At 33.0% G+C, this 115,343-nt stretch carries 117 protein-coding genes and 1 tRNA gene (2 of these 118 cut by a window edge); 77 read left to right on the top strand and 41 right to left on the bottom strand.

What is annotated here, in order from left to right; genetic code table 11:
• The 3 genes in view from BUA46_RS03190 to gldD are tightly spaced (at most 50 nt apart) and all read left to right on the top strand, a layout consistent with a single transcriptional unit that may run on beyond the window.
• On the top strand, positions 1-139 hold the end of the coding sequence (locus BUA46_RS03190; RefSeq protein WP_019386003.1) for a single-stranded DNA-binding protein. The gene continues 308 nt to the left of window position 1, outside the view; the window shows 139 of its 447 coding nt (coding positions 309-447); the start codon falls outside the window, past its left edge; the stop codon is at positions 137-139.
• Between the two features lie 50 nt (positions 140-189).
• Positions 190-1,494 (top strand): gliding motility-associated protein GldE, encoded by a 1,305-nt coding sequence (locus tag BUA46_RS03185; RefSeq protein ID WP_019386004.1) that lies wholly within the window; start codon positions 190-192, stop codon positions 1,492-1,494.
• A gap of 24 nt (positions 1,495-1,518) precedes the next feature.
• Positions 1,519-2,124, top strand: a complete 606-nt coding sequence (gene gldD, locus BUA46_RS03180; RefSeq protein ID WP_019386005.1) for a gliding motility lipoprotein GldD — start codon at positions 1,519-1,521, stop codon at positions 2,122-2,124.
• Positions 2,125-2,174: 50 nt separating this feature from the next.
• Here gldD and BUA46_RS03175 read toward each other — a convergent pair whose 3' ends face one another.
• The gene (locus tag BUA46_RS03175) at positions 2,175-2,714 is read right to left on the bottom strand and encodes a heavy-metal-associated domain-containing protein (protein ID WP_019386006.1); all 540 of its coding nucleotides are present in this window, start codon (positions 2,712-2,714) and stop codon (positions 2,175-2,177) included.
• A 243-nt stretch (positions 2,715-2,957) separates the two neighbouring features.
• On the opposite strand from BUA46_RS03175, the gene BUA46_RS03170 reads away from it, so the two are divergent.
• From BUA46_RS03170 to rpmA, 3 genes are all read left to right on the top strand, one after another.
• On the top strand, positions 2,958-3,401 hold the full coding sequence (locus BUA46_RS03170) for a DUF4199 domain-containing protein (protein WP_019386007.1): 444 nt from the start codon (positions 2,958-2,960) through the stop codon (positions 3,399-3,401).
• 88 nt (positions 3,402-3,489) lie between these two features.
• Positions 3,490-4,206, top strand: coding sequence for a 50S ribosomal protein L21 (rplU, locus tag BUA46_RS03165; protein ID WP_019386008.1), 717 nt, complete (start codon positions 3,490-3,492; stop codon positions 4,204-4,206).
• A 40-nt stretch (positions 4,207-4,246) separates the two neighbouring features.
• Positions 4,247-4,507: a 50S ribosomal protein L27 gene (rpmA, locus tag BUA46_RS03160; protein ID WP_019386009.1), complete on the top strand. Its 261-nt coding sequence runs from the start codon at positions 4,247-4,249 to the stop codon at positions 4,505-4,507.
• Between the two features lie 54 nt (positions 4,508-4,561).
• Here rpmA and BUA46_RS03155 read toward each other — a convergent pair whose 3' ends face one another.
• A complete protein-coding gene (locus BUA46_RS03155) occupies positions 4,562-5,035 on the bottom strand; it encodes a hypothetical protein (RefSeq protein ID WP_019386010.1) in 474 nt (157 codons plus the stop codon).
• A 97-nt stretch (positions 5,036-5,132) separates the two neighbouring features.
• Here BUA46_RS03155 and BUA46_RS03150 point away from each other — a divergent pair, with 97 nt between their 5' ends.
• The gene (locus BUA46_RS03150; protein WP_019386011.1) at positions 5,133-5,402 is read left to right on the top strand and encodes a hypothetical protein; all 270 of its coding nucleotides are present in this window, start codon (positions 5,133-5,135) and stop codon (positions 5,400-5,402) included.
• A 200-nt stretch (positions 5,403-5,602) separates the two neighbouring features.
• Here the strand turns inward: BUA46_RS03150 and ahcY are convergent, their stop codons facing one another.
• Positions 5,603-6,919 carry an adenosylhomocysteinase gene (gene ahcY / locus BUA46_RS03145; RefSeq protein ID WP_019386012.1) on the bottom strand — a complete coding sequence of 439 codons (1,317 nt, stop codon included), beginning with the start codon at positions 6,917-6,919 and terminating at the stop codon, positions 5,603-5,605.
• A 132-nt stretch (positions 6,920-7,051) separates the two neighbouring features.
• On the opposite strand from ahcY, the gene BUA46_RS03140 reads away from it, so the two are divergent.
• The 8 genes from BUA46_RS03140 (at position 7,052) to BUA46_RS03105 (ending at position 14,211) form a co-directional block, all read left to right on the top strand.
• Complete coding sequence (locus tag BUA46_RS03140) at positions 7,052-7,678, top strand: 4'-phosphopantetheinyl transferase family protein (protein ID WP_019386013.1); 627 nt, start codon at positions 7,052-7,054, stop codon at positions 7,676-7,678.
• A complete protein-coding gene (locus tag BUA46_RS03135; protein ID WP_019386014.1) occupies positions 7,679-8,404 on the top strand; it encodes a phosphoglycerol geranylgeranyltransferase in 726 nt (241 codons plus the stop codon). It begins immediately after the preceding gene.
• 4 nt (positions 8,405-8,408) lie between these two features.
• Complete coding sequence (locus BUA46_RS03130; protein WP_019386015.1) at positions 8,409-8,669, top strand: thiamine-binding protein; 261 nt, start codon at positions 8,409-8,411, stop codon at positions 8,667-8,669.
• On the top strand, positions 8,653-9,285 hold the full coding sequence (gene pnuC / locus BUA46_RS03125) for a nicotinamide riboside transporter PnuC (protein ID WP_072794728.1): 633 nt from the start codon (positions 8,653-8,655) through the stop codon (positions 9,283-9,285). Before BUA46_RS03130 ends, pnuC begins: the two co-directional genes overlap by 17 nt.
• Positions 9,246-9,815 (top strand): AAA family ATPase, encoded by a 570-nt coding sequence (locus tag BUA46_RS03120; RefSeq protein ID WP_019386017.1) that lies wholly within the window; start codon positions 9,246-9,248, stop codon positions 9,813-9,815. Before pnuC ends, BUA46_RS03120 begins: the two co-directional genes overlap by 40 nt.
• Positions 9,815-11,362 carry a DUF4301 family protein gene (locus tag BUA46_RS03115; RefSeq protein WP_019386018.1) on the top strand — a complete coding sequence of 516 codons (1,548 nt, stop codon included), beginning with the start codon at positions 9,815-9,817 and terminating at the stop codon, positions 11,360-11,362. Before BUA46_RS03120 ends, BUA46_RS03115 begins: the two co-directional genes overlap by 1 nt.
• Positions 11,363-11,364: 2 nt before the next feature.
• Complete coding sequence (gene arfB / locus BUA46_RS03110; protein ID WP_019386019.1) at positions 11,365-11,772, top strand: alternative ribosome rescue aminoacyl-tRNA hydrolase ArfB; 408 nt, start codon at positions 11,365-11,367, stop codon at positions 11,770-11,772.
• 303 nt (positions 11,773-12,075) lie between these two features.
• Entirely contained in the window at positions 12,076-14,211 is a 2,136-nt protein-coding gene (locus tag BUA46_RS03105) for a TonB-dependent receptor (protein ID WP_019386020.1), read from the top strand.
• Positions 14,212-14,260: 49 nt separating this feature from the next.
• Here the strand turns inward: BUA46_RS03105 and BUA46_RS03100 are convergent, their stop codons facing one another.
• The gene (locus BUA46_RS03100; RefSeq protein ID WP_026009877.1) at positions 14,261-14,689 is read right to left on the bottom strand and encodes a Rieske (2Fe-2S) protein; all 429 of its coding nucleotides are present in this window, start codon (positions 14,687-14,689) and stop codon (positions 14,261-14,263) included.
• 257 nt (positions 14,690-14,946) lie between these two features.
• On the opposite strand from BUA46_RS03100, the gene greA reads away from it, so the two are divergent.
• Together greA and BUA46_RS03090 are read left to right on the top strand one after the other, a co-directional pair.
• The gene (gene greA, locus BUA46_RS03095) at positions 14,947-15,420 is read left to right on the top strand and encodes a transcription elongation factor GreA (RefSeq protein ID WP_019386022.1); all 474 of its coding nucleotides are present in this window, start codon (positions 14,947-14,949) and stop codon (positions 15,418-15,420) included.
• 56 nt (positions 15,421-15,476) lie between these two features.
• The gene (locus tag BUA46_RS03090) at positions 15,477-15,866 is read left to right on the top strand and encodes an HIT family protein (protein WP_019386023.1); all 390 of its coding nucleotides are present in this window, start codon (positions 15,477-15,479) and stop codon (positions 15,864-15,866) included.
• Here the strand turns inward: BUA46_RS03090 and BUA46_RS03085 are convergent.
• Together BUA46_RS03085 and BUA46_RS03080 are read right to left on the bottom strand one after the other, a co-directional pair.
• Positions 15,861-16,211: a hypothetical protein gene (locus BUA46_RS03085; RefSeq protein ID WP_019386024.1), complete on the bottom strand. Its 351-nt coding sequence runs from the start codon at positions 16,209-16,211 to the stop codon at positions 15,861-15,863. The genes BUA46_RS03090 and BUA46_RS03085 overlap by 6 nt on opposite strands.
• A gap of 12 nt (positions 16,212-16,223) precedes the next feature.
• Entirely contained in the window at positions 16,224-17,375 is a 1,152-nt protein-coding gene (locus tag BUA46_RS03080; RefSeq protein ID WP_019386025.1) for a sensor histidine kinase, read from the bottom strand.
• A gap of 122 nt (positions 17,376-17,497) precedes the next feature.
• On the opposite strand from BUA46_RS03080, the gene BUA46_RS03075 reads away from it, so the two are divergent.
• From BUA46_RS03075 to aat, 3 genes are all read left to right on the top strand, one after another.
• A complete protein-coding gene (locus BUA46_RS03075; protein ID WP_019386026.1) occupies positions 17,498-18,367 on the top strand; it encodes a flavin reductase family protein in 870 nt (289 codons plus the stop codon).
• A 44-nt stretch (positions 18,368-18,411) separates the two neighbouring features.
• Positions 18,412-18,789, top strand: a complete 378-nt coding sequence (locus tag BUA46_RS03070; protein ID WP_019386027.1) for a DUF3127 domain-containing protein — start codon at positions 18,412-18,414, stop codon at positions 18,787-18,789.
• A gap of 80 nt (positions 18,790-18,869) precedes the next feature.
• Positions 18,870-19,499, top strand: a complete 630-nt coding sequence (gene aat / locus BUA46_RS03065) for a leucyl/phenylalanyl-tRNA--protein transferase (protein WP_019386028.1) — start codon at positions 18,870-18,872, stop codon at positions 19,497-19,499.
• On the opposite strand, the gene BUA46_RS03060 is transcribed toward aat, so the two are convergent.
• Complete coding sequence (locus BUA46_RS03060; RefSeq protein ID WP_019386029.1) at positions 19,496-20,059, bottom strand: DNA-3-methyladenine glycosylase I; 564 nt, start codon at positions 20,057-20,059, stop codon at positions 19,496-19,498. The two genes, aat and BUA46_RS03060, sit on opposite strands and share 4 nt — an antisense overlap.
• A 127-nt stretch (positions 20,060-20,186) precedes the next feature.
• Between BUA46_RS03060 and BUA46_RS03055 the strand changes: the two genes are divergently transcribed.
• Positions 20,187-20,801: a thioredoxin family protein gene (locus BUA46_RS03055; RefSeq protein ID WP_019386030.1), complete on the top strand. Its 615-nt coding sequence runs from the start codon at positions 20,187-20,189 to the stop codon at positions 20,799-20,801.
• Here BUA46_RS03055 and BUA46_RS03050 read toward each other — a convergent pair.
• Genes BUA46_RS03050 through BUA46_RS03035 form a run of 4 tightly spaced genes read right to left on the bottom strand, consistent with a single transcriptional unit; the run spans position 20,788 to position 24,142 of the window.
• Positions 20,788-21,501 carry an energy transducer TonB gene (locus BUA46_RS03050; protein ID WP_026009878.1) on the bottom strand — a complete coding sequence of 238 codons (714 nt, stop codon included), beginning with the start codon at positions 21,499-21,501 and terminating at the stop codon, positions 20,788-20,790. The two genes, BUA46_RS03055 and BUA46_RS03050, sit on opposite strands and share 14 nt — an antisense overlap.
• 52 nt (positions 21,502-21,553) lie before the next feature.
• Positions 21,554-22,270, bottom strand: coding sequence for a tRNA pseudouridine(55) synthase TruB (truB, locus tag BUA46_RS03045; RefSeq protein WP_019386032.1), 717 nt, complete (start codon positions 22,268-22,270; stop codon positions 21,554-21,556).
• A gap of 3 nt (positions 22,271-22,273) precedes the next feature.
• Complete coding sequence (locus BUA46_RS03040) at positions 22,274-23,068, bottom strand: undecaprenyl-diphosphate phosphatase (protein ID WP_019386033.1); 795 nt, start codon at positions 23,066-23,068, stop codon at positions 22,274-22,276.
• 51 nt (positions 23,069-23,119) lie between these two features.
• Positions 23,120-24,142: a LacI family DNA-binding transcriptional regulator gene (locus BUA46_RS03035; RefSeq protein ID WP_019386034.1), complete on the bottom strand. Its 1,023-nt coding sequence runs from the start codon at positions 24,140-24,142 to the stop codon at positions 23,120-23,122.
• 123 nt (positions 24,143-24,265) lie between these two features.
• On the opposite strand from BUA46_RS03035, the gene BUA46_RS03030 reads away from it, so the two are divergent.
• The 5 genes from BUA46_RS03030 to BUA46_RS03010 all read left to right on the top strand — a co-directional run bounded on the left by BUA46_RS03030 (position 24,266) and on the right by BUA46_RS03010 (position 32,105).
• Complete coding sequence (locus BUA46_RS03030; protein ID WP_019386035.1) at positions 24,266-26,860, top strand: TonB-dependent receptor; 2,595 nt, start codon at positions 24,266-24,268, stop codon at positions 26,858-26,860.
• Between the two features lie 90 nt (positions 26,861-26,950).
• On the top strand, positions 26,951-28,255 hold the full coding sequence (locus BUA46_RS03025) for an MGH1-like glycoside hydrolase domain-containing protein (RefSeq protein ID WP_019386036.1): 1,305 nt from the start codon (positions 26,951-26,953) through the stop codon (positions 28,253-28,255).
• Positions 28,256-28,308: 53 nt separating this feature from the next.
• Positions 28,309-29,955, top strand: coding sequence for a sodium:solute symporter family transporter (locus BUA46_RS03020; RefSeq protein ID WP_019386037.1), 1,647 nt, complete (start codon positions 28,309-28,311; stop codon positions 29,953-29,955).
• 19 nt (positions 29,956-29,974) lie between these two features.
• Positions 29,975-31,099 carry a glycerate kinase gene (locus BUA46_RS03015; protein WP_019386038.1) on the top strand — a complete coding sequence of 375 codons (1,125 nt, stop codon included), beginning with the start codon at positions 29,975-29,977 and terminating at the stop codon, positions 31,097-31,099.
• A gap of 34 nt (positions 31,100-31,133) precedes the next feature.
• Positions 31,134-32,105 (top strand): type I phosphomannose isomerase catalytic subunit, encoded by a 972-nt coding sequence (locus BUA46_RS03010; RefSeq protein ID WP_026009879.1) that lies wholly within the window; start codon positions 31,134-31,136, stop codon positions 32,103-32,105.
• A gap of 17 nt (positions 32,106-32,122) precedes the next feature.
• On the opposite strand, the gene BUA46_RS03005 is transcribed toward BUA46_RS03010, so the two are convergent.
• From BUA46_RS03005 to BUA46_RS02995, 3 genes are all read right to left on the bottom strand, one after another.
• On the bottom strand, positions 32,123-32,383 hold the full coding sequence (locus BUA46_RS03005) for a DUF3098 domain-containing protein (RefSeq protein ID WP_019386040.1): 261 nt from the start codon (positions 32,381-32,383) through the stop codon (positions 32,123-32,125).
• Between the two features lie 87 nt (positions 32,384-32,470).
• On the bottom strand, positions 32,471-33,349 hold the full coding sequence (locus BUA46_RS03000; protein WP_019386041.1) for a cell division protein FtsX: 879 nt from the start codon (positions 33,347-33,349) through the stop codon (positions 32,471-32,473).
• A gap of 82 nt (positions 33,350-33,431) precedes the next feature.
• Positions 33,432-34,361 carry a DMT family transporter gene (locus tag BUA46_RS02995; RefSeq protein WP_019386042.1) on the bottom strand — a complete coding sequence of 310 codons (930 nt, stop codon included), beginning with the start codon at positions 34,359-34,361 and terminating at the stop codon, positions 33,432-33,434.
• Between the two features lie 160 nt (positions 34,362-34,521).
• Between BUA46_RS02995 and leuS the strand changes: the two genes are divergently transcribed.
• The 6 genes from leuS to BUA46_RS02965 all read left to right on the top strand — a co-directional run bounded on the left by leuS (position 34,522) and on the right by BUA46_RS02965 (position 42,053).
• Complete coding sequence (gene leuS / locus BUA46_RS02990) at positions 34,522-37,344, top strand: leucine--tRNA ligase (protein ID WP_019386043.1); 2,823 nt, start codon at positions 34,522-34,524, stop codon at positions 37,342-37,344.
• Between the two features lie 135 nt (positions 37,345-37,479).
• A complete protein-coding gene (locus tag BUA46_RS02985) occupies positions 37,480-37,740 on the top strand; it encodes a SemiSWEET family sugar transporter (protein ID WP_019386044.1) in 261 nt (86 codons plus the stop codon).
• Positions 37,741-37,906: 166 nt separating this feature from the next.
• Positions 37,907-39,001: an alanine dehydrogenase gene (gene ald, locus BUA46_RS02980; RefSeq protein ID WP_019386045.1), complete on the top strand. Its 1,095-nt coding sequence runs from the start codon at positions 37,907-37,909 to the stop codon at positions 38,999-39,001.
• A 152-nt stretch (positions 39,002-39,153) separates the two neighbouring features.
• Entirely contained in the window at positions 39,154-39,849 is a 696-nt protein-coding gene (locus tag BUA46_RS02975) for a zinc metallopeptidase (RefSeq protein WP_019386046.1), read from the top strand.
• Positions 39,850-39,923: 74 nt separating this feature from the next.
• On the top strand, positions 39,924-41,696 hold the full coding sequence (locus BUA46_RS02970; RefSeq protein ID WP_026009881.1) for a MutS-related protein: 1,773 nt from the start codon (positions 39,924-39,926) through the stop codon (positions 41,694-41,696).
• A gap of 60 nt (positions 41,697-41,756) precedes the next feature.
• Complete coding sequence (locus BUA46_RS02965; protein WP_019386048.1) at positions 41,757-42,053, top strand: GIY-YIG nuclease family protein; 297 nt, start codon at positions 41,757-41,759, stop codon at positions 42,051-42,053.
• Positions 42,054-42,186: 133 nt separating this feature from the next.
• Here the strand turns inward: BUA46_RS02965 and BUA46_RS02960 are convergent, their stop codons facing one another.
• Positions 42,187-43,074 (bottom strand): thioredoxin family protein, encoded by an 888-nt coding sequence (locus BUA46_RS02960; protein WP_019386049.1) that lies wholly within the window; start codon positions 43,072-43,074, stop codon positions 42,187-42,189.
• A 195-nt stretch (positions 43,075-43,269) separates the two neighbouring features.
• Here BUA46_RS02960 and BUA46_RS02955 point away from each other — a divergent pair, with 195 nt between their 5' ends.
• From BUA46_RS02955 to BUA46_RS02935, 5 genes are all read left to right on the top strand, one after another.
• Positions 43,270-44,241 (top strand): sensor histidine kinase, encoded by a 972-nt coding sequence (locus BUA46_RS02955; protein WP_026009882.1) that lies wholly within the window; start codon positions 43,270-43,272, stop codon positions 44,239-44,241.
• Positions 44,238-44,927 (top strand): LytR/AlgR family response regulator transcription factor, encoded by a 690-nt coding sequence (locus tag BUA46_RS02950; RefSeq protein ID WP_019386051.1) that lies wholly within the window; start codon positions 44,238-44,240, stop codon positions 44,925-44,927. The genes BUA46_RS02955 and BUA46_RS02950 overlap by 4 nt, the downstream gene beginning before the upstream one ends.
• A 32-nt stretch (positions 44,928-44,959) precedes the next feature.
• Complete coding sequence (locus BUA46_RS02945; RefSeq protein WP_019386052.1) at positions 44,960-46,102, top strand: methionine aminotransferase; 1,143 nt, start codon at positions 44,960-44,962, stop codon at positions 46,100-46,102.
• Positions 46,103-46,159: 57 nt separating this feature from the next.
• Positions 46,160-46,672, top strand: coding sequence for a hypothetical protein (locus BUA46_RS02940; protein WP_019386053.1), 513 nt, complete (start codon positions 46,160-46,162; stop codon positions 46,670-46,672).
• A 95-nt stretch (positions 46,673-46,767) separates the two neighbouring features.
• Positions 46,768-47,547: an amidohydrolase gene (locus BUA46_RS02935; RefSeq protein ID WP_019386054.1), complete on the top strand. Its 780-nt coding sequence runs from the start codon at positions 46,768-46,770 to the stop codon at positions 47,545-47,547.
• Here the strand turns inward: BUA46_RS02935 and BUA46_RS02930 are convergent.
• Both BUA46_RS02930 and BUA46_RS02925 read right to left on the bottom strand, forming a co-directional pair.
• Positions 47,540-49,144 (bottom strand): Ig-like domain-containing protein, encoded by a 1,605-nt coding sequence (locus BUA46_RS02930; protein WP_019386055.1) that lies wholly within the window; start codon positions 49,142-49,144, stop codon positions 47,540-47,542. The two genes, BUA46_RS02935 and BUA46_RS02930, sit on opposite strands and share 8 nt — an antisense overlap.
• Positions 49,145-49,319: 175 nt before the next feature.
• Positions 49,320-49,997, bottom strand: a complete 678-nt coding sequence (locus tag BUA46_RS02925; protein WP_019386056.1) for a ComF family protein — start codon at positions 49,995-49,997, stop codon at positions 49,320-49,322.
• A 191-nt stretch (positions 49,998-50,188) separates the two neighbouring features.
• On the opposite strand from BUA46_RS02925, the gene BUA46_RS02920 reads away from it, so the two are divergent.
• Positions 50,189-51,730, top strand: a complete 1,542-nt coding sequence (locus BUA46_RS02920) for a glycine--tRNA ligase (protein WP_019386057.1) — start codon at positions 50,189-50,191, stop codon at positions 51,728-51,730.
• An 84-nt stretch (positions 51,731-51,814) separates the two neighbouring features.
• Here BUA46_RS02920 and BUA46_RS02915 read toward each other — a convergent pair whose 3' ends face one another.
• The 3 genes from BUA46_RS02915 to BUA46_RS02905 form a co-directional block, all read right to left on the bottom strand.
• Complete coding sequence (locus tag BUA46_RS02915; protein WP_026009883.1) at positions 51,815-52,381, bottom strand: DUF3575 domain-containing protein; 567 nt, start codon at positions 52,379-52,381, stop codon at positions 51,815-51,817.
• Positions 52,382-52,475: 94 nt separating this feature from the next.
• The gene (locus BUA46_RS02910) at positions 52,476-52,946 is read right to left on the bottom strand and encodes an Lrp/AsnC family transcriptional regulator (RefSeq protein ID WP_019386059.1); all 471 of its coding nucleotides are present in this window, start codon (positions 52,944-52,946) and stop codon (positions 52,476-52,478) included.
• Positions 52,947-53,107: 161 nt separating this feature from the next.
• Positions 53,108-54,472, bottom strand: coding sequence for a saccharopine dehydrogenase family protein (locus BUA46_RS02905; protein ID WP_019386060.1), 1,365 nt, complete (start codon positions 54,470-54,472; stop codon positions 53,108-53,110).
• Positions 54,473-54,573: 101 nt separating this feature from the next.
• Here BUA46_RS02905 and BUA46_RS02900 point away from each other — a divergent pair, with 101 nt between their 5' ends.
• On the top strand, positions 54,574-54,972 hold the full coding sequence (locus tag BUA46_RS02900) for a DUF423 domain-containing protein (protein ID WP_019386061.1): 399 nt from the start codon (positions 54,574-54,576) through the stop codon (positions 54,970-54,972).
• Positions 54,973-55,032: 60 nt separating this feature from the next.
• The gene (gene pckA / locus BUA46_RS02895) at positions 55,033-56,649 is read left to right on the top strand and encodes a phosphoenolpyruvate carboxykinase (ATP) (RefSeq protein WP_019386062.1); all 1,617 of its coding nucleotides are present in this window, start codon (positions 55,033-55,035) and stop codon (positions 56,647-56,649) included.
• 40 nt (positions 56,650-56,689) lie between these two features.
• Here pckA and BUA46_RS02890 read toward each other — a convergent pair whose 3' ends face one another.
• The 3 genes from BUA46_RS02890 to BUA46_RS02880 all read right to left on the bottom strand — a co-directional run bounded on the left by BUA46_RS02890 (position 56,690) and on the right by BUA46_RS02880 (position 58,555).
• Positions 56,690-57,004, bottom strand: coding sequence for a hypothetical protein (locus BUA46_RS02890; RefSeq protein ID WP_019386063.1), 315 nt, complete (start codon positions 57,002-57,004; stop codon positions 56,690-56,692).
• Positions 57,005-57,138: 134 nt separating this feature from the next.
• Positions 57,139-57,888 carry a uroporphyrinogen-III synthase gene (locus BUA46_RS02885; protein ID WP_026009884.1) on the bottom strand — a complete coding sequence of 250 codons (750 nt, stop codon included), beginning with the start codon at positions 57,886-57,888 and terminating at the stop codon, positions 57,139-57,141.
• Positions 57,889-57,907: 19 nt separating this feature from the next.
• Positions 57,908-58,555: a DUF4271 domain-containing protein gene (locus tag BUA46_RS02880; RefSeq protein WP_019386065.1), complete on the bottom strand. Its 648-nt coding sequence runs from the start codon at positions 58,553-58,555 to the stop codon at positions 57,908-57,910.
• Positions 58,556-58,675: 120 nt separating this feature from the next.
• Here BUA46_RS02880 and BUA46_RS02875 point away from each other — a divergent pair, with 120 nt between their 5' ends.
• Genes BUA46_RS02875 through BUA46_RS02865 form a run of 3 tightly spaced genes read left to right on the top strand, consistent with a single transcriptional unit; the run spans position 58,676 to position 61,297 of the window.
• Positions 58,676-59,401: a polyprenol monophosphomannose synthase gene (locus tag BUA46_RS02875; protein ID WP_019386066.1), complete on the top strand. Its 726-nt coding sequence runs from the start codon at positions 58,676-58,678 to the stop codon at positions 59,399-59,401.
• A gap of 7 nt (positions 59,402-59,408) precedes the next feature.
• Positions 59,409-60,755, top strand: a complete 1,347-nt coding sequence (locus BUA46_RS02870) for a dihydroorotase (protein ID WP_019386067.1) — start codon at positions 59,409-59,411, stop codon at positions 60,753-60,755.
• Positions 60,752-61,297 (top strand): DUF4296 domain-containing protein, encoded by a 546-nt coding sequence (locus tag BUA46_RS02865; protein WP_019386068.1) that lies wholly within the window; start codon positions 60,752-60,754, stop codon positions 61,295-61,297. Before BUA46_RS02870 ends, BUA46_RS02865 begins: the two co-directional genes overlap by 4 nt.
• On the opposite strand, the gene BUA46_RS02860 is transcribed toward BUA46_RS02865, so the two are convergent.
• Positions 61,287-62,291, bottom strand: coding sequence for an NAD-dependent epimerase/dehydratase family protein (locus BUA46_RS02860; RefSeq protein ID WP_019386069.1), 1,005 nt, complete (start codon positions 62,289-62,291; stop codon positions 61,287-61,289). The two genes, BUA46_RS02865 and BUA46_RS02860, sit on opposite strands and share 11 nt — an antisense overlap.
• An 87-nt stretch (positions 62,292-62,378) precedes the next feature.
• Between BUA46_RS02860 and tyrS the strand changes: the two genes are divergently transcribed.
• Positions 62,379-63,674 carry a tyrosine--tRNA ligase gene (gene tyrS / locus BUA46_RS02855; protein WP_019386070.1) on the top strand — a complete coding sequence of 432 codons (1,296 nt, stop codon included), beginning with the start codon at positions 62,379-62,381 and terminating at the stop codon, positions 63,672-63,674.
• 153 nt (positions 63,675-63,827) lie between these two features.
• Here tyrS and BUA46_RS02850 read toward each other — a convergent pair whose 3' ends face one another.
• Together BUA46_RS02850 and BUA46_RS02845 are read right to left on the bottom strand one after the other, a co-directional pair.
• Entirely contained in the window at positions 63,828-64,808 is a 981-nt protein-coding gene (locus BUA46_RS02850; RefSeq protein ID WP_019386071.1) for a LuxE/PaaK family acyltransferase, read from the bottom strand.
• A 140-nt stretch (positions 64,809-64,948) separates the two neighbouring features.
• Positions 64,949-65,290 carry a T9SS type A sorting domain-containing protein gene (locus BUA46_RS02845; protein ID WP_026009885.1) on the bottom strand — a complete coding sequence of 114 codons (342 nt, stop codon included), beginning with the start codon at positions 65,288-65,290 and terminating at the stop codon, positions 64,949-64,951.
• A gap of 194 nt (positions 65,291-65,484) precedes the next feature.
• Here BUA46_RS02845 and BUA46_RS02840 point away from each other — a divergent pair, with 194 nt between their 5' ends.
• Complete coding sequence (locus BUA46_RS02840) at positions 65,485-66,165, top strand: response regulator transcription factor (protein ID WP_019386073.1); 681 nt, start codon at positions 65,485-65,487, stop codon at positions 66,163-66,165.
• Positions 66,165-67,208, top strand: coding sequence for a sensor histidine kinase (locus tag BUA46_RS02835; protein ID WP_019386074.1), 1,044 nt, complete (start codon positions 66,165-66,167; stop codon positions 67,206-67,208). The genes BUA46_RS02840 and BUA46_RS02835 overlap by 1 nt, the downstream gene beginning before the upstream one ends.
• Here the strand turns inward: BUA46_RS02835 and BUA46_RS02830 are convergent.
• A complete protein-coding gene (locus tag BUA46_RS02830) occupies positions 67,191-68,240 on the bottom strand; it encodes a glycosyltransferase (protein WP_019386075.1) in 1,050 nt (349 codons plus the stop codon). The two genes, BUA46_RS02835 and BUA46_RS02830, sit on opposite strands and share 18 nt — an antisense overlap.
• Positions 68,241-68,429: 189 nt before the next feature.
• Between BUA46_RS02830 and trmB the strand changes: the two genes are divergently transcribed.
• Genes trmB through BUA46_RS02815 form a run of 3 tightly spaced genes read left to right on the top strand, consistent with a single transcriptional unit; the run spans position 68,430 to position 70,068 of the window.
• Positions 68,430-69,104 carry a tRNA (guanosine(46)-N7)-methyltransferase TrmB gene (trmB, locus tag BUA46_RS02825; RefSeq protein WP_019386076.1) on the top strand — a complete coding sequence of 225 codons (675 nt, stop codon included), beginning with the start codon at positions 68,430-68,432 and terminating at the stop codon, positions 69,102-69,104.
• A gap of 2 nt (positions 69,105-69,106) precedes the next feature.
• Positions 69,107-69,736, top strand: coding sequence for a LysE family transporter (locus BUA46_RS02820; protein WP_035105881.1), 630 nt, complete (start codon positions 69,107-69,109; stop codon positions 69,734-69,736).
• 2 nt (positions 69,737-69,738) lie between these two features.
• A complete protein-coding gene (locus BUA46_RS02815; RefSeq protein WP_019386078.1) occupies positions 69,739-70,068 on the top strand; it encodes an MGMT family protein in 330 nt (109 codons plus the stop codon).
• A 6-nt stretch (positions 70,069-70,074) separates the two neighbouring features.
• On the opposite strand, the gene BUA46_RS02810 is transcribed toward BUA46_RS02815, so the two are convergent.
• Positions 70,075-70,911 carry a hypothetical protein gene (locus BUA46_RS02810; RefSeq protein WP_019386079.1) on the bottom strand — a complete coding sequence of 279 codons (837 nt, stop codon included), beginning with the start codon at positions 70,909-70,911 and terminating at the stop codon, positions 70,075-70,077.
• Between the two features lie 280 nt (positions 70,912-71,191).
• Here BUA46_RS02810 and BUA46_RS02805 point away from each other — a divergent pair, with 280 nt between their 5' ends.
• The 3 genes from BUA46_RS02805 (at position 71,192) to BUA46_RS02795 (ending at position 73,103) form a co-directional block, all read left to right on the top strand.
• Positions 71,192-72,328: an Mrp/NBP35 family ATP-binding protein gene (locus tag BUA46_RS02805; protein WP_026009887.1), complete on the top strand. Its 1,137-nt coding sequence runs from the start codon at positions 71,192-71,194 to the stop codon at positions 72,326-72,328.
• Positions 72,329-72,331: 3 nt separating this feature from the next.
• Positions 72,332-72,574, top strand: coding sequence for a NifU family protein (locus BUA46_RS02800; protein WP_019386081.1), 243 nt, complete (start codon positions 72,332-72,334; stop codon positions 72,572-72,574).
• A 199-nt stretch (positions 72,575-72,773) separates the two neighbouring features.
• Positions 72,774-73,103, top strand: a complete 330-nt coding sequence (locus BUA46_RS02795) for a 2Fe-2S iron-sulfur cluster-binding family protein (RefSeq protein WP_019386082.1) — start codon at positions 72,774-72,776, stop codon at positions 73,101-73,103.
• Between the two features lie 198 nt (positions 73,104-73,301).
• Here BUA46_RS02795 and BUA46_RS02790 read toward each other — a convergent pair whose 3' ends face one another.
• The 11 genes from BUA46_RS02790 to BUA46_RS02740 all read right to left on the bottom strand — a co-directional run bounded on the left by BUA46_RS02790 (position 73,302) and on the right by BUA46_RS02740 (position 86,775).
• Positions 73,302-74,096, bottom strand: a complete 795-nt coding sequence (locus BUA46_RS02790; RefSeq protein ID WP_019386083.1) for a DUF1853 family protein — start codon at positions 74,094-74,096, stop codon at positions 73,302-73,304.
• Positions 74,097-74,130: 34 nt separating this feature from the next.
• On the bottom strand, positions 74,131-75,033 hold the full coding sequence (locus tag BUA46_RS02785; RefSeq protein WP_019386084.1) for a metallophosphoesterase family protein: 903 nt from the start codon (positions 75,031-75,033) through the stop codon (positions 74,131-74,133).
• Between the two features lie 145 nt (positions 75,034-75,178).
• On the bottom strand, positions 75,179-75,931 hold the full coding sequence (locus tag BUA46_RS02780; RefSeq protein ID WP_019386085.1) for an SGNH/GDSL hydrolase family protein: 753 nt from the start codon (positions 75,929-75,931) through the stop codon (positions 75,179-75,181).
• Positions 75,932-76,032: 101 nt separating this feature from the next.
• On the bottom strand, positions 76,033-78,120 hold the full coding sequence (locus BUA46_RS02775) for a TonB-dependent receptor plug domain-containing protein (protein ID WP_143148052.1): 2,088 nt from the start codon (positions 78,118-78,120) through the stop codon (positions 76,033-76,035).
• A 115-nt stretch (positions 78,121-78,235) separates the two neighbouring features.
• The gene (locus tag BUA46_RS02770; RefSeq protein ID WP_143148051.1) at positions 78,236-78,601 is read right to left on the bottom strand and encodes a hypothetical protein; all 366 of its coding nucleotides are present in this window, start codon (positions 78,599-78,601) and stop codon (positions 78,236-78,238) included.
• 96 nt (positions 78,602-78,697) lie between these two features.
• Positions 78,698-82,153: a PPi-type phosphoenolpyruvate carboxykinase family protein gene (locus tag BUA46_RS02765; protein ID WP_019386088.1), complete on the bottom strand. Its 3,456-nt coding sequence runs from the start codon at positions 82,151-82,153 to the stop codon at positions 78,698-78,700.
• Positions 82,154-82,309: 156 nt separating this feature from the next.
• Positions 82,310-83,488 (bottom strand): acyl-CoA dehydrogenase family protein, encoded by a 1,179-nt coding sequence (locus tag BUA46_RS02760; RefSeq protein WP_019386089.1) that lies wholly within the window; start codon positions 83,486-83,488, stop codon positions 82,310-82,312.
• A gap of 185 nt (positions 83,489-83,673) precedes the next feature.
• A complete protein-coding gene (locus BUA46_RS02755) occupies positions 83,674-84,390 on the bottom strand; it encodes a tRNA1(Val) (adenine(37)-N6)-methyltransferase (RefSeq protein WP_019386090.1) in 717 nt (238 codons plus the stop codon).
• Between the two features lie 2 nt (positions 84,391-84,392).
• Positions 84,393-84,923: a ribosome maturation factor RimM gene (gene rimM / locus BUA46_RS02750; RefSeq protein ID WP_019386091.1), complete on the bottom strand. Its 531-nt coding sequence runs from the start codon at positions 84,921-84,923 to the stop codon at positions 84,393-84,395.
• Positions 84,924-85,062: 139 nt separating this feature from the next.
• A complete protein-coding gene (locus tag BUA46_RS02745) occupies positions 85,063-85,593 on the bottom strand; it encodes a 30S ribosomal protein S16 (RefSeq protein ID WP_019386092.1) in 531 nt (176 codons plus the stop codon).
• A 120-nt stretch (positions 85,594-85,713) separates the two neighbouring features.
• Complete coding sequence (locus tag BUA46_RS02740; RefSeq protein WP_019386093.1) at positions 85,714-86,775, bottom strand: lactonase family protein; 1,062 nt, start codon at positions 86,773-86,775, stop codon at positions 85,714-85,716.
• Between the two features lie 280 nt (positions 86,776-87,055).
• On the opposite strand from BUA46_RS02740, the gene BUA46_RS02735 reads away from it, so the two are divergent.
• From BUA46_RS02735 to BUA46_RS15070, 7 genes are all read left to right on the top strand, one after another.
• Positions 87,056-87,505 carry a ferritin-like domain-containing protein gene (locus tag BUA46_RS02735; RefSeq protein WP_026009889.1) on the top strand — a complete coding sequence of 150 codons (450 nt, stop codon included), beginning with the start codon at positions 87,056-87,058 and terminating at the stop codon, positions 87,503-87,505.
• 159 nt (positions 87,506-87,664) lie between these two features.
• On the top strand, positions 87,665-92,053 hold the full coding sequence (gene dnaE, locus BUA46_RS02730) for a DNA polymerase III subunit alpha (protein WP_019386095.1): 4,389 nt from the start codon (positions 87,665-87,667) through the stop codon (positions 92,051-92,053).
• A 481-nt stretch (positions 92,054-92,534) separates the two neighbouring features.
• Positions 92,535-92,852 (top strand): thioredoxin, encoded by a 318-nt coding sequence (gene trxA / locus BUA46_RS02725; RefSeq protein WP_019386096.1) that lies wholly within the window; start codon positions 92,535-92,537, stop codon positions 92,850-92,852.
• An 81-nt stretch (positions 92,853-92,933) separates the two neighbouring features.
• Positions 92,934-93,476, top strand: coding sequence for a ClpP family protease (locus BUA46_RS02720; RefSeq protein WP_019386097.1), 543 nt, complete (start codon positions 92,934-92,936; stop codon positions 93,474-93,476).
• Positions 93,477-93,621: 145 nt separating this feature from the next.
• Positions 93,622-94,551: a DUF58 domain-containing protein gene (locus BUA46_RS02715; protein WP_019386098.1), complete on the top strand. Its 930-nt coding sequence runs from the start codon at positions 93,622-93,624 to the stop codon at positions 94,549-94,551.
• A 144-nt stretch (positions 94,552-94,695) separates the two neighbouring features.
• Positions 94,696-94,769: transfer RNA gene (locus BUA46_RS02710), tRNA-Asp, on the top strand.
• 6 nt (positions 94,770-94,775) lie between these two features.
• Positions 94,776-94,940: a hypothetical protein gene (locus tag BUA46_RS15070; protein WP_155949612.1), complete on the top strand. Its 165-nt coding sequence runs from the start codon at positions 94,776-94,778 to the stop codon at positions 94,938-94,940.
• A 95-nt stretch (positions 94,941-95,035) separates the two neighbouring features.
• Here the strand turns inward: BUA46_RS15070 and BUA46_RS02705 are convergent, their stop codons facing one another.
• The gene (locus BUA46_RS02705; protein ID WP_202801133.1) at positions 95,036-95,605 is read right to left on the bottom strand and encodes a CHRD domain-containing protein; all 570 of its coding nucleotides are present in this window, start codon (positions 95,603-95,605) and stop codon (positions 95,036-95,038) included.
• Positions 95,606-95,886: 281 nt separating this feature from the next.
• On the opposite strand from BUA46_RS02705, the gene BUA46_RS02700 reads away from it, so the two are divergent.
• The 16 genes from BUA46_RS02700 (at position 95,887) to BUA46_RS02630 (ending at position 113,562) form a co-directional block, all read left to right on the top strand.
• Positions 95,887-96,096 (top strand): hypothetical protein, encoded by a 210-nt coding sequence (locus BUA46_RS02700; protein ID WP_019386100.1) that lies wholly within the window; start codon positions 95,887-95,889, stop codon positions 96,094-96,096.
• A gap of 10 nt (positions 96,097-96,106) precedes the next feature.
• Positions 96,107-96,685: a hypothetical protein gene (locus tag BUA46_RS02695; RefSeq protein ID WP_143148050.1), complete on the top strand. Its 579-nt coding sequence runs from the start codon at positions 96,107-96,109 to the stop codon at positions 96,683-96,685.
• A gap of 173 nt (positions 96,686-96,858) precedes the next feature.
• The gene (locus tag BUA46_RS02690; protein ID WP_019386102.1) at positions 96,859-97,689 is read left to right on the top strand and encodes a DUF4382 domain-containing protein; all 831 of its coding nucleotides are present in this window, start codon (positions 96,859-96,861) and stop codon (positions 97,687-97,689) included.
• Between the two features lie 248 nt (positions 97,690-97,937).
• On the top strand, positions 97,938-98,552 hold the full coding sequence (locus BUA46_RS02685) for a hypothetical protein (protein ID WP_019386103.1): 615 nt from the start codon (positions 97,938-97,940) through the stop codon (positions 98,550-98,552).
• 352 nt (positions 98,553-98,904) lie between these two features.
• Entirely contained in the window at positions 98,905-101,421 is a 2,517-nt protein-coding gene (locus BUA46_RS02680) for a PAS domain-containing protein (protein ID WP_019386104.1), read from the top strand.
• A 41-nt stretch (positions 101,422-101,462) separates the two neighbouring features.
• Positions 101,463-103,613, top strand: a complete 2,151-nt coding sequence (locus BUA46_RS02675) for a sensor histidine kinase (protein ID WP_019386105.1) — start codon at positions 101,463-101,465, stop codon at positions 103,611-103,613.
• Between the two features lie 73 nt (positions 103,614-103,686).
• Positions 103,687-104,058: a response regulator gene (locus BUA46_RS02670; protein ID WP_019386106.1), complete on the top strand. Its 372-nt coding sequence runs from the start codon at positions 103,687-103,689 to the stop codon at positions 104,056-104,058.
• Between the two features lie 15 nt (positions 104,059-104,073).
• Positions 104,074-106,560 (top strand): sigma 54-interacting transcriptional regulator, encoded by a 2,487-nt coding sequence (locus BUA46_RS02665; RefSeq protein ID WP_019386107.1) that lies wholly within the window; start codon positions 104,074-104,076, stop codon positions 106,558-106,560.
• Positions 106,561-106,743: 183 nt separating this feature from the next.
• The gene (locus BUA46_RS02660) at positions 106,744-107,157 is read left to right on the top strand and encodes a hypothetical protein (protein ID WP_019386108.1); all 414 of its coding nucleotides are present in this window, start codon (positions 106,744-106,746) and stop codon (positions 107,155-107,157) included.
• Positions 107,123-107,584: a DUF7793 family protein gene (locus BUA46_RS02655; RefSeq protein ID WP_019386109.1), complete on the top strand. Its 462-nt coding sequence runs from the start codon at positions 107,123-107,125 to the stop codon at positions 107,582-107,584. The genes BUA46_RS02660 and BUA46_RS02655 overlap by 35 nt, the downstream gene beginning before the upstream one ends.
• Positions 107,571-108,623 carry a PAS domain-containing protein gene (locus tag BUA46_RS02650; RefSeq protein ID WP_019386110.1) on the top strand — a complete coding sequence of 351 codons (1,053 nt, stop codon included), beginning with the start codon at positions 107,571-107,573 and terminating at the stop codon, positions 108,621-108,623. Before BUA46_RS02655 ends, BUA46_RS02650 begins: the two co-directional genes overlap by 14 nt.
• A gap of 11 nt (positions 108,624-108,634) precedes the next feature.
• On the top strand, positions 108,635-109,216 hold the full coding sequence (locus tag BUA46_RS02645) for a hypothetical protein (RefSeq protein WP_143148049.1): 582 nt from the start codon (positions 108,635-108,637) through the stop codon (positions 109,214-109,216).
• Positions 109,217-109,416: 200 nt separating this feature from the next.
• Entirely contained in the window at positions 109,417-110,421 is a 1,005-nt protein-coding gene (locus tag BUA46_RS02640; RefSeq protein ID WP_019386112.1) for a LacI family DNA-binding transcriptional regulator, read from the top strand.
• 368 nt (positions 110,422-110,789) lie between these two features.
• Entirely contained in the window at positions 110,790-110,936 is a 147-nt protein-coding gene (locus BUA46_RS15065) for a hypothetical protein (RefSeq protein WP_019386113.1), read from the top strand.
• Between the two features lie 106 nt (positions 110,937-111,042).
• Positions 111,043-112,878: a tetratricopeptide repeat-containing sensor histidine kinase gene (locus BUA46_RS02635; protein ID WP_019386114.1), complete on the top strand. Its 1,836-nt coding sequence runs from the start codon at positions 111,043-111,045 to the stop codon at positions 112,876-112,878.
• A gap of 9 nt (positions 112,879-112,887) precedes the next feature.
• Positions 112,888-113,562, top strand: a complete 675-nt coding sequence (locus BUA46_RS02630; RefSeq protein ID WP_019386115.1) for a response regulator — start codon at positions 112,888-112,890, stop codon at positions 113,560-113,562.
• A 259-nt stretch (positions 113,563-113,821) separates the two neighbouring features.
• Here BUA46_RS02630 and BUA46_RS02625 read toward each other — a convergent pair whose 3' ends face one another.
• A complete protein-coding gene (locus BUA46_RS02625) occupies positions 113,822-114,325 on the bottom strand; it encodes a DUF456 domain-containing protein (protein WP_019386117.1) in 504 nt (167 codons plus the stop codon).
• Positions 114,326-114,469: 144 nt separating this feature from the next.
• On the opposite strand from BUA46_RS02625, the gene BUA46_RS02620 reads away from it, so the two are divergent.
• Together BUA46_RS02620 and BUA46_RS02615 are read left to right on the top strand one after the other, a co-directional pair.
• Positions 114,470-114,832 (top strand): BlaI/MecI/CopY family transcriptional regulator, encoded by a 363-nt coding sequence (locus tag BUA46_RS02620; protein WP_019386118.1) that lies wholly within the window; start codon positions 114,470-114,472, stop codon positions 114,830-114,832.
• 2 nt (positions 114,833-114,834) lie between these two features.
• Positions 114,835-115,343: the 5' end (the start) of a M56 family metallopeptidase gene (locus tag BUA46_RS02615; protein WP_019386119.1), read on the top strand. Its footprint extends 1,114 nt past the window's final position; 509 of the gene's 1,623 nt are visible here — the first part of the coding sequence; the start codon lies at positions 114,835-114,837; the stop codon falls past the right edge of the window.

The following is a 115,343-nucleotide window of genomic DNA, read 5'->3' as shown; positions in this document are numbered from 1 at the left end:
TAACGATTTTACTTTCTTATCTACAAAAAAGGAAAGTGAAACTAATGCGCCAAACAAACCAGTTGCTAATAAGCCAGAATTTAACGCTCAGTCAAGTACTGAACCCATTGGAGAAGATAATGATGATTTACCTTTCTAGATTTTGCCCTATAGCTTACAATAGTCTATGTTTAATTAAACCTGTAGTAATTGGATCCTGACCCCGCGAGTATTATACTTATTATAGAAGCAATTGATTTTTCGGTTGTTTTTAGTTTTGCATTATTAGTTTTGCTTTTAGTTTGTTCAGCGCTTATTTCGGGTGCCGAAGTCGCACTTTTTTCACTTGTTAGAAGTGACGTCGAAACCGATTTAGAAAAAAAATCTAAACGCATTGAAATTATTTTGCAGCTCTTAGAGCGTCCTAAAAAATTATTGGCTACAATATTAGTGGCAAATAACTTCATTAATATAGCCATAGTCATACTGTTTGCTTTTTTAGGCGATTTAATGTTTGGAAGCCTAAAAAACCCTCAAATAAAATTTGTAGTTGAAGTTGTAGTTGTTACGTTCTTAATTTTGTTGTTTGGCGAAATCTTGCCTAAAATTTATGCAAGCAGAAACAATTTAAAATTCGCTACGTTTATGGCATATCCTCTGAAGGTCCTGGATGTGTTTCTGTCTCCAATAAGCTTGCCTATGCGAGGTGTTACCATTGGAATTCATAATAAACTAGGTAAACAAAAATCTAATTTGAGTGTAGATCAATTGTCTCAAGCTTTAGAACTTACAAGTGAAGATGATACAACTAAAGAAGAGCACAAAATTTTACAAGGTATTGTATCGTTTGGAAACACCGATACCAAGCAAGTTATGCGCCCTCGTATTGATATTTTTGCTTTAAATGTAGAACAGAAATATCTTGAAATAATGCCTGTAATTATTGAGAATGGTTATTCAAGAATACCTGTATATCGGGAAAATATTGACACTATTGAGGGTATACTTTATGTAAAAGATTTGTTGCCTTTTATCGATAGAAAACAGTTTGATTGGACAACCTTACTACGCGAACCGTTTTTCGTTCCAGAAAATAAAAAGTTAGACGATTTAATGTCTGAATTTCAAGAGAAGAAAGTGCATTTAGCAGTTGTGGTAGATGAGTATGGAGGAACTTCAGGGTTAATTTCTTTAGAAGATATCATCGAAGAAATTGTAGGTGATATAAGTGATGAATTTGATGATGAAGATTTAACTTATTCTAAATTAGACGAGAACAATTATGTATTTGAAGGTAAAACGGCTTTAAAAGACTTTTACAAAATTATTAAGATTGAAGACGATACTGTTTTTGAAGATTCTAAAGGTGAAGCTGAGACCGTAGCAGGTTTTGTGCTAGAAATATCAGGAAGTTTTCCAAAACTTAATAGTAAAATAAAATTTAAAAATTACGTTTTTACTATTGAAGCTATGGATAAAAAACGAATTAAGCTTGTTAAATTTACCATTACCTAATTCATTTTATAAGAAGAAAAACACATGCAATTAATAACAAATAACATTAAATTATATACAGTTTTTTCATTGTTTGGTGTTATTATGTTTTGGTCTTGTGGTGAAGATTATGTGCCTAAACCAAAAGCACAATTGCGACTGGAATACCCTAATGCAAAATATGTTGATGCAGATTTAAAATTGCCTTTTACTTTCGATAAAAACCTGTTAGCCAAAAATATCATCTTAAAAGAACTTGAAGCACCCACAGAGAGTTACGGTGTGAATTTAGAGTACCCAGCATTAAAAGGCACTATATTTTTAACCTACAAGGCTATTAACAAGGACGAAAAGAACCTAAGGGATTTTTTAAGAGATGCACAAAAATTTACTTTAGAGCATACTAAGAAAGCGGATGAAATTCCAGCCTACCCTTATGAAAATAAAGAAAGAAAGGTGTATGGAATGTTATCCGAAGTTAAAGGGAATGTAGCTTCTCCTGCTCAATTTTACGTTACTGATAGCATAAATCATTTTTTAACAGGTTCGTTATATTTTTATGCCAAACCAAATTACGATTCTATTTTACCCGCCGCCAATTATTTGCAAAAGGATATTAAACGTATTATGGAAACAGTAACATGGAAATAAAAAAAGCCGCTAAATTTTAGCAGCTTATTTTATAGTAATGTAAAAAAATTTTAGGCCTCTTTTTTAGCGCAACAAGCTTTTTCACAGTCTTCTTTACAAGCCATTTTACTATCTTTTTTACAGCACGCTTTTGCGCAATCTGGTTTGCATTCTTTTTTGTCTTTGTTTGCACAACAAGCTTCCTTACAATCTGCCGAACATGTTTTTTCTTTCGAAAAATTTTCAACAGTTTTCATTTCACTTACTTTATAAGTCTCCGAAACTTTAGTAACGGCTTCTTCTAACGAAGTTGGAGTCACTTTGGCTTCATTGTATTCAACCATAGCTAACTTTTTATCAAAATCTACAGTTGCAGATTTCACACCGTCCATTTTTGAAATTTTCTTTTGTATTGTAGCGGCACATCCTATTTGGCAAGTCATACCATCAATAGTAAACTCTGCTTTTGCGTATGTTGCATTTGGGTCTAATTCTTTTACTTCCTCGGTTTCAACTTCCACCGTTTTAACTTCAGGGCTCTTTTCATTTTTACAACTAAATGCGAAAGCAGCAATAATTGTAAGGATGAAAAATTGTTTTATTGTTTTCATTCAAATATGATTTAAAAGGTTTATCACAAAACTAGTAAATAATGGGGTTTATTGTTTAAAAAATCTAAGTTTTATGATTCTAAGAAATGCTTTAATTAAAATAAGTGGATTTTACAGAATTTACTGGGATAATTAGACGGGTTTTACTTGATATTAAGGATTTACGAATCAACTTTTTTCAGAACTAAATTATTTTTATTCAAGATTTTTCACGAAATTTAAGAGAAATAATATCAACCTTCTATGAAAAACTTATCACTTCCCATTCGTTTCGGCTTAGTAACAAGCGCTGTGTTAATCGCTTATTTTTTAGTGTTGTCTTTAGTAAATATGCATACAAATCCGGCATTTAGTTTTGTAAATGCTCTAATTACGGGTTTTGGCATTTATGAAGCTACGCGCTTAAGCAAACTTGAAAACCCTGCTAATTTTTCTTATAGCGAAGGTTTTAAAACGGGACTTATTACAGGATTTGTGGCAACTATCGTTTTTACGGCTTTCTTTCTAGTTTATGCGACCGAAATTAACGGTGGGTTTTTACCTGAACTGCTTCAGAAAATAAAGGGAGGATTTAATGCTCATATTGGTATTGTAACCTTCGTGGTTGCTATAATGGGGTTTGCTACAACAGTGGTTTCTTCGCTAACTGTAATGCAACTTTTTAAAAAGAGCAGAAATATTACCTAAAATTAAAGGATAACGTTTGTAGATTAATTATTTAGCAGTATATTTGCACTCATTTTTGAACAAAATTAATTAATAAAAACGTTACGCTATGTACGCAATTGTAGAGATAGCAGGGCATCAATTTAAAGTTGAAAAAGACCAAAAAGTTTTTGTTAACCGTTTAGCAACAGAAGAAGGTAAGAAAGTTTCTTTCGATAACGTACTTCTTTTAGCAGATGGTGACAATGTAACTGTAGGCGCCCCAGCTATAGACGGAGCACAAGTAAGTGCAAAAGTCCTTAAACACCTTAAAGGTGATAAAGTAATAGTTTTCAAAAAGAAAAGAAGAAAAGGTTACCGTGTAAAAAACGGACACAGACAATCTTTATCTGAAATCGTTATTGAAAGCATTGTAGCTTCTGGAGCTAAGAAAGCTGCTCCAAAAAAGGAAACTAAAAAAGCAGAACCAAAAGTAGAAGCGAAAGCTGCTGCACCGAAAGCTAAAAATGCAGAACCAAAGACTGAAGCTCCAAAGGCTGAAAAGGCTGCGCCTAAGGCTGCTGCTAAAAAAGCAACTGGAAAAGCTGATGATTTGAAGAAGGTTGAAGGTATTGGTCCTAAAATCGCATCTACGTTAGTAGAAGCAGGAATTTCAACTTTTGCTGAATTAGCAAAAACTGATGCTGCTAAAATATCTGAGATCATCGCAGGAGTTCGTGGAAACCACGTAACTGATACTTGGCCAGCACAAGCTAAATTAGCTGCTGAAGGTAAATGGGATGAGCTTAAAAAATGGCAAGACGAATTAGATGGTGGTAAAGCTTAATTGCTTACTGCTAAGTTTAACAATATAAAAACTTAAGACAATGGCTCATAAAAAAGGAGTAGGTAGTTCTAAGAATGGTAGAGAATCAGAATCGAAACGTTTAGGCGTAAAGATTTTTGGTGGACAAGCTGCTATTGCTGGAAACATTATCATAAGACAACGTGGTAACACGCATCACCCAGGTGAAAACGTATACCAAGGAAAAGACCATACTTTACATGCTAAAGTTGATGGTGTTGTAAAATTTACTAAGAAAAAAGATAACAAGTCTTACGTTTCTATCGAGCCTTTTGAGGCTTAAGAAGCATTTCTTAACAGATTAAAAAAAGCTCTTTCTATTACAGAAGGAGCTTTTTTATTTTTTTAATATATCCTTTACTATTTTTAAATGATGATTGGTATGGACTTCTAAAAAGCGAAGGGTTTTCTTTTTAGACAGTTTTCCAAAAATGAAATGCTTAAAGTAGGCTTTTTCAGGAAGCGATTTTAACTTACCAACATGTATTCTAGCCGTTTCTAGTTGTTTTAATAAATCCTCAGAGGTAACAGTTTCTGGTGGTAAAACATGTTTAGGCGCTTTTACTTTACCTCTTGGGAAGTAGCCTGAAGTTAGTAATATAGTGCGCCAATAATTAAATTTATACTTGTAATCTTCTGGGTTGGAGTTTGCTGTCCATTCGCTTACGGCATTAAAAACTTTTAAGGCATGGTCTAGTTGCCAACCAACAGTTGCATTTGAAACAGACGGATTTTTAACTTCTTTTTGCGGAATATTCGCCTCGATTTTTGATAGTAATTGAGATAGTATTTCTGCGCGATGATTACTCATAGTATAAATTATTTTTAAAAGATATCATTAAATTTCTTAACTTTAAAGTATTGCGTTTGCAATTTAGATAATAGTTTAACTTGAAAATTTTTTGATTATGCTGCCTTTTAGATCTGAAATCAGGAATTCCCCAACGCAACCTACTATTAAGATTTTTTTGAGTGATGAATCTTTGGATGAAAGAATTAAAAAACACTTAGAACATTTTAAAGAAATAGAAGACATTGAGATTTGTGATAGTATTGCACAGAATAGAGCTTGTGAAAGTATTACGATATATCTGAAAGATGATGTTGATATTAATAAAATGAAACAATCTATTGACTCGAGCCTTTGGTGGTATTTTGAAGAGGATTTGGTAGATTAATTTTACCTTGAATTTTGCGTTAGGGATTGCAGTGGAAAGCCCACAGGGAGGTACGACCGAGGACTTGCAGCGTAAAGCCCGACCCTTGTGGTAACGCCCAACTTCTCGATACAATTCTTCATGCTTCAGAATTACTCGAAGTGACAAAAAAATCCCAAACATTGCTGCTTGGGATTTATATAAAATTCTAAAATTCTTTTTTAGTACCTGTAATGCTCTGGTTTGTAAGGACCATCTACAGTTACACCAATGTAAGAAGCTTGGTCTGGTTTTAGCTCTGTAAGCTCTACACCAATTTTTTCTAAGTGTAATTTTGCTACTTTCTCATCGAGGTGTTTTGGTAACATGTACACGTCGTTTTTGTAGGCATCGGCGTTGTTCCATAGCTCGATTTGCGCTAAAGTTTGGTTAGTAAACGAATTACTCATCACAAAACTTGGGTGGCCAGTGGCGCAACCTAAATTTACCAAACGACCTTCTGCTAGTATAATAATATCTTTACCGTCAATAGTGTATTTATCTACTTGAGGTTTTATTGTGTTTTTGGTGTTTCCGTAGTTTTCGTTTAACCATGCCATTTGTATTTCGTTATCGAAATGCCCAATGTTACAAACAATTGTTTTGTCTTTCATGGCTTTAAAATGCTCTGCACGAACGATATCTTTGTTACCTGTAGTAGTAATTACGATATCTGAATTGGCTACAACAGTTTCAAGTTTTTTAACTTCAAAACCGTCCATTGCAGCTTGAAGCGCACAAATAGGATCGATTTCGGTTACTGTAACGATGCTTCCTGCACCTTTAAAAGATGCTGCAGTACCTTTACCAACATCACCATATCCACAAACAGTTACACGTTTTCCAGCTAACATAATATCTGTTGCACGACGAATAGCATCTACTGCAGATTCTTTACAACCGTATTTATTATCGAATTTAGATTTAGTTACTGAATCGTTAACGTTTATGGCAGGCATTGGTAAAGTTCCGTTTTTTACACGTTCGTATAAACGGTGAACACCTGTAGTAGTTTCTTCTGATAAGCCTCTAATTCCTGGAGCAAGCTCAGGGTATTTATCTAAAACCATATTGGTTAAATCGCCACCATCATCAAGAATCATGTTTAGTGGTTTTCTGTCTTCTCCAAAAAATAAGGTTTGCTCAATACACCAGTCAAATTCTTCTTCGGTCATGTCTTTCCAAGCGTAAACCGAAGTTCCTGCAGCAGCAATGGCAGCAGCAGCTTGGTCTTGAGTTGAGAAAATATTACAAGAACTCCAAGTTACTTCTGCACCTAGGGCTTGTAAGGTTTCAATTAATACTGCGGTTTGAATAGTCATGTGTAAACAACCTGCAATACGGGCACCTTTTAAAGGTTGCTCGTTTTTATATTCTTCACGAAGACTCATTAAACCAGGCATTTCAGCTTCAGCTAATTCGATTTCTTTTCGTCCCCAATCGGCTAAAGAAATGTCTTTTACTTTACTGGCTACATAAGGAATTGTTTTTGTGCTCATTGTAATTTTTCTTTTATTTTTTAATTGCTAAGCTTCATTGTATGTAGAACTTAAAATACTTAAATTCGCTATTATAATTAATACCAATTGCTTAGAGTTTGCAAAGATAACTATTAACTTTTAGAATATTAAATGCCACTTTATAAAACCATAGTGCCAAATTCACAAACTACTGTTAAAATTTGGAAAATTAACGAGTCTTACGACGATTTGATAAAGGATATTACTTTAAAACCTAATTCGTTAGAGCGTGTTTTAGGCATGAAAAGTGAGCTCCACCAACGTGGTTTTTTAAGTGTTAGACATTTATTGGCAGAGTTTGGTTACGAAGATGCCGATTTGTTTTATGATGAGAATGGCAAACCGCATTTAAAAGACGGAAAGAAGATATCAATTACACACTCTTTTAATTTTTCGGCAGTTATTGTTAGCGATCTAATTATTGGGATTGACATTGAAAAACAACGTAATAAGATTAGTATTATCGCTCACAAATTTATTGATTATGAATTTGATTATTTAAATGAATCCGAATCGTATTACATTAACAAACTCACTATTATTTGGTGTGTAAAAGAATCACTATACAAATTGTTTTGTACACCAGGGTTAAGTTTTAAGCAGCATTGTTTGGTTATTCCGTTTGCTATGGAAGATGATGACACTATTGCTTGGATAGATTATGAAGAAAAAAAGTACCGCTATAATATTAATTTTCTAGAGTTTGAAGGCTTTACTTGTGCTTATGCGATTGCTTAAATGAATTCAATTTATCAAAACATAAATAAATCAATTACTAATAGTGAAAAGCTATTGGCGGTTTTAATAGATCCGGATAAATTTTTACTTGAAAACACCAACCGTTTCGTTCAAAATATAAACAAATCTATAGCTACACATATTTTTGTAGGTGGCAGTGCTGTTGAAGAAACGGCAACCGAACGATTGGTTATTGAAATTAAGAAACATACTCATTTACCAATAGTTTTATTTCCTGGAGATGTTACTCAGATCACAGATAAGGCTGATGCCATTTTGTTTTTATCCTTACTATCTGGCAGAAATGCTGATTATTTAGTTGGTAAACATGTTGAAGCCGTTTCTAAACTAAGAAAAACGAGTTTAGAGGTGATTTCTACGGGTTATATTTTAGTTGAAAATGGCAAAGTAACCGCTATTGAAAAAGTAACCGCTACAAAGCCAATGCCCAGAGAAAATATTGAAAACATAAAGGATACAGCAAAAGCAGGACAATTATTAGGCGCAAAGCTTATATATTTGGAAGCTGGAAGTGGTGCTATAAACCCACTAACTGAGGATATAATAAGCCAAGTAAAAAAGGATTTAGATATTCCGTTAATAGTAGGCGGAGGCATAAGAAATAAATCAGATTTGCATAAGGCATACCATGCAGGAGCAGATTTAGTAGTCATTGGTACTGCGTTTGAGCAAGATGAATTGTTTTTTGAAGAATTGAAAAAATAAATAAATGAAAATATCAGTAGAATTAACACTTACGCCATTGCATGATGATTACGAACCAGCAATCATACATTTTATAAAAAAGTTGCGAGCATCAAATTTAAAAGTACTTGAAAATCCTTTAAGTACTCAGGTTTATGGTGATTATGATGAAGTGATGACCCTATTGACAACCGAAATAAAAGAAGCTTTCGAACTTATTGAACGCGGACTTTTGTACATGAAAATTGTAAAATCAGACAGACACGATTATGAACCCCATTTTTGAGTTTTTCTTTGGGCAATATTCAGGTTATGAAACAACAGATATTGTACTTGAAATAGTTGCCGTTTTTTTTGGGTTTCTATCCGTTTGGTTTTCTAAACAAAACAATGTTTTAGTATTCCCTACAGGCATGATAAGTACTATAATTTTTGTGTATTTATTGCTTAAATGGGAGTTATTAGGCGATATGATGATAAATGGGTATTACTTCATTATGAGTGTTTACGGCTGGTACATTTGGACCAGAAAAGTTGATGAGGAGCACGTAACGCCTATTTCAAAAACGTCGTTCAACGAAAAGAAAACAAGTTTAGCCATATTTTTAGGCACATTAGTATTTGTATTTTTAGTTTACAATGTATTTGATAAGTGGACCAGCTGGGTTGCTTATATAGATACCATAACTACGGCCATATTTTTTGTAGGAATGTGGTTAATGGCAAGAAGAAAACTAGAGAATTGGATTTTCTGGATTATTGGAGATGTCATATCAGTACCTTTATATTTTTATAAAGGATTTACATTTACAAGCTTACAATATTTAGGATTTACAGTCATTGCCATTTTTGGATATATTGCATGGAAGAAAAGTATAAACAACAACCTGCAAACTGCATAAAAGTAGTTTTATTTGGGCCCGAATCAACCGGAAAAACAACATTATCTCGTCAGTTGGCAAGATATTATAATTCGGTTTGGGTGCCTGAATATGCACGCGAATATCTGCAAGATAAATGGAATAATGAGCGCAAAACTTGCGAACCACAAGATTTGTTACCAATAGCTGAAGGGCAAATGAAATTAGAAAATGAACTGGCTCAAAAAACCAATTCTGTTTTAATATGTGATACAGATTTGTTGGAAACCAAAGTGTACTCTGAAACTTATTATTTAGGTTCCTGTGATCTGATTCTTGAAAAATATGCACTAGAAAATTCGTACGATTTGTATTTTTTAACTTATATTGATACGCCTTGGGAAGCTGATGATTTAAGAGATAAGCCAGAAAACAGAAAAGAGATGTTTGATGCTTTTCAAGATGCCCTTATAAAATACAAAAAACCATATGTGCTCCTTAGAGGAGATAAAAAAACACGTTTAGAAACGGCAGTAAAATATATTGACAAACTATTAAACCCCAAAGTATAATGTTTTCAGATAAAGATATTGAACAAATTAAAAGTAAAGGTATAACTCTTGAAGAAGTAAACGATCAAGTTTCTCGATTAAAAGATGGTATGTCTTATTCGAAATTAGTGGCTGCTGCTACTATTGATAAAGGAATTGAACGTTATGATGATGCTGAAATAAAGGGGTTTATAGAATTTTATGAGGCTAAGCAAAAGGAATTAAACATCGTAAAGTTTGTTCCGGCATCTGGTGCTGCTACTCGTATGTTCAAGTTTTTGTTTCAATTTCTTAAAAATTTCAATCCAGCTAAAGAAAGCTTAAAAAGTTATGCGGAACGTAATAATGATGAGTTAATAGTAACTTTTGTTGAGAATTTTAAGAAGTTTCCGTTTTATAATGAAGTGATCACGAGAGCAAAGAAGGTAAGTTCTGGTTATGAAAAACTATCCGAAGACGAAAAATATTTGCAGTTAGTAAAATCTATGCTTGATGCAGATTTACTTAATTATAGCTTTCTCCCAAAAGGATTGCTGCCATTTCATAAATATGGAAATACAGTTAAAACCGCTTTTGAAGAACATCTTTTTGAATCTACGTTGTACGCATCGTCTCAAGGGAAATCGAATTTGCATTTTACCGTGTCAGAAAAGCATCATTTATATTTTAAAAATGAATTTAGTAGAGTTAAAGCAGATTTAGAAAAAGAGACGAATACGTCCTTTAATATATCATTTTCATATCAAAAAGAAGCTACCGAAACTATTGCGCTTACCTTAAAGGATGAGGTGTTTAGAAAGCCTGATGGTTCAATTTTGTTCAGACCAGCAGGTCATGGTGCTCTCCTAGAGAATTTAAATGACCTAGACTACGATATAATTTTTATAAAAAACATAGATAATATTGTAGTTGCTGAAAAAAATATTGAAGTTTCAAACTATAAAAAATTGCTAGCAGGCGTTTTATTAGAGGCTCAAGAAAAAGTATTTCATTATCTAAATAAACTCGATGCAGGAAATTTAGAAGATGCCGATTTAAAAGTCATGGCTTTGTTTTTACGATACAGGTTAAATGTGCCGATAAATTCTGAGTTTGAAGAAATGACACATGATGAGAAAGTAACTTTTTTAAGACAAAGTTTCAACAAGCCCATTCGTGTTTGCGGCATGGTAAAAAATCAAGGTGAACCGGGAGGAGGTCCATTTTGGGTTATGGCTGAAGATGGTAAAATATCTTTGCAAATAGTTGAATTTGCTCAAATTAACTTCGGAAAAAAGAACCAACAGGGTATTGTTTATAAAGCCACACATTTTAATCCTACAGATTTAGTTTGCGGTGTTAAAAATTACAAGGGAGAAAAATTCGATTTAATGGATTTTGTAGACCATGAAGCTGCTTTTATTACAACAAAAACCCAGAATGGGGTTGATATAAATGCTTTAGAATTACCAGGATTATGGAATGGGAGTATGGCGTATTGGAATTCGATTTTTGTTGAAGTACCTTTGGAGACATTTAATCCGGTAAAGACAGTAAACGATTTATTAAAACCAGTACATCAAGCGTAATTGTGTTTGATGAAGACGCCATATTACAAGAACTCACTTTTAAAGCTATTAGAAGTTCAGGCAGTGGTGGTCAGCATGTCAATAAAGTATCCTCAAAAGTAGAATTAACTTATAATTTAAAGGAATCAAGCGTTTTTAATGAAGTTCAAAAAAATCGCCTACTGTTTAAGCTAAAAAATCGGCTTACGAAAGACGGTATATTAATTTTGCAATGTGGCGAAAGCCGAAGTCAGCATAAAAACAAAGAAATTATAGTTAAACGCTTTATTGAGATTTTAAAAAACGCACTAAAAGTTCCTAAAAAACGCCGACCTACAAAAATCCCAAAATCAGTAATAAAAAAGCGTTTGAAACAAAAACGGCATCTTTCCGAGAAGAAGGCAGGTCGAAAAAAGCCAGATTTACAATAAAAAAATAGTGATTATTAGTTGATAATTGACAATTGATAATTACTTTTGCAACGTTCTCAAAAAAGGGGTGCCTATTATCGGCTGAGATCATACCCATTGAACCTAGAACAGGTAATGCTGTTTAGGAATCGAGCGTAAAGTAAAAGTTCAGTTGACATTTTTAGTGATTGTGATTAGTTCATCTTTTATGATGCTAGTAATAATAGCTGAATTTTAACTGAAAGTTTCAAGCGTTCAAAAACTAATTATTAATAATTAAAGAATAATTACCTCTTTTTATTCGATTAAACATACTTAATCGTAATGAAAAACATTTTTCTTTTTTTAACACTTTTAGTGTTATCAGTCAGTGCGCAAGCGCAACAAAATCAAAAAACACAAGATTCAACTAAAACAGAAAAACTAGACGAAGTTTTAGTAAAAGCAGTACGTGTGGATGCAGATTCGCCAATTACGCACTCTAATTTGTCTAAAGAGGCTTTGGCAAAACGTAATTTAGGGCAAGACATTCCTGTGTTGCTTAACTTTTTACCATCGGTAGTAACAACTAGTGATGCGGGTGCTGGAATTGGCTATACTGGTATACGAGTTCGAGGTACCGATGCAACTCGTGTTAACGTAACCATTAACGGAATTCCTTATAACGATCCTGAAAGCCAAGGTACTTTTTGGGTGAATTTAGGGGATTTTGCGTCTTCAACAGAGAGTTTACAATTACAACGTGGCGTTGGAACGTCTACTAATGGATCTGGAGCTTTTGGAGCGAGTTTAAATTTATTAACCGATGCAACATCAGCGGAAGCTTCAGGTGAAATTTCTAATAGTTTTGGAAGCTTTGGGACTCGAAAGCACACAGTAAAATTAAGTACAGGCCTATTAAATAATCATTTTGAAGTATCAGGGCGTTTTTCAAAAATTGATTCAGATGGCTATATAGATCGTGCTTTTACTGATTTAAAATCATACTTTCTTCAGGGTATTTATAAAGATGATAATACCTTGATTAAAGCTCTGACGTTTGGTAATGCAGAGCGCACATATCAAGCGTGGTATGGGTTAACTGCGAATGAATTAAAAGAGGATAGAAGACAAAACCCGTACACCTACGAAAATGAAACAGATAATTATTGGCAAGACCATTATCAATTACATTGGAATGAGCGATTTGATAACAATTGGTCAACTAATTTAGGCTTAAATTATACCAAAGGGAAAGGCTATTTTGAGCAGTATAAGCCAGAAGAATCAGCTGCAGATTTTGCTAATTTAATTGAGGAAGACTCTGATGTAATTGTTAGAAGATGGCTCGATAATAATTTCTATGTATTAAATGCAAATGTAACTTATAAGCAAAATGCATTTGAAATAATTTCAGGCTTATCTTATAGTTCTTACGACGGCGATCACTTTGGAGAAGTGATTTGGGGAAGCGATTTACAACCAAATACCGAGATTCGAGATCGCTATTATGAAGGCGATGCTACCAAAAACGATTTCAGTATTTTTTCAAAAGCTACATTTAAATTAGCCGAAAAAATTACAGGATTTGTTGATTTGCAAGGACGTTTTGTAAGCTATAAAACCAATGATTTAAATTCTGATAGAGTTGAATTTGTTACCGATGCCAATTTTAGTTTTTTTAATCCTAAGGTAGGATTAACTTATAAACATTGCGATTTCAATAGCTTTTATGCTTCGTATGCCAGAGCGAATAGAGAACCCAATCGCGACGATTTTGAAGCTGGTGTAACCGAAAATGAAACTTTAAATGATATTGAATTAGGTTGGCGTTATAACAGCAATAAAGTCAGTGTAAATACGAATTTGTATTACATGTTTTATCAAAATCAATTGGTGTTAACAGGTCAACTTGACGATGTTGGAAGCCCAATTAGAGCTACAAGTGGCAAAAGTTATAGACTTGGACTTGAGGTTGATGCCAATATACAATTCAGCAAAATGCTTAATACGTCAACAAACGTTGCCATAAGCAGTAATAAAAATAAAGATTTTTCATCTGAAATAAATGGCGAATTGGTTGATTTAGGAAATACAAATATTTCGTTCTCGCCAGAATTAGTCATTGGAAACGCCATTAATTATATGCCGGCAGAACGATTACAATTATCGCTTTTAAGTAAGTTTGTGGGTGAACAATATATGGGAAATACAGACAATGAAGCCTCTATTTTAGAGCGTTATTTTATAAACGATTTCAATATTAATTATGAAATAAAACCAAGAAAATTATTTAAATCCATTGTATTATCAGGATTGGTGAATAATATTTTTAATAAAAAATATGTTTCTAATGGGTACTTTGGGTCTTATGATTATGAAGATACATCGAGCCCTTCTGGAATAACCACTGGTTATTATGCTGGTTATTACCCACAAGCAACAACCAATTTTTTAGTAGGTGCAACTTTCAAGTTTTAAGTATTATCTAGGGATGAAAAGCGTGGTTATAATTATGTAACTGCGCTTTTTAATTAAATATTAAAAGTGTATTGCCGTTTTGTTGTACACGGTAGTTTTTCAGTGCACATCTTAAGCCGTCGTTCCCATCCGGAGTTCCGGTTACAAAATTGTAGGTATTGCCGTCTTCACACCCACAAGTTCCGTTTAGACCTGAAGGCACAAGCGCAGAACATGAGCTAGGCGCATGATTTGGGTCGCTTGCATCCCAAGCATAGAAATCAGCTCCTGTACTAGCAACAATAATGCCTGCATTACCTTCATTTGGAATATATACCGAATTACCAGCAAAAGTAAGCTGACTGTACTGTGGTAAACTTAAATCTATTGTAAAATTGACACTAATGTCTAGTAGGAATCTACAATTTTTATCATCTACTTGGTTGCCACTGCAAGTCATTAGAATTATAAAAAATAAGGTGTAAAAAAGGGATTTCATAAATTCAGGGGATTTGGCATGCAATTTACAATAAAAAGTAAATTGAGATTCTAATATTTAAATTTTCCTTAGGCTATTTTTTCTTTCTCAAAAAACCTCTAAGGCAAAGTATGTTCATGATTTCAATACAGATATAACTAAAATTTTGTATTTTTGTTTGACAATCTCGTATACGCGGGATTTTTTTATTTGCTGAACTCTATCAAAATTATTTTCATGGAGATTCGGCATCTTTTATAAAGTTAAACGATGAAGTTATGAGTAAAGTATCATACTATACACCAGAGGGGTTAAAAAAATTAAGAGATGAATTGAAACATCTTAAAGATGTTGAGCGTGTAAAGGCTTCAAGAGCCATTGCTGAAGCTAGAGATAAAGGAGATTTAAGCGAAAATGCTGAGTACGATGCGGCAAAAGAAGCTCAAGGGATGTTAGAAATGCGAATTTCTAAACTTGAAGATGCTTTAGCTGGCGCTCGTGTAATTGATGAATCGCAGCTTGATAATTCTAAAATTCTAGTTTTATCGAAGGTTAAAATTAAAAACCAAACTAACGGTATGGAAATGGTATATACATTGGTTGCCGATGGTGAAGCTGATTTAGCTTCTGGTAAAATTTCTGTTAATTCACCTATCGGAAAAGGGCTATTGGGTAAATCTGTTGGCGATGTAGCCGAAATTCAGGTTCCAAATGGCGTTATGAAATTTGATATTATTGAAATTTCAAGATAATACTGGTTTCTATTCCGTGAAAACGGAATCCAATTAAAAACAAATCAAATAATCATATGGCCTCTATTTTCACAAAAATTGTAAACGGCGAATTGCCTTGTTATAAAATAGCAGAAACAGATGATTTTCTAGCTTTTCTAGATGTTAATCCTAATGCTAAAGGACATACACTGTGTATTCCTAAAAAAGAGGTAGATAAAATTTTTGATTTAGATGAAACTACATATCATGGTTTAATGGGTTTTTCTAGAACCGTTGCTTTAGCTTTAAAAAAAGCAGTGCCTTGTAAACGAATTGGCGTAAGTGTAATAGGTTTAGAAGTACCGCATGCGCATGTGCATTTAATTCCGTTACAATCAATGGAAGATGCACGTTTTATTCAAAAAGCGAAACTTTCTCATGAGGAATTTCTAGCCTTGGCAGAAGCCATCAAATCACAATTATAGAATAAGGTAAAATACTAGTGCGAATATTATGGCTACTAAAACTAATCCAGCTATAATTGCTATCCAAGATGCCTTTTTTAAGTAAGTTGAGGACTTTTTTGGAGTGAATGCTTTTTTCTGATACTCAAAAACTAGTTCTATGTCATCAGTCCATTGTACTGGATAAATGATAGAGTTACATTTATTACAACTTATCTCATGACTTATCTCTGAAGTAATTGATCGGTAAAACTTATTGTCTTTAATTTTTTGCTTGAATGTTAAGCGCAATCCATCTTTGCTGAAACATTCAGGACAATTGTTTTTTAATGTCACGTTTTTTACGTCAATTAATTTTTCAGTCATAATAAATAAGTTTTAACTCGCACGTTTTAAGCTTATTTGTATAGTGCTTCCTTTGTTTTTTGCAGATTGAAGCACTTTAATCTTCCCGTTATGAAAATCTTCAATGATTCGCTTGGTTAAAGATAATCCTAGTCCCCAACCTCGTTTTTTTGTAGTAAACCCTGGTTCAAAAATACTGTTATAATGTTTTTTAGAAATGCCTTTTCCTGTATCGGTAACATTAACTTTCACATCATTTTCAAGTTGCGATATTTCAACTGTTAATTTACCTCGTCCTTTCATAGCATCAATGGCATTTTTTACTAAATTTTCTATTGTCCAACTGTAAAGCTGCTTATTTAAATTTACCGAAATTTCACCATCGGGGATTATTATTTCAAAATCTACTAATTTGGACGATCTAGATTTTAAATAATCGTAAGATTCTATGGTTTCTTTAATAATATCTGCTTTCTCTAGAGTTGGTAAAGAACCAATTTTACTAAATCGTTCGGCAATAGTTTTTAATCGACTCACGTCTTTTTCCATCTCAGTGATATATTCCGGATTAACGTTTTCGGTTTTTAATAATTCTGTCCAGCCAATTAAAGAGGATAAAGGTGTGCCTATTTGATGCGCTGTTTCCTTTGCCATGCCAGACCAAAGTTTGTTTTGGGTTGCATTTTTATTGCTACTATAAAAGAAGAAAATAACGGCACCAAAAAGAACCACGATAAGTATTAAAGCTAATGGATAATATTTTAGTTTGTTTAATAAAGGTGAGTTTCCATAATAAATAGTAGAGTACACCTGATTTTGATACTTAATTTCAATAGGTTTGTTCTCGTCAGAAAACTTATTAATGAGTTTTTTTACATACTCTGGGTTTTCAATTTTGCTATCATTAATGTTATTAGAGCTACTCAAGTTACCATCTTTATCAATAACTATCATTGGAGTAGTGGTATTACTATTTAAAATTTTAAGGGTTAAATTTAAATTGGTGTTGGTGTCTGAATTCACAAATTCGGTTTGGGCAAAAGACCAATTTTCCATTTTTGTGCGTTCTTCATCCTTAAAATGTTGAAAAAACTCGTAGGTTTTCAATAAAATAAGAGAGACAATTGCAAAAGAGGCTACAATGATAATCCATCGGAAAACATTGCTGTGTTTTGTAAAAATCATTTTAAAAATTAATTAACATGTAATATAATGTAAATCTGTTAATATTATTGTGTAAGTTGTTAGTAAATCGGTTTTTAGTTGCGTTATAGATTAGTTACATTTGTGAAAACTTAAGAAGTTAAATGCCTACGATAGATCCAAAAACCTTATCAACCAGTAAATTACATAGCTATTTGTTAAGCGCTATTGCGCCTAGGCCAATTGCATTTGCAAGTACGTTGGATGCCAAGGGAAACGCTAATTTATCTCCATTTAGTTTCTTTAATGTGTTTAGTTCAAACCCGCCAATTTTAATTTTTTCACCTGCTAGACGGGTAAGCAATAATACTACTAAACACACATTAGATAATTGTGAAATCACTAAAGAAGTCGTAATTAACGTGGTTAATTTCGATATGGTTCACCAAATGTCATTAAGTAGCTCTGAATATCCAGAAGGGGTTAATGAATTTGAAAAAGCAGGTTTATCGATGCTTAAGTCGAGTAAGGTTAAACCATACAGAGTTGCTGAATCACCTGTACAATTTGAATGTAAAATTAAAGATATCATAAAGTTAGGTGCAGAAGGTGGTGCTGGTAATTTAATTATTTGTGAAATTGTGATGTTTCATATTGACGATGAGGTTTTGGATGAAAACAACAACATCAATCAGAAGAAATTAGATTTAGTAGCAAGAGCAGGAGGAAGTTATTATAGTCGTGCTAAATCAGGGTTTTTTGAAATACCTAAACCAATATCAACCTTGGGAATTGGTGTTGATAATTTTCCAGACCACGTTAAAAATAGTATGATTTTAACAGGAAATGATTTAGGTATGTTGGCCAATGTTGAAGCTTTACCAACACAAGAGCATGTTAATGCATTTATTGAGGAAGTTGGTGAGCGCTACCCAAATATAAAAACAGCAACACATAGAGAAAAACACAAGTTGGCAAGAAACTATATTAGTTTTGGCGATATTGAAAGTGCATGGAAAATACTGTTGTCATAACAGTGTAATTAAATTAGACGAATATTTAATAATTATATATAAAAATGGAAGTTCAAGGAAGAATTAAAATGATTGGAGAAACTCAAACTTTTGGAAGCAATGGGTTTAGAAAAAGAGAAATTGTAGTAACAACTGAGGAGCAATACCCACAACATATTATGGTGGAATTCGTTCAAGATAAAACAGACTTACTTAACAATTATCAAGTTGGTCAACAAGTAAAAATTAGCATCAATTTACGTGGAAGAGAGTGGGTTAATCCTCAAGGTGAAACCAAGTATTTTAACTCTATTCAAGGTTGGAGAATAGAAGCTTTACAAAGTGAAGCAGGAGATGCAAATGTACCACCTGTACCACCAGCAGATGCTTTTGAGCCTGCAGGAGATTTACAAGAAGAAGATCACGACGATTTACCGTTTTAATTAAATTCTGTAAAAGCAGAAATCTAACGATAAAAAAACCTCGATGTTAAAAATACATTGAGGTTTTTTAATTTTAAAGTATGCACAAATTAACTTCAGAAATATGGTTTCCAAATGTCAATACAGCAACAGAAGATGGTTTACTGGCTTTTGGTGGCGATTTATCGGTAGAGCGTTTATTGCTTGCTTATAAATCTGGTATTTTTCCTTGGTTTGATAAAGAAGAGCCCATATTATGGTGGTCACCAGATCCTAGATTTGTATTGTTTCCAGAGAAATTAAAAGTTTCAAAAAGCATGAAACAAATTTTAAAAAAACAGGAGTTTGAAGTTACCATAAATAAAGATTTCGAGACTGTAATAAATGCATGTTCACGAGCTAAGCGCGAAGGGCAAATTGGTTCGTGGATAACACCAGAGATGATTGAAGCTTATTTAGAACTTCATGAATTAGGATATGCCAAATCTGTTGAAGTTTGGAAAGGGAAAAAACTTGTAGCAGGATTATATGGCGTTGATTTAGGAAATCATATTTTTTGTGGTGAAAGTATGTTTACAGAAGAAAGTAATGCCAGTAAAGTAGGCTTTATAACTTTTATTGAAAACACAAACTATAAATTAATAGATTGTCAAGTTTATACCAAACATCTTGAAAGTTTAGGGGCCGAGGAAATATCAAGAGAGGAATTTATTAGAGCATTAAAAAATTAAACTTCGTTATATCTAAAGCAGCCTATTTCATGATCGTTTACCATACCTGTAGCCTGCATATGCGCATAAATAACAGTAGAACCTACAAATTTAAATCCTCGCTTTTTTAAATCTTTACTTATGGTGTCACTTAAAGGGGTGTTCGCTGGAGCATCTTTATAATGCTTTAATTTATTTTCAATCGGTTTTCCGTCTACAAAACCCCATATATATTTGCTGAAACTTCCAAACTCATCTTGTATTTTCATAAAAGCCTGAGCGTTAGATACAGTTGCATTAATTTTAAGTCTATTTCTAATAATTCCAGCATCCTCCATTAATTGGTCTTTTTTACTTTGTTGATATCCCGCTATTTTTTTATAGTCGAAATTATCAAAGGCTTTTCTAAAATTTTCGCGCTTTCTTAATATGGTAATCCAGCTCAAACCCGCTTGAAAAGTTTCTAATATTAAAAATTCAAATAAGGTGTCATCATCGTAAACAGGAACGCCCCATTCGCCGTCGTGATACGCTTCATATAAAGCATCACCTTCGCACCATCCGCATCTATGTTTTTTCATCAATCTAAAAATTTAAGCGTAAAATAATTCTTTGTAAGGATAATAGTAAAAGTATGACAAAAATCATCTTAATTAGAATCCTGACGCATTAATTTTGTGTGTCAATATCCATTAAAATATAAATGTTATGCATCCAATAATAGAAAAAGGTATGAAAAATAGCCTGACTTACGAAAACTATAGAGCTTTAGTAAAGCAATTGGTAGAAGACCATGCTACTACTGGAAACGACAAATCTGAAGCTATGGTGAATTATACGAAGCTTAATGATAAACGTATGAAGCGTTGGGATAAAACCATTAAGGTTTCGGAAGAGGTGAAACAAATCGTATCAGAATTCAATCAAAAGATGACTTGGTTGGTTATTGCTGAAAGTTGGTGTGGTGATGCAGCACATGTACTTCCAGCTCTGAATAAGATAGCTGAGTTATCTGATTACATAAATATGAAGGTGGTTCTTCGAGATGAAAATCTAGAGCTTATGGATTTTTATTTAACTAATGGCGCCAGAGCCATTCCTAAAGTTATTATGATTGATGATGAAACAGGCGAAGTAATAAATACATATGGACCAAGACCAAGTGAAGCTGCTAATTATGTTAGTAGGTTTAAAGCTAAACACGGTAGTCTAACTCCAGAATTCAAAGAAGACCTACAACATTGGTATAATAATGATAAAGGGCAAAACGTGATTAAAGATATTGTTGAAATACTTTGTCGATTAGCACCTATTTGCCAATAAAATAAAAGGTAATAGAACCCAATTGAGTTTCTTTTGAGGCATCTTCACTAAACTGAGATCGTTTAGCATAATCTAATGCGCTTTCTATTAAGCATTCGTTACTCGATGTTGAGGATGTGTTTACGTAAGCATCAATTACATTTCCGCTTGAGTCTACTGTAATGTTTACAACAATTTTGCCGTCAACTTCGCATAAGTATACTGGAATAGGGATAAAAACTTTTTTTCGATTAACTAATGAAAATCGTATCGAACTTTTAGAATTAGTAGCGTCTGCCTGTTGTTTTTTAAGCACATCATTTACTTTACTAAACTTTGCTAACTCCTCTGGGTTTAATTTAGAATCTTCAGGAATATCGTAAGCATCTCTGGCTTCTTGATGATTATTCTCAGTGTTAGGAGTATTAGGAACATAGTCCTTAGGAGGCGCAATGGTTTTAAAGGCTTGCGCAAAATGTTTCGTTTTTTGAGATTCGTTAAAGGCTTGATTGGTTTCAGCTTTGGAATTATTAAGTTTTTCCAAGGCTTCAAGCACTTTAAGTTCTTCTTCCGTAAGTTCCTTTTCAGGCTCTATTTCATAATAACTTTCAGAAGCAATGTCGTCGTGTTGCTTAAGGCTCAAATTAAATACAGAGAGTACCACAGTTCCAGAAATTAGAAGCGTGATAAGTAGGGCTTTATGTTGATCTGTTAGGTGCAAATCGATAAAATGTAACGTGTTTTATACGGTAATATACGTAAAAATTAAAAATTTAGTCTTTTAGCGATGAAATGAAGGTGTCTATGGATATAGCATCGGCCACATCAAAAGCACCAATTTTGGTTCGTCTTAATGAAGATAGGTGAGCTCCAGAGCTTAGAGATTTTCCAAAATCGTTAGCTAACGACCTTATGTAAGTGCCTTTACTACACACTACTCTGAAGTCTACTTTTATAGCACCTGTACTTTGTGAATTAGACATGTCGATATTAATAATTTCAAATTCAGAAATTGAAACGCTTCTTGCTTTAATATCGACGTTTTCGCCAGCTCTAGCAAATTCATATAAGCGTTTCCCATCCTTTTTTAATGCTGAAAAAACAGGAGGAAATTGCTGTATATCGCCAATAAATTGTTTGGTGGTTTCTTGAATTAAAGCTTCAGAAATATGTTCTATCGGGAAGGTTTCGTTTATTTCTGTTTCTAAATCGAAAGAAGGTGTTGTGCTTCCTAAAGTAATAGTGCCAGTATATTCTTTTTCTTGGGCTTGGAAAGTATCTATTTGCTTGGTCATTTTACCTGTACAAATAATAAGTAAACCTGTGGCTAAAGGGTCTAAAGTGCCCGCATGACCGACCTTTATTTTTTTAAGTTTGAAGGCTTGTTTAATTTCCCAACGTAGCTTATTAACCACTTGAAAGGAGGTCCAATCCAAAGGTTTGTCAATCAATAAAACTTGTCCGGAAAGATAATCTTCAACAGATTTCATACTTTAGTAAAGCATTGAAATTACAATAGCAACAATACCAACTAGGGCACAGTAAATCGCAAAGTAAGAGAGTTTGCTTTGTTTTACTAAAGCAATCATCCACGTACACGCAAAAAGTCCAGCAACAAATGCAGCGACAAATCCTATAGATAAGGTCGTAAAGTTTCCAGAATCATAAGTTAAATCGCCACTTAAAACATCTTTAGCAATTTTCCCAAAAATTAATGGTACTACCATTAAAAATGAAAATCGGGCTGCTTTGGTTTTATCATTACCTAAAAGCACCGAAGTTGAAATGGTAGCTCCAGAACGTGAAATTCCAGGGAGCATAGCTATAGCTTGCGATATACCAATTACAAAAGCATTCGAAAATGACACCTTTTTATTGGTATCTTTTGCCTTATCCGCCAAATAAAGAAGAATCGCAGTAACAATAAGCATACAACCAACTAATAAGATATTACCACTAAAAAGCGCTTCTAATTGCTCTTCAAAAAATAAACCAACGATAACTGCCGGTATCATAGAAATTGCAATTTTAGAAATGAATTGTAAGTCGTCATTCCATTTAAATTTCAGAGCACCTTTTATCAGGTCTAATATATCTTTTCTAAAAACAACCATGGTACTCAATGCAGTTGCAAAGTGCAAAACCACTGTAAATAATAAACTTTCTTCTGGCACCGAATTATCACCTAGAATGGCTTTTCCTAATTCTAGATGACCACTTGAAGAAACAGGTAAAAATTCAGTAAGCCCTTGAACAATACCTAAAATAATTGCATCTATAATTTCCATGGCGCAAAAATATTAAAATTGAGATAGCAAATGGCTTTTAACTCAATTAATTTAAGCCTTAAAGGTTGAATCTCTTATTATTAAAGTGCCTTTAATTTCGATATTTTTACTTATTATTTGATCAGATGTATTATTAATTTCTTCAACTAAATATTTAACTGCAGTTGCGCCTATACGCTCTCCAGGTTGATCAATAGTGGTAAGGTTAGGCTCTATAATTGTAGAAAGCCTTGAATTACTAAACCCAACTACGGCAATTTCTTCAGGTATTTTGATATTGAATTTTTTAAGCGTTTGAATCACTCCAACAGCAGAACTATCAGTTATAGTAAAAATGGCATCAGGTCTATTTTTAAGAGATAATAATAAGTTTGCCATTCTTTTGCCTTGTATCAAAGAGATGTCTTCCACAGTTATAATTATTTTTTCATCAACAGGAAGGTTGTATTCATTCAATGCCCTTAAATAACCAGCATACCGTCGTTCAGAATTATACGAAAATTCAGTTTCTTTAATAATGGCAATTCTTTTCTTTCCAATATTAATGAGATGTTCTACGGCACTAAATGCGGATTCTTCTTCGTTTATAACAACTTGCGTGCAAGGTATTTTGTTTGACGATTTATCAAACAGAATAAGAGGCACATTATTAATTATTTTTAGAATACTGTCTACATTTCTGGTCATTTTAGAAATAGACATTAAAATACCATCTACATTAAATTGTAGCATAGTTTCAAGCATTTCCGTTTGCTTTACAACATCATTATTAGATTCTGAAATAATTACTCGATAACCTAATAAAGAGGCCTCCTCTAAGATACCTTTTAAAATCGTTGTTGTAAAATAATGGGTTACATTAGGTACAATAACACCAATTATGTTGGTTTTATGTTGCCTGAATCCTTTTGCAAAAATATTCGGGACATAATTTAATTTCAACGCAAGTGCTTTAACTTTATCTTTAGTTGTAGTACTAATATCTGGGTGATCATTAAGTGCTCTAGAAACTGTTGAGATAGATAGGCCTAATTCGGTAGCTAGTTTTTTTAAAGTAGTAGATTCTTTTTTCATTAATTGTTTTTTCAAATTGCAAACGTTTGCGATAACGTTTGCGTGAATTTATTGCAATTTTTTAGCATTTTTATTAGGAACTTGCTTATAAATTAGCCTTCAAATTAACTAATTCTAAATAAAATGAAAAAAATTATTTTTATAGTAACATGTGTTTTTGGCATATTTACTTCATTTTCACAAACAGAAATTTCTGGTAATGTACTAGATAAAGCAGGAGTTCCTGTAATAGGGGCAAACGTTTTAATTATTGGAAGTACGTCGGGAGCAACAACCGATTTTGATGGTAACTTCAGTTTTTCAACAGATTTGACTGGAGAACAAAAAGTAAAGATATCTTTTTTAGGGTATGAAACTCAAGAGAAAACGGTGGTATTAAATGGGTCGCCTGTAACTTTGCAAATTGTTTTGGTTGAGGGAGGAAACACTTTAGATGAAGTGGTTTTAACAGCAACCTCAACAACGAGATCTCAGAAGGAAACACCATTGTCAATTACGTCATATGGTGCTCAAGTACTTGCGCAAAAAGCAACAAGTAGTCAAGCTGATATTTTAAGAAGCGTACCAGGAATTACCGCCGAAGGTGGTGGTGGTGAAGTTGCTTCAAACATTTTTGTTAGGGGTTTACCTTCGGGAGGACAGTATCAGTTTAATCCACTTCAAATAGATGGAATGCCTGTTTTAAGTACGTTTGGATTGAATTCTTCTGCACACGACGTTTATTTTAGAAACGATTTAGGAATGAAAAGCTTAGAATTTGTTCGTGGTGGTTCATCAATATTATATGGTGTAGGTTCAGTTGCTGGTATTATAAACTATACAAGTGTAACAGGAAATGCTAAACCAAAAAATATATTGAAAACTGAAATCGCTTCTAATTCAAGATATAAAGCAGACTTTTTAACTAGTGGTCCTTTGGGAGGTGAAAATTCAAATACCTTTTATGCATTATCTGGATTTTACAGATATGATGAAGGCCCATTAAAAACGGGTTTACCAACAGAAGGATTTCAATTAAGAGGAAATCTTAAGCATTTAACAGAAAAAGGTTCAATTACTTTTTCAGGACAGTTTATTGATGATAATGTGCAATTCTTTTTACCATATCCTTTGGAAGGTGGTTCACGTAATCGTCCAACTGGAAACGATGGAAATGAAATATTCACATTACAAACCGCTGCAGCATCAGATATTTCATATATGACACCAGATGGAATTTATAATTCGCCTATAGAAGATGGTGTTGTAACAAAGGGTGGATATTTCTTAACTAACTTTAAACACAACTTTTCTGATGATTTAAAATTAGATGCTAAATTGAGATATTCTAGATACAAGCATCAATTTAATCTCTTTTTAGATGGTAGTGGAGTTAGTGGAGCAAAAGTTGTTGAAACGCAACAAGAATATTTAGATGCCCGAGGTTTAGCAGGAGGATCATTTACGTATTTAAATGGACAAGCTTTACCGGCAGATGCTTTATTATTCGAAAATAGAATTTTAGATAGAAGCAGACCATTAACAGAATTAATGGCCGATTTAAAAATCACAAAAACTAGTGGGAACCACAGTTTAACATTTGGTTCATTTATGTCTAGATCACAAGCTGGCGATTTTAATGTGATTACTAACTATTTAGGAGAGTATAACGACAGACCCGCTTTGGTGGAGTTGTCTGGTTATTCTATTAATGGGGTAACTAATAGAGGTACGGCTTATACCAACAGAAATATTAATAGTAATAAAATAGCAGTTTTTGTAACTGATGAAATTAAGTTAGACCGTTGGAATTTAGACATTGGTATTCGTTATGAAAGAGCTTCTGGAGATATTGAAAATGAGGGGACCTCATCATTTGCCGTTGATAACACTGGAATAGCAAACTTAGATAATGTAACCTGGGGGAATGGAAGTTGGACGAGAGGTCATGTTTCGGCAGATGATTTTGCTGTTGCATTAGCAGCTTTATATAAAGTTAACGATGATTTAAGCGCTTATGGAAACTTTTCAAGAGGTTATTTCTTCCCAGAATTAAGAGGAACTAAATTTGATGGTTTTGGCAATCCAAATTCTTATGATACAGAAAGAATTGTACAAGGAGAATTAGGTATTAAATATGGAAAAAGTAAATTTTCGGGTACCGTCGCTTTGTACAACGTTAATTTATCAGATAGAAGAGCAATTAGTTTTGTAAATGCCCCAGGTGGTGGATTTATAGAAGAAGTCGATACCCAAGATACAAGAACAACAGGTATTGAGGGTACTTGGAGATGGGGGTTTGCAGATAACTTCAACTTCTCAGGATCGGTAACTTATCAAGATCACGAAATCACAAAATCGACATCAAACCCTGCAATTGAGGGTAATGAGTTACGAAGACAACCTAATTTTATTTCTACTTTTGCATTAGATTATGATGATTCTAATTTTGATGGTAGTTTAACTTATAATTACACAGGTAAAAAATTCACGAATGATACCAATTCAATAGAATTAGATGCCATTGGACTAGCAAATTTAAATTTAGGTTATACATTTCCGGTAGGAGAAGGTAATGAATCTTTAAGATTAGGTATGCAGGTATTTAACATGCTTAATTCAGATGGAATTACCGAAGGTTCACCTAGACTAAATAATAGTCAAACTGAAGAAGAATTCTTCGTTGGTAGACCAGTGTTACCAACAAGAGTGTTTTTTAACGCTACATTTAACTTTTAAAAAGTATAAATTAGTTTGAGTTTAGTTTAATTGCTCATCACTTGCGGCTAAGTGTAAGTGGTGAGCTTTTTTAAAATAAAAATACAATTGATGAAAAATTTACAGAAAGAGGCTATTCATGTTCTCAATAACAACTGGAAAGATGGTTTTAGTATTCCATGTGCAAATTTATATCCATTTCAATGGTTTTGGGATTCTGGTTTAATAGCAATAGGATTCGCTCATTTTGATATGAAAAAGGCCGAAGCCGAAATAGAAACCCTTTTAGATGCGCAATGGGAAAATGGATTTATACCGCATATCATTTTTCATACTGATAGTGATTCTTATTTTCCAGGTCCCGATTTTCACCGATCAGATTTGCATCCAGAATCTTCTAAAAAATACAAATCAACAGGAATGACACAGCCACCGGTTACAGGATTTGTGTTAGAAGAGTTATATCGAATTAGTTCTAATAAAGAAGCTACATTAAATTTTTTGAAAACGGTTATAGACAAGGTTTATTTTAATCATGAATATTTCTATAAGAATCGTGATCCAAAAGGCGAAGGGCTTGTATACATATACCACAACTGGGAATCTGGTACAGATAATTCACCTATTTGGGATGATATTTGGGATACAATGAATCCGCCAGAGTATACTTTTGAAAGACGAGATACAACACATGTTGATGCTTCTCAGAGGCCATCAAAAAGAGAATACGATCATTATTTATATATCATTGATATTGCCAAAGAACATAATTATAACGACGAGAAAATAGCGGAACTTTCACCTTTTTTAGTACAAGATCCATTATTTAACTCAATGTTGATAAAATCCAACGAAAGCCTTATTAAAATTTACCAGTTAATAGGTGGTCATGATGAGAAGGTAAAACAACTTCAAAAGTGGCAAGAAAAAAGTATTACTAATTTTAATAAAAAACTATTTGATGAGGAATTAGGTGTTTATGTTCATTACGATTTGCGAAATGAAAACCCATTAAGATATATTTCATCATCTTCTTTTTCACCTTTATATGCAAATATACCCAGCAAAGAACAGGCGTCTTCATTGGTAAAAGTGATGATGGATAAGTTTGGTAATGAAAATCAATATTTATGTGCATCATTCGATCCAACTAATGAGCGTTTTAACCCTAAAAAATATTGGAGAGGTCCAGTTTGGATAAACCTGAATTGGATATTATTTAATGGGTTATCTCAATATGGATTTAAAGATATTGCACAACGTGTAAAACAGGATACTATTGAAATTCTTGAAAACAATGGGTTTTACGAGTATTTTGATTCCAGAAAGGAAATCCATGATACCGGAAAAGCTGGCTATGGAGGTAATAATTTTTCATGGAGTGCTGCGTTACTTATTGATTTGTTGAATCGCTAAATACATGTTTTTATATTAAAATTTGATATAAGAACACTAAAAAACTTTAAATTATGAATTGGCTAGACTATAGTATTGTTATATTTTACATTATATTTTTCTTAGGAATGGGATTCTTTTTTAAAGATAATAAAGATTCGAAAGACTATTTCTTAGGAGGCAAAAGTATGGGGTGGTTTCCATTAAGTTTATCGACAATGGCTACTCAATTATCGGCCATAAGTTTTATATCGGCTCCTGCATTTGTAGGTTTAAAATTAGGTGGAGGAATGAAGTGGTTAACTTTCGAATTTGCAGTTCCACTTGCGATGATATTTATAATGATTGTAATTATCCCTCCATTATTTCGTTCGGGAGTCGTTAGTATTTATGAGTTTGTAGAAAAGCGATTCAGTCCTTCTACTAGGCTTATCTTAAGTGTCGTTTTTCAAATAAGTCGTGCTTTAGCAACAGGTGTAATGGTGTATACCATAGCTATTATTTTGCAAGCTGTTTTAGACATAGACTTTGTTTACACTATTTTAATTATAAGCGTTATTACTATAATTTACTCTTGGCAAGGCGGAATGAAAGCGGTTGTTTGGGGTGATGCCATTCAAATGATTATTTTGTTTTTGGGATTAATTATTTGCTTATACTTTGGATGGAACTTATTACAAGATTATGGTGGTCTTTCCGAAGGGTTTAATCCAGATCGATTAAAGGTTATCGATTTAAATCTAGGAATTGGTGAAGGCAATGAATATGGGTTTCTACCTATGGTCTTAGGTGGGTTCTTTTTATATGCTTCGTATTACGGCTGCGATCAAACTCAAGCACAACGCTTATTGTCGGCAAAAAGCGAAAAAACTATACGCCAATTATTGTTGGCAAACGGTCTTTTAAGATTTCCTGTAGTATTTATATATTGCATTATGGGGCTTGTAATTGGTGGTTTAGTAACGTTAGCACCAGACTTTTTACAAGATATAGCGGATACAACTCAAAAGTATTTCCCTGAAGAATTTGCAAAAAATGGTATAAAAGCAGACTTAATGATTCCGGTTTTTATAATGAAATATTTACCTCACGGACTTATTGGGATATTAATGGTTGGGATACTTTCAGCTGCTATGTCGTCCTTAAGTTCTACTGTAAATTCTCTATCGGCTGTTACGGTGGAAGATTTTTTTAATAGAGGAAAGCAGAAATTAAGTGATAAAAAATACATGATAATTTCAAAAGCATCGGTTGTGTTTTGGGGCGTAGTTTGTATAACAAGTGCATTTTTATTTGGAGGTAGTAAAAGCGCAGTAATTGAAATTATAAATGCCATTGGGTCTGTTTTTTATGGTCCAGTTTTAGTAACATTTGTATTAGCGTTTTTTTCAAAAAAAGTAAATCATATTGGTATGAATGCTGGAATAATTCTTGCGGTTTTAATAAATCTTATCTTCTCTAAAACCATTCAGGAAATATTGCATATTGATTTAGGGATTCATATTTTTTGGATTTGGCTTAATTTTACAGGTGTTGTACTGTCTGTTGTCATTGCCTATATGGTTAGTGCACTTACAAAACATGTAGAGATTAAGAAGATTTCTAATTTTAATGTGGCAATAAAAAGAAAAGATTTCATGATTAAAGAAGTATATATTTTAATTGTGTTTTTTATTACAATTGTAATATTAAGTTATTTTATACCTGCTATTTTTAGATAATCAATTTTATACTTTTTAAATGAAAATAGTACTTGCACCAGATAAGTTTAAAGAGTCTTTAACGGGAATGCAATTTTGTGCTGCTGCGGAAGAAGGTATTAAAGAAACTTTTCCTAATGCTCAAATTATAAAGCTGCCGTTAGCAGATGGGGGCGATGGAACCATAGATGTTCTAGAGTACCACCTACAAGGTAAGCGAATTAAAATTAAGGTAAACGACCCTTTGTTTCGGCCCATAGAATCGTCTTATTTGTTTATGGACACTATTGAAACAGCGTTTATTGAAATGGCTGAAGCTTCAGGTATGCATCTATTAAAAAAGGAAGAACAAAATTGTTACTTCACCACTACGTTGGGCACGGGTGAACTCATTGTAGATGCCATTGATAAGGGCGCCAAAACCATAATTTTAGGCATTGGAGGAAGTGCGACTAACGATTGTGGCATAGGAATGGCAACCGCATTGGGTTTTAAGTTTGAAGACGAAAACGGAAAAGACTTATTGCCAATTGGAAAGAATTTAAATAAAATCCATGCTATTAATACCCACAAGGTGCTTTCGGGTTTGAAACATATAAAATTTAAAGTAGCATGCGATGTTACCAACCCTTTGTACGGAAAGGAAGGTGCAGCTTATATTTATGGACCTCAAAAAGGTGCATCAGAAACAGAAATTAAAAATCTAGATGATGGCTTAAAGAATATAGCAATGCTTTTTAAAAAGCAATTTAATATTGATGTTCAGAAGATAAAAGGAACTGGAGCTGCGGGTGGAATGGGTGCAGGAACTTTTACCTTTTTAAATGCAGACTTAAAATCTGGTATTGATTTGATTAAAGATTTAATAGGTTTTGATGATAAAATTAAAGAGGCAGATTGGATAGTAACAGGTGAGGGTAAACTTGATTCGCAAACACTTTCTGGAAAAACTATTAGTGGGGTTTTAGAATCTGCTAAGAAATATAATATTCCTGTGGCCGCTTTGTGTGGGAGTGTTACGCTTTCAATAAAACAGGCTAACGATTTAGGTATTTGTTATGTGGGTGCTGTAATAAAAAAAGCAAATTCTTTAGAAGACGCTATGCAAAATGGTTACAAATATTTAAAACTATTAGCAGCAGAATTTGTTAATCAAAAATTTTAATTATTTATTGGTAAAAAAAACAGACACAGATTACATGCAATTATACCCACTTAAATTCTCACCTATATTTTGTTATCGCATTTGGGGTGGCGACAAATTAAAAACCGTTTTAAATAAAAACTATCAAGAAGAATCCATTGGAGAGTCTTGGGAAATTTCAGATGTAGAAGAATTTAATACGGTTGTAGCCGAAGGTGAATTAAAAGGTGAAACGATTAATAATTTAATTACAAAATTTACTTCTGACTTTTTAGGAAAAAGTGTTTACCAGAATTTTGGTGAAGAATTTCCCTTACTCATAAAGTTTATTGATGCTAAAACCCCGCTGTCTATTCAAGTGCATCCAAGTAACAAACTAGCTAAAGTGCGTCACAATTCGTTTGGTAAAAATGAAATGTGGTATATCATGGAGGCCGATGAAAATGCCGAACTCATTGTTGGATTTAACCAAAAAGTGAATAAAGACACCTATTTGGAAAAATTGGAAAACGGGACCGTATTAGAAATCTTAAATGCTGAAAAAGTTAAAAAAGGTGATACCTATTACATCCCAACAGGTAGAGTTCACGCTATTGGCGCAGGTGTTTTATTAGCTGAAATCCAACAAACTTCAAACATTACATATCGTATTTATGATTACGATAGGGTAGATGCCAAAACCGGTCAAAAACGCGAATTACATAACGATTTGGCTATTGATGCCATTGATTTTGAGCATCACAAAAACTATAAAACGAACTACAGTGCTAAAGAAAATGAATCAAATACGTTGGTGCATTCGCCTTATTTTAAAACAAACATTCTTAAGTTAACTGAAGGGGTTACAAAAGATTATTCTAATCTAGATTCATTTGTAATTTATATGTGTGTTGAAGGAGATGCGGTTTTAGAATCTAATGGTGCTAAATACCAACTAAATCTCGGAGAAACCATGTTAATTCCTGCTTGTTTAAATGATATTCATATCAAAACGAAAGGTGCCACTTTACTAGAAGTTTATATGTAGAACACTTTTGATAAGGACTAAGATTTCTCCTTATCTGGATTTAATAGAATCGCATAAATCTGTATACCAAACCCTATAAGCACCAATGTTGGAGCTAATCTAATACGTCTCCAGCTAAAAATTTCAGGATTAAAAACGTTAGGGTCGTCACTACCACCGCCAGACATTAAAATAAAACCAAGTGCAATACAAGCTAAACCAATAAACATAAATTTATAGTTTTTCTTTCCGAATACAAATATTGGTTTTGCTGCTTCTTTTCGTTTCTTTTCTCCCATGGCTAAATTCTGTCGAATTTTTATGCAAATTAAATGATTTATTTGAAAACCTCATGTTAATAGTATTGTAATTTAAGTTTTCAATACCTAATAATAGAGCTCATCAGTTTTTAAATTTAAAAAACGTTGTGTTGCAAAATGGGTGCTTATCCAAGTAATAATGATACCTAAGGCAAATATTAAAACGAATAAAAGAGCCATTAAAATGGGATTACTTAGCAATTCCAGTTCTGCGAAAGTTTTATTTAAATAGTACAAAACAAGCGCCATACCTATTAAGGCTAAAAAGGCCCCAATCATTCCTAAACGCACACTTTTCCAAACAAAGGGTCTGCGAATAAATTGTTTGGTAGCACCTACCATTTGCATGGTTTTAATGGTAAATCGTTTGGAATAAACAGCTAATCTTATCGAACTGTTAATAAGTAAAACGGCTATTAACGTAAATATTCCGCTAATGATGAGTACCCAGAAACTAATTTTTTTAACGTTGTCGTTCATTAAATTAACCAGATCGTTATCGTAAGTAACCTCGTCCACAAAGTTTTTATTTAAGGCTTCAGTAGAAATCTTTTCAAGATGTTCAGAAGTTACAAAATCGGCTTTTAAATGCACATCGATGGAGTTTTGTAATGGATTGTAACCCACAAAATCCATAAAATCTTCACCATTTTCAGCTTTCATAAATTCGGCAGCCTGCTCTTTAGAAACGTATTCTGTAGATTTTACATAATCTGCCATCGCCAAACTTTTTTCAAGTTGTTTGGTTTCTACTTCTTTGGCATTATCTTTTAAATAAATGGTAACCACTACTTGTTCTTTAAAATGATCGGATACTTTTTTTGCATTTAAAATAAGCATACCAAGCAATCCTAATAAAAACAAAACTAAAGCAATACTTAACACAACCGAGAAATACGAAGAAATAAGTCTGCGTTTTTGGTGCTTTTCGAAGGATGAACTCATAAAGATATTGGATTAACGATGTAAAAATAATAAAGTATAAGCATTCATAATTTATATAAACTAAAATATATCAACATTGTTGTTATTTAGGAGCGTTTAAGTATTGTTTTTTTTGAGGTTTACTAATTACATATACACCTAATGCTACCAGAATACAACATAGAATTTTTATGATATTGATGTCTTTTGAATATTGCCCTTGAGTATAAACAAAGGCCATAATACTTACCAAAATAAAACTTACAACTGGTTGAAGGTAAACATAGCTACTAGTAACAGATGGTGCCAAATGTTTCAGAGCGAAAATGTTAAATAAGTATGCTAAAAAGGTTGTGAATAAAACAACGTAGCCAATAGTTAAATAGGTATTCGTAGTAAAAGATTCAAAATTGGTATTTAAAAAATCTGAAATCCCAAAAGGAAAAACATAAATAAAACCAAATAAAAACACCCAACTAGCTACAGTAATTGCATGGTATTTTTTCATTAAAGTTCTTACTAATACAAGATATAAACCATAACTACAGGCATTCAATAAAACAAACAAGTTGCCTAAAAATGAACTTGTTCCAACAGATTTATTTCCATATACGATTAACACTATGGCTCCTATACCTGCCATTATTATACCGACAACCTTATTTTTAGTAATTCTTTCTTTTAAAATAATAAAACTAAAAATGAGTACTAGAACTGGTGTGGCCGTTTGAATTATGGAGGCATCAATTGGCGAAGTTAAATTTATGCCATGAAAAAAAAGTAATTGGTTGGCAGCACCTCCAAATAAACCACAAAGTGCAAGCATTAAAATATCTTTCCTTTCAACTTTTTCATTAATAAATAGAAATTTAATACTCCAAAAAAGTATCATACAGCAAGACAGCCGAATAAAAACAAAAGCGCTAGGATTTATTTTATCAGGCATGATGCCCTTCGCGATAATGTAATTGGCGCCATATATAACATTGGCAGCTAGTAATGCTAAATGCGCTTTAGTTGTATCTTTTATCAAATCAAATTGCCTTAAAAGTGGCGAAATTACGAATTGCTTTTTAAAGCGAAACCTAATAAATCATTACCGAGGTTCCAAATTCATTAAATAGTTAAGAAACGCTTTATGTTTTCTGTAGAAAGCGTAAATTTGCGCTTTAAAAAAGTAGAAATATAGGAACATGAGGTACGATTTCAATAAAATCGAGAAAAAATGGCAAGACTATTGGGCCAAAAACGAAACTTTTAAAGCCGAAAATAATAGCGATAAGCCAAAATTTTACGTTTTGGATATGTTTCCTTACCCAAGTGGTGCAGGACTTCATGTTGGGCATCCGTTAGGTTATATTGCTTCAGATATTTATGCGCGTTATAAACGTCATCAAGGTTTTAATGTTTTGCATCCTCAAGGTTATGATAGTTTTGGTTTGCCTGCGGAACAGTATGCTATTCAAACTGGGCAGCATCCTGCTATTACAACTGCCGAAAATATAAAAACCTACCGCCGTCAGTTAGATCAAATCGGATTTTCTTTTGATTGGTCTCGAGAAGTTCGTACATCCGATCCGAGTTATTACAAATGGACGCAATGGATTTTTATTCAATTGTTCAATTCTTGGTACAATAAGGATTCAGATAAGGCTGAAGCCATTACAGAATTAGAAAAAATATTTGCTTCTGAAGGAAATTTAAATGTAAATGCTGTTTGCGATGATGCTATCGAGCCATTTACAGCCGAAGATTGGATTCGTTTTGATTCCAAAAAGCAACAAGAATTATTATTACAATACAGATTGACGTATTTAGCAGAAACCGAAGTGAATTGGTGTCCTGCATTAGGAACGGTTTTAGCGAATGATGAAATTGTAAACGGTGTTTCTGAACGTGGCGGACACCCAGTAATTAGAAAAAAAATGACCCAATGGAGTATGCGTATTTCTGCTTACGCGGAACGTTTGCTTCAAGGTTTAGATACTATAGATTGGACGGATTCTTTAAAGGAAAGTCAGCGTAACTGGATTGGAAAATCTGTTGGTGCTGCAGTAACTTTTAATATTGTTGGTCATAATGAAGTTATAGACGTTTTTACAACACGTCCTGATACTATTTTTGGAGTGTCGTTTATGACTTTGGCACCAGAACATGAATTGGTGGCGCAAATAACAACGCCAGAACAAAAAGCTGAGGTTGATGCTTATGTTTTAGCCACTGCCAAACGTAGCGAACGCGATAGAATGGCCGATGTAAAAACCATTTCGGGAGCTTTTACAGGCGCTTATGCGGAACATCCGTTTACCAAAGAGCCAATACCAGTTTGGATTGGCGATTATGTATTGGCAGGTTACGGCACAGGTGCAGTAATGAGTGTGCCTTGTGGCGACCAACGTGATTATGATTTTGCAAAGCATTTTAATATTCCAATTCCGAATATATTTGAAGGCATTGATATTTCAGAAGAAGCATTTGCTGATAAAGAGAAAACCGTTATTGCGAATAGCGATTTCCTTAACGGAATGAATTATAAAAAAGCAACAAAACGTGCTATTTACGAATTGGAGCAAATGGGGCAAGGTGAAGGAAAAACCAATTACCGCTTGCGAGATGCAGTTTTTAGTCGTCAGCGTTATTGGGGAGAACCATTCCCAGTATATTATATTGATGGCATGCCACAAATGATAGCTACCGAACATTTACCTATTGAGCTGCCAGAAGTTGAAAAATATTTACCAACCGAAACAGGTGAGCCACCACTAGGTAATGCCACGAAATGGGCTTGGTGTACCGAAACTAATACGGTAGTTAATAATGATAAAATTGATGGTAAAGCCATATTTCCATTAGAGTTGAATACCATGCCAGGGTGGGCAGGTAGTTCGCAATATTTTAATCGTTATATGGACCCACAAAACGATAAAGAAATTTTCTCGAAAGAGGCTATTAATTATTGGCAGCAAGTAGATTTATACATTGGCGGAAGCGAGCATGCTACAGGGCATTTATTATACTCACGTTTTTGGCAAAAGTTTATGTTCGATTTAGGCTTAGTGCCTCATGATGAATATGCTAAAAAGTTGATTAACCAAGGAATGATTTTGGGTACGAGTGCTTTTATTTATAGAGAAGAAGGAACACAAACTTATTTGTCTTTAGGATTGATTGAGGGTAAAAAGGTACAGCCTATTCACGTAAAGGTTAAGTATGTAATTGCTTCAGATGAATTGGATATAGAAGGTTTAAAGGCTGATGCTGAATTTGGAGAAGATTACGCTGATGCTAAATTTGTGCTAGAAAATGGAGTTTATAAAGTAGGTAGAGATGTTGAAAAAATGTCAAAATCGAAGTACAATGTGGTTAATCCAGACGACATTGTATCAGATTACGGCGCCGATAGTTTACGCTTATACGAAATGTTTTTGGGTCCACTGGAGCAATACAAACCTTGGAATACTGCAGGTATAACTGGTGTGCACAGTTTCCTTAAAAAACTTTGGAAATTGTATGCTGATGATAACGGACTTAAAGTAAACGATGCTGAACCTACCAAAGACAATTTAAAAACATTACATAAAACGATTAAGAAAGTACAGGAAGATATCGAGAATTTCTCTTTTAATACTTCGGTTTCTACTTTCATGATTGCAGCAAACGAATTGACTGCTCAAAAATGTACATCGAAGGCCATACTTGAGCCTTTGTTGGTTTTAATATCACCTTATGCACCGCATATTGCTGAGGAACTATGGAGTCAGTTAGGGAATAATGGTTCGATAGCAACAGTGCCTTTCCCAGAATTTGATGCTAGCCATTTAGTGGAGAGTAGCAAGAACTACCCGATTTCGTTTAACGGCAAAATGCGATTTACTTTAGAACTACCGTTAGATATGAGTAAAGAAGACATTGAAAAAACAGTGTTGGCAAACGAAAAAACCCAAGAGCAGTTGGCGGGACGAACACCTAAAAAGGTTATTGTGGTTCCTGGAAAAATTGTAAACATTGTTGGGTAACGTTTTTTTGCGTTAGGGATAGCAGTGGATAGCCCACAGGGAGGAACGACCGAGGTTATCTAACGAATAGCCCGACCCTTGTGGTAACTTGCCGTTAGGCAGGCGCCCAAATAATAACTAATCAATAATTAATACATGAATTCTACCGAAATTATTGGTTTTACGGCAGCCATTTTAACTACCGCAGCGTTTCTTCCTCAAGTATATAAAACGTGGAAAACTAGAGATGTGTCGAGCTTGTCTTTACCCATGTTGCTTCTGTTTTTTGTCGGTATTGTAGCGTGGTTAATTTATGGGTTTTTAAAGGATAGCCCATCGATGATTTTAGCCAATAGTATTACGGTAGTTTCTGCGTTTCTTTTAATTTACTTCAAGATAACATACGGTAAAAAATAGGTTTTTGGCAATTTCTGATTTCCCTACTAACTCCATATGAATTATGGTTTAATTACTCAAATCGATTTTTTGATGAAAAAAATTTAACAAAAAGTCTATTTTGATTATAATATTAAAATTATTGTTTTAATTTTGCTTCGGTTTTTACCCTTAAAACATCGTATTTATGAAAATTGGAGTTCCTATCGAGATTAAAAATAATGAGAACAGAGTGGGTATGACACCCTCTGGTGTATTTGAGTTATCAAAAAGAAATCATTCCGTTTATGTTCAAAAAAACGCTGGTTTTAATAGCGGATTTTTAGATGAAGATTATATTGAGGCTGGTGCCACTATTCTTGATACCATTGAGGAGGTTTATGACACTGCCGAAATGATCGTGAAAGTTAAGGAGCCTATTGAGCCTGAATATAAATTAATCAAGTCAAATCAAGTGGTGTTTACTTATTTTCATTTTGCGTCGAGCGAGGTGTTAACCAATGCAATGATTGAGAGCAAAGCAATTTGTATTGCTTATGAAACAGTTGAAAATAAAGATGGTACATTGCCATTATTAATCCCAATGTCTGAAGTAGCAGGAAGAATGTCTGTTCAGCAAGGTGCCAAATACCTAGAAAAACCAATTAAAGGGCGTGGTATTTTATTGGGAGGTGTTCCAGGTGTGCCACCTGCAAAAGTACTTATTTTAGGTGCTGGTATTGTAGGTTATCAAGCTGCAAAAATGGCATCAGGTTTGGGTGCTTATGTAATCATTATGGATATTAACATGAAGGCACTTCGTTATGTAAGTGATTCTATGCCAAATAATGTGATAAGCGAATTCTCTAGCGAGTACAACATTAGAAAACATATAAAAGATGCCGATTTAATTATTGGTGGTGTATTGATTAAAGGTGCCAAAGCACCTAAATTAATTACTAGAGACATGTTGAAAGATATGCGTCCGGGAACTGTAATGGTTGACGTAGCTGTAGATCAAGGCGGGTGTTTTGAAACTACCAAACCAACTACGCACCAAGATCCAACATATATTATTGATGAGGTTGTGCATTATAGTGTGGCAAACATGCCTGGTGCAGTGCCTTACACGTCTACTATGGCACTGACTAACGTAACGTTGCCTTATGTTATTCAATTGGCTAATGATGGATGGGAAAAAGCTTGTAAAAAGAATAAAGCATTATCAAAAGGGTTGAATATTGTAAATGGTAAAATTGTTTACAAAGAAATCGCCGAAGCTTTTGAAATGGAAATGAGCTAATAGTATTAGTTTTAAAGTGTTATTTAAACGCCTAAATGCTTTATTTTAAAGCTTTAGGCGTTTTTCAATATATAATGGTACTGACAATTATTCAGATTGAAAAAATGGCGTTATTTTTGATATATTATATTAGAATTTAAAATTTAAAAACAATGATTGGATATTATATATTAATTGGGGCAATTGCCTTAGTAAGTTGGGCAGTAAGCAATACTTTAAAACGAAAATTTGACAAGTATTCTAAAGAACAACTTAGAAACGGAATGAGTGGTGCTGAAATTGCTGAAAAAATGTTGTCAGACCATGGCATTTATGATGTAGAGGTTATTTCAACGCCGGGGCGATTAACAGACCATTACAATCCTAAAAATAAAACAGTAAATTTAAGTGAAGCGGTTTACAATCAACGTAATGCGGCGGCGGCAGCGGTTGCAGCACACGAATGTGGGCATGCTGTACAACACGCTCAGGCTTATAGTTGGTTACAAATGCGTTCTACCTTAGTTCCTGTTGTTAGTGTAACTTCTAGTATGTCTCAATGGTTAATCATTGGAGGTTTAGTCTTAGGTGGTGCTGCTGGTTTAGGTTTAGGCTGGTGGGTAGCCGTTATAGGTGTAGTATTTATGGGAGCTGCAACACTTTTTAGCTTTATCACCTTACCTGTGGAGTACGACGCTAGTAACAGAGCATTAGCTTGGTTAAAGAATAAAAATATGGTAACTCCAGATGAATACAAAGGTTCTGAAGATGCTTTAAAATGGGCAGCAAGAACATATCTAGTAGCTGCTATTGGTGCATTAGCTAACCTCATGTATTGGGCGCTTCAGGTATTTGGCGGAAGAGATTAAATAATATAGAAAAATAAGTAAAGCCTCGATAAATTTCGGGGCTTTTTTGTTTCTTTATGGTTGAAATTAAATTGATGAAAAATCCTTTAAAATATTATAAAACCCATATAGAACGCTATCAAATTGAAGTGGTTAGGCTCTATAAAGAAATGACGCTTCTTAGCACTCTACGATTACTAGTTTTTTTAGCAACAGGCTTTGGAATTTATTTCTTTTTCGAACAATGGCAAATAGCTATTCCTATTGCAATTTTAGGTACAGTTGTATTTATTTATTTGCTTTCCAAATACACCGATGTAAAGCGACTTCGAGATTTTAATTCGGCATTGGTCGAAATTAATTCTGAGGAATTAGAAATTGCAAAAGGCGATTTTCATCAAAGGGCGGATGGCTCTGAATTTCAAAACCCGAAGCATTATTACAGTTTAGATATTGATTTGTTCGGGCGAGGTTCTTTCTTTCAATTCATTAATAGAACGCGTATTCAAGAAGGCACTGAGGAACTCGCAAATGCCCTAAAAGCAAATGATATACTTGGCATTTTAAAACGGCAAGAAGCCATAAAAGAATTAAGTGAGAAACCAAAATGGCGTCAGTATTATTCAGCTACCGCAAGCTTAGTTCATGTTGAAACACCTGCTTACAAAATTATAAACTGGTTGCAGAATCATAAAACTTTTATGCCTAAAATCATGTCTTGGGTTCCCATGGCTTTTACCATAATTTCTGTGGTTTTATTTGTTCTTATCCTTTTAAATATGATTACGTATCCTGCTTTAATTGGATATTGGCTATTATTAGGTTTAGCAATCACAGGGAAATATCTAAAAAAAATAAATGTACTTGCTTCAAATACAGATAAAGTTAGAGACACCTTTAGACAATATGCACAGTTACTCGATTTGATTGAAAACGAATCGTTTACCTCAGAATTATTACAATCAAAAAAGCAACAGATTCAGTCCGGAAATACAAAGGCCTCTCAGATTTTCAAGGAGCTTTCAAGATCTTTGGATTCTTTAGATAATCGAAATAATTTAATCGGAGCCATTTTTGGTAATGGTTATTTTCTAACGGATGTTAAAAATGCATATCGTATTGAAAAATGGATTGAAACTTATGGCGATAAGGTTGCCGACTGGTTTGAAGTGGTTTCATTTTTCGATGCTTATAACTCTTTAGGGAACTATGCGTTTAATCATCCAAAGTTTATCTTGCCAGAAATAGTTAAGCACGGTTCTGTAATAAACGCAGAAGAATTAGGGCATCCACTATTAAATCTTGAGAAGCGAGTTGATAGTGATTTAACCATCGAAAACGAACAGTTTTATATAGTTACTGGTGCAAATATGGCAGGGAAAAGTACTTTTTTAAGAACGGTTTCACTGCATATTGTTATGGCGAATGTTGGCTTGCCTGTTTGTGCAAAAACTAGCAAATATTCACCTGTAAAATTGATAACTAGTATGCGAACAACCGATTCTTTAACCGATGATAGTTCGTATTTCTTTTCAGAATTAACACGCCTGAAATATATCGTTGATGCTATAAAGCAAGAACCTTATTTTATTGTTTTAGATGAAATTTTGAAAGGCACAAATAGTACCGACAAGGCGATTGGATCTAGAAAGTTTGTAGAAAAATTAGTGGCTTCAAACGCAACAGGAATTATTGCAACCCACGATTTAAGTTTATGCGAAATTGAACAAGAGCTGGAAGACGTGAAAAACTATTATTTCGATGCTGAAATCGTCAATGACGAACTCTACTTCGATTATAAGCTAAAACAAGGGGTTTGCCAGAATATGAATGCTTCCTTTTTATTGAAGAAAATGGAGATTGTTTAGGTTGTCACTTCGAGTGATTCTGTTTTTCTCAGAATCGTATCGGGAAGTTTATCTTTATTTATGAAAATTTACTTTGTTTACATTTTAAAATGCTCTGACGGTGCTTATTATACAGGTTTTACCTCTGATCTTGAAAAGCGTTATCTGGAACATAAAACAGGGAAACATAAAGAAAGCTATACATTTTCTAGAACACCGATTTCATTAGAGTTTTATGCTGAATTCACTGAACCAAGTATTGCTATTAATACTGAAAAGCAAATAAAAAAATGGTCTAAAGCAAAAAAGGAGGCATTGATTAATAATGAATTTGAGAAGTTACCTAATCTTTCAAAGAAGAAATTTAATTCTAATTAGTTCTCGATACAATTTCGATAAAACATCGAAATCACTCGAACTGACATCGTTGTTATTAAGTGACTTTGAAGCTCGATTGTCACTTCGAGTGGTTTTATGAAGAGTAACGAAATAAAATTGTATCGAGAAGTTATTATGTTTTTAACTTAATCTTCTCAATCATCTCCAAAGCATTACTATCATCAGGTTTTAGACTTAAAACTTTGTAATAATTTTTTAACGCTTCGTTGTGGTTTTTTGCTTCAAAGTAAGCTTCACCCAAACTGTCGTATACATTATGTTTATAAGGGAATATTTTAGTATTCAAATCGAAAATATATAATGCCTTCTCTATTTGTTTTGATCGTAATAATGAATAACCATACGTATTAAGTTCTCTACTCCCTTTTACATATTCCGCTAGTTTTGGTAACAAATTTGCTTCATCAAGTTTTAAACTGTCTATCGATTTTGTTTTTAGCAGATTTTCCATATAATTGGCGGCCACATAATTTGGTGTGTATTTGTTATCAGTAATGATACTCCACATATCGCGCTCCAAGGTTTCTTTTGGATGCTCTACAATGCGATTAACTTCTTTGCCATTTTTGTAAAAGATGAATGTTGGTACACGATGAATGTTTAACCCTTTTTCTTCATGATTCGGATTTTGCTTATAAGCCTCATTGGTTTTATTAACAGCAATGACTTGCAATTGGCTATCCGGAAATTTGGCAGCTTCTATGATTCTGTAAAACCTAGGGACTTCCTTTTTACTATCGCCACACCAAGTACCTAAAAATACTTTTATTTCATATTCTTTTAAAGAATCTTTTAGCTTTTTAATTATAGCTTTATTGACTAAATAATGGTCATGATTTTCAGAAAACCAAGAATTAAAGGAGTTGCTCGTTAATCCACTTTTGTTTATTTCTCCGAGTAAAACTTCGTTTCCTTTTTCATCAAATTCTATGTGATTTAAGGTTTGAGAAAGGCATAATTGTAGGCTAAGTAATGTAATGAAAAAGACTGTTCGTTTCATGTGATGATTTTGATTGATTACTGTCAAAAGTAGCTTCTCGAGTCTTGAAATTCTAAGAATGTGGATGCAATACAAAATTGGTAATACTAATACATAACTTGTAAATACAAACGGTAATTTTTACGTTGGTAACTGTAAAACTTACTTTCGTACATAATGTTTGATGGTTTTGGCTTTTCTAATTACTTTTAAAAAATGACATTCATAAATAAATACACATCGCAGGTATTAGTCCATATTTTGTTTTGGATGCTTTTTGTGTTTGTATCACTATTTCTGTTTTCAGATTTTTATTGGAAAGAGAACCCATTTTTGCAATACGTTTCTTTATTAATTGCTATTGTATACCTAAACAACTTTTTTTTACTGCCATTTTTTGTAAAAAAGAAGCTTTACGTACTTTATGTTTTGGTGTTTGCGGGTATTTCTTTTGTTGCGACACAGTTATATTGTTACGCATTTGCTAAATGTGGTTGTACTATTATAAAATGCCTGAGCGATTATTTATGGCAATCTTTAACGCCCCTAATTTTCTTTTCTTTCGTGTGGATTTTATACCGTTTTATTGATAAACAAGAAGAAGTTGATGCCGTTAAAAAAGAACATGCCGAAATGGAATTGAAGTTTTTAAAATCGCAGATAAATCCGCATGTATTATTTAATAATTTAAATACCATTTATTCGTATTCCATAGAAAAACCAAATGAAACGCCAGAGCTTATTTTGATGCTTTCAGATAATTTAAAACATGTGTTGTATGAAAGTAATGAGAAAACCATTTCATTGGAAAAAGAAATTCATTTTATTGATAATTACATGAAATTCCAAACCATAAGAACGGAAGGGGTAAAGCGCATTAATTACAATAAATCTATTGATTCCTATAAGTATCAAATTGCACCTTTACTTTTAATAACTATTATTGAAAATGCTTTTAAACACAGTGTGCTCAATAGTGAAATTAACGTGAATATAGAAGTAAAACAGGGCGTATTAAGTCTTGAATGTCAGAATGATTTTGATAAAGAAAAAGTAACAACAACCGACTTAAAAATAGGCTTGCAAAACCTTGAAAAACGATTGGCCTTAATTTATAAAGAGGATTATGATTTTAATATTGATAAAGGAGAAGTATTTAAAGTGTCTTTAAAACTGAATTTAAAATGAAGTGTGTTATCATAGAAGATGAAATTCCAGCGCAAAAAATTTTAAAAAATTTTATTGCAAAAATCCCTAGTTTAGAATTGGTAGGCAATTTTAAAGCGGCGATTGAAGCGAATGCTTTTCTAAACACTGAAACTATTGATGTTGTTTTTTTAGATATTAATTTACCCGATATGTCTGGTTTAGATTTTATAAAAACGATTAAAAATCCACCAGCAATTATCATGACTACAGCTTATTCTGAATATGCAGTAAGTTCATTTGAGCTTGATACTATTGTTGATTATTTGGTAAAACCGTTTTCTTTTGATCGATTTTTAAAAGCAATTAATAAAGCAAAAGAAAGAATAGAAGTTCCCGAAATCATTTCTGAAGATCAAGAAGAAACTATTTTCTTAAATGTCGATAAAACATTGCATAAAATTGTGTTGAATAAAATTCTGTATATCGAATCTGCACGAAATTATATAACGGTAGTTACAGAAAAACAAAGGCTATCTTATATTGATTCGTTAAAAAGTTGGAATACAAAACTTCCAGAGCGCCTATTTGTACAAGTGCATAAATCCTTTATTATTAATAGTGCGTTTGTTAGTAAAATTTCAGGTAACACCATTTTTATAAACGACAATAAAATACCCATTGGCAGAACCTACAAGCAAAGTTTATTAAGTAAATTAGGGTTATAGTTTTTATAAAAGAAGTCTGTATCTTTACTTTTATGCAGCATAAATCTAAACTTCCAGAGGTAGGAACCACTATTTTTTCGGTCATGAGCCATTTGGCCAAAACCCATAATGCTATTAATTTATCACAAGGATTTCCAGATTTTGGTAGCGACCAAAAACTAATCGACTTGGTAAGTAAAGCTATGAATTCTGGTTACAACCAATATGCGCCCATGCGAGGTAATTTGGAGTTACGAGAAGCTATTGCAAATAAAATTAACAACCTATATGGTTCTGATTATCACCCAGAAGATGAAATTACGATTACAGCAGGAGCAACTCAAGCCATATCCACTATATTTTCAGCTTTTGTAAAACCAAATGATGAAGTCATTATTTTCAAACCGGCCTACGATAGTTACGAACCTGGGATAAAACTAAACGGCGGCAAAGTGATACCCATACAATTAGAGGCACCACATTTTAAAGTAGATTGGAGTTTAGTAAAAAAGAAAGTTAATAATCGTACTAAAATGATTGTTATCAATACACCTCATAATCCAACCGGAACCGTTTTTTCTAAGGAAGATATGTTGGCATTAGAAAAGATTACCAAAAACACCAACATCATAGTGTTGAGTGATGAAGTATACGAACATATGGTTTATGACGGTGAAACGCATCAAAGTGCGTCTAAGTTTCCTGATTTAAAATCGAGAAGTTTTGTGGTGGCGTCATTTTGTAAAACCTTCCACAATACCGGTTGGCGCATTGGCTACTGTTGCGCCCCAAAGGATCTCATGGATTTATTTTTACAAGTACACCAGTTTAGTGTGTTTTGCATTCATCATCCTACTCAAAAAGGTATTGCAGATTACATGCAAGAGCCAAAGCATTATTTAGAATTGCCAGAGTTTTATCAGCGAAAAAGAGATTTGTTTTTGAGCCTCATTAAAGATTCGAGATTTTCGTTTATACCGTCTAAAGGAACATATTTTCAAGTGTTAGATTATTCTAAAATCACTCAAGAATACGATGTTGATTTCGCTAAAAGGCTAACTAAGGAAGTAGGCTTAGCTTCAATTCCCTTATCCGTTTTTAATGAAAATAATCTAGACAATAAGGTGTTGCGATTTTGTTTTGCTAAAACCGATGAAACATTAAATAAGGCTGCAAAAATTTTAATTCAAATATGAGTTACTTTTTGTGTACTTTGGAGTCTAAAGTAAAGAATAACAAATTAAATAATAATTATGAGATTACTATGGATTGTATTGTTTTTGGGGTTTGGATTTGTTTTAAATGCCCAAGAAATTAGCTTTAAAGGTGCAACTTACGAAGTTAAAAAAGGAAAAATATTTAATAATGGTGTAGATGTGACTGAAACTTTAACTGCAGAAGACCAAGAAAAAATCAAGTTGGCTGTTAATGAAAAAATGGCTGATATTGAGGAAGCTGAAAAAGCAGAGAAACGCCTAGAGAAGGCAGAAAAAGAACAAAAAAAGGCCGAAAAAGAGCAAAAAAGAGCTGAAAAAGAACAAAAAAGAGCCAAAAAACAGCAAAAAAAGGCAGAAAAGGAATTAAAAAGGCAGCAAAAAGCACAATCTAATTACGATAAATCTATTAAGAAGCATAAGGTAGCGGTTAAGAAATATGAGCAGCTTAAAAAGAAAGGAAAGCTTTCTCCAATAGATGAGGAAAAGTGGTTGGACAAAATTTCAAAGTATCAAGAAGCTTCTGAAAAAGCAAAAAAGGATTTGAGGTAATTTTTTTATTACTATCAAATTTAGAATTATCATCTTACATTTGGTGATGAAGAATAAAAATCCTAATTTCTTCTTCATCATTAAATACATTCTTTATGCAAAACGAACTTACAGTTGGACTCATTCAATCTGATTTAGTTTGGGAAAATCCAGAGCAAAATCGACTAAATTTCACTAAAAAAATAGATGCTATTTCTGAAGTGGTAGATGTTTTTGTATTGCCTGAAATGTTTACAACGGGTTTTACCATGAATGCCGAAAAAGTAGCAGAAACCATGCATGGAGAAACGGTGGCTTGGATGAAAAACACGGCTTCAAAAAAGAAAGCTGCAATTGTTGGAAGTATTGTTATTACAGAGCATAATAAGTTTTATAATCGGTTGCTTTTTGTTGAACCCTCAGGAAATATATTTATTTACAATAAACGACACACCTTCACTTTAGTTGGTGAAGATAAAACCTATACAGCAGGCCAAGACAAAGTAATTTTAGATTATAAAGGTTGGAAAATTCAACCATTAATTTGCTATGATTTGCGCTTTCCTGTTTGGTCGAGAAATACTGAAGATTACGATCTGTTGCTCTATGTTGCCAATTGGCCAAAACCTAGAGTTTCAGCTTGGGATGCCCTTTTAAAAGCTCGAGCCATAGAAAACATGTCTTATTGTATTGGTGTGAATAGAGTTGGTGTAGATGGTGTAAATAGCGAATATTCTGGACACTCTGCGGTTTATGATGTTTTGGGTAACTGTATCACAGATTTTCAATCTGGAAAGGAACAAATTCAAATAGTGACTTTAGAAAAGAGACATATTCAAGCATATAGAAATAAGCTCAATTTTTTAAACGACCGCGATAGTTTTAAAATTATTTAAACTGCAAGGTTTCAGTTATACCCCAATCAGCACGAATTTCTATTTCTTGAAAATGGCTTACGCGTTCTGGTTGTATCTTTTTTAAGTAATTACCCGAATCAAATTTTTGGTTACCATTAGCATCATGTATTACGCGGATAGAATACATGCCAGCTGATAGATTTAAAAAATCGATGGTTCCTGCTTCTTCTGCATATTTTTCAACCTGGACTTCACCAGAATTATTGGTTAATTGAATAATTAACGGATAGGTGGCATTCACTAAAGTAAATCGTGCATAACCAAAATCTGAAGACTTTCTGGTTCTTAAATTATAGTTTAAGGTGTCTTGGTTTACATCACCAAAAAAATCTTCAAAAGCTTCAGGAAGTACTTGTATCTTATAATTATTATCTTCTGTTTTATCAAAACGAACCGCATAGATGTTGCGAATAGAATCAAAAACTGAAGTAAAACTAACCATTGTCGAGTCTTTATCCATCGTAGTTACTTTTGATGAATCAAATTTCACGAAAGGCGTTTTTCCTATAATTCTAAAGTCTTCATTATAGCCAATCGTTCCAGAAGGAGAGGATTCAATAAGAATAGAATCTCTTTCTTGGTCTCTAATTTTAACAGTAAAGTCTTTTTCAAAATCGTTTTTAGATACTTTAAAAATAAGTGAATCTACTTCTAATTTAGGCTTATACCAGTAGTTTAAAGTATCGGCTTTAGGGTCTTTGGTTATACGATATTCAAAGTCTTCTGGTGTCTCAGATAGCACTTCAATTTTCATATTTTCATAATCACCTTCATAACCAAAAGCAATTTTATTTCCAGAAATTAGCCTTGGTCTTGTAGCGGTGTAATCAAGCTCTTCTTTAAAAAGTTTTAAGGTATACGAAGAATCTGTAGGCACTTCAATAAAATTTTTATGAAACCCAATTTGGTCGGTTTTTTGCTGAAATTTATTGTCGCCATTACCATCTTTCAATGCCATCAACAAATATTTGCCAGGTTTTAAATTTTCAATAGAAAAAGTGGTTAAACTATCTAAAGTGTTCGTAATATATTTTGGGGTTTCTTTGTAAATTATAGAATCAGTAAATGTCGAATCCACCTCGTATAGTGCTACATTTACAAAAGTTTCAGGTTCTTTGTTTTTAGCATCAACAATATTTCCGTTGACTGAAAGCGAGTCAAGATAATCACCTGTAGAAAACACATATCGATAATACGGATAGGGATTACCTTCATTATTATCGGTAATACTATTACCAAAATTAAAGGCATAAGTGGTGTTAGGTTGCAGTGTATCGTAAAGTGTTATTTTAATGTATTTGCTAGCGCCCCCTAGCGGTGTCACGTTTGGTTGCGTTTTCATAGGTGGCGATATAATAAGCTGCTTGGTTAAGTCTTTAATTTTAATATACTCATCAAAATAAATTCTTATTTCGTCGCCCTTAAAGTTGGTTGAATAGTTTTCGGGTATCGACTTTACAATGGTTGGAGGCGTTTCATCTTTTGGTCCGCCATCTGGTGTACCTCGATTAGCGCAGTTTATTAAAGCAATACCAATAACTAAGGCAAAAACAAAATTTGATAAGGTCTTGTTCATTAACAATTTTAAATTTTTAGCAAAAGTACATGAATATTTTTATTCTGAAATTCTTAAGAATCAGAATGAAATAAATTCATGAACTAGCAGAGCGATTATTGAAGTAAAACAAAATTTGGTTCTTCACAGAAGGAACGTACATAAATTCGACTATAAAATATAACGCTTCTTCTATTTAGGCTATTGCCATAGTCGCAATACTTATTTTTATATTTTTCGCTTGGTTTAAAACATTTATACACGCTTCAAATGTTGCACCAGTGGTAATTAAATCGTCAACAAGTAAAATATGTTTGTTTTCAATGGTATCCATATTTTTAAGAGCAAATAGCTCGTCGCTATTCATCCATCTAGCAAAACGCCCTTTTGTGGTTTGCGATTTGGAATTGGTAATTTTAACCAGAACATCATCTAAATAATCTACCTCTAAGGCTCGTGCTATTTGTTGTCCAAACTTTGCAACTTGATTATACCCCCTTTTTTTAAGTTTATTTATGTGTAAAGGTACCGGTATTACAGCGTCAATACTTTTATAAGTGTCTAGGGTTTTAAGCTCGCCACCAAGCCAATTCCCAAGAATAAAACCAATTTGTTCTTGTTCTTTATATTTCAAATTATGAATTAGCCGTTGTACATTACCATTCTTCTCAAATCGAAATAATGCGGTGCCATTTTCAATTTTGGCGCGCCCATAAAGCACTTTTTTCACACCATCGCTATCATCAAAATGAAAATTAGTTACAGGCAAATCATGCCTACAATCTATACAAACGGTATCTTCGTTATCGCTTAAAAGATTATGGCATGCATAACACACCTTCGGAAACAATAAATCAACTACTGGTTTTAGCATAAAAAAAATTTGGGCGCCAGCTTGCCGGCAGGCAGGTTACCACAAGGGTCGGGCTTTCCGCACTCGCTTCCCGATAAAAAAAATCGGGAGAGCTCAAACAAATGCTTCAATCCCTAACGCACTTAAAAATAAGCAAATTAATTTTTAAGAAAGAACGCATTTAGTTTGGTGCACTTTTTTATTTTTGCACCATGGCAAATAACGACGATCAATTTAAAAAAGTAATCTCTCACGCAAAGGAGTATGGTTACGTGTTCCAGAGTAGTGAAATCTACGATGGATTAAGTGCAGTTTACGATTACGCACAAAACGGGGCAGAATTAAAGAAAAACATTCGCGACTACTGGTGGAAAGCCATGGTGCAAATGAATGAGAATATTGTGGGAATAGATGCTGCAATATTTATGCATCCAACTACTTGGAAAGCTTCGGGGCACGTTGATGCGTTTAACGACCCATTAATTGATAATAAAGATTCTAAAAAGCGCTATAGAGCCGATGTTTTAATAGAAGACTATTGCGCTAAAATTGAAGCTAAAATTGATAAAGAAGTTGCTAAAGCCGAGAAACGTTTTGGCGATGCTTTTAATAAAGAAGAATTTGTATCTACCAATCCGCGTGTTGTGGGTTATCAAGAAAAAATAAATGCGACGCTTTCTAGAATGGCAAAATCTTTAGAAAATGAGGATTTAGCCGATGTTAAAGCACTTATTGAAGAATTAGAAATAGCAGACCCATTAACAGGAAGCAGAAACTGGACCGATGTCAAGCAATTCAACTTAATGTTTGGAACAAAGTTAGGTGCATCGGCAGATAGTGCAATGGATTTATACTTACGCCCAGAAACAGCTCAAGGTATTTTTGTTAACTTTTTAAATGTGCAAAAAACGAGCCGTTTAAAAATTCCTTTCGGCATTGCGCAAACCGGTAAAGCCTTCAGAAACGAAATTGTTGCAAGGCAGTTTATTTTCAGAATGCGCGAGTTTGAGCAAATGGAAATGCAGTTTTTTATAAAACCAGGAACACAAGGTGAATGGTATGAGCATTGGAAAGAAACCAGACTTAAATGGCACTTGTCCTTAGGTATGGGCGCCGATAATTATCGTTTTCATGATCATGAAAAATTAGCGCACTATGCTGATGCTGCTGCTGATATAGAGTTTAAATTTCCATTTGGTTTTAAAGAGCTAGAAGGTATCCATTCGCGTACCGATTTTGATTTAAGTCAGCACGAAAAATTCTCGGGCAAGAAACTTCAGTATTTTGATCCTGAGGAAAATAAAAGTTATGTGCCTTACGTGTTAGAAACTTCTATAGGTTTAGATAGAATGTTTTTAGCGGTTTTCTCTAATTCCTTAGTTGAAGAAGAATTAGAAAACGGTACAACACGTACTGTTTTAAAATTACCTAGTGTTTTAGCTCCCGTAAAAGCAGCCATATTACCATTGGTTAAAAAAGATGGATTACCGGAAATAGCAAGACAGATTGTAGAAGAATTAAAATGGGATTTTAATGTAATTTACGACGAGAAGGATGCTGTGGGAAGACGTTACAGAAGGCAAGATGCAAACGGAACGCCATTTTGTATTACGGTAGACCATGATACTTTAGAAAATAATACGGTTACTATTCGTCATAGAGATTCTATGGAACAAGAACGAGTGAAAATTGAAGATTTACGTGCTATTATCAAGCAAGAAGTAGATGTAAAAACTTGGTTAATGAAAATGTAATGACTTCTTGTTGATACAGGTAGTTTATATCATAAAAAAACCCGAGCTTTTGCTCGGGGTTTTTAGTTTTATAAGTTTAGTTAATTAAAATCTATAACCGAGGGCTATTCCGCCTCTTCCTACAACTTCAATATCACTTTGATCAAGCATGTCTCTACCAATACCTAAGTAAATTTCTGCAATAAAACCTCTTTTTGTTACAAATTTACCTCCCGCGGAAACTCCTATTGCTAAATCTGTGAATTTTTCATATCTATAATTATCAGATGAATCTACAGGATCGAATTCATAAAACTCATCTTCACCAGAATGTACCATAGCGAAACCTTCAACAAAAAAGCCTTGTGCATATTTTTGAGAGAAAAAATGTCTGTAATAAGGTGTAACGGAAAACGTTCTGTATTCATCTAAACCATCACCACCATCTCTATCCGAGCCAATTCGTGTTAATAAACCAACACCGAATGAGGATTCTTCGTTTATGGTGCGCTCGTAACCCACATCAAACCATTTAAAGCCTATAAGGTTTGTCATGTTTAATTTTAGTTCATTAAAATTTTTAGTTGTGCTCATGCTTACGGTATTATCCTGAGAAAACATTGACGACGAACATAGCGCAATAACGAGCAAAATTAAGTAAGATTTTTTCATAAAAGTTAGTTTGAAAAGTTTGAAACAATATTAATCAATAATTGTACCGAGGGCAGATAATTGTTGCGCTTTTTTACATTTTAACGATGTTAAATTATATATGTACTTGTCTATCAATTTGTTGGTCTAAAGAAATAAGTGATTCTGTACGTTGTACTCCTGTTATCGTTTGAATTTTTTCATGTAGTAAACGCATTAAATGGGCATTATCAAGACTAAGAAGTTTTATAAATAAACTGTAATTACCTGTGGTGTAGTGACATTCTAACACTTCTGGAATACGCTTTAAGGCGCGTACCACATCGTCGGTATTCGCAGCTTTATCTAGGTAGATACCAACAAAGGCTAAGGTTGTATACCCTAAAACTTTGTGATTAATTATGAATTTTGAGCCAGAAATGAGTTTAGATTTTTCTAGCTTTCGTAAACGCTGATGAATGGCAGCTCCTGAAATTCCAACATTTCGAGCAATTTCTAGTATAGGTGTTCGTGCATCTGCAGTTAAAGCACGGAGAATTTTTTTGTCGATACCATCTATGACGATGGTTTTCAGTTTTTGTTTCATAAAATTATAATCTAAAACATAAATGTAAGTATTTGTTTTAAATTGAAACTAAATTTTGCGCAAGGGATTGTAGTAGAAAGCCCGCAGTGAGGCGCGAACGAGGACTTGTATCGTAAAGCCCGACCCTTGTGGTAGCCTGCCTGCCGGCAGGCGCCCAAAAATTAATTATTTAAAGGATTGTAGCCTAAATAAGGTATTTCTTTTTCTTGAAAGGTGATGCCGAATGTCTTGAGATCTTTTAAAATGGGTTGGTACACCTCTTTGGTGATTGGTATTTGTACGCCAGGGGTGGTTATTTTGTTGTTTAAAATGGCCATAGTAGCCATTGCAACAGGTAAACCAACGGTTTTTGCCATGGCAGTATAGGTTTGGGTTTCGCCTATAACAACCATATTAGCATCAATTTGGTACTTTTTCCCGTTCAGTTCGTAACCGAATTTGTGATACATAACAATCATGTCTTTGTCATTGCTTGAAAGTGTCCAGCTATCCATAAGTATTTTTTGGAGTATTTGCGCTGGTGTTGCTTTTTTGAGTCCAACGGGTTTATTTGGATTGAAAATATCGAGTTCTATGAGTTTGTCCCAAACAATATCATCTTGATCGATTTTAAGTTGATGCCTAAGTTTTAACTCCACAGAATCTGAATGACTGTAAGGTAAAAAGGAATTTGTAAAATCGCGATAACTCATGTTTTCGCTATCGTCTATGGTATAACTATCATCGGTCATTCCTAGGGTGACAAATATATTCCACGCGCGACTAAAACCTACGCGACGCATGGTGCCTCGGTATAAGGTTTTAACATTGTCTAATCCGTAAACGCTTTGGTATTTTAAAGAATCTCGATTGGCATACACTTCGAAACGGCCATAATTATCGATTTCTAAAAATTCGGTACGTCTGAATAAACGGTGGTATGGGATGTATTTGTAAGTGCCTTCTTGAAGAAATTTAGCGGCTCCTCCTTGGCCTGCTAATACGACATTTCTTGGATTCCATGTAAATTTGTAATTCCATAGATTGTTATCGCTTACTGGAGCAACTAGGCCACCAGTAAACGATTCGAAAAGAATGACTTTTCCACCTTTATCTCGAATACGATCTAAAACCTGCATCGCACTCATGTGGTCTATGCCTGGGTCTACGCCAATTTCGTTCATTAAAATGAGGTTGTTTGCTACAGCATCGTCATGTAGTGCTTGCATTTCTGGACTCACGTATGAAGCCGTAACCATATGTTTTTTGTAGGTAATACAATCTTTAGCAACTTCAATATGCAGATGTGCTGGTAGCATTGAGATAATTATATCTGCATCCTTTATGGCTTGAGATCTGGAAGTGTCATCAAACACGTCTAATTTAATAGCTTTGGCATACTCATGATTCCCGATTAAGGTTTTTGCTTGATTAATATTTAAATCGCCAACAGTAATAAATAAATTCTCTGAAATTGATTTGTCTAACAAATATTTTAAAAGATATGATGTAGATTTACCAGAACCAATTATTAATATCTTACGCATATAGAGTCTTTTGATTATTGTTTAATGAAACAGTGAAATTCTGTTTAGTATTACGAATTTAATAAATAATAACAGTTTTTGTTGAGAATATTTTATAAAAAATGAATAAAACAATCTTAATTACCGCATCAATTCTCGGAATTTTAAGCATAGTTCTTGGCGCTTTTGGTGCTCATGGACTTAAAGAATTAATATCTGTAGAGCTGCAACAAACTTTTGAAACTGGAGTGCGCTATCAAATGTATCATGCTTTGTTATTATTATTTGTAGGGAGCACAAGTTTGATTCAAGAAAAAACTAAAAAGTCAATCTTTTTTCTAACAGTTATTGGTCTGTTATTTTTTTCAGGATCAATATATGGATTAGCCACTAACGAGTTAACTTCTTTTAATTTTAAATCGATTGGGTTTATAACACCAATAGGTGGTTTACTGCTAATTTTTACATGGATTATGTTGTTTAAAGATTTCTTAAAGATTTCTACTAAAAAGGGGAAATAATCATTTTTTACCTATAATATTTGTCTTATTTTTGTAAAATAATCAAAGTTATTTGTAAAAATGGAGAATTACGATCAAGTTACGCAAACGATTTCGTTGGAAAAATACGGTATAAAAAATGCTAGAGTAAAATACCAATTAAGTCCTGAAGAATTACATGATATCACCATAGAAAAAGGCTTAGGTGTTGAAGTGTCTTCGGGTGCATTGGCCGTTAATACTGGCGAATTTACTGGACGATCGCCAAAAGATAGATTTATTGTTAAGGACGATATTACTAAAGATCGTATTTGGTGGGGTAACATTAATATTCCTTATGAAGCTGATGATTTTGATAAACTTTATAATAAAGTTGTAAGCTATTTATCTGAAAAAGAAATTTTTGTAAGAGATTGTTATGCATGCGCAGATGAAAATTACAAATTGAATATTCGAGTTATTAACGAGTATCCATGGAGTAACCAGTTTGCTTATAATATGTTTTTACGTCCTACAAATGATGAACTAAAAAATTTCACTCCAGAATGGACGGTTGTAAATGCTCCAGGTTTTATGGCAGTTCCTGATGAAGATGGTACGCGACAACACAATTTTGCAATATTAAATTTTACAAAAAAAATAGCCTTAATTGGTGGCACAGGGTATACTGGAGAAATAAAAAAAGGCATATTTTCTGCTTTAAATTTTATACTTCCAGTATTTAAAAATACGCTTCCAATGCACTGTAGTGCTAACGTTGGTAAGGATGGAGATACAGCAATCTTTTTTGGTTTGTCTGGGACTGGTAAAACAACCTTGTCTACCGATCCGAATAGAAGTTTAATTGGCGATGATGAACACGGTTGGACAAACGAAAACACGGTATTTAATTTTGAAGGAGGTTGTTATGCGAAAGCGATAAATCTTTCAAGAGATAATGAACCCGAAATTTATGATGCGATTAAAAAAGGCGCTATTTTAGAGAACGTTATTATTAAAGCTAACGGCGATGTAGATTTTGAAGATACTTCCATAACACAAAATACGCGTGTAAGTTATCCAATTCATCATATTGAGAATATTCAAATTCCATCAATTGGTAAAAACCCTAAAAATATATTCTTTTTAACTGCCGATGCCTTTGGTGTAATTCCGCCAATATCTAAGTTAACACCAAGTCAGGCGGCTTATCATTTTATATCTGGTTATACGGCTAAGGTTGCTGGAACTGAGGCTGGAGTAAAAGAACCACAACCTTCTTTTTCAGCTTGTTTCGGTGCGCCTTTCATGCCATTGCATCCATCTAAATATGCAGAAATGTTAAGTAAGAAAATGATTGATGCTGGTGTAAATGTTTGGTTGGTAAATACAGGTTGGACCGGTGGGCCTTATGGCATTGGGACTCGTATGAAATTGAAATACACTCGAGCGATGATCAATGCAGTACTAAATGGTGATTTAGGATTGTATAATTACGACGATTATCACATTCACTCTGTTTTTGGAGTTGCACAACCTCGAACTTGTCCTGGAGTTCCTACGAGTGTATTAAGTCCTAGAGCGACTTGGAATGATGATGAAGGGTATTATAAAACGGCCTTTAAACTTACCAATGCTTTTAGAGAAAACTTTAAAAAGTTTGAAGCCCACTGTAGTGAAGAAATTAGACGTGGTGGCCCGCAACGTTATGCGTTTTAAAAATAAAAAAGGCCCAATTAAATTAATTGGGCCTTTTTTATTAGAGTATAATTATTAAAAGTAAAATTAAAATTATTGCACCACTGGAAATATAGATACCATTTCCAGTAGATCGAACTTTTTGTTTTATTGTTCTAACTTCTTTACGTAATTCCTTTTTTTCTAAACGATTTAAAGCCGACTTATCCAACGCTTTTATTTCGTTTAAGCGGTTAATTAGTACTTTGATTTCTTCTGGAATATCATCAGATTTCACAGTTTTATTAATGGGTGGTTTTTCGATAGCCAAAACTGAGTTGGGAAATGCGCAGAATGTTATTACCAATAGCATCAAACCAAATACATGTTTCTTCATAATTTTATTTTTTAGTTGTTAGTAGTTAAATATACAGTTTATAAGTTACTATAGCTAGCCATGATAAAATAACTAGACAAAAAAAGGGATGATTTAAAATCATCCCTTTTTTATTTATCAAGTATAAAGAACTACTATTTTCCTTTATTTGCTTTTTCAATATATTTTTGCAACGCCATTGTCATCGAAGGGGTTTCAGGAGTTGGTGCAGCAATATCTACTCGTAATCCTTTTTCTTCAACAGCTTTTATTGTTGTATTTCCAAACACGGCAATACGCGTTTCGTTTTGTTTAAAATCTGGAAAGTTTTGAAATAATGATTCTATTCCCGAAGGACTAAAAAATACTAACACATCATAATAAACATTTGCCAAATCAGATAAATCACTAACTACAGTTCTATAAAATGTAGCTTGTTTCCAATTAACACCTAAAGCATCAAGTGTGTTTGGTACCTCAGGTTTTACTTTGTCGGTATTTGGAAGTAAAAATTTTTCGTCTTTGTATTTTTTAATTAAAGGCGATAATTCAGAAAAAGTACGTTTACCAACATAAATTTTACGTTTTCTATAAACCACATATTTTTGAAGGTAATAAGCAACTGCTTCAGACTGACAAAAATATTTCATAGTATCTGGAACTTTAAAACGCATTTCTTCTGCAATTCTAAAAAAGTGATCAACAGCATTTCTACTTGTTAATATAATAGCTGTATAATGACTTAAGTCAATTTTTTGTTGCCTAATTTCTTTAGCTGGAACACCTTCAACATGAATAAACGGCCTGAAATCAATCTTTACGCGTTGCTTTTCTTGTAATTCAAAGTAGGGCGAGTTTTCTATTTTAGGTTCTGGTTGAGATACTAAAATGGTTTTCACTTTCATAAGCGCAAGTAATTTTCTTTTATTTTGCAATAAACACCTTATACAAAATGATATAAGGTGCAATTTCAAGTGCGCAAAGATACAAAATAAAATAAAATAAGTTGTCTTTTATTATACTTTGATTGGTTTTAAAAGTACTAATTAAGCCAATAATATTAATTATAAAAAACAATATAATAAAAGCATAAATTATTGATAACGAAGGTTTAAAGCTATAGATGAATAGGGCATTAATAGGCAATAACAACATGCCTAAATAATTTTTAAAACTTATTTTTTGAAAGATATATTGGTCTATTAATTTATCTATTTCGAATAAACTTCCAATTAGGCGTTCCACTAAAACTTTTATTAAAATGAAAACACCAATGCTAACGGTTAATTTAAATAAGGTGTTTGCAGAAACAGTATTTGAATTGGTAACTTGTTGATATACAATAAAACAGAAAACAGAGACGGACAATACGAAGTTTGAGAACATCAAAGCGTCAAACTTGTCTAAAAATTTCTGATCTCTTGAATATATTTTTAGGTATTTATCGTTTCCAATCACCAAAACAAAGTCGTCAAAACGTTTTGGTGCTGCAAGTTTAGCTATAGCTACAATAATTAAGCCTATAACTATTAAGATGGTAAATAATTCGTTTGAAACTACATGACGAAGCATACACAAAATTATTATAATTTTTAAGAATGGGCTGTATTATTAAGGAATATTTAAAATAATTAAACGACGATTAATGTACATTTGCTAAATCTAAAAAAAGTATCCCAATAAAAGTTAAATATGCATAGTACTGTTGTAATTATTCCAACATTTAATGAAATTGAGAATATCGAGGCTATAATTAGAGCTGTGTTTTCAGAATCTGATGCTATTCATATTCTAGTTGTTGATGATAATTCGCCAGATTTAACTGGCCTAAAAGTTAAAGAACTTCAACAGGAGTTTCCTGAAAGACTGTTTTTAGAAGGTCGGAAAGAAAAATCTGGATTAGGAACAGCATATATTCATGGTTTTAAATGGAGTCTAAAAAAAGGCTATGATTTTATTTTTGAAATGGATGCCGATTTTTCACATGACCCTAAAGATATAGTGAAACTCCATAATGCTTGTTTTATTGAAGGAGCAGATTTGGCAATTGGTTCAAGATACATTAACAACACTGTGAATGTGGTGAATTGGGACATGAAACGTTTGCTAATGTCCTATTTTGCATCAAAATACGTCAAGTTTATTACCAGAATGTCCATTGCCGATACAACAGCAGGATTTGTGTGTTATAAAAGACAAGTTTTAGAAGCTATAGATTTAGATAAAGTAAAGTTTATTGGTTACGCATTTCAAATTGAAATGAAATTTAAAGCGCATTTAAAAAAGTTTAAAATTGTTGAAGTCCCTGTTATTTTTACAGATAGAAAACTAGGGGAATCTAAATTAAGCTCGGGTATTATTTCTGAAGCTATTTTTGGAGTTATTTCAATGAAATTGAAAAGTTTATTTAAGAAATAAGATATTTATGAGAGAGAAAATTACACTAATAAAGAATGCCAAAATAGTAAATGAAGGCATTATTTTTTCGGGTGATGTATTGATAGAAGGAGAATGCATCAAACAGGTATCAGAATCAATTAGTCCGAAATCTGCCGATGTTAACGTCATTGATGCCGAAGGAAAATATCTTTTACCTGGAGCCATCGATGATCAAGTTCATTTTAGAGAACCGGGTTTAACTCATAAGGCAAATATTGAAACGGAATCTAGAGCAGCTATTGCAGGTGGTATTACATCTTTTATAGAAATGCCAAATACCAATCCCCAAACCACAACCATTGAAAAATTAGAAGAAAAGTTTGCCGCAGCGGCAAAAACATCATACGCCAATTATTCGTTTATGTTTGGAGGAACTAACGATAATTTAGATGAAATTTTAAAACTCGATGTTAACCAAGTTGCTGGTTTAAAATTATTTTTAGGCTCGTCAACTGGTAATATGCTGGTAGACGACCCAAAAGTTTTAGAAAAAATTTTCAAAAGCACCTCTATGGTAATTTCTGTACATTGTGAAGATGAAGCTACCATAAAAAGAAACCTGCAGGAGCATATGGACAAGTTTGGAGACGATATTCCAATTAAATACCATCCTATAATTAGAAGTGAAGAAGCTTGTTATTTATCGTCTTCAAAAGCAATAGAATTAGCTAAAAAAACAGGAGCAAGGTTGCATGTGTTTCATCTTTCAACTGGAAAAGAAACAAGTTTATTTACAAATAAAATTCCTTTGTCAGAAAAGAAAATAACTGCAGAGGTATGTATTCATCATCTTTGGTTTTCTGATGAAGATTACGACAAAAAAGGTACATTAATAAAATGGAACCCCGCGGTAAAAACGTCCAAAGACAGAGATCAATTATGGGAAGCGCTGTTAGATGATAGAATTGACGTTATTGCAACAGACCATGCGCCACATACTAAGGATGAAAAAGCAAACGTTTATACAAGTGCACCTTCAGGAGGGCCTTTAGTGCAACATGCCTTGCCTGCGATGTTAGAAATGTATCACAAAGAAAAAATTTCACTTGAGAAAATAGTTGAAAAAATGTGTCATAATCCGGCTATATTATTTCAAGTTGAACGTCGAGGTTATATTAAAGAAGGCTATTATGCCGATATCGTCTTAGTCGATTTAAATAACCCATGGACTGTTACTAAGGAAAACGTTTTGTATAAATGCGGATGGTCACCTTTTGAAGGAGCAACCTTTAAGTCTAGAATAACACATACCTTTTTAAATGGGAATTTGGTGTATCAAAATGCTAAATTTAGTGATGTAAAATCAGCAAAACGATTAACTTTTAATAGATGATTTTTAAACGATATATTTTATTTATTACATTTTTACTTACCGTCATATCTTGTGCAAAATTGAAGGGACCAGAAAAGCCTAAAAATTTAATTTCTAAAGATAAAATGGTGTCTGTTTTAATTGACGCTAAACTTTTAACCTCTGCTAATTCAGCAAACAAATTAGTAATGCGAGATGCGGGTGTTAATCTAAATACTTATATCTACGAAAAACATGATATTGATAGTTTGCAGTTTGCCTTAAGTAATAGTTATTACGCTTTTTATGTTGATGATTATGAGGCGATTTATAGTAAAGTCACTGATAGTTTAGAAAAATTAAAAGAAAAATTAAAAGAAATAGAAGCAGAGGAATGGAAGGCGCAAACTAAAAGAGAAGCAGATAGTTTAGCGAAAGTTTTAAAAGAAAAGGAACTGCAATCACCTAAAAATAAAGATTCATTAGGAACTATAATTTTAAGAGATTCCTTGCAGATTGATGATGAGTTGCTTGAAAAAAGTATTGAAGAAATTGAAGATTTAATAGAGCCAATTACTGATTAAGAAACTGGCTGCCAATTTTACGAATAGTTTGATTAACCGCCTTAAATTCAAGATCTAAGGCGGTTTTTATTTTATCATTGTTATAATTAGTTTCTGTAGTTAACGACTTTACAATATGTTTTGTGAGTTCCCTTCTTTTACCTGTTATTTTGTGTGTTAACCAATCTAATTTCCAAGCCATTTTTAAAAGTATACTTCCAGCCATTTTTTTAGGTGGTTTAGCGTTAACAGATTTAGCTAAAGAGTGTATAAAATCTTTGTAAGTCCAGTTTTCAGCAACTAAAACAAAGCGCTCGTTAATAATATTACTCTGCATCAATTGTATCATAACATTTATAACATCATCAACAGAAATTAAAGCAACGGTTCCAGATGTGTAAAATCTCATGCCATGTTTTGCTTTCTTAAACAAACTTCCAGTACCATAACGCCAAATTCCTGCACCTAAAATAACACCCGGATTAACAATAACAGCATCTAGTCCTTCTTGAGTGCCTCGCCAAACTTCCATTTCTGCACCATATTTGGTTATGGCGTAAACACTATGGTCGTCTTCTGGGTTCCAAATCGTTTTTTCAGAGATGGGGTCATTGTTAATTGTATGCCCAATGGCAGCAATAGAACTCACATAGCAAAGTTTTGATATATTGTGAGCTAATGATAGGTTAACAATATTCGCAGTTCCTTCAATATTGGTTTTCCTAAGTAGATGGTATTTATCGGGCTCAAAAGAAACAAAAGCTGCACAATGATACACTTTAGTGACGCCTGCAAAGGCTTCGGTAAGTGCTGGAATATCTAAAATATCAGCTTGAACCCATTCAATCGCATCAAATAAGGCTGTGTAATCTTTGGTATAACAAGAGAATACATTTTTAGTGTTATCTAGTTTTCGTTCATTTCTATAAATAGCTCTTACTTTTTCCTTATTAGAGATGAGCTTGTAAAGTAAATGTGCCCCAACTAATCCTGTTCCTCCTGTTACTAAAATCATGCAACTAAATTAAAGAATTATTCAGAATACATAAGGAATTATACCTGTATTTTTATCTTTGCATAGTTTTGTAAAAATTAAAGAAGCATGATAAAGAATTTTGTTGAAGAATTAACTTGGAGAGGCATGATACATACTGTTATGCCTGGAGCTGAAGAACATTTAATGGAATGTATGCGAAGTGCATACGTGGGTTTTGATCCTACTGCAGATTCTTTACACATTGGGAATTTAGTTCCTATTATGCTTTTGGCGCATTATCAGCGCTGTGGACATAAACCAGTGGCTTTAGTGGGTGGTGCAACCGGGATGATAGGAGATCCTTCGGGGAAATCTAACGAACGTAATTTGTTAGATGAAAAAACACTTCGACATAACCAAGAGGCAATAAAGGCTCAGTTGGCTCATTTTCTTGATTTTGAAAGCAATGAAGCCAATGCGGCAGAACTTGTGAATAATTACGATTGGATGAAAAACTTTTCTTTTCTTGAATTTATTCGAGATGTCGGGAAACACATTACCGTAAATTATATGATGGCTAAAGATTCTGTAAAAAATAGAATTTCATCTGATGCTTCAGAAGGTATGAGTTTCACTGAGTTTACCTATCAACTTGTTCAAGGTTACGATTTTTTACATTTATTCCGCGAAAGCGATTGTTCTATTCAAATGGGTGGAAGCGACCAGTGGGGAAATATTACTACTGGAACCGAATTAATAAGACGAATTGCTGGTGGAAAAGGATTTGCAATTACTTGTCCGTTAATTACTAAATCTGATGGTTCAAAGTTTGGAAAATCTGAAGGCGGCAATGTTTGGTTAGATGCTAACAGAACATCGCCATATAAGTTTTACCAATATTGGTTAAATTCTAGTGATGAAGATGCCGAAAAGTACATTAAAATATTCACTTTTTTAACTGAAGAGGAAATAAACGGATTAATCGAAGAGCACCAAGAAGCACCTCATTTAAGAGTATTACAAAAACGTTTAGCAGAAGAAATTACTGTTATGGTACATTCTAAAGATGATTTAGATAATGCCATTAAAGCAAGTAATATATTGTTTGGAAAATCTACAAGCGAAGATTTAAAAGCCTTGAACGAAACAACATTTTTAGATGTTTTTGATGGTGTGCCACAAACTCAAATTGAAACCTCTGCAATTGAAAACGGATTAGATATTATAGCGGCTTTAGCAGAAAAAGGAGGGTTTTTGAAATCTAACGGTGAAGCTAGAAGAGCATTAAAAGAAAATTCTATTTCTGTAAATAAAGAGAAAGTTAAAGAAGATTATACGATTACTTCCAAAGACTTAATTAATAACAAGTTTGTGCTTCTACAGCGCGGAAAGAAAAACTATTTTGTGTTACAAATAGTTTAAAAAAATAAAGCCTGAGTGAGAACCCAGGCTTTAATACTAACCAATCAACTAAAAACTAATTTTTCTTTATTCTTAGCTGAGAGTTTTGTCGTGATTTATTTTAAAAACTTACACTAACTTGTATTTTTTTTGAATGAATATATGCTATTGAGTTTATAGTACCATAAGGTTGCAACCTCGAATATCTGAGTTGTCGAAACGTCCTATCACTTCAAAAGATCCATCAAGATTCGTTTTTCCTAAATCTTGTGTCGCGATAAATGCGCAAGAATTCACATTTGCTAAGTCAACAATATTAAGTCCTCCTGTTTTCCCAGATTCTTGAATGGTTAACGCATCTTCAGTATCGCGTGTTAGAACTTTCATCCATGGTGGACATGTAAAAACACCTTCACCTTTAGAATAGGCCTGACTTAAAAGTTCGGTCATGCCATACTCACTATGTATTTGTGCAACACCAAATCCTTTTTTTAGTATGTTGTGTAATTCGGTTCTAATTATTTCTTTTCGTCTACCTTTCATACCGCCAGTTTCCATAACGATAGTGTTTTTTAAATTAAATTGATGGGTTTCAACCAAATCTAGCAAAGCAAAAGAAACCCCAATGAGTAATACTTTTTTGCCTTCTGAATCTACTTTTGTTAAAGTGTCTTTTAATTCCGAAAGGTTATTTAAATAAAAACCACTTTCTGGATGGTTGGATGTTTTAATCATGCTATCAACCATATAAACCAATGACGATCCTTCGCGTTCTAAATAAGAAGGCAGTAACCCTAAAACAACATAATCTTCAATTTTACCATAAAAGTGTTCAAACCCTTTAGTGAAGCTTTGTTCGTAGATACTTAAATCGGTAATATGATGTTTGCTTGTTTCACTTCCAGTAGTTCCAGAACTTGTGAATGTAATTTTTACAGGTTTTTTAGAACTCAAAACTTCACGTGTTTTAAAAAACTGAATAGGTAAAAATGGAATATCTAGTATGGTTTTTACTTCACTAGGGTGCTTATATAGCAAATCGCAAAAAGAACGATAAACGCGATTGTTTTCAAATTGATGTTTGAATATTTGTATTGCCAATTGTTCAAATTCAAAGGAGCTTTTAATATTAAAAATGGAATGGTTGTCTATCATTAACTAATGTTCAGTGCTATTGAAATCTGGCTACAATTATTAAATCGTGTTTACAAAAGTAGATAAAATAAAAAAGCGCAACCAATAGGTAACGCTTTATTCTTTATTTAAAGAACCTGATTATTTATTAATCATATTCTTTACTTTATCACTAATTTCCGAGTCTCACTAATATCACTTTCGGTAATTTTTAAAATGTAAACTCCTTTTCTTAAATTAGAAATATTTAATTCTCTTCCAGTTAAAACCGTAGCAAAAATTCGCTTTCCTAAAACATCAAATATCTCAATGTCTTTAATTAAGCTCAATTTTGAAGCTATACTAATAACTGATTTTTCTTTATTTACTGGATTAGGGTAAATAGATAATCCTTCAATAATAGGTTGCGTAGAGGGATTCTTAACAGCGCTTTGCGCACCCATTTTATGGGATGAAAAACATGTTAAGGCAACGAATAACAATAAATAGTAAACGTTTTTCATACACTCTGATTTGGTTTTATAAAGTTAATAAAATACTACAAAAGTGATGCCAAATTACTGTTAAAGATTAGCGTAATTGGTCGAAAGATTAAATTCAAGTGAAGTGAGTGTTACCTTAATGTTATTAATTTTGGATTTTTATTTAAATTGTGCTTTTAGTTTTATCTTTACTTGATTAAACATTCCTAACGTTGATGAAAAAAAAGGATATTAAAATTTTATTGGTTGATGATGAACCAGATATCTTGGAAATTGTTGGTTACAATTTATCTAATGAAGGCTACCAAGTCATTACTGCAGAGAACGGGCTAGAAGGTGTTAAGAAAGCTAAAAAAGAATTACCGCATTTAATTATACTAGATGTTATGATGCCTGAAATGGATGGTATTGAAGCTTGCGAAAACATCAGGAAAATTCCAGATTTAGAAAATTCAATAATTACATTTTTAACAGCAAGAGGTGAAGATTACTCTCAAGTTGCTGGTTTTGATGCTGGCGCTGATGATTATATCACAAAACCAATAAAGCCTAAAGTATTAGTTAGTAAAGTAAAAGCGCTTTTAAGACGCTTTAAAGAAGACGATGTAGCAGATACCGTAAAAGTAGGAAACTTGGTAATTAACCGTGATGAGTATAAAATAATATCAAAAGGGAAAGAATTAATTTTACCTAGAAAAGAATTTGAATTATTATCTTTATTGGCATCTAAACCGGGTAAAGTATTTAAAAGAAATGAAATACTTGATGCCGTTTGGGGTAATGAAGTTATAGTTGGTGGTAGAACCATTGATGTTCATATTAGAAAACTTCGAGAAAAATTAGGCGATAATAGCTTTAAAACCATAAAAGGTGTAGGCTACAAGTTTGTAGATTAATGCAAGCAAAATTTAAAAAATCATATCGATTTGCTGTTCGTACGGCATTTTATATCACGCTATACACAACACTCTTACTGAGTGTTTTTTTGTATTACCTTGATATTTTGCAATGGTATTACCCAATATTGTTCGCTATTTGTATTTATTTATTTTCGTTTATAATTATTCAATTTAGTGTAGAACGATTTATTTATAAACGCGTAAAAAAAATCTACGACGATTTAACTCTTTTGGAAACGGCAAGTTTCTCCAAAGGTCCCATAACGACCGACATGAAAACCTTAACAGAAGAAATTGATAAATTCGCTAAAGACAAAAAGATTGAAATTGAAACCTTAAAAGTAAGAGAAGAGTATAGAAAAGAATTTTTAGGTAATGTTTCTCACGAATTAAAAACGCCATTATTTACAGTACAAGGTTATATTTTAACCTTACTTGATGGTGCAATGGATGATAAAAATATTAGAGAAAAATACTTAGAAAGAGCTAGTAAAGGCATCGAGAGGTTAGGTTATATAATTAAAGATTTAGACATGATTACCAAACTAGAAGTTGGTGATTTAAGTTTAAATATGAGTGTTTTTAACATTGTAGAATTGGTGAAAAATGTGTTCGATATGTTAGAAATGAAAGCTAATAAGAAAAAAATTACTTTAACTTTCGATAGAGACTACCCTAAACCCATACTCGTTAGAGCAGATAAGGAACGTATTCAACAAGTCATCGTAAATTTAATAGTAAACTCTATAAAATACGGAAGCGAAAAAGGCACTACAGAAGTCAGTATTGAAAACCTTATTAAAAACAAAGTAATAGTGCGTGTTACCGACAATGGCGAAGGTATTGCAAAGGTACATATACCGCGCCTTTTTGAGCGTTTTTTCCGTGTAGATAAAAGTGGCTCAAGAAAAGAAGGTGGTTCTGGTCTTGGACTTTCAATTGTTAAGCATATAATTGAAGCGCATCAAGAAAAAATTTATGTAGAAAGTGAGTTTGGAGTGGGTAGCGAGTTCTCTTTTACTTTAGAAAAGGCTGAATAAATCTTTAAAATCGACTTCAAAATCATACGCTTTTAAACCTTTAAAGGTTTCAACTTCATTCAACTTTTCAATTTTAAATTCGTCTTGATGGCAACTTGGTGCTATCTGCATTTCGCTAAGTCGTTTTGCTAAATATTCTTGCTCAAACTGCCCTGGCGTTGGTATAAAAAAAGCTTTCTTATTCAGTTTCGCTAAATCCATAATCGTGGTGTAACCCGATCTAGATAATACCAAAGCACTCTCCTTTATTGTTTTTTCTAATAAGTTAGAAGTCATGAAGTTATAGATAGTTAAGTGTCCTTGCACTTGTTTAGTTTGTTCTTTCTCTATCACTCCTTTAACAAAAACAACATCCCCAGAATAGCTTTTTAACGCTGCAAGCAATTTGGTCTCGAGGAAAGAGCGTTGCGGTTCAGGTCCGGAGAGTAAAACCAATAAATCGTGTTTTATATCAGTATCACTTTTGGTAAATCTACTTAAGGGTCCAATATATTTCACATTAACATCAAACCCTTTTACGTGCCCCAATATTCCGCTTAAATTAACCTCCTCATCTTCAACATCAGGCACCCAGCAGGCGTTAAATTTCTTTATTATTTCTTTGTGCATTTTTGTACTCAACCAAGTGGTGTTTCCACTTAAAACTTGCAATTGGTGTGTTATGAAAACAGAAGGTACCTTTTTACTTCTTATGCCCAATCTGTTATCAGAAATTATTCCGGCAATATCATTATGTTTTAAAATAGACTCAATAGCTTCATTTTCAGCTTTTATCGCCTTTAAAATATTCGGTAAATCTTTCAGTAGCTTCAATTTAAACAGTTTACCGTTTTTACTATATGAAATGTTGTACGTTGGCAACTCAATGGTTGGTAGGTTAGGAAATTCTTTACTTAATAATGCCAATGCGTCTCCATCGCTTGCAATAATTGGTGCAAACCCTTCTTGCAGCAAAGCATTTATAATAGGGATACAACGCGTAGCGTGTCCAAGTCCCCAATTTAACGGCGCCACCAAAATTCTTTTTTTCATTTCAAATAATTATGGCGTGTCCACAAGGTTCGGGCTTTTGGCAGTCTCTTGATATTCATCGGGATGCAACAAATGTCTCAATCCCTCACGCACTTTTTTGCTAAATTCAAAGATAAGATATTAAGGCTCTCGTATATTTCCTTAATTTTACCGAATTAAAAGTAATCAATAAGAAATAGTTAATAAACTTTGGGAAGCAAAAACAAACTCAGACGATTTAAAGAAAACGAAACATTTTCCAATGTATTTCAACCAACTAGAGACGAGTTGGTTAATGCAAATTTTAATTTAAAAGGCAACTGGAGAGCAGAAGTTTTTAAAAACAACAACCCTTTAGTTTTAGAGTTAGGATGCGGTAAAGGTGAATATTCGGTAGCATTAGCTCAAAAATATCCAGATAAAAATTTTATTGGTATAGATATTAAAGGCGCTCGTTTTTGGCGCGGAGCAAAAACAGCTTTAGAAGATAACATTCCAAACGTAGCCTTTTTAAGAACACAGATAGAACTTATAGACCTTGCGTTTGCAGAAAACGAAGTCGATGAAATCTGGATTACATTCCCAGACCCGCAAATAAAATATAAGCGAACCAAACACCGCATGACTAATATGAAGTTTTTACAACGGTACAAACAAATATTAAAACCAGAAGGCGAAGTGAATTTGAAAACCGATAGCGAGTTTATGCACGGTTATACACTTGGTTTATTACATGGCGCAGGGCACGAGGTTATTTATGCAAACCACAATGTATATAAACAAGAAGGAAGTCCTGAAGAAGTGACTAGTATTCAAACTTTTTACGAATCGCAGTACTTAGAACAAAATAAACCAATAACTTACATTAAGTTTAAAATTAAATAATCGTGAACATAACCTTTATCTTCTTTTTGGGTTTATTTTTTGCAATGATTGGTGTTATTCCGCCAGGGTTATTAAATATGAATGCTGCAAAAATTAGCTTAAAAGAAGGACATGTTCGAGGTATAGTATTTTCAATTGGTGTTTGTGTTATAGTTTTTGCTCAAACGTATTTAGCAAGTATTTTTGCACGTTATTTAAGCAAGCATCCAGAAGTAATTGGTATTTTAAGAAGTGTAGCTTTAGTTATTTTTATACTCATCACCATTTATTTTTTATTCATTGCAAAATCAGCTCCAAAACAGCAAATAGATCCTAAAACTAAGAGTAAGCAAAGTCGATTTTTTCAAGGTATGTTGTTGTCGGCAATTAATGTATTTCCTATTCCTTATCAGGCTTATATGACTATTACTTTAGCGTCTTTTGGTTGGATGACTTTCGAAAAAACAAGCATTCTTTCATATGTAATAGGAGCTACTACTGGTACGTTTGTAACCCTTTATATGTACATTTTTTTCTTCGATAAAATTAAGGAGAAGCCGTTTACGTCTCAGAAAAACATGAACCGAATTATTGGAGGTATTACAGGCATTATTTCAATTGTAACTTTAATTAACATCATTAAAGATTTTTAAAAATGCAACCAGAAACGCTTTCTTTTTTTGATAAAGTTTACGACGTAGCAAAACAAGTTCCGATGGGTCGAGTTACAAGTTATGGTGCCATTGCTAAATATTTAGGTGCTGCAAAAAGCGCAAGAATGGTTGGGTATGCTATGAATGGTTCTCATGGAAAAGACGTACCAGCACATCGTGTTGTTAATAGAAAAGGACTCTTAACAGGTAAGCATCATTTTGAAGGTACAAATTTAATGCAACAGCTTTTAGAAAATGAGGGTGTTGAGGTTATCGAGAACCAAGTGCAAAATTTTGAAAAGGTATTTTGGGATCCTTCAAAAGAGCTGTAATTTCTTCTAGAAAAAAATACCAGCGCCCAAAACGAGTGTAGAAAAATTCTGGTTACCAATTCTTATATGCTCATAACCCCCAGTTACTTTATAATTTTTTAAATGATAGTTTAATAAACCATCAAACTTATTTACTGTTTCTCCGTTAATAAGCGATTGATTAAAAATGGTTTCTAAGCTTAATGGTCTTGCAAAAAATAATTCGACTCCTAATCCGTAAGTAAAACCAAAATCATTTACGTCGCCGTCAATATAAGAAGCACCTAAACCCCACCATAAATTAAATTTTTCAGTGCGTACACGATGGTATTTGGCAAGCGCAGTATACATGGCTAGATTGTCCGTTCCAAAATAAGGATTCTTTTCCCAGAGTTGGAGATAATTAGCCTCAAAACCAAACCGTTTTAAAAACCGAGTATCAAAGTTTAAATGAGTGCCATTGATTCTGCTGTTCTCAGAAATGTATCTTGCGGAGAAAGTGGTTCTTATAATGGGAGTGTCCTCGTTCCATTCATAGGTATATTGTCCTTGCGTAGAGTTGTTGTATGGAAATTTGCTGACAAATGCATAACTTCCACTGTTATTGGTCTCAAAGGGACTTTCAATGGCAATACCATAAACAGTATAAGCAAATATTTGAATAAACAATTCACCAAAAACATCAGCAAAAAAATTACCATTTGAAGAAGAATCGTTGTTATTAAAATATGTTATGTTATTTTCAGATTCCGAGACGGATTCAGTGGTGTTATTTAAGCTCTCTTCGGCTTTTTTAATTTTACTTTGCGCAATACTTCCTTGAGTTAAAAACAAAATAAATACGAAAAAAAGAACTGGTTTCATAACGGGTTAGTATCAGGTTTCTAACACATATAGTCACACAAATTATACCAAATAAGATATCATTACAGTTAAATATAAAAACAATAATAAACACCGATATGGTTATAGCTAAAAGTTCTTATCACGAGCTTCTGACTTCTATGATTATTACTTATCTTTGCCTTTAGAATGATTCTTAATTAGAATCAATTCAAAGTTCAAAAAAATTGAATTAATCGATGATAATTGAATGCATCCGGATGTTTTATCAGGATTTTTTCAAACAGATTTCAAAGTAAATATGAAGTTAGATAAAAAAGATATTTATAAGGCGCTTGAAAGTATTACAGTTCCTGGAGAAGGACAAAATATGGTCGAGAGCGGAGCAGTTAAAAATGTTGTTACTTTTGGTGACGAGGTAATTGTTGATATTACAATAAAAAACCCAAGCTTACAGGCCAAAAAACGTACGGAAGTTGATATCTTGAAAATCATTCACGATAAAGTATACGAGAAAGCTAAGATAACTGTGAATGTCAAAGTTGAAGCTCCCGAAAAGCCCAAGGCTAATGTCATTAAAGGAAAACCTATTCCTGGAATTCAAAATATAGTAGCTGTAGCATCGGGTAAGGGTGGAGTTGGAAAATCTACAGTTACGGCAAATCTAGCGGTAACTCTAGCAAAAATGGGCTTTAAAGTTGGGGTTTTGGATGCCGACATCTATGGGCCATCAATTCCTATAATGTTTGATGTGCAAACTGAAAAACCACTAGCAGTAAACATTGAAGGGAAATCTAAAATGAAGCCTATTGAGAATTACGGTGTAAAAGTATTGTCTATTGGATTTTTTACACAACCAGATCAAGCCGTTGTTTGGCGAGGGCCAATGGCGGCTAAAGCACTAAATCAAATGATTTTTGACGCACATTGGGGCGAGCTGGATTTCTTGCTTTTAGATTTACCTCCAGGAACAGGCGATATTCATTTAAGCATCATGCAATCATTACCAATCACAGGGGCAGTTGTAGTGAGTACACCACAAAATGTGGCATTGGCCGATGCTAAAAAAGGCGTAGCTATGTTTCAGCAAGAAAGTATTAATGTGCCGGTATTAGGAATAATTGAAAATATGGCATATTTTACACCTGCCGAATTACCAGATAATAAATATTTTATATTCGGAAAAGAAGGTGCTAAAAATCTAGCCGAAGATTTAAATGTACCATTTTTGGGAGAAATTCCTTTAGTACAAAGTATAAGAGAAGCAGGCGATGTTGGTAGGCCAGCAGCTTTACAAACGGCAACACCTCTAGAACAAGCATTCGAGAAATTAACTCAAAATGTTGTTCAAGAAGTCGTGCGTCGAAACGATGATTTACCACCAACCGAAGCAATAAAAATTACAACAATGGCTGGTTGTTCAGCAGTTAAAAAATAAATTATGACTTCAGAAGAGCTAAAATTAAATGTTGAAAAGGCCTTAGACGAAATTCGCCCATTTTTGCAAAGTGATGGTGGCGATATTTCTTTATTATCTATAGAAAACGATAATTTGGTTAAAGTACAACTTCAAGGAGCTTGTGTGGGTTGTAGTGTCAATCAAATGACGCTAAAATCTGGAGTAGAAATGACTATAAAAAAGTACGCTCCACAAATTGAACAAGTTATAAATATTGAAGTATAGCATAAAGTACTGCTTTAATTTCAACTAAAGCATCTTTATACTGAAAAAGGAATCGTTAAAATTATATAATTTTAACGATTCCTTATTTATTTAAATATCAGCATAATTTAGCAAATAAAAAGAGTAAAAATAAAACCTCAAATACTAAATTTGTGGCACGAATTATGACATGCTTTAAGCAGAATTACAAAATTTAGCAATGGAAGACGTAAACATTAAAATAACAGACAGAGACGGAGTAACGCACGAGATAGTAGCACCAACAGACATGGCCATGAATCTTATGGAAGTGGTAAGGTCTTACGAACTTGCGCCCGAAGGCACTATTGGTGTTTGCGGGGGTATGGCTATGTGCGCCTCATGCCAATGTTACGTGTTAAGCGAAACGCCATTGCCAGAAATGAGCGACGATGAAGAAGCTATGCTTTCCGAAGCTTTCGATGTGCAAGAAAACAGTCGTTTAGGTTGCCAAATCCAAATCACACCAGAAATGGAAGGGCTAGAAGTAGAATTGGCTCCAGAAAGCTAATATTTCTGAGGAGGCAGTAATCTCATCAAAATTAATTTCTTAAGCTAATTTTTTAGGGCGCCTGCCTGTGGGTAGGCAGGTTACCACGAGGGTCGGGCTTTCCGTTACAATCTTTTTGCTCGTGCCTCACAAAAAGGATTTTCACTGCAATCCCTAACGCGGGCTAATCTGCTAAGAATCATCACCCAATCCACAGAGTTACCACCAAACGAAAAACAGTTTTTGTAATTCTCCAGATTTTAACTTTATCCAAAATAAAGCCGATATTTTTTTAGAATTAAAATCCGTTATCCTGGTTTTAAATTCATTAAAATTCAACCAATTCACATAAGTGTGAGGTAATACCAACCAATCTTTTTTACTAGGAATAAAAAATTTACACCCTTCAAATTGTTGTAATTCTTTTAACTTAATATAAAAACCAATTACACAACCTGGGTTTAAAAGCTGGAGTTGAATATCTTGTTTATTATAGGGCAAAAATAATTGCGCTTTAAAATAAACTTCTTGTCTTATATTTTCGGCCACTAAATGATAGGTGTTCAAGTATGGTTTACAAGCCTCAGAATAAAGTAAAGGCAACTGTTTTTCTTTTAATTTAGTAAGTTTTTCTAATAAGCTATCCTTTCTATTAGGGCCAATAAAATGCTCAATTTCGTTATTTCCAACAGTGGCATCATACACATAAAATTTATAAATAATTTCAAGATGTATGGGCTTATTATCTTTTAGGAGTAAGCAATCTAATTCGCCTAAAGTGGTTTTGTCTTCTTGAATTTGAATGTTTTCAGCCAAAAGAGAAATGTTACTGTGTTGCGAGAGTTCCCAAGTAACTAAACGTTCAACATATTTTCCGAGGCGTAAACGCTCATCAACAACAACGTCGATACTAGTAGATTTTGAAGAAATTTTAAACGGATTTAGATCAAAAACCTGAGTACTCACTAATAAACTAGGTGTTTTTAAAAAACCTTCGAATCTTTTTTGATGCATAATTTTATTCCTGAAATAATTAGGAATCTATTTTTTATTCAGTCTTATAATCGATTAATTTTCTCGGACCTTCAAGTAAAACTCTAACTATTTGTAAAGTCCCATCATCTCTTGTTGCAATTTGCCACTTAATCAAAGAAATGGCACCATTTTCAATTTCAATACCTGTGATACTTCTTGGGTGAACGCAACTGCCATCATTAAAAAAAGCAATATCTCCAGGCTCCGGAAATCGTGGTCTGTGAGTGTGCCCAACAATGGTCATTAAATTGCTGTTGTCGCTAATCCATTTTTTAGTTCTGCGCTCCACCTTAATCAATTCCTTGTAGTTTTTTGCAGGACTTGTAGGATCTGCAATACCCATAACATTTAAAGGTTTCCATAATACGCGTACCATAAAACGACTCCATTTCCAAAACAGAAAATTCCACCAATCGGCTTGATGTCCATGCGTTAAAAACAGTTCTTGCCCCGTCATGCAATGTTTTAAGACAATGCCTTCATGGTATTTTATGTCCCCAAAAAGCTCCACTTCTTCACCTACTTTTGGATCAAAATAGGTGGATAAATTTTTCTTCACATAAGCCTCATTTCTATAAACCATATCGTGGTTTCCCCATATCATATGTAATCGTTTTTCCTTATGAAATAGTTTCATAAGCATATACACATTTTTATGAGCATCTAAAATAGAACTGAATGATAGATTTTCCCAAAGTTCGTCGCCATCACCTAGTTCGCAATATTGAAATCCTTCAGCGTAATAGTGTTTTAAAGCATGAAAGTAGATGTTTCTGTTGTTTGCAAAATCATCGGCAAAACTATTATCACCACGGTGGCAATCACTAAATAAGATAAATTTACTATCGTCATCAAAATCAATAACCTTAGCATTATTATAAGCGTTATCTAATCGTTTTTTGGATGAAACATTCATAACTAAATATGTGATTTTAGGAAAATGATTTAATGAATGTTACATGTGACACTTGAATATAAATATTAATACACACATGTAAACATGTAGTAAATGTAAACAAAAATGTGTTTTAAATAGAAGTCGCTTTTTAAGTTTACTTTAATCAGTTAAGTTTTTTTATTGCTAAAGGTAGAAGTCTATCAACAAATTTAGAATAAGCCAATTCAGAAGGATGTAGGCCATCAAACGTCACAAGAGCAGGATTTACTAAGCCTTGTCTCGTAATATCTGTGATGTAGAGGTAGCTAATGTTATTTTGCATGCAATAGTTTTCTGCATAATTGTTGTATTTATCTATATCATTAGAAATAAGCGTATTGCCTTGGCCTAATGGCGTATACGCATAATCTGGAATTGAAATAACTATAACTTGACTTTTGTCTCCATTAGCTTTTGCAATAGCATTATTAACAAGTAATGGAAATTCTTTTTCGTAAAGCGAAAAAGGTTTGCGCTGATATTGGTTATTAACACCAATTAAGAGTGTTACCAAATCATATTCGTTAGAAGAACTGTCGGTATTAATTGCATCAATTAAATTGGTAGTTGTCCATCTGCTTTGAGCAATGATTTTAAGCTGTGTCACACTTGACTCAATTCTTAATCTTAATTGGCTTTTTAATTGCTCGGGGAAACTACAACTGGGACATACGTTCGTACCATACGTATAGCTATCACCTAAAGACAAAATTTTTACAATGCTGCTTTCAGGTACATTGGTTTCTTCTTCAGTTGGTTCACTACTGGTATTGATTGAAGTGCTTTCAGTAATTGGTAATACTTCATAATCGCTTGAGCACCCAAAAAGCCAAAAAACACTAAAACTTATACAGATGAGGTATAATTTTAATTTCATTTTTTTCTTTTAAAGATACGATTTTGAAAATGAAAAAGAATTTTATTAAAAAAAGCGTTCCAAAATTGAAACGCTTTTTCTAAATGAAAAATAAAACTATTTTAAAATTTATACTGTAAAAAAGCAGTGAAATTACGTCCAGTTTCTGTAATCGGAGACCCGTTCATGCTGGCTTGGTTCTGGTAAGAAAAATTTAAATGACTGTTATAAGATGTGTCGAAAATATTTAAACAAGCTATACCAATTGTAATATTTTTAAACGGGGTCGCTCCCATTTTAACATCGAAAGTTTCATATCCCGCAGTCTCAGTTTCTCCAAAAGAAGGTGCAATATGTGACTGTTTAGATGTGATGTTATATTGCGCCTTTGCCCAATAAAAAGGTTTGTCTACTCCAATAGAGAATGTTGTTGTAAAAGGAGGGTTTAATGGTAATGACTCCCCAAAATCCTTGTTTTTAGTTCTTACATATGCCGATTGATTTTTAAAATAATAGTCCTTAAGAAAATCAAATTTAAACATAAACTCAAACCCTGATTTATAGGCATCATCAATATTGGTAAACACCTTGGTATATTGTGGTTCTTGAGTTGGCATAAATTTTCTTGGGATTGAAGGGTCTACAACAGCTGAAATATAATTATCGTAAACACTATAGAAAACTGAGAATTGATAATTGAAATTATTTAAGCTATTTATTTTGGTAACTCCAGTAATTCCTATTTCAAACTGATCATTTATTTCAGCTTTTAAAAATGGGTTTCCTATGTATTCATAATTATCCTGACCAACTGTAAAATGATTAATGTAGCGTTCGGCCATATTTGCGGTTCTTACACCGCGTCCGTAAGCGGCTTCTAAAAAAGTTTTAGAATCTAGTTTTTGTTTTACAGATACTGTTCCGCTCACATTGGTTTCATTCTGTTTAACATCGTTGCCATACCTCGCAGCAAAATCATCTTCTAAATCTTCTGCATTTGCATTTACAAAATCAACCCGAAGTCCTGCTTTAAAAGTCGTTTTGTTCATGCTGTAAGTAGCTTCAGAGAATAAACCAACATCATTTAAAGTAGCATCTTGCCATATTTTATCAGTAAACACCATAGGCATTGGCAGCATGGTACCATTCATCATTTTTACCGTACGCGTTCTGTTGCCTTCTCTACCTATTAATAGGGCGTCGGTTCCTAAGTAAAAAATTAAACGCTCGTTAAATAACCAATGTGTTTCAATTTTTCCGCCAATGGTTGTTGATTCGACAGGAGACGAAGCAAAAACCATATTGAAATTAGGACGGTTTTCGTTAGTCATTAAATGATCTACAAAACTATAATAGGCTTTGGCTGTAATACCTTTTAATGTGTTCGATAAATTTTCTACAGTATAATCTAAAGAGGCAATAGAACTGTTGTCGAAATCCGTGTCCATTGGCAAACCAGCATGCTTGGTATCTCTACCAAACGATTGACGCCAATGTGCTTGTAAATATTGATTTTCTGAAAGGGCGTAACCCAGTTTGATACCATAATCGGTACTTTTAAATGCTGATGGAACTGAGAAATTATTTCCGTCTTCATAATCATCAAAATTTCGATAACCTATGTTGGCTGTGGCATTAAATTTATTTGATACGTGTTGCAGTTGAAGATTACTTACTAAAGCATTTCCATTAGTTTCATAACCTGCCGAAACTTTACCATGAAAACCGTGATCAAGCATGTGGTGGCTTTTGGTTACCATATTCACGATGCCTCCAAAGGTGGCGCCATATCTTACGGTATAGGGTCCTTTTACAACTTCTATTTTCTCAATTTCCTCGGGAATAACATGGGTAGTTATGGGATCCATTCTGTTAGGGCAAGCATGTACTGCTTTAACGCCTCCGTCGTACATTACGTTTAGTTGTTCGTAAGCAGATGCCCTAAAAATGGGATCAATGGCATAATTACCACGCTTTATTGTTGAAAAACCGTTGATTTCAGAAAAAAGATCAGCTACATTTTTCGGCTGGATGCCTTTTTTTTGGTAATCGTTTTTTACGGCACTATGAATTGGGTCTATATTAGAATGACCAGTGACAATTACCTCAGGTAATTGTGTTCTTGTTGTAGTGGTGCTATCTATTTGTGCTTGTGAAAACGACAAATTGACGCATAACACACATAACAACATAGTTATATGTAATTTCATTTTTAATATTTTGAAAAGGTTATAAATAATTGCGACTTCAGTAGTAATACCAAAGCATTATGTATACACGCATTGATAGATTATATCTGCATGAATAACATTTACTATTTATAAACTAAGCAATAGGAGGTTGGAATAATGAAGCCTTAATATTAAGGTTGTAAAGATTAGTATAGAAGTAAATATGTTCTTTTTTAGAAGAAATATATTTGTTTAACGGAATGTTATAAATATTTACAAAACCAATGGGGTAGTTTTCCATTGAAATTGACAATGAAGTAATAGGGTCTTGTTGCTGTTTCTCAATTTCCTTGACTAAATGACATTTTCCGTTACACTGCAGTTCGGGCTTATCTTTATTAATACACAAAAATTCAGCAATATAATCCTGATTAAGTACATATTCAACATAAGGCTGAATAGGTCTTAACATCGCTAAGATGTATAAGAAAACTAAAAAGGTTGCAATTAATCTGTGCAATGTTTTAAAATTTTAGCAAATATAAATTTTTAGATGCACAAAAATCAAGGTTAAAAACCTTGATTTTTGTTTACTAATAAATATTTTAAAAAGGGTTTAACTCGCCTTTTTAAATAAAGGGTCTACACCAATAGTTCCAACAAGTTTTGTTAAATAATCTTTAGATTTTACGGCGTCATATAATTTTTTAGTAGCATTTAAACGTGCATTTATTTGCATATCTTCTACTAAAATATCGTTTATCGGATTTTTCATAAATGATTCTAAATACTCAATTTGAGAACCATAGTATGCAATATCTTTTTCTTGTTTTAATACAAGTCTTTCTTTGTACCAATCCGAATTTAATACATAATCTCTATCAAAATATTTTCTTAGTTCTGGGTGACTAATGTCTTTACCTTTGTAATTTCCATAAGCCATGATATTCAACAGAATTTTTAAAGGCGGAATAGCGGCTTCAATACTTCCATCTTCAAAATAATTTAACGCCACTTTTTGTTGTGCTTCAACAATATTGTTGATACCATCTACATAATCTTCAAGATTTTGTAATTCGGGCTTTAACATACGTTCATTAAACACAGCAGTAGGTTCGTCAAACAATCTATTTAAACACAATAGAGAGAAGGTTTTTGTAATTCTGTACCCTAAACGGCTAGCTAATATTTTTTTACCGTTATAGTCAAAGTCTTCTAGTTTTTCTAAAGATCCGTTTGCAATTAAATTTTGAGGATCTCTATCTTCTGGAGCCATTCTAGCCCATATTTCTGGGATTAATAAACTTACATCATGGTCAATTTTATTTTCTGCACCAACGTAGCCTGCAGCAGTACTAAATCCGTTAGATTCTGTTAATATATGCGATAATAACGCATTGTTTAAATCTGTTGTTGGAGTTAACATATTGAACGGAGCCTTAGTTAACGCACCTTCTGAACCAGCTCCTGTAGTTGATGGTGATTTACCTGTTAGACTACAAATGAAATCCATAAATAATTCAGGGGTTTCTTGGTAGTGAATTGGGTTGTAAACAGCTAATGGTCTAATACCTGCTTCTCTTTCTGCAGGATTATTTCTTCTACCAGGTAGAACAGCGTTTACAACGTGTATTACAGGGTCTTCAGGCTTGATTTTTCTTTTTAAACGTACACCAATATCTGAAATATATGAAGCTTCAGTTTCATTATAAAATCTATTTGGCTCTAAATAACGTGGGTTTTTAGTTGGTTCGCCATCTACAATTCTAGGGTGAGATGGTAAAACAAACTGTATATCTTCATCTTCACTATTTATAATTTCTTTTATAAAATCCTGAACAGGTTGTGTGTATTTATCATAATTAATCGTGTCTTCATAAATTTCAATAGCATCTTTTTTAGTTAACTTTTCATAGTTTGTTAAAAATCTGCCGTCTGAAATAATATCAAGTTCTGCACCTTTATCATAACCTCTAACAATAGCCTCATCTGGTCTTTGGAATAAATGAGCTTCACAGTTAGTTAATACTTTTACACTTTCATTAGAATATTCCTGGTTCAAATCTTTAAACTGATTTCTAGGAAGTGTGATTGAAGCAGTAATATCATCTTCAGTTTGAATTTTTTCGCAAGCTGCAAAGTCTGAACGTAATTTATTCAACATCCAGTTGCCTTTTTGATTAAATCCAATTCGAACATAACTACCAACTACTGGTGTATTGTTGTAAATTAGTGAGGTGCCTTTTACACCGTTAATAATTTCAACAGACATTAGGTCTTTCCAGTTAAGGTTAGCTCCATGAGCTTGTCTGAATAAACGTTTTACAAATAATACCAATGAGCGCACATGCACAGGTATATTTTCTAACCATTCATTAAACTCATCTGAGTTTTCTTCTGAAGGTGTTAGTAGTTTTACAACAGAGCCTAGTGTTCTTTTTTCACTTAAGAATGATCTTGATTTTGGTCTATTAGGGTCTTTATCCTTCCAACGTGTAGAATAGTTGAATTCTATAATTTCATCTGCTTTTTTGAAATCTTCCTCTATATCATGAATGTTAAATCTGCTATAGGTAATAGCATTCTGCATAGATTTTGAAATCTCAGATTTACCACCACCAGAAACGGTACAAGGCTTATGGCAAAATACGCCTTCCGGATACGTTTCTACAATACGCCATAAATTAATAGACGTGTGTTTTTCTAATCTTAATTTATTTCCAGAAGGATGCACGTATGTTTTAAAAGGCGATAATTTCAATTTTTGTTCTTTGCCTTTATAATTCCAGCTGATGCTGTTTGTGTTTGTATTGAAATAAGATGATTCTGGAATATAAACAATATTAGGGTAATTTTTATCTATCGCATAGTTTTCTGGTTTTACTTCTATGCGGTTTGCTAATAATGTTTTAACATTTTCAAAAGTATGATCCAGACCGTAATATTCTTTATAGTCATTACAATTTACGGTATCTCCCATAACACGTCTAGCATAAGCTATAGCGCCACCAGCATGCTCTTCTTCAACTAAGCCTAATAGATTTGCAGAGTAACTAATTTGGGTTTTTATTTCTTTTTTAGAATATCCGTAATAGTTATCGGCAATCAACGTTACTACAACACCACTTTCATCTCTACAAGTAATTTTAAAAGCACCACCGTCATTATAAAGTTCATTTGCATCTTTCCAGCACATGCCATCTTTTTTCTGGCGATCTGTAGCATCATCAAAATGAGGAAGACCAACGTCCTTCTTTTTAAGTTTTAATAATTGTGGTGCAAGAATAATACATCCTGTATGTCCTGTCCAATGTTCAGGGTCTAAAGCAGCATCATTATGTGCTAAATTAGGGTTACCTGCGTTTCCAAAAATATTTTCAACAAAATCTAAATTACTAACTAAGGTACCAGGCGCAAAAAAGCGGACCTCTAATGATTTTTCTGAGATTACTCCTTTAACTTCAGGACAAACAACAGGTCTTAAAAGCATTGAAACCATGGTTTTAGCTTTTTTCTCTTGGTTGGATGTAAATGGTAAGGTATTTAACTCATCAGATGGATTGAAAGCTGCATTTAAAAAATGAGCTAATACGACTCTTGGTACTTCTTTTTTATCTAAAGGAACAGGCAGCGGACCTTCAACAATATGAAACGTTCCTTTTGTTGTTCTTTTATCGTGTAACGGGTTGTTTAAAATACCTTGTTTTAATCTTTTAGAGTTTACTAAATCACTTTCAAATGAATTACCATCTGGTGGTAAACTAGCTTCTCTTGCTTGACCCTTTTTAGAAAGGATTAATGTATTATTTGGTAATTTATAAGATTTGTCAACTGAAACATCTTTTAAATAATTATCTATAAAATTTTGAATTCTTGAATCTGCAGGCGACAAATGATCTGCCAAAAGCCTTGATTTTTCTCTAAGACTCATGATTAGTGGGCGCGTTGTTTTTTCGAATTCAGGGTCGCAAAATTTATTTTTGCTCTCTTCTTTGTCATTAAAAATCGGCTGTCCTAATGCTGCTAACTGTAAATTAATAAATTGAATCGTGTCTTTTCTTGAAGCTTTCATGTTGTTCTAACTTTAATTAATGCTCGCATACCTGCGAATACGAGCAACAAAGTTAGAAACAGAATATTTTAAAAAAACTGTCAAATATCATGTTATCGTTAATTTTTAACGATAACGATATAGTAAAAAAGTTAGAATTTAATGTTGTTATGTCTTTTATTTAAAAGCATTTAGCCCTGTAATATCAAGTCCGGTAATTAATAAATGGATATCGTGTGTGCCTTCGTATGTTATAACGCTTTCAAGGTTCATCATGTGTCTCATTATCGAGAACTCACCAGTGATTCCCATACCTCCAAGCATTTGTCGAGCTTCACGTGCAATTTTTAAAGCCATATCCACATTATTTCGTTTTGCCATGGAAATTTGTGCTGAGGTCGCAGTTCCGTTATCTCTCATTACACCTAATCTCCATGCTAAAAGTTGTGCTTTAGTTATTTCAGTTATCATTTCAGCCAGCTTTTTTTGTTGCAACTGAAATTGACCTATTGGTTTATCAAATTGTATACGTTCTTTGCTATAACGCAATGCGGTATCGTAACAATCCATTGCTGCTCCAATAGCTCCCCAAGCAATACCATATCGTGCAGAATCTAAACAACCAAGGGGTGCGCCCAGTCCAGACTTGTTTGGTAATAAGTTTTCTTTGGGTACTTTAACATTATCAAATATAAGCTCGCCAGTTGCCGATGCGCGAAGCGACCATTTGTTATGTGTTTCTGGAGTTGAAAACCCTTCCATACCCCGCTCTACGATAAGTCCATGAATACGTCCGTTTTCATCCTTAGCCCAAACTACCGCCACTTGTGCAAATGGAGCATTACTTATCCATAATTTAGCACCATTCAAAAGAAAGTGGTCGCCTTTGTCTTCAAAATTAGTAACCATCCCTCCAGGGTTAGATCCATGATCTGGTTCGGTTAAACCAAAACATCCCATCCATTCACCACTAGCTAATTTTGGTAAATATTTCTGGCGTTGTGCTTCGTTGCCATACTTCCAAATAGGATACATCACTAATGAAGATTGTACCGAAGCCGTAGATCTAACTCCAGAATCACCACGTTCTATTTCTTGCATAACTAAACCATAAGATATTTGGTCTAATCCCGCGCCGCCGTATTCCATTGGAATATATGGTCCAAAAGCACCAATTTCAGCTAAACCACCAATAATTTGTTTTGGAAACTCAGCTTTTTGGGCGTAATCTTCAATTATGGGAGAAACTTCTCGTTTTACCCATTCCCTGGCCGCATCTCTAACTAATTTGTGCTCTTCGGTTAATAATTCATCTAAATTATAATAATCGGGTGCTTCGAATAAATCTGGTCGCATAAAGACTGAAGTTAAATAGGTTTTAAAGGAAAATAATTAGTAAAATGACGTTTTTATTATCAAATAATCATTTTTACACTTCAAATTTAAATAATCTTTATTGAATTATACTAATTAAGTTATCAAATAGCGTTCAAAAAAGGAATAAGTTTGAATATGTGATTTGATCGCTTAAATAGTATCTATTACATTTTAAGGTAGAAATTTTTTGTAAGATTGACATAATCTTGGGTGTATTGATGTCTTTCAATTTCAATAATTAAAGATTTAATCGATGTTTCGCTTTCGCGGAAGGAGAATTCAATAAGACTTCGTATGATATCGGAATCAGGATTGCCTTTTATATGAAGTGTTTTATTTGGAAACAGGTTGAATTTTTGTGCCGTTTCAATGAATTTAACTTCTTCATTAAATGGCATAACTACTGTAAACACACCGTTTTTAGATAACAAAATTGAAACACTTTCTAGTAAATGTTCAAATGGCATCGCATCTTGAAATCGGGCCATGTCTCTCTGCGAACTTGTTGTTTTGTAATCTTCAGAATAAAAAGGTGGGTTGCAAACTATTAAATCGTATTGGTCTTCAATTTCTTCAACAAATTCATCTAAAGAAGCATGATAACAAAATAATCGGTCTCCCCAAGATGATTGCTCAAAATTGTCAACACATTGCTCGTAGGCTAGATCATCTATTTCAATTGCATCAATAATTTCAGCTTGACTTCTTTGGGCCAACATTAGAGCTAAAATGCCTGTGCCGGCGCCAATATCTAAAATTGAAAATGGTTGTTGTTCTATGCTTGCCCACGCACCAAGTAAAACAGCATCGGTGCCAATTTTCATGGCACATTGGTCTTGGTTTACAGTGAATTGCTTGAATTTAAATGGGGCTTTAGACACGGCTAATCTTCTAAATATAAATCGATTAATCCTTCTGGCGTGTCAACAATAATTGTTTTTTGGTCTCTGTCAACTTCCACGATAAATTCGTCGTTCATAGGAATTAAAATTTCAATACCATTTCTGTCAATTTCAAAAAGGGCTTGAGCCGTCGAATCATTAATTCCAGTTATTTTGCCAACTTCTCCGAAGTTTTTATCTTCAATTATAAAACCAATCACTTCATGAAAATAAAACTTGTTTCCTTCAAGTTTTGGTAACAGATCTAAAGGTAAATACAGGCCGATTTTCATAATCGAATCGGCATCCGCTTCCGTATCCACATCTTCAAATTTAATACGTAGAAGTTCAGATTTATGCAATTGTGAGCTTTCAATAAAAAAAGGCACAAGGTTGTTTCTTAGTTCTAGAAATATAGCATCTAAGTTTTCATAAAGCTCAGGTTGATCGGTATCTAATTTTACGAGTACCTCCCCTTTAAAACTGTATTTTTTTACGATTTTACCTAAATAGAAACAATCTTCTTTTTTCATGCTATAATTGTCTGTTCGAGCGCAGTCGAGAACTATTAAATGTCAACTTAAAATATCTGGACTGCGATCGATGTGACATTCTTGGGAATAAAAAACTCCGATATTTCTATCGGAGTTTAAAAGTATAAAAAAAAATTTTTTATTCTTCTTCGTTTGAAGCTTTAGCTTCAGCAGCAGGAGCTTCTTCAGAAACTTCTTCAGCAACCTCTTCTTCAACAGGAGCTGGAGCAGCTGCAGCAATTCTTGCTTCGTTAACCGCTTTTTCAGCAGCAAGAGCATCAGCTTTCGCTTTTGCTTCAGCATCTGATAAACCATCAGCTTTCGCTTGAATTTTAGCGGCTTTTTCTTCTAACCAAGCAGTAAATTTAGCTTCTGCTTGCTCTTCAGTTAAAGCACCTTTTTTAACACCACCTGCAAGATGATTTTTTAATAAAGCACCTTTGTAAGACAATAAAGTCTTAGCAGTATCAGTTGGTTGTGCACCATTCTGTAACCAAGTAACAGCACCGTCAACGTTTAATTCAACAGTTGCTGGATTTGTGTTTGGATTGTAAACCCCTAATTTTTCAAGGTATTTACCATCTCTTTTTGAACGTGCATCAGCTGCTACGATCCAGTAAAAAGGTTTTCCTTTTTTACCGTGTCTTTGTAATCTAATTTTTACTGGCATAATAATTAATTATTTGAGGTTCTCGACCTCGGTTATTAATAAGGGCGCAAAGATACTCTATTATTTTTAAATTACAACAGTAAATTTAGTATTTGAAGTAAATATTTAATCCATTAAAAATTAGAATAATAAGCATACTGGAGATGGTACTTTTACATCGTACATAAACGCGAGTTTTCCAGTATTAGCATCAACACTAAAGACGGAGATATTATGACTTTTTTTATTGGCCACTAGCAAAAATTTACCGGTAGGATCTAAAGTAAAATTACGGGGCCAATCACCATGAACACTCATGTTTTGAATCTTTTCAAGTGTTCCGTTAGTTGTATTTCGTTTAAAAACAGCAATGGAGTTCTCGCCTCGGTTTGAACCATAAAGAAACTTTTCATCATGACTTAAATGTATATCGGCACAAGAATTTGGTCCAGTATAATTACTGTCAAGTGTTGAATAATGGTCAATTAATTCAAAGTTGGCATTCACTTTTTTCGCAGCAGTAATACTACCTGCATATTCATTAATAATGTAGATAAATTGACCATCTTTAGTTAGAGCAAAATGTCTTGGGCCCGCATTTTCTGGGAAATCAACCAAATTGCTAGATATTAAGTCAAAAGCGCCGGTGTTGTTCTTGTTATAATGAAACAAAGAATTTCTGCCAAGGTCTGCTACATAAAGTTCACCCTTGTAAAATTGAGCCGAATGGGCGTGGGATTTCTGAATGGTATCGTTGTGGTCAATTACTTGAGAAGCTTCGGTCAAGCTACCATCGTCATTAAAATTATATAAGGCTATATTTCCTCCCAGATAATTTGAAACCACTGCTTTAGTGCCTTCAGAGTTAACAGAAACATGACAGGGGGCTCCACCAAATGTTTTTTCAGTATTAATTAGTTCTAAATTTCCACCGACTTTAGTTTTAAAAGCAGAAACGGTTCCGTTTTCAGTTTCTCCAACAGCATATAAGAATTTCTTATCGGGCGAATACGCTAAAAAAGAAGGATTTTTGGTAGTTGCAGCCAATTTTAAATCGCTTAAAATTCCTGTATTAGGATTAAACTTTAGCTGATAGATGCCTTCGCTTTCGCCATCAGTATAAGTTCCTATATAAAGTGTTGTTCCCTGTTGTTGGCAATTCAAAAGTGTACAAGCTAATATTAAATACAATACATGTTTCATGGCTAGTAGTTATTTTTCAAAAGTAGTATAATTTATGGAGGCTGCCAATAGTGTTAAATACTCTTAAAATTATCACAAACACCGTTAAAACCCTTGACAACGCTAAGTTTTTCTGTTATATTAAAGAAAGCTGATGTGAAGTAATTCACGTTTAATGCAAAATTTAAGGTTAAACAAATTGTTTATGTGTGTTTAATAATTTGTTTATGCCTCAAAAGTGTTTTAAGCTTTTGAAAATCATAAAATAAACACATGAAATTTAAAAATGAAAATGAATAATATGAAGTACAGTGAAAAAATTTCAAACCAATTAAATGAGTTATTAGTAAAAAATTATGATGCCGAAAAAGGGTATTTAAATGCTATTGAAAATGTTGATAGCGATAAATTGAAAATGTTCTTTAAAAGACGTGCCACGGAAAGAAGTGAGTTTGCAAAAGAACTAAGAACCGAAATCTTGCGCTACGGCGAATTGCCGGAAGACTCAGGAAGTTTTAAAGGAACATTGCATAGAAACTGGATGACTTTAAAATCGCTATTTAGTTCAAATAACGAAGAAGCTATTTTAGAAGAAGCCATTAGAGGTGAGGAAGCCAGTTTAGAAGAATATAATGAAATTCTTAAAGACAGAACCTTGCCACCAACTATTGATTCTCTTTTAACGAAGCAAAAAAATGCCATTCAAGCGGCAATTAATACAGAAAAAGTACATGAAGAATTAGTGTCATAAACATTAATTTTTGGTTAAGTTTAGCGCAACCTATTAGGTTGCGTTTTTTTGTTTACAACTGTTTATAACTTCACTTTAAAAAAGTATAAATTCTATGTATTTTTATACACTTCGTTTTTGCTCTAAACGATAAAATAAATCAACACATAAAATTAAAGAATGTACTTAATTTTCGATACAGAAACCACCGGATTGCCTAAACGCTGGGATGCACCAATTACAGATACTGATAATTGGCCTAGGTGTATCCAAATCGCATGGCAATTGCACGATGACATGGGTAATTGTATCGAGAGTCAAGATTTTTTAGTAAAACCTGAAGGCTTTAATATTCCTTATGACGCAGAGAAAATTCATGGTATTTCAACCGAATTAGCCCAAGAGCAAGGTATTCCATTGGCAGAAGTTTTAGAAAAATTTAATGAAGCTTTAGGAAAAACAAAATTTGTAGTTGGACAGAATGTGAAATTCGACCTAAATATTATGGGTGCCGAATTTGTTCGTGGTAATGTTGAAAACCCACTTCAAGAATTACCGGTTTTAGATACTTGTACAGAGCACACTGCGGAAATGTGTCAAATTCCTGGAGGTCGTTATGGTAAGTTTAAATTACCAACATTAACCGAGTTACACGAATTTTTATTCAACGAGCCTTTTGATGAAGCGCACAATGCTACTGCCGATGTGGAGGCGACAACACGATGCTTTTTAGAATTGATTCGTTTAGGTGAATTCACAAAAGAGGAGTTGGATGTTCAGCCTGATTATTTCGAGAATTTCAAAAAAGAAAACCCTGAGAGCATTCAGCTTATTGGTTTAAAGCATATCAATCTTAAGAAGGAAAGTGCTAAAATTCGCGAACGCATAAAAAAGGCTCAAACTAGTACAATCTCTTCTGAAGAAATAAAACAAAATGTAGGTGAACTAGCCGATGTTGATTTTGTGCATTTGCATAACCATTCTCAGTTTTCGGTATTACAATCTACCATGAGTGTTGCTGATATTGTAGCTGCAGCGGCAGAACATAATATGCCAGCCGTAGCCTTAACAGATCACGCTAACATGATGGGGGCATTTCATTTTGTAAATGCCGTTAATAGAGTAAATAGCGGAATAAAAGCAAAAATTGCTGAAGCTGAAGAAAAAGGCGAAACACCAACGGCGAAATTAATAAAGCCTATTGTAGGTTGCGAGTTTTTTGTTTGTGATAATCACGAAGATAAAACCAGAAAAGATAATGGGTATCAAATTGTTCTGCTTGCTAAAAACAAAAATGGTTACCATAATTTAGCTAAATTATCGTCTCATGCATTTGTAGACGGATTTTATTATTTGCCGAGAATTGACAGAAAGCTTATTCAGCAATATAAAGAAGACTTGATTGTGCTTACCGGGAATTTATATGGCGAAGTTCCGAGTAAAGTTTTAAATATTGGTGAAAATCAAGCTGAAGAAGCATTGCTATGGTGGAAAGCAGAGTTTGGTGAAGATTTGTATGTGGAGTTAATGCGCCACAATCAAGAAGATGAAAATCGCGTAAACCCAACTTTGATTAAGCTTGCAAAAAAGCACAATGTTAAGTTAGTAGCATCAAATAACACGTATTACAGAAAACAAGAAGATGCCAATGCACACGATATTTTACTGTGTGTAAAAGATGGTGAAAAACAAGCCACACCTATTGGTCGTGGTCGTGGGTATCGTTACGGTTTGCCAAATCAAGAGTATTATTTCAAATCTTCTGAGGAAATGAAAAAATTGTTTCAGGATGTTCCTGAAGCTATTATGAATATTCAAGAAGTCGTTGATAAAATTGAAGCCTTTCAATTAGCGCGTGATGTTTTATTACCTGCGTTTGATATTCCAGACGAATTTAAACATGCTGAAGATGAGGTTGATGGTGGTAAGCGCGGTGAAAATGCCTATTTAAGACATTTGGTATACGAAGGCGCCAAAAAACGATATGGTGAACCGCTTACTGATGAAGTTAAAGAACGTATAGATTTTGAGCTAAGTGTTATTGAAAATACAGGCTATCCAGGTTACTTTTTAATTGTTGAAGATTTTATTCGCGAAGCCAGAAACATGGATGTTTCGGTTGGTCCTGGGCGTGGTTCTGCGGCAGGATCGGTAGCCGCCTATTGTTTGTGGATTACCAATATAGACCCGTTAAAGTACGATTTGCTTTTTGAGCGTTTTTTGAATCCAGATCGTATTAGTATGCCCGATATCGATATTGACTTTGATGATGAAGGTCGTGGTCGCGTTATGCAATACGTGATTGATAAATATGGTAGTAACCAGGTAGCGCAAATTATTACTTATGGCACCATGGCTGCCAAATCTTCAATTCGAGATACGGCACGTGTTTTAGATTTACCGTTGTTTGATGCGGATAGAATTGCGAAGTTAATACCAACCATGTCTAAACTCGGAAAGATATTTGGGTTAGATGAAAAGGAATTAGGTAAAAAATTTAGAGCTGAAGATTTAGAGAAGGTTAATGAGCTTTTGAATATTGCAGACGGTAGCGATTTGCAAGCTGAAACTGTAAATTTAGCAAGAACACTTGAAGGGTCGGTTAGAAACACAGGAATTCATGCTTGTGGTGTGATTATCACACCAGATGATATTACCAAGTTTGTGCCTGTAGCTACTGCTAAAGATTCCGATTTGTATGTTACGCAGTTTGATAACTCGGTTGTGGAATCAGCAGGACTCCTAAAAATGGATTTCTTAGGTCTTAAAACCTTAACCTTAATTAAGGATACCGTTAAAATTGTTAAAGCTAAGCACGATATACAACTCGATCCGGAGAATTTTCCTTTAGATGATGAAAAAACCTATGAGCTTTTCCAACGTGGAGAAACAGTGGGCGTCTTCCAATATGAATCTCCTGGAATGCAAAAGCACCTTCGGGATTTAAAACCAACGGTTTTTGAAGATTTAATTGCTATGAATGCCTTGTATCGTCCGGGGCCCATGGAATACATTCCTAGTTTCGTTAGAAGAAAACATGGCGATGAAGAGATTGAATACGATTTACCAGCCATGGAAGAATACCTTAAGGAAACTTATGGTATTACGGTCTATCAAGAGCAGGTGATGTTATTGTCTCAAAGTTTGGCTGGTTTTACTAAAGGTGAAGCCGATGTATTGAGAAAGGCGATGGGTAAAAAGCAAATTGCAGTTCTCGATAAAATGAAACCTAAATTCATCGAGCAAGCCAGTGCTAATGGACATAATGCTAAAATACTTGAAAAGGTTTGGAAAGACTGGGAAGCTTTTGCGAGTTACGCATTTAACAAATCGCACTCTACGTGTTATGCGTGGATAGCTTACCAAACCGCCTATTTAAAGGCGCATTACCCTGCGGAATATATGGCTGCGGTACTTTCTAATAACATGAACGACATCAAGCAAGTCACTTTCTTTATGGAAGAATGTAAACGTATGAAGTTGGATGTTTTGGGGCCAGATGTTAACGAATCGTATTACAAGTTTTCGGTAAACAAAGATGGTGCGGTACGTTTTGGAATGGGTGCCATAAAAGGTGTGGGTCATGGCGCAGTTATGACCATTGTGGAAAACCGAAAGAAAGACGGACCCTACAAATCTATATTCGATCTAGCAAAACGCATAGACTTAAGAGCAGCCAATAAAAAAGCCTTTGAAAATTTAGCTTTAGCTGGAGGATTTGACGGTTTAGCCGATACGCATAGGGCACAATATTTTCACGATGATGGCGATGGCATTACCTTTTTAGAAAAAGCCATTAAGTATGCCCAAAAGCATAAGGAAAATGAAAATTCGGCGCAGGTAAGTTTGTTTGGTGAAGCTAGTGAAGTACAGATAGCCGAACCCGAAGTCCCTCCGTGTGAGGAATGGGGCACGATGGAAAAACTGAGCAAAGAAAGAGAAGTTGTTGGGGTTTACATTTCTGGACATCCATTAGATGATTTTAAAACTGAAATGACAACTTATTGTAATGCCACTGTGGGAATGTTTAATAATTTGGAGCCTTATGTAAACCGAGAATTGGTATTTGGTGGCGTGGTTACCGATGTACAACATCGTGTAAGTAAACAAGGTAAAGGATGGGCGCTATTTACTATTGAAGATTATACCGATAGTTTTGAGTTTAGAATTTTTGGAGAGGAGTATTTAAAATTCAGACATTTTTTATTGAAAAACAGTTTTGTATTTGTTAAAACCTTTGTGCGGGAAGGCTGGGTGAATAAGGATACTGGCAAGAAAAGTGATCCGAGGTTGCAGTTTAATAATTTTCAGTTATTGCACGATGTTATGGAGCAGTACACCAAAAAACTCTCGATACAAGTGGATATAAAAGATTTAAATGAGCAGAAAATAATCTCGTTAAAAGAATTGTTAAGTATGCATCCAGGAAATCAAGCGCTTAATTTTTTGGTTTATGATACCAAGGAGAAAATGAAATTAACCATGCCTAGTAGAAGACAGAAAGTAAAAGTTTGTCAGGAATTGTTGAGCGAATTGGAGGCACAAGATGTCAAGTTTAAATTGAATTGACTTGTAACAATTTTTTCATTTTTGATACCTATTTGAGAATCACAAATAATTTTGAATTATGAAATCTACTAAATATGTATTATTGTTAATAGGATTAGCTGCATTGGCAGTTTCTTTTTACGGTTTAATAAAGGGTGTGCGCTGCTAGATCATGTCATTTCTATAGTTTGCGGGCTAAGTTTATTGTTTGGTTATTTTCAGATTAATAAACTAGAAAAAATTAAATCTGATAATTAAATATTAAAAGAATTTCTGCTTTGCGCAAAGGATAGAAGCGGCATCCTTTTTTGCCCTTAAAAGCAAAAAAGATATAGCTGATAGCCTGGTCCCGATAATTATCGGGATGCGCCAAAACAAATAAAATAACCGCAGCCAATGTAGGTATAAGGAAAACAAATTGTTGGTTTGTAAGCTTTCGAGTTTTTTTTGACTAATTTTGTGTAATTAAAATAAATTAAGAACAGATTAAAATATAAATATTATGGCATTAGAGATAACAGATGCAACCTTTGAAGAAACGGTATTAAAAAGTGATAAACCTGTATTGGTGGATTTTTGGGCTGCTTGGTGTGGACCATGTAGAATGGTTGGACCAATTATTGAACAAATTAGTGATGAGTACGAAGGTAAAGCCGTTGTAGGTAAGGTTGATGTTGATGCTAACCAAGAGTTTGCTGCGAAATATGGTGTGCGTAACATACCTACGGTATTGGTTTTTCAGAACGGAGAAGTTGTTGGAAGACAAGTTGGTGTTGCACCTAAAAATGCATATACAGAAGCTATTGATTCGCTTTTGTAATAAATAAAGTAAAAGAAAGTTAAAAAGGTTTGCCTTAATGGTGAACCTTTTTTTATTTTAGAGGTATATTAAAAATGAATTATGAGTAAACCAACAAAAGTACAGGATGCTATTGATAGCAAGTTAATTGAAGAACGTAAAGTCTTTTTATGGGGGCAAGTAGATGACGAATCTGCGAAACACGTTATAGATAGATTACTTTATTTAGATGCTTTAGAAACTAAAGACATCCAATTATATATAAACAGCCCTGGTGGGTATGTAACTTCTGGTTTTGCCATGTATGATTGTATAAAGTCTTTAAAGAGCGATGTTTCTACCATATGCACAGGTTTAGCAGCGTCTATGGGTTCTATTTTGTTATCTGTAGGAACAAAAGGCAAGCGTTTTATACAACCACATGCCAGAGTTATGATACACCAACCAAGCGGTGGTGCCAGAGGGCAAGCTAGTGATATTGAAATTACGGCTCAAGAAATTTTAAAAACTAAAGAAATTAGTGCTAGAATATTAGCTGAAAATTGCGGACAAGATTTTGAAAAGGTTATGAAAGATTTTAATCGCGACCATTGGATGGGCGCTGAAGAATCTGTGGCCTATGGCATTGTTGATGGAGTAATATAGGCCCCCTAACCCCCAGATGGGGGAACTCTTAACTTTCCAATAAAATGGAAAGTTTAAATTTAATTAAATTGATTAATATTTAACGTATATTTTTTACCTCATGAGTATTTCCTCCCCGTTTGGGGAGGTTAGGTGGGGCTTTTCTATGAACTTACAAAACGAACTTAATAAAGCAGAAGGTTTTAAAAACCTAGAATTACTTGCAAAACAAGTGGTTGAGGGGTTTATTGCTGGTATGCATAAAAGTCCGTTTCATGGGTTTTCGGCAGAATTTGCAGAGCATAAAATTTACAATCAAGGAGAAAGTACCCGCCATATTGATTGGAAGCTTTATGCCAAAACCGATAAGCTTTATACAAAACGCTATGACGATGAGACCAACTTGCGCTGTCATATCATTTTAGATAATAGCAGCTCGATGCATTACCCTAAGCTAGAATCGTTTTCAATTGATCATTTAAATAAAATAAGTTTTTCGGCATTAGCAGCAGCCTCCTTAATGCAGATTTTAAAAAAGCAACGTGATGCCGTTGGTTTAAGTATTTATAGTGATGATTATGATTATTATGCCCCAGAAAAAGGTAGTGAGCGCCACCACCAGATGCTATTAAATCATTTAAGTGAAGCTGTTATTTCGAAGCCTAAAAACAAACAAACAGAAACGTTTAAATACATCCATGAAATAGCAGAAAAAATTCATAGGCGTTCTATGATATTTTTATTTACAGATATGTTTCAAACCATTGAAGATGAGGTAAAAATATTTGAAGCCTTAAGGCATTTAAAATACAATAAACATGAGGTAATTTTATTTCATGTATTCGATAAAAAGAAAGAGTTTCATTTTGATTTTGATAACAAACCAAAACGTTTTATTGATGTTGAAACGGGCGAGTATATTAATTTGTATGCAGATTCTATCAAAGAAAGTTATCACGACAAAGTAGAATCGTATTTTGAAGCCTTACGATTAAAATGTGCACAATACAAGATAAAATATGTTGAAGCCGATATAAATAAAGATTTTAATAACATCCTTACAACATACATGATAGAGCGTCAAAAATTTGCTTAAAGCCTCAGCATTAAGGAAATAATTATGTTATTTTAAATTGATAAGATTTTAAACTCATTTTTTTTGAAATTTTACACAAAAAAGAGAAAAAAAGATTTGACATATAAAAAAAGGCGTGTATATTTGCAACCGCAATAAAGCAACGGTCTGGTAGTTCAGTTGGTTAGAATGTCGCCCTGTCACGGCGAAGGTCGCGGGTTCGAGTCCCGTCCAGACCGCAAAAATTGCAAGAAAGAAGCTCTGAGAAATTAGGGCTTTTTTTGGCAATAGCAAGATGTTGTGTTGTTCCCGAAGTGAATTCGGGATGTAGTTTACCAAAGCAATTTGGTAATCCAATGGAAAGCTTTCCTTTTTTCTTTACAGAAGATTGGGATGCTTTTTTGTTTTAGAGCAGTTTGTGATTCAGTTGTTAAATATGTATAATAAAAAACCCTAGTATGAAAGTTGATTTCAACTAGGGTTTTATTTTTGTAGGAATTTTAAATTATAATTGACCTCTTAACTCGCCACTACCATATTTATCGGTATGAACATTAATGTAAATATTGCCAGCCCTAATAGCCGAAATAAGATCACTTAATGGATTACCGGCAAAGTCGCCAGCTAAATTGCTTTCTGTAATAGTTCCTTCTGCTAAAACGCCATTTACAGGTGCTTCCGTTTGTGGTGTAAAGTCACTAGCATTTAATAGGTTAACAACAACGCCTCCATTAGTTCCAGCAGGCGCCATATGAAAATGGGAGCCTGAAATGTTTGTTTGAACATTGGCAACAATAAGTTTAAAATAAACAGACGATTCATCTTTACTTACCCGAACTATAACCTGCCCAGTAGCTTTTGTCTCTTTGGCTGGCACTTCGTTGTCGCCACTTAAGTGGGTTGTAAAATTCAATTTGCCCTTTTTTGATTTGCTTTGTTTAGCAATCAAAGTAGTAGCTAAAGTTTCTTCTTCTTGCAAGTCTGCAAGTGTTTGGTTACTGCATCCTGATAACGAAAGCCCTAAAGCCATTAACAGGCAGATGCATCCTGTTAATTTTAAAAGTAATTTAATCATAACAAATAATTTTTTTAGTGTTTAGAAGTGAGTTGGTCTAAAAAGTGAAGATTGTGGGGAAGTTTTATTCCAATACTTCTAGAACAGAAGTTAATAATTAAATATAGTTAAAATATCTGATATTTAGTATTTTAGGGGTAATAATCTGCAGTTATTCACGTTGCCTTTTTTTCGGGTTTTTAAGTTTTTTGCTTGGTCGCTGCCTTAACATCTCGATATAAAAAGTGACTAATAACATCAATAAGTGTCAAAATTATATTGATAATCCAAACTCATTTATTATGAAAAAACAAATTTTAATTCTTTTACTATCAAGCTTTATTTTAAGTTGTGGTGGAAAAGAAAAAAATCAAAATCAATCAGAAAGCAATGAAATTGAGTTAATACAAGAAATAGATTCTATAGAAGCGGCTACTAAAGAACTTAAGAGTACAGAAGAAAGTATCGAAGCATCCATTAAAAAATTGGATGACATGTTAAATGAAATATAAAATTAGTATTATGAAAAATTCAATAAAAGTATTATTTATTATTGCTTTTTTATTTGGTTGTATAACTATCGGATTTGCTCAAAAACCTGAACAAGCTGGAAAAAAGGAAAAAGTAGAAAAGAAAATTAAGAAGGAGAAGAAAGAGTTAAATGAAGATGTTGAAGAAGTAGTTAAAGAAAAGAAACAAAAGAAACAAAAGAAACAAAAGAAAGAAAAGGTAGAGAAAAAGATTAAAAAAGAGAAAAAGGAAAAATCTGAAAAGGTTGAAAAAGAAGGTAATTCATTTGGTAAAGACAAATATGGACTCGAAGGGAAAGCTTATGGGCAAGAGCGAGCAAGACAAGCTAAACTAAATAAAGAGGAAAAGACTAAGGAGTTTGAGGCTACCTTAGAGAAAGGAAAGGAGAAAGCGAATAAAGCTCGAGAAAAAGTAAAGGAAGTTAAAGACAATCTTAAAGCTCAAAAAAGTCAAGGTAGGATTACTGATAAAGAGTACAATGACAAATTGGAACGGATAGAGGCTATTGAAAAAGAAACAGATTCATTGGAACAGAAAATTGAAAAAGGTAAAAAATTGAGAAAGTCATAACATAATTAATGGCACTTCACAAAGTTTTTATAATGGTTAACCATATTATCGGTTAGCCTTTTTATTTATTAGTTAAAGAACGTGGCATTTCAACGAAAATACTGTTAATAGTAGGACAAGTTTTAAAGGAGGTCTTACTTTTGTAATTATCTATAAAAAAGGAAGTTATGAGAATGAATTATTTAAAATCAATTTTTGGAACAGTAATAACTATGATGGCATTAATGCTAATGGTAAACTGTGATAATGCAGATAGTAATAAAAGTGAAACTGCCAGAATTCAACTGAAATTAGTTGATGAACCTGGAGATTATGAACAAGTAAACATTGAGATAATAGACATTCAATACAGATCTTCAGAAGAAGACGAAAGTTGGCAAAGCTTTACTCCTGAAAGCGGGTATCCTTTAAATGTTGATATTACAGAACTTATTGCAGGTAATAGTTTGCTATTAACAGATGAAGTTGTTCCTGTTGGGCTTTTAAAGCAAGTAAGATTGGTACTTAGTGATAATAATACCCTAAAAATTGAAGGTGAAGATGATTTAATTCCATTAGATACACCAAGTGCTCAACAATCAGGATTAAAACTAAACTTAGATAAAGAATTGGAAGCAGGATTTGTATATTCTTTTATTTTAGACTGGAATGTTCAGAAGTCTATTGTTAAAGCTGGTAATTCAGGAAAATATATTTTAAAACCAGTCATTAAAGTGAATGCAGAGGTAAATTCAGGCTCAATAAGTGGTAAGGTTGTTGAAATTATTGAAGATATTGAAACTCCAATTGCAAACCAATTAATAGAAGTTTATACCACAGAAGGAGATTTAGTAAAGGATACATTAACTAATGAAAATGGAGATTTTGTAATTCAAGGACTTGAAGCGGGAGGATATATTATTAAGATTATGAAGGAATCCTATATAGCTTATGAATCATTAGAAGTAAATGTTGAAGTTGGTAATGTAGAATCAGTTGGAACTATTATTCTTGAATTAGAATAAATAACACATCCTTATAAGTCAATAAATAACCCATTCTATTAGAGTGGGTTTTTTTTATCAATAAATCAAGATACTTATTGAGTTAGGGACAAAATTAAGAACTTGTATAATTGAATTAATACTTTAATCTATAAAATATGTAATATTTAGCTTTCATTTTTAAAAATTATACGTCATACAACGAAAATATTTTGTCTTTAAGCTGATTCGAACTAAATTTGAGTTGTTAACCTACTTAATAAAATGTTATGAAAAATCTTGTACGCATGTCTCTTTTGAGTCTAGGATTGTTGTTTTTTGGATGTAACTTAGAAAGCATTGAACAATCAGATATTCAAATTAATAACCAAGAAAAATCAACTAAGAAAAATAAAGATTTTGAAGTTGTTCAGACTGATAATTCAACTAATGAAACTACAGCTAGTTATTGTCATGAGGTAAATTTAATTGCAGGTCAACATCATGAAATAGGAACAGTATCCATAAACATTGAAGGCGATTTTTTAATTGTAACATACACAACAAATGGCGATTGGGTTTTAGATGCCACACATTTACATATTAGTAATTGCGAAGAGGATGGTTTCCCGACAACAGGTGCAAATAACCCTAAAATTGGCCATTTTGATTATGCGAGTGAGCATGAAGATGGAACAACTCAAGTTACGTATGCCATTGATATTGGTGAAATTACTGAAACTTTATGCTTTGCGGCACATGCAGAAGTTGATGGTCCATCTGGCGAAACTGCTTGGGCTGAAGGTGAAGATTTTGGAGGTAATAGTTGGGCTATGTATTTTGAAGCCAATTTGATAGATTGTGGCGATGAAGATGATGATGGTGGTGGGCCACCTGCTCATTAGTACAAAAAAGATATTAAGTTAAAGAACGAATACATTTGGTTTCGGTTTTATAAACTTCAAATTAAAAATGAATACTTACCTCATAAATCGGGAAGTTATATGGCAAGAAATAAGCTCTAAGAAATTAGGGCTTTTTTTGGCAAATTCATCAAGATTTATAAAAAATATAATAAAGGTTCTGAGATCAATACAGTACCAGAGAAATCTACCATAACTATAAATCATTTTCATTCCATTTTTCGCTTTCAATTATGAGCGACCGTCAAAATTTCTATTAAATTGTGCTGATTTTAATTCAAATTTAATCTCACAAATAGTATATTTATAAACTTCTGTATTTTAAGCGCTATTCATGTTAGTAGCTATTGGAAAGGTTATTTCTCCATTTAAAGCAGATTTAAATCCATATAAAGCATCGAATTATTGCATGGAAATTTACGCAACCATAATCATTGAGTTTATACTTGTAGTATCGAGTATACTTATTTTATTTAAACTCAGAACTAAAATTGGTTTGGCGCCGCTATATATACTTTTAGGAGCTTTACAATATTTGCAAGCCAATTTAGGAACTTCCTTTAGTTTTAAGTTGTTTGAAGATTACGTTATATACCCAGGCTCCATAATACTATTCAGCGGACTCTTATTTGCAGTTTTATTAATTTATACAAAAGAAGGTGTTGCTAGTGCTCGCGCTCTTATTATAGGTGTGGTGCTTTCAAATATAATCATGTCGTTAGTATTTGAAATTACATACGTACAACATGGCATTATTAGTAAAATGAGCGATATCGTGGGCCCAATGGGTACTTTTTATGATATCAACTTTAAGTACTTATTTAGCGGAACAGTCATACTACTTGTAGATTTTTTACTAATAGTTATTCTTTATCAATTTTTAATCAGCAAATTTAAAAATCTACCTTATTTTTTGGTGTTACTCTTATCTTTAGGCACTATTTTAATGTTTGATGCTTTTGCCTTTAATTTGGCTTTGTTTTATGGAACACCACTGCTAAAAACATCATTAATAAGTCATATTATAGGTAAATCTATCGCGGCCGTTTTTTATTCTTTAACACTGTATTTGTATATAAGGTATTTAGACGGCGAAAAAGAAACTACTTCATTTATAGCTAAACAAGAAAGAGATATTTTTTCAATAATAAAGTACAGGAAACAATTTGAAAATCTAAAAATTGAAAAAGCAAAAGTAGAGAAAAAGTTAACGTCGCGATTAGAAACTACATTGCATAATATTTCAGACGGATTTGTTTCTCTTGATACAAACTGGTGCTATACCTATTTAAATAAAAAAGCAGCAGAATTTATGGGTAAAACACCTGAGAGTTTAATTGGTAAACATATCTGGACAGAATTCCCAGATGGTGTAAATCGTTCTTTTTATAAAATCTACCATGAGGCTGTTGAAACTCAAAAAACAATATATTTTGAAGATTATTACGAACCCATGGATAAATGGTTTGAAAATAGAGTTTATCCATCATCAGAAGGCTTAACTATTTATTTCACAGATATAACCGAACAGAAAAAAGCAGAAATAACCGTAAAAGAAAGTGAAAACCATGTACGCACCATTTTGGAAACAGAACCAGAGTGTATAAAGCAACTTAACCGTAAGGGCGAGTTATTGTACATGAACCCTGCAGGATTGGAAATGATTGAAGCCGAAAACTTTGAAATGGTTGACGGACTATCTGTTCTCAATCTTGTGAATTCTGAATACAAAGAATCATTTAAGAAGCAAATAGAAGATGTTTTTCAAGGGGAATCTAGTAAGCTTATTTTTGAATTAACAGGGCTTAAAGGCACCAAAAGATGGATGGAAACCCATGCAGTACCCTTTAAAAATACGAAAGGAAAAATTATTTCATTACTTGCAGTAACACGAGATATTACTGAACAACGAAAGGCAGAAGAACAAATAGTTAAAAATGAAAAATTATTTAGAGATCTTGCCTCAAATGTGCCAGTTGCTATTTTTCAAACAGATAGCCTAGGGTCTTGTAACTATGTGAATGAAGAATGGGTAAAATATGCAGGAAGACCATTTGAAGAAGCTTTAGGTTATGGGTGGATAAATGCTATACATCCAGATGATAGAGAAAGAGTTACAAAAGAATGGAAGCAATCTGTAGAAACCGAAAATGAGTTTGTTTCAGAATTAAGATTTCTGGACAAGGAGAATAAAATTACATGGTTATCTGCTAGGGCTGTTGGTGTACATGATAATCAAAATAACTTATACAGTTATATAGGTATGGCACTTGATATTACTGAGCTTAAAAACGCAGAAGAACAACTTGTAGCGAGTAAGAGGTACCTAGATAATATTATAAACAATATTGGTGACCCTGTATTTGTTAAAGATCAGAACAGTAAATTCCTTATTGCTAATGATGCTTTTTATAAATTTTTTAATCGGACAGAAGAAGATATCATTGGAAAAACTTTTGCTGAAGATGTGCCTGAAGAAAAGCGAGAGAGATATTTAAAAGCCGATAAGCAGGTTATTTCAACTGGAAGAGAATATGCTGATGAAATCGAATTAAAAATAAAAGGTGGAGAGAGCCGAGTCATACTAACAAAAAAAACCAGATTTGTAGACGAAAAAGGCAATATATTCCTCATTGGTGTAATACGCGATATTACAAATCGTAAAAAAGCTGCAATTGAACTCGAAAAACATAAAAATAACTTAGAAGAATTGGTTGAAAAACGCACCGCCGAGGTTAATGCTAAGAATACTGAATTACAACGTATGAATAAATTGTTTGTAGGAAGAGAATTAAAAATGAAAGAACTTAAGAATATTATAAAAGAACTACAGAAGAAAGATGAGAATTAAATTTTCTTATAAAATATACAAATCCTATAATTTCTTTTTTTATGAAAAGTAGTTTCATATACCGTTTACTAAAAAAACCTTTGGTGGCTGGTATAACTGCATTTTTAATTCTATTGCTGAGTACACAATATATTTCTTATCAGCAATATTTATTGCATGAAAACAAGCAAAAAGAAGAAATAGATAATGAGGTAAGTTTAATAAAAGAAAAACTACAAGCATTAGTCATGTATAGTTATTCAGCTACAAAAGCACTGGCATATATAGTTGAACGAAATGGAGTACCAGATGATTTTGATGATATCGCCATTGAATTATTAGATAATCATGAATATTTTGATGTTGTAGAGTTAGTTGATAACACAGGTACAATCACGCATGTTTATCCTTTAAAAGATAATAACGTTATTGGTTTTAATATTTTTAAAAGCAATGAGGCGCTTAGCGGTGTATTAACCACAATAAAAAGAAAAGATTTTTTTATTGCAGGTCCTGTTAATTTAAAACAAGGCGGCGTTGGCATAATTAGCAGACAACCCATTTTTATAAACGAAAAATTTGCAGGATTTTCAGCAGTTATAACTACACTTTCAACTTTTTTTAATGATTTAAAAATAAATACATCTAGGGATGAACGTTTTATGTATCAACTCTCAAGGGTGAATAATAAAACAGGTGAAGAAGACTTTTTTCTAGATAGTGATATGTCTAATTATAAGGAATTCGCTGTTCCAATAGAGATGTCTTTCGGAGAATGGAAACTATACGTAGTACCTAAGCAAAACGAATTAAATTCTGGTTTATGGTTCGCCCTTTTTGGGTTAATACTTGCAATTAATGGTGGTTGGGGTGTTTGGTTTTTAGCAGGACAGTCAGAACGATTAACACGGCTTATTAATATTAAACTTATTAGTCAAGAATCCGAATTGAAATCTATTTATGAAACATCTAAAGTTAAGATAGAAAGAAGTGAGTCTAATTTAAATAAAGCACAACAAATTGCAAGTTTGGGTAGCTTTGAGTGGGATTTGGAGTTAGATACATTATCGTGGTCCGACGAAATGTATAGGATATTTGAAAAAGATCCGAACAACTTTGAAGTGACATATGAGGCGTTTTTTGATAACGTACATCCAGACGATAGAGATTTTGTGCTTAAAACACATACAGATACTTTAAAAAACAAAAATACATATCATATAACTTATCGATTATTACTTGATGGTGAGCGTATTAAGCATGTTGATGAACAGTGCGAAATTTATTATGATAAAAACCAGAAACCAATAAAATTCTTTGGAACAACGCAAGATGTTACAGCAAGAGTTCATAACGAAAAGGAATTGTTAAACTATAAAAACAATTTAGAGAAGATAGTGAATTTAAGAACCGAAGAACTTAATGATAGCAAAGATGCACTATTAAATCTTTTAGAAGATATAAATTCGCAATCAATTGAATTGGAAAAAGAAAAGGTGAAAGCACAATCTGCCGATTTAATGAAGTCTGCATTTTTAGCCACCATGTCGCACGAATTAAGAACACCAATGAATTCCATAATTGGGTTTACGGGAATATTGTTAAAAGAATTAGCAGGCCCACTAAATGAAGAACAAAAAAAGCAACTTGCCATGGTAAAGAAGAGTGGCGAGCATTTATTAGGTTTAATAAATGATATTTTAGATATTTCTAAAATAGAAGCAGGTAAATTAAAAGTGTCATTATATCCATTTGATTATTTGGCAACATTAAATGGTGTTGTAGACTTTTTATTGCCTCAGGCTTCGGCGAATGGGTTAAATATAGATACCGATATTCAGGTAACTCGCGCAACACTTAATAGTGATGAAAGGCGAGTTGAGCAAATTCTGCTTAATTTACTTTCAAATGCCATTAAGTTTTCTAAAAAAGGCACCATCAAGGTTAAAGTAGATATAAAAGATAGTATGCTTGTTACAAAAGTTATTGATGAAGGCATAGGTATAAGTAAAAAAAATCTAGCTAAATTATTTATGCCTTTTATTCAGCTTGAAACTGGTTTGAGCAGAAATCATGATGGTACGGGGCTTGGGTTGGCAATCTCTAAGAATTTAGTTGAAAAATTAGGAGGTTCAATTCAAGTAGAAAGTGCTGTAGGAAAAGGAAGTAATTTTACTTTTTCTTTACCAATGGAAAATTCAGACAATAAATAATTAAATTATAACACCAAATAGTTTATATTTAAGACTTTAACGTGTTAATATCAACTTTTTTAGCTTAGTAAATATGAAGTCAACCATTTTAATAATTGAAGATAATAAGCAAAATATGTACATGCTTTCATATCTACTCGAAAATAATGGTTATAATGTGCTAAAAGCATATAATGGCGCACGAGGTTTAAAAATAGCGCATGAAAAACATCCAGAAATTATTTTAATAGATATACAATTACCTGATATGGACGGTTACGAAATTTGTATTAAATTAAGGCATAATGGGTTGCCTAAAAACACCACGATTATTGCTGTAACATCGTATGCCATGGGCGGTGATAAAGAAAAAGCCATAGAAGCTGGTGCAGATGGATACATTGAGAAACCTATAAACCCAGAAACTTTTGTGAGTCAAATGGAAAAAATTCATAATACCCGATAATAGAATTTTGACAAGATGAAAACTATTTTAATAGTAGATGATACGTATGAGAATCTTTACCTATTAAGGGTAATACTAGAAGAGGCTGGATATGAAATAGTTGAGGCTTATGATGGAAAAGAAGGCTTAGATAAATTACAAAAAAATAAAATTGATCTGATTATTTCAGATATTTTAATGCCTGTAATGGACGGCTACATGTTTTGTCAAGCCTGCAAAAAGGATAAAACATTTAAGAACATCCCTTTTGTCTTTTATACTTCTACATATACCGAAAAATTAGATGAAGAGTTTGCCATTAAACTGGGTGCAACTCACTTTTTAAGAAAACCTACAGATTCTGATACCATTATAAAACTGGTTCAAAACATATTTTCTGAAACGAAACCACAAGTAAAGCCAGAAAAAAAGCCTGAATTCACAGAGCAAGAAGTTTTAAAACTATACAGTAAAAGACTCATAAGTAAACTTGAACAGAAAAATTTAGATCTTGAAAATGAGATTCTTGAGCGCAAAAGTGCCGAAAAGAAACTCATATTTGCCAAAGAATTTACAGATAAACTCATTATGTCCATGCAAGAAGGCTTATTAATAGTCGATCTTGAAGGAAAAATAATTATGGTTAATAATTCGTTTTGCGAAATTTTAGGCTATGAAAAGGAGGAACTTATTGGGCTTAATTTACCCTATCCTTTTGCCAGGACCGAAGATTTAGAATTAATGTTAGCTATAAAAGAGGATGTTGCAAAAGGTGAAGCAAGATCGTTTAAATTGGATTTTATAAAGAAAAATGGCAAAAAGTTCAGAGCGTCATTTTTATCCGGAAACATTTTAAATGATAAAGGAGAGGTAATAGCTTTATTCGCAACAATAAAGGATATTACAGATGAAGAAAAAGCTAGGATTATTTTAGAGAAAAAAGCTTTAAAGTCTAATCAAAAGAAGGAGGTTATTCTAAAATTAGCCAATCTTGTTGGAAAAAGTTTTAATGATTCATTAAATAAAATTACGCAACTATCTGCTCAAACATTAAATGTTGAAAGGGTGAGTATTTGGAGTTTTGAAAAAGATAAAAGTGCTATTTTTTGCCAAAAATTATATAAGTTACAAAGCGATTTACACGAAACAGGTTTTGAATTAAAATATGACGATAATCCAAACTATTTTAACGCCTTACGCGAAAATCAAACAATTTGTATTAGTGACGCTCTAAATAATAAGATAACTGAAAAATTTGCAAAAGATTATTTGGCACCAAACCATATTACTTCCCTTATGGATGTATTTATTAATAGTACTAATGGCCATTATGGTATTATTTGTTTCGAGCATGTTGGAAAAAAGAAAAGGGATTGGACTGCCGAAGATCAAGAATTCGCAACATCAATTGCTAATATTGTGTCTTTAATGGTTGAAAGTGCTGAACGTAAACAGGCCGAAGAAAATCTTGTTTTAGCCAATAAAGATCTGAAAACGGCTAACGAAGAATTGAATAAACTTCGTAATCAATTAGAACAGGAAAATTTCTATTTAAGAAATGAATTAGACCTCGTTTTTAATTATGAAGATATGGTTTATGGTAGCGCAGAATTTAGCAATGTACTAACGGAAGTTGAAAAAGTAGCTCCAACAAATGCTACAGTGCTATTATTGGGAGAATCTGGAACGGGTAAAGAATTAATAGCAAGGGCTATACATAATACAAGTCTTCGAAATAATAAACCTCTTATAAAGGTTAATTGTTCAGCAATTCCTAGAGAATTAATAGAAAGTGAATTGTTTGGTCATAAAAAAGGTTCATTTACTGGAGCTTTTAGCGACAAAACTGGCAAGTTTGAATTGGCAGATGGAGGTACCTTGTTTTTAGATGAAATTGGTGAATTGCCATTAGATATGCAACCAAAAATATTAAGGTTTTTACAGGAAGGCGAAATTGAAGTTGTGGGTGGAGTTGGGTCAAAAAAATTGGATGTTCGTGTAATAGCAGCAACTAATAGAAATCTCAAAGAGGAAATTAAAAAAAAGCAATTTAGAGAAGATTTATATTTCAGGCTTAATGTATTTCCAATTGATGTTCCTCCACTAAGAAAACGAAAAGATGATATTCCGTTATTGATTGAGCATTTTGTAGATAAGTTTAATAAATCGTATGATAAGGGTATCAAATTTATTCCTGATGATACGATGAATCAACTCAAATCTTATGATTGGCCGGGTAATATTCGAGAATTGGAGAATTTAATAGAAAGGGCAGTAATTCTTTCAACTAACGAAACCTTGTTAATTCCAGGTTTCGAATCTACAGCTCAACAAACCAAGCAGCATATTAAAAATAAAGATTTGTCCTTAGATGCTGCTCAACGAAATCATATTCTTCAAGTATTAGAACAATGCGAATGGAAAATTAGTGGATCAAATGGAGCTTCGGCTTTACTAGATTTAAAACCTAGTACATTACGCGATAGAATGTCTAAATTAGGCATAACAAAACCGAATATTTAGTAACGGTATTCCGTCACTTCTTGCAATACACCATAAATATGCACGGTATTTCGTGCATATTTATGGTGTATTTTATTTCATGAAAATATTTAAATATCACATTATCAGATAATTACGTTTATTTTGTTGTTGTAAGTGTATTTTGGCACACCCATTGTCGTAAAGTTTTACAATGATTAAGAAATGAAAAACGAAATTATCTTAGATAACGTAAAATTTTGGCTAGACCAAGACTTAATACATGCTACTTTCAATAGCCATGTAGATAAAAGGTTTATTGAATTTGAAGCTGAAGTTATTTTTATTGAAGTAATTAAGGCTATGTCTTATGGAAAATATAGACCAATATTAATTGATTTATCAGGAGTTAGTAGACTAAATTCAATTCGATTATTCAAGTTGTTTTCAAGCAATGCTCAAATTAAATCTTTAGTACTTTCAAAATCATTTATTGTTAAGTCATTGGATTTAAAATTTTTTCTAGAGTTGTTCAAGATAGGAAGTTCAACTATAGTGCCAATAAAAATATCAACCGATTATACTGATACATTAAAATTTTGTAATGAAAATTATGCACAATTTAATGCCTCTTATTAAAAAGAAGTTTACAGACGAACTTGTAATATTTGAAAACGCTATGTTTTGGACAGATAATACAGAGATTCTTTATTGTAAGTTCAATAATGAAGATTCAAATTCAAAATTAACTTATAGTCGGGCAGGTGAATATATCAATGCCATAGTTAAATTATGTAAAGGTAAGCCTATGCCATTTCTAATTGATGTTAGAGATACTAAAGGCACATTTTCAATTTCAGCTGCAAAATTAATAACTAATAATCCAGAGCTTGTAAAACTTAGGATTTCTGAATCATTTATTACAAACACTATAGGAATAAGATTGTTAATCACAGCCTATAAAAGAATTTACAACCCAATGACACCATTTGGTGTTTTTAGTGAATTAGAAGCAGCTAAGAATTATTGTTTTGAAACAAAAAACAGGTTTTATGGAAGCAATTAATTATAACATATTAGACGGTCTCAATAATGATTTATTAGAAGTAATATCTAAAAATACCATTATTACAATAACCGATGCTTTGGGTAGAATAGAATACGCCAATAATAATTATTGCAAAATAATGGAATGCGATGTTAGCAAACTTATTGGAGAAACACATGAATTGTTAAAATCGCATCTTCATGCTAATAAGGTCTATAAAGAGTTGTGGAAAACTATAAAAGCAGGACACAAATGGCAAGGTGTACTAAATGATATTTCCGACACAGGAAAACTGTTCTGGTTAGATACTACTATTGTTCCCATAATAAATGAAGAAGAAAATAGAATAAAATATGTGGCCATATATAAAGATGTAACCAAATATGAATTAGAAAACACGCAACTATTAGAAAGTAAAATTGCGTATTCAAAGTATATGTCTATTTATCAATCAATAGATGTAGGTATTATAGTTGTTACCGATAATGTTGGAAATATTACCGAATGGAATAAAGGAGCAGAAGTAGCATTTGGCTATTCAAAGGCTGAAATACTGGGGCATCCACTTTCAGTTTTATTATCTATTAAATATAGAAAAGGAAATATTAAAGAATTATTGGCAATAATAGGTAAAATTAAAGAAAGCCAAAACACAGATAAAATTGAGTTGTGTTGCATTCGTAAAAATGGTAGCGAGTTTCCGGTTGAATTTACATTAAATAGTTTGAGTTTAGATAATAGTAATTTTTACTGTGCTAGTATGCTAGACATTACCAAATGCAAAGAATTAGGAAACAAATTAACATTGAAAACTAAGGTCTTAGAATTGTTTTTAAAGCAATCTAAGCAAGACGAAGATTCCGTATCAGAAGATTTTCCTGATTTGTTAAACAACGAAGAAGTAATAACACATGAGAAAGAAATAGCAGATTTAGAATTTGCTAATAGAACAACAAATATTGATAAACGTCATACTCCGTTTTCGAGTAATAATCCTGAATTAGGGATTTATAATTACAAAAGGAAGGATATTAATTTAGATATAATATCTAAGTAAAAAATAGAAATGTGAATTATAAATATCTTATAAATATAGGTTTAGTATTATTTAATTTCATGTTTGGCCATGCTCAAATTGTTAATGAAGGCGTATTGTATATATCAGATTCAACCAATGTGTATTTTGAAAATGAATTGATTAATAAAAAAGGCTCCATTATAAATAACAACGGTACTCTATTTTTTAATAAAGGATTAAAAAATGAAGGGTTAGTTGATTCGTCATCAGGTCATACCTATTTTAAATGTGAAATACAAAAAATAAATGTTGATGGAGCTGATAATGCTGTTGATTTATTTAGTCTATCAACACCTTTCAATAATAGAGTGACATATTTAGGACAAAAAACAAAAGCGTTTCAAATTAATGCTGTATATCCAGAAATTGAAAATCAAGAAACGAAGTTTGCTAATTATTTTATAATGAATAAAAACAGTTCAGAAATAATAAAAACAAGCAGATTAAGAAATTCTATTACTGGAAAAGTAGAGTTCTCAACAAATGATTTTATTGAAATATGGGAACAAAGGATATTAAACGATAGTGTTCTAGCATTAAATATTCTCTCATTAAATTTTATTAGTAATTAATAGCTAGGGGTTTTGGTGAGACGGACCCCGGAAAGAAGCATCCTGATTTACTTTGTAAGGAGGGGTGCTTTATTTTTTACGAAAGTTAAATTGTTTTGATAATAGCAGGTACAATATAACCAAATTTAGAGAATTAAATAAATGGTGGTTACAATAAGTTATTTTGTAAATTGCATTAATTTAAATAACGAGTTATAAGAATGGTTACTTTAAAGCAATTAGCAAAAGAATTAAACGTATCAATATCCACAGTTTCAAAAGCATTAAACAATAGCGAAGAAATTGGTGAGGAAACTGTTAGACGGGTTAAAGAACTTGCCCAATTGTATAATTATAGACCTAATAAAGTTGCCTTAAGTTTAAAAAATAATAAAACAAAAACTATAGGCGTTATTATTCCTAACATTCTTAATAGATTTTTGGCCAAAGTACTTTTTGGTATCGAACGCGAAGCTTCTAAACACGGCTACAATATTATTACTTGTATTTCTAACGAATCATTAACCAAAGAAAAGGAAAGCTTACAATTGTTAGCTAATGGAAGTGTTGATGGTTTTATTTTATCGGTAGCTGAGGAATCTCAAATAAAAAATGAAGTTGAGCATTTTAGAAATACTATTACACAAGGTTTACCAATAGTTATGTTTGATAGGGTGGCACACGATGTGTTGTGCGATAAAGTAATTGTAGACGATTTTGATTCTACTTACAATGCTACCAAAAGCTTAATAGAAGAAGGTCGAAAGCATATTGTGTTTATAAGTAATATATACGACTTAAGTGTAGGAAAGCTAAGAGAGCATGGATATAATAAGGCCATAATTGAAAATAGTAATCTCCAGCCTACAGTTATAAGAATTAAAAAGGAGGATGATCATCAACAAGAGATAAAATCACTTTTTAAGAAGAATAAAAACATTGATGGTATTATAGCAGCCGATACTTCTTCGAGCATAATTGCTATAAATACTGCCGTAAATTTAGGATTAAAAGTTCCAAAACAGCTTTCAATAATTGGGTTTGCTAGTAAATCTGAGTCGGATTTAGCCATGCCAAAATTAACTACTATTCGGCAACATGCTAAAGATATTGGTGCAATTGCTGCAGAATTATTAATTAAAAGAATTCAAAATACTGGCCCTACTGAAGATGTAAAAACTAAAATTGTAAAAACAACTTTGGTTAAAAACGAGTCTACGCTGTAACCGAATACATACAGAATTAATTGGATTTGCATTTCGTCGATAAAAAAGTATGCATTTCGTCGAATATTTTACATTTCATCGAAAAAGTAATCGATACATCTTATATGTTCTATTATTTTAGCAGTCCTTAATTGTGCGACCCACGAATATCCCTAAGTACAGTTAAGAATCATTAATCCACACTTTGACTGTTTAAGTCAAATTCCCTCATTAAAAAAGTAATAGAGTCGTACTACAATTTATTGTATTCGATTTTAAGTTAATTATCCATTTTTCCCTTAAACCGAGATTTTAATTTTTTAAAGTCTTAGTAACATTTTTTATTTAAAAAATTTAGAAAACTGTATAACCTTAAAATTTGAATACATATGAAAACCCTAAAAATTACACTAATTTTAGCATTATTTTTTGTCTCTTTAACTTCTTGTACTAAGCAGGACTTAACCGAAGATGATATCCAAGTAGCTCCAGATACTGAAGTAGTTTCTTATACTGGCGGTGGAGTTGATGACTAGGATTTTTAAAATAATATTTAAAGCCCTTCACTTCATAGTCAAGGGCTTTTTTTTACGCTAATTCGAAAATTATAAATACATTTGATGAAATAGCAAATTCATTTTTTTGAAATCTTTATTTTCTTTATTAATTCTCTTGCATTGCTTCTTTTATTCTAATGGTCAATCGGAAACCAGAATAAAAGCTATTGATTCCATTACTCAGAATGTTCTAAAATCTAATATAAAAGATTCGCTTACTATTGCAAATGCTAATTTTACAATTGGTGAACATTACCGATACAGTTACTTGGCAGATAGCTCCTATTACTATTATCATAAAGCCGAGAAATATTACGAAAAACTTGGTGAAAAACTTCAATTAGCACGCACGCTTTATGGTATTGCTGTAATCCAAAAAAATGAAAAAGATTTAACAGGCAGTGAATTAACATCCATTAGAGCGATAGCATTATTAGAGACTTTAGTCGAAACTAATGAGGTAAGAAAGTATAAATCGTTTATATTTAACAATTTGGGGTTAGTATTGGATCAATTAGGACAGCAAGAGGAATCTATCGAATATTATAAAAAATCTTTAAAATTAAAAAGGAATCTTAAAGGTAATAATGCAAATACAATTGACAATTCTGTTAACAATTTAGCATTATCGTATAAAAATGCGGGAAACTATAACTTATCAATTAAAACTTATCAAGAATTATTAGCGAATGAAAATTTAAAAAATGTAAGGCCAGATTTCTACGCACTTGTTTTAAACAATTACGCACATACCTTATATCTTTCTGAACAGCACGAAGAATTACCAGAATTATATTTTGAAGCTTTAAAAATAACTGATAGTGTAAATCCTAACGGGTATAATTCTATTATAATTAATCAACATTTAGCGGAATATTTCTTTAACTCTGGGAATAAGGATTCTGCAAAATACTATGCTTATAGGGCAAAAGAAATTTCAGAGGAATATCATAATGACGACTTGCTAAAATCCTTATTCCTACTCTCAACAATTGAAGAAGGTGAAGAATCTGCAAAACATTTAAAAGCATACATTAAACTCAACGATAGTTTACAAAAAAGTGAACGTGCTATTAGAAATAAGTTTGCCAGAATTCGTTTTGAAACCAATCAAATTGAACAAGAAAATATAAAAATTACGAAAGAACGATTTTGGCTTTTTATCATATCTGTAATTGTAATATTATCGTCTTTTCTGCTGTATCTGGTAATTACCCAACGCATAAAAAATAAAGAATTACAATTTATTCAAAAACAACAAGAAACAAACGAAGAGATTTATAATCTCATGTTATCGCAGAATGAAAGTATTGAGGAGGCCAGAACCATGGAGAAAAAAAGAATTTCTGAAGAACTACACGATGGTGTTCTCGGGCGATTATTTGGAACACGTTTAAGTTTAGATAGTTTAAATATGAGTAATAGTGATGAGGCTATTAAAACACGAAGTCAATACATAGACAAACTCAAAACCATTGAAGACGATATAAGAAAAGTGTCTCATGAGTTAAATACCGATTTTGTTTCAGGATCTGGATTTATAGATATCATAAAAACATTAATAGAAACCCAAGCCATTGCTTATCAACTCGATTTTAAATTAGAACATAATGATGATATCAATTGGGATTCTGTAAGTAATAAAAAGAAAATACATATTTACAGAATAATTCAAGAAACTCTCCACAACATATATAAACATGCCCAAGCATCACAGGTAAAAATTAGTTTTCAATTAAAAAATAATGTAATTTGCTTGATGATTGAAGATGATGGTTCTGGTTTTGATGTAAACAAAGCAAAATCAGGCATTGGTTTAAAAAACATGAATTCTAGAATAAAAGAAATTAACGGAAGTTTACAAATAACATCCCAAATTGAAGTTGGAACAACGGTAAGTATTGAAGTTCCCATTCCCTAAAAACTAATTATGTCAGAAAAAATAAAGATACTTATGATTGATGACCATCCCATGATTATTGAAGGTTATCAAAATACTTTACTCTTTACAAAGAAGGACAATCAAGAATTAGAAATCGACATTGCTAATAATTGTGATGAAGCCGTGCTTTATATGGATAAATCTATTAAAAATGAAAGACCATATAATGTGTTGTTTGTTGATATAAGCTTGCCACCATCAACCGATGGATCTATGAGTTCTGGTGAAGATTTAGCTGAGTATGCTCGAAAAATATTGCCAAAAGCTAAAATTATTATTTTAACCATGTTTAATGAATCCTTTAGAATTCACAATATCATTAAAACTATTGATCCGGAGGGATTCATGATTAAAAGCGATCTTACTTCTAGTGAACTTGCAAGTGCTTTTCAAGCTGTTTTAAATAACCCTCCATTTTATAGTGGAACCGTTAACAGCCATATTAGAAAAACAATTACAAGTGATATTGTAATAGACGATAAAAACAGAAAGATTTTATATCTGTTATCACAAGGTGTGAAAACAAAAAATTTAGCGACACATTTAGATATTTCATTAAGTGCCATTGAAAAAAGAAAAAAACAGCTCAGAGAGATTTTTGATGTTAACGATGGGCAAGATGAAACCCTACTAAATGAGGCTAGAAAAAAAGGATTTGTGTAGTAAGTACTACAGAATGCAAAAAAAAGTGATTTTTTTTAAAAAAAATCACTTTTTTTTTTGGCTCGGAACCCTTGCTATACCTCAAAACTACGAAGAGTCCGTAAAGTTGCTGTGGGTTTCCCGCAGTTCGAAAACAATAGTTATGTTTAGATTTGACTATCAACACTTCAAAAAAATTAATTAATCCCTCAATTTTTTTGTTGATAATAGCAATTTACAAAACCCTGTGGAGGTGAGAGACCCACAGGGTTTCTTCTTTTTATAAGTGAAATAAAGCATCTTTATAGTCCCATAGAATACCAATGTACAGGCCGAGGTATATGACGGCAACAACAAACTTTATAAAAGTTGAAGTTAAGAACCCAATAAAAGAGCCAAAAGCTGCTTTTGTTGCAGTTCTAGAATCACTTTTATTAATTAATTCACCAACTAAAGCACCTATAAACGGACCGATAATGATACCACCAGGAATAGGAGCTAATAGACCAACAATAAGTCCAATCGTCGTGCCAATCATACCGTATCTAGTACCGCCAAATCGTTTAGTGCCTAAGGCAGGAATAATATAATCTAGCAGCCAAATAAATAAAGCAATAATCAAAGTAATTATTAAAAACGACTGATCTACAGGAATGGCATCTGTAAAATGAAGTACCAACAGACCAACCCAACTAGTGAGTGGTCCAGGCAATACGGGTATAAAACTGCCTATAATTCCTAAAAACATTAAAAGGGCAGCAATGATAATTAAAATAATATCCATTAAAAAAGTTTAAGTTATTCAATAAGTTAGACTAAAAATCATGCCAATTGTTACATCTTTAAACTAAAAAATTAGTTTAAACTAATTTTTTAGTTATATTTGTGTAACTAAAAGTTTAGTTGAATAATTTAATAGTTTAGAATTATGAAGCAACTTACAAAAGCAGAAGAAGATATTATGCAAATACTTTGGCAACTAAAAAAGGCCAATGTAAAAGCCATTATTGAAGAATTTCCTGAGCCAAAACCAGCGTATAACACAGTTTCAACAATTGTTAGAATTTTAGAAAGTAAGGGTTTCGTTGATTACGAAAAGAAAGGTAAAGGGCATGTGTATTTTCCGCTTATTGCGAAACAAGATTACAGCAACCAATCAATAAATAAATTGGTAGATAATTATTTTCAAGGTTCTTTTAAAAGTATGGTGTCGTTTTTTGTGAAGAAAAATGATATGAATGTAAAGGACTTAGAGTCGGTTTTAAATGAAATCAACAAAAAAGAATTGTAAGCATGTTAAATTATATCATACAAATAGTTGCTTTTCAATTATTCTTTATAATTGTGTTTGATGTTTTTCTTAAAAAAGAAACGTTTTTTAATTGGAACAGGGCATATTTACTGGTAACCGCCTTACTTTCTCTGATTTTACCATTTATTAAAATAAGTAGTTTTAAACATATTATATCCAAAGAATACATCATCAATTTACCAGAAATTATAATTGGTAATTCAACACCAGCTGAATTACCAATTACAGAATTAACACAATTTGCAACAGAAGAAAAATCCTTTGTTACTTGGGAGTTTATTTTTTATCTAGGATTATTTGTTGCCTTTATTTTATTTTTAGTTAAACTTAGTAAGATTCTGTTTTTACTTAAAAATAATCCGAAACAACTTGAAAGCAATTTTTATGTGGTTAGCTTGTTAAAAAGCAACATGGCCTTTTCGTTTTTTAACTATATATTTTTAGGTGAGCTACTTAAGAAAGAAGAACGAGCGGCAGTTTTAAAGCACGA

It is taken from the genome of Algibacter luteus (assembly GCF_900141715.1).
Classification (GTDB): domain Bacteria; phylum Bacteroidota; class Bacteroidia; order Flavobacteriales; family Flavobacteriaceae; genus Arenitalea; species Arenitalea lutea.
The sequence above is the reverse complement of the archived record's forward strand: the minus strand, read 5'-3'. Positions and strand labels throughout refer to the sequence as shown.

Bases quoted from the DNA above. Each gene is read 5' to 3' on its own strand.
- BUA46_RS02775 (WP_143148052.1), bottom strand. From the start codon at position 78,120: ATGAAATTACATATAACTATGTTGTTATGTGTGTTATGCGTCAATTTG.
- BUA46_RS02675 (WP_019386105.1), top strand. From the start codon at position 101,463: ATGAAAAGTAGTTTCATATACCGTTTACTAAAAAAACCTTTGGTGGCT.
- gldD (WP_019386005.1), top strand. From the start codon at position 1,519: ATGCAATTAATAACAAATAACATTAAATTATATACAGTTTTTTCATTG.
- BUA46_RS02760 (WP_019386089.1), bottom strand. From the start codon at position 83,488: ATGCGACCAGATTTATTCGAAGCACCCGATTATTATAATTTAGATGAA.
- ald (WP_019386045.1), top strand. From the start codon at position 37,907: ATGAAAATTGGAGTTCCTATCGAGATTAAAAATAATGAGAACAGAGTG.
- BUA46_RS02630 (WP_019386115.1), top strand. From the start codon at position 112,888: ATGTCAGAAAAAATAAAGATACTTATGATTGATGACCATCCCATGATT.
- BUA46_RS02900 (WP_019386061.1), top strand. From the start codon at position 54,574: ATGAATAAAACAATCTTAATTACCGCATCAATTCTCGGAATTTTAAGC.
- truB (WP_019386032.1), bottom strand. From the start codon at position 22,270: ATGAAATCTGTTGAAGATTATCTTTCCGGACAAGTTTTATTGATTGAC.
- BUA46_RS02865 (WP_019386068.1), top strand. From the start codon at position 60,752: ATGATTTTTAAACGATATATTTTATTTATTACATTTTTACTTACCGTC.
- BUA46_RS02860 (WP_019386069.1), bottom strand. From the start codon at position 62,291: ATGATTTTAGTAACAGGAGGAACAGGATTAGTTGGGGCACATTTACTT.
- BUA46_RS02805 (WP_026009887.1), top strand. From the start codon at position 71,192: ATGAAGTTAGATAAAAAAGATATTTATAAGGCGCTTGAAAGTATTACA.
- BUA46_RS02745 (WP_019386092.1), bottom strand. From the start codon at position 85,593: ATGCCAGTAAAAATTAGATTACAAAGACACGGTAAAAAAGGAAAACCT.
- BUA46_RS02795 (WP_019386082.1), top strand. From the start codon at position 72,774: ATGGAAGACGTAAACATTAAAATAACAGACAGAGACGGAGTAACGCAC.
- BUA46_RS03000 (WP_019386041.1), bottom strand. From the start codon at position 33,349: ATGAGTTCATCCTTCGAAAAGCACCAAAAACGCAGACTTATTTCTTCG.
- BUA46_RS02735 (WP_026009889.1), top strand. From the start codon at position 87,056: ATGAAGTACAGTGAAAAAATTTCAAACCAATTAAATGAGTTATTAGTA.
- ahcY (WP_019386012.1), bottom strand. From the start codon at position 6,919: ATGAGCACAAAAACAATTCCTTATGTAGCCAGTAAAGTAAAAGACATT.
- BUA46_RS03055 (WP_019386030.1), top strand. From the start codon at position 20,187: ATGCATCCAATAATAGAAAAAGGTATGAAAAATAGCCTGACTTACGAA.
- BUA46_RS02950 (WP_019386051.1), top strand. From the start codon at position 44,238: ATGAAGTGTGTTATCATAGAAGATGAAATTCCAGCGCAAAAAATTTTA.
- BUA46_RS02910 (WP_019386059.1), bottom strand. From the start codon at position 52,946: ATGAAACAAAAACTGAAAACCATCGTCATAGATGGTATCGACAAAAAA.
- BUA46_RS03020 (WP_019386037.1), top strand. From the start codon at position 28,309: ATGAATTGGCTAGACTATAGTATTGTTATATTTTACATTATATTTTTC.
- BUA46_RS02740 (WP_019386093.1), bottom strand. From the start codon at position 86,775: ATGAAACATGTATTGTATTTAATATTAGCTTGTACACTTTTGAATTGC.
- BUA46_RS03025 (WP_019386036.1), top strand. From the start codon at position 26,951: ATGAAAAATTTACAGAAAGAGGCTATTCATGTTCTCAATAACAACTGG.
- BUA46_RS02670 (WP_019386106.1), top strand. From the start codon at position 103,687: ATGAAGTCAACCATTTTAATAATTGAAGATAATAAGCAAAATATGTAC.
- BUA46_RS02815 (WP_019386078.1), top strand. From the start codon at position 69,739: ATGCAACCAGAAACGCTTTCTTTTTTTGATAAAGTTTACGACGTAGCA.
- BUA46_RS02690 (WP_019386102.1), top strand. From the start codon at position 96,859: ATGAATTATTTAAAATCAATTTTTGGAACAGTAATAACTATGATGGCA.
- BUA46_RS03140 (WP_019386013.1), top strand. From the start codon at position 7,052: ATGCCACTTTATAAAACCATAGTGCCAAATTCACAAACTACTGTTAAA.
- BUA46_RS02965 (WP_019386048.1), top strand. From the start codon at position 41,757: ATGAAAATTTACTTTGTTTACATTTTAAAATGCTCTGACGGTGCTTAT.
- BUA46_RS02985 (WP_019386044.1), top strand. From the start codon at position 37,480: ATGAATTCTACCGAAATTATTGGTTTTACGGCAGCCATTTTAACTACC.
- BUA46_RS02665 (WP_019386107.1), top strand. From the start codon at position 104,074: ATGAAAACTATTTTAATAGTAGATGATACGTATGAGAATCTTTACCTA.
- BUA46_RS02640 (WP_019386112.1), top strand. From the start codon at position 109,417: ATGGTTACTTTAAAGCAATTAGCAAAAGAATTAAACGTATCAATATCC.
- BUA46_RS03060 (WP_019386029.1), bottom strand. From the start codon at position 20,059: ATGAAAAAACATAGATGCGGATGGTGCGAAGGTGATGCTTTATATGAA.
- BUA46_RS02800 (WP_019386081.1), top strand. From the start codon at position 72,332: ATGACTTCAGAAGAGCTAAAATTAAATGTTGAAAAGGCCTTAGACGAA.
- BUA46_RS03015 (WP_019386038.1), top strand. From the start codon at position 29,975: ATGAAAATAGTACTTGCACCAGATAAGTTTAAAGAGTCTTTAACGGGA.
- BUA46_RS02650 (WP_019386110.1), top strand. From the start codon at position 107,571: ATGGAAGCAATTAATTATAACATATTAGACGGTCTCAATAATGATTTA.
- BUA46_RS02890 (WP_019386063.1), bottom strand. From the start codon at position 57,004: ATGAAGAAACATGTATTTGGTTTGATGCTATTGGTAATAACATTCTGC.
- BUA46_RS02850 (WP_019386071.1), bottom strand. From the start codon at position 64,808: ATGATAGACAACCATTCCATTTTTAATATTAAAAGCTCCTTTGAATTT.
- BUA46_RS03100 (WP_026009877.1), bottom strand. From the start codon at position 14,689: ATGAAATCCCTTTTTTACACCTTATTTTTTATAATTCTAATGACTTGC.
- BUA46_RS02930 (WP_019386055.1), bottom strand. From the start codon at position 49,144: ATGAACAAGACCTTATCAAATTTTGTTTTTGCCTTAGTTATTGGTATT.
- BUA46_RS02880 (WP_019386065.1), bottom strand. From the start codon at position 58,555: ATGCTTCGTCATGTAGTTTCAAACGAATTATTTACCATCTTAATAGTT.
- BUA46_RS02940 (WP_019386053.1), top strand. From the start codon at position 46,160: ATGAGATTACTATGGATTGTATTGTTTTTGGGGTTTGGATTTGTTTTA.
- BUA46_RS03005 (WP_019386040.1), bottom strand. From the start codon at position 32,383: ATGGGAGAAAAGAAACGAAAAGAAGCAGCAAAACCAATATTTGTATTC.
- BUA46_RS02970 (WP_026009881.1), top strand. From the start codon at position 39,924: ATGAAAAATCCTTTAAAATATTATAAAACCCATATAGAACGCTATCAA.
- BUA46_RS02660 (WP_019386108.1), top strand. From the start codon at position 106,744: ATGAAAAACGAAATTATCTTAGATAACGTAAAATTTTGGCTAGACCAA.
- BUA46_RS02840 (WP_019386073.1), top strand. From the start codon at position 65,485: ATGAAAAAAAAGGATATTAAAATTTTATTGGTTGATGATGAACCAGAT.
- BUA46_RS02620 (WP_019386118.1), top strand. From the start codon at position 114,470: ATGAAGCAACTTACAAAAGCAGAAGAAGATATTATGCAAATACTTTGG.
- BUA46_RS03175 (WP_019386006.1), bottom strand. From the start codon at position 2,714: ATGAAAACAATAAAACAATTTTTCATCCTTACAATTATTGCTGCTTTC.
- BUA46_RS03035 (WP_019386034.1), bottom strand. From the start codon at position 24,142: ATGAAAAAAGAATCTACTACTTTAAAAAAACTAGCTACCGAATTAGGC.
- BUA46_RS03115 (WP_019386018.1), top strand. From the start codon at position 9,815: ATGTTTTCAGATAAAGATATTGAACAAATTAAAAGTAAAGGTATAACT.
- BUA46_RS02655 (WP_019386109.1), top strand. From the start codon at position 107,123: ATGAAAATTATGCACAATTTAATGCCTCTTATTAAAAAGAAGTTTACA.
- BUA46_RS03010 (WP_026009879.1), top strand. From the start codon at position 31,134: ATGCAATTATACCCACTTAAATTCTCACCTATATTTTGTTATCGCATT.
- BUA46_RS02935 (WP_019386054.1), top strand. From the start codon at position 46,768: ATGCAAAACGAACTTACAGTTGGACTCATTCAATCTGATTTAGTTTGG.
- BUA46_RS02885 (WP_026009884.1), bottom strand. From the start codon at position 57,888: ATGAAAGTGAAAACCATTTTAGTATCTCAACCAGAACCTAAAATAGAA.
- BUA46_RS03120 (WP_019386017.1), top strand. From the start codon at position 9,246: ATGGAAGAAAAGTATAAACAACAACCTGCAAACTGCATAAAAGTAGTT.
- pnuC (WP_072794728.1), top strand. From the start codon at position 8,653: ATGAACCCCATTTTTGAGTTTTTCTTTGGGCAATATTCAGGTTATGAA.
- BUA46_RS03080 (WP_019386025.1), bottom strand. From the start codon at position 17,375: ATGATTTTTACAAAACACAGCAATGTTTTCCGATGGATTATCATTGTA.
- BUA46_RS02685 (WP_019386103.1), top strand. From the start codon at position 97,938: ATGAAAAATCTTGTACGCATGTCTCTTTTGAGTCTAGGATTGTTGTTT.
- BUA46_RS02835 (WP_019386074.1), top strand. From the start codon at position 66,165: ATGCAAGCAAAATTTAAAAAATCATATCGATTTGCTGTTCGTACGGCA.
- BUA46_RS02680 (WP_019386104.1), top strand. From the start codon at position 98,905: ATGTTAGTAGCTATTGGAAAGGTTATTTCTCCATTTAAAGCAGATTTA.
- BUA46_RS02870 (WP_019386067.1), top strand. From the start codon at position 59,409: ATGAGAGAGAAAATTACACTAATAAAGAATGCCAAAATAGTAAATGAA.
- BUA46_RS02875 (WP_019386066.1), top strand. From the start codon at position 58,676: ATGCATAGTACTGTTGTAATTATTCCAACATTTAATGAAATTGAGAAT.
- BUA46_RS15065 (WP_019386113.1), top strand. From the start codon at position 110,790: ATGAAAACCCTAAAAATTACACTAATTTTAGCATTATTTTTTGTCTCT.
- BUA46_RS02715 (WP_019386098.1), top strand. From the start codon at position 93,622: ATGAACTTACAAAACGAACTTAATAAAGCAGAAGGTTTTAAAAACCTA.
- BUA46_RS02720 (WP_019386097.1), top strand. From the start codon at position 92,934: ATGAGTAAACCAACAAAAGTACAGGATGCTATTGATAGCAAGTTAATT.
- BUA46_RS03085 (WP_019386024.1), bottom strand. From the start codon at position 16,211: ATGACTGAAAAATTAATTGACGTAAAAAACGTGACATTAAAAAACAAT.
- BUA46_RS02790 (WP_019386083.1), bottom strand. From the start codon at position 74,096: ATGCATCAAAAAAGATTCGAAGGTTTTTTAAAAACACCTAGTTTATTA.
- rimM (WP_019386091.1), bottom strand. From the start codon at position 84,923: ATGAAAAAAGAAGATTGTTTCTATTTAGGTAAAATCGTAAAAAAATAC.
- rplU (WP_019386008.1), top strand. From the start codon at position 3,490: ATGTACGCAATTGTAGAGATAGCAGGGCATCAATTTAAAGTTGAAAAA.
- trxA (WP_019386096.1), top strand. From the start codon at position 92,535: ATGGCATTAGAGATAACAGATGCAACCTTTGAAGAAACGGTATTAAAA.
- BUA46_RS03130 (WP_019386015.1), top strand. From the start codon at position 8,409: ATGAAAATATCAGTAGAATTAACACTTACGCCATTGCATGATGATTAC.
- greA (WP_019386022.1), top strand. From the start codon at position 14,947: ATGAGTAAAGTATCATACTATACACCAGAGGGGTTAAAAAAATTAAGA.
- BUA46_RS03030 (WP_019386035.1), top strand. From the start codon at position 24,266: ATGAAAAAAATTATTTTTATAGTAACATGTGTTTTTGGCATATTTACT.
- BUA46_RS02905 (WP_019386060.1), bottom strand. From the start codon at position 54,472: ATGCGTAAGATATTAATAATTGGTTCTGGTAAATCTACATCATATCTT.
- tyrS (WP_019386070.1), top strand. From the start codon at position 62,379: ATGATAAAGAATTTTGTTGAAGAATTAACTTGGAGAGGCATGATACAT.
- BUA46_RS02915 (WP_026009883.1), bottom strand. From the start codon at position 52,381: ATGAAAAAATCTTACTTAATTTTGCTCGTTATTGCGCTATGTTCGTCG.
- BUA46_RS03135 (WP_019386014.1), top strand. From the start codon at position 7,679: ATGAATTCAATTTATCAAAACATAAATAAATCAATTACTAATAGTGAA.
- BUA46_RS02945 (WP_019386052.1), top strand. From the start codon at position 44,960: ATGCAGCATAAATCTAAACTTCCAGAGGTAGGAACCACTATTTTTTCG.
- pckA (WP_019386062.1), top strand. From the start codon at position 55,033: ATGGAGAATTACGATCAAGTTACGCAAACGATTTCGTTGGAAAAATAC.
- BUA46_RS03170 (WP_019386007.1), top strand. From the start codon at position 2,958: ATGAAAAACTTATCACTTCCCATTCGTTTCGGCTTAGTAACAAGCGCT.
- BUA46_RS03105 (WP_019386020.1), top strand. From the start codon at position 12,076: ATGAAAAACATTTTTCTTTTTTTAACACTTTTAGTGTTATCAGTCAGT.
- BUA46_RS02785 (WP_019386084.1), bottom strand. From the start codon at position 75,033: ATGAATGTTTCATCCAAAAAACGATTAGATAACGCTTATAATAATGCT.
- BUA46_RS03075 (WP_019386026.1), top strand. From the start codon at position 17,498: ATGCCTACGATAGATCCAAAAACCTTATCAACCAGTAAATTACATAGC.
- BUA46_RS03150 (WP_019386011.1), top strand. From the start codon at position 5,133: ATGCTGCCTTTTAGATCTGAAATCAGGAATTCCCCAACGCAACCTACT.
- BUA46_RS02845 (WP_026009885.1), bottom strand. From the start codon at position 65,290: ATGAAAAACGTTTACTATTTATTGTTATTCGTTGCCTTAACATGTTTT.
- BUA46_RS02705 (WP_202801133.1), bottom strand. From the start codon at position 95,605: ATGATTAAATTACTTTTAAAATTAACAGGATGCATCTGCCTGTTAATG.
- BUA46_RS02780 (WP_019386085.1), bottom strand. From the start codon at position 75,931: ATGAAATTAAAATTATACCTCATCTGTATAAGTTTTAGTGTTTTTTGG.
- BUA46_RS02955 (WP_026009882.1), top strand. From the start codon at position 43,270: ATGACATTCATAAATAAATACACATCGCAGGTATTAGTCCATATTTTG.
- BUA46_RS02625 (WP_019386117.1), bottom strand. From the start codon at position 114,325: ATGGATATTATTTTAATTATCATTGCTGCCCTTTTAATGTTTTTAGGA.
- BUA46_RS02925 (WP_019386056.1), bottom strand. From the start codon at position 49,997: ATGCTAAAACCAGTAGTTGATTTATTGTTTCCGAAGGTGTGTTATGCA.
- BUA46_RS02960 (WP_019386049.1), bottom strand. From the start codon at position 43,074: ATGAAACGAACAGTCTTTTTCATTACATTACTTAGCCTACAATTATGC.
- BUA46_RS02810 (WP_019386079.1), bottom strand. From the start codon at position 70,911: ATGAAACCAGTTCTTTTTTTCGTATTTATTTTGTTTTTAACTCAAGGA.
- BUA46_RS02695 (WP_143148050.1), top strand. From the start codon at position 96,107: ATGAAAAATTCAATAAAAGTATTATTTATTATTGCTTTTTTATTTGGT.
- BUA46_RS02920 (WP_019386057.1), top strand. From the start codon at position 50,189: ATGGCAAATAACGACGATCAATTTAAAAAAGTAATCTCTCACGCAAAG.
- leuS (WP_019386043.1), top strand. From the start codon at position 34,522: ATGAGGTACGATTTCAATAAAATCGAGAAAAAATGGCAAGACTATTGG.
- BUA46_RS03070 (WP_019386027.1), top strand. From the start codon at position 18,412: ATGGAAGTTCAAGGAAGAATTAAAATGATTGGAGAAACTCAAACTTTT.
- BUA46_RS02700 (WP_019386100.1), top strand. From the start codon at position 95,887: ATGAAAAAACAAATTTTAATTCTTTTACTATCAAGCTTTATTTTAAGT.
- BUA46_RS02830 (WP_019386075.1), bottom strand. From the start codon at position 68,240: ATGAAAAAAAGAATTTTGGTGGCGCCGTTAAATTGGGGACTTGGACAC.
- BUA46_RS03040 (WP_019386033.1), bottom strand. From the start codon at position 23,068: ATGGAAATTATAGATGCAATTATTTTAGGTATTGTTCAAGGGCTTACT.
- BUA46_RS03090 (WP_019386023.1), top strand. From the start codon at position 15,477: ATGGCCTCTATTTTCACAAAAATTGTAAACGGCGAATTGCCTTGTTAT.
- dnaE (WP_019386095.1), top strand. From the start codon at position 87,665: ATGTACTTAATTTTCGATACAGAAACCACCGGATTGCCTAAACGCTGG.
- BUA46_RS03155 (WP_019386010.1), bottom strand. From the start codon at position 5,035: ATGAGTAATCATCGCGCAGAAATACTATCTCAATTACTATCAAAAATC.
- BUA46_RS02765 (WP_019386088.1), bottom strand. From the start codon at position 82,153: ATGAAAGCTTCAAGAAAAGACACGATTCAATTTATTAATTTACAGTTA.
- aat (WP_019386028.1), top strand. From the start codon at position 18,870: ATGCACAAATTAACTTCAGAAATATGGTTTCCAAATGTCAATACAGCA.
- BUA46_RS02975 (WP_019386046.1), top strand. From the start codon at position 39,154: ATGATTGGATATTATATATTAATTGGGGCAATTGCCTTAGTAAGTTGG.
- rpmA (WP_019386009.1), top strand. From the start codon at position 4,247: ATGGCTCATAAAAAAGGAGTAGGTAGTTCTAAGAATGGTAGAGAATCA.